Source organism: Frondihabitans peucedani (assembly GCF_039537585.1).
Taxonomy (GTDB): Bacteria; Actinomycetota; Actinomycetes; order Actinomycetales; family Microbacteriaceae; genus Frondihabitans; species Frondihabitans peucedani.
This window is the reverse complement of record NZ_BAABAU010000005.1, coordinates 57,672-150,928: the sequence shown is the minus strand read 5'-3', so window position 1 is coordinate 150,928 and position 93,257 is coordinate 57,672. Positions and strand designations below refer to the sequence as shown.

The 93,257-nt window shown below is 71.4% G+C and carries 85 protein-coding genes and 2 tRNA genes (1 of these 87 only partly in view); 32 read left to right on the top strand and 55 right to left on the bottom strand.

What is annotated here, in order from left to right:
* Positions 1-577, bottom strand: a 577-nt coding sequence (locus ABD733_RS16665) for a fructose-bisphosphatase class II (RefSeq protein ID WP_344798301.1), incomplete at its 3' end; no start/stop codon positions are given.
* Between the two features lie 148 nt (positions 578-725).
* Here ABD733_RS16665 and fbaA point away from each other — a divergent pair.
* Positions 726-1,754 (top strand): class II fructose-bisphosphate aldolase, encoded by a 1,029-nt coding sequence (gene fbaA / locus ABD733_RS16660; protein ID WP_344798299.1) that lies wholly within the window; start codon positions 726-728, stop codon positions 1,752-1,754.
* A 135-nt stretch (positions 1,755-1,889) separates the two neighbouring features.
* Here the strand turns inward: fbaA and ABD733_RS16655 are convergent, their stop codons facing one another.
* Positions 1,890-2,573, bottom strand: a complete 684-nt coding sequence (locus ABD733_RS16655; RefSeq protein ID WP_344798297.1) for a DUF6264 family protein — start codon at positions 2,571-2,573, stop codon at positions 1,890-1,892.
* The gene (locus tag ABD733_RS16650) at positions 2,570-3,583 is read right to left on the bottom strand and encodes a 4-hydroxy-3-methylbut-2-enyl diphosphate reductase (RefSeq protein ID WP_344798306.1); all 1,014 of its coding nucleotides are present in this window, start codon (positions 3,581-3,583) and stop codon (positions 2,570-2,572) included. Before ABD733_RS16650 ends, ABD733_RS16655 begins: the two co-directional genes overlap by 4 nt.
* 123 nt (positions 3,584-3,706) lie before the next feature.
* Between ABD733_RS16650 and xseA the strand changes: the two genes are divergently transcribed.
* The 5 genes from xseA to ABD733_RS16625 all read left to right on the top strand — a co-directional run bounded on the left by xseA (position 3,707) and on the right by ABD733_RS16625 (position 8,054).
* Positions 3,707-4,966 carry an exodeoxyribonuclease VII large subunit gene (gene xseA / locus ABD733_RS16645; RefSeq protein ID WP_425552943.1) on the top strand — a complete coding sequence of 420 codons (1,260 nt, stop codon included), beginning with the start codon at positions 3,707-3,709 and terminating at the stop codon, positions 4,964-4,966.
* Between the two features lie 9 nt (positions 4,967-4,975).
* Complete coding sequence (locus ABD733_RS16640) at positions 4,976-5,197, top strand: exodeoxyribonuclease VII small subunit (protein WP_344798295.1); 222 nt, start codon at positions 4,976-4,978, stop codon at positions 5,195-5,197.
* Positions 5,194-5,862 (top strand): DUF4245 domain-containing protein, encoded by a 669-nt coding sequence (locus tag ABD733_RS16635; protein WP_344798293.1) that lies wholly within the window; start codon positions 5,194-5,196, stop codon positions 5,860-5,862. The genes ABD733_RS16640 and ABD733_RS16635 overlap by 4 nt, the downstream gene beginning before the upstream one ends.
* A 49-nt stretch (positions 5,863-5,911) precedes the next feature.
* Positions 5,912-6,562: a carbonic anhydrase gene (locus ABD733_RS16630; protein ID WP_344798291.1), complete on the top strand. Its 651-nt coding sequence runs from the start codon at positions 5,912-5,914 to the stop codon at positions 6,560-6,562.
* Positions 6,563-6,641: 79 nt separating this feature from the next.
* On the top strand, positions 6,642-8,054 hold the full coding sequence (locus ABD733_RS16625) for a class II fumarate hydratase (RefSeq protein WP_344798289.1): 1,413 nt from the start codon (positions 6,642-6,644) through the stop codon (positions 8,052-8,054).
* Positions 8,055-8,068: 14 nt separating this feature from the next.
* Here ABD733_RS16625 and ABD733_RS16620 read toward each other — a convergent pair whose 3' ends face one another.
* From ABD733_RS16620 to ABD733_RS16605, 4 genes are all read right to left on the bottom strand, one after another.
* Positions 8,069-8,671, bottom strand: coding sequence for a prepilin peptidase (locus ABD733_RS16620; RefSeq protein ID WP_344798287.1), 603 nt, complete (start codon positions 8,669-8,671; stop codon positions 8,069-8,071).
* Positions 8,672-8,874: 203 nt separating this feature from the next.
* Positions 8,875-10,245 carry an RNA 5'-3' helicase PhoH2 gene (phoH2, locus tag ABD733_RS16615; RefSeq protein ID WP_344798285.1) on the bottom strand — a complete coding sequence of 457 codons (1,371 nt, stop codon included), beginning with the start codon at positions 10,243-10,245 and terminating at the stop codon, positions 8,875-8,877.
* Between the two features lie 263 nt (positions 10,246-10,508).
* Entirely contained in the window at positions 10,509-11,636 is a 1,128-nt protein-coding gene (locus ABD733_RS16610) for an aminotransferase class V-fold PLP-dependent enzyme (RefSeq protein ID WP_344798283.1), read from the bottom strand.
* A gap of 49 nt (positions 11,637-11,685) precedes the next feature.
* Positions 11,686-12,498: an isoprenyl transferase gene (locus tag ABD733_RS16605; protein WP_344798281.1), complete on the bottom strand. Its 813-nt coding sequence runs from the start codon at positions 12,496-12,498 to the stop codon at positions 11,686-11,688.
* Positions 12,499-12,676: 178 nt separating this feature from the next.
* Between ABD733_RS16605 and trhA the strand changes: the two genes are divergently transcribed.
* Positions 12,677-13,324: a PAQR family membrane homeostasis protein TrhA gene (trhA, locus tag ABD733_RS16600; protein ID WP_344798279.1), complete on the top strand. Its 648-nt coding sequence runs from the start codon at positions 12,677-12,679 to the stop codon at positions 13,322-13,324.
* 118 nt (positions 13,325-13,442) lie between these two features.
* Here the strand turns inward: trhA and ABD733_RS16595 are convergent, their stop codons facing one another.
* Positions 13,443-13,775: a hypothetical protein gene (locus ABD733_RS16595; protein WP_344798276.1), complete on the bottom strand. Its 333-nt coding sequence runs from the start codon at positions 13,773-13,775 to the stop codon at positions 13,443-13,445.
* Positions 13,772-14,656 carry a mycothiol conjugate amidase Mca gene (gene mca, locus ABD733_RS16590; protein WP_344798274.1) on the bottom strand — a complete coding sequence of 295 codons (885 nt, stop codon included), beginning with the start codon at positions 14,654-14,656 and terminating at the stop codon, positions 13,772-13,774. The genes ABD733_RS16595 and mca overlap by 4 nt, the downstream gene beginning before the upstream one ends.
* Positions 14,657-14,706: 50 nt before the next feature.
* On the opposite strand from mca, the gene ABD733_RS16585 reads away from it, so the two are divergent.
* On the top strand, positions 14,707-15,180 hold the full coding sequence (locus tag ABD733_RS16585) for a DUF4307 domain-containing protein (RefSeq protein ID WP_344798272.1): 474 nt from the start codon (positions 14,707-14,709) through the stop codon (positions 15,178-15,180).
* A 115-nt stretch (positions 15,181-15,295) separates the two neighbouring features.
* On the top strand, positions 15,296-15,787 hold the full coding sequence (gene greA, locus ABD733_RS16580) for a transcription elongation factor GreA (RefSeq protein WP_344798270.1): 492 nt from the start codon (positions 15,296-15,298) through the stop codon (positions 15,785-15,787).
* Between the two features lie 9 nt (positions 15,788-15,796).
* On the opposite strand, the gene ilvA is transcribed toward greA, so the two are convergent.
* Entirely contained in the window at positions 15,797-17,038 is a 1,242-nt protein-coding gene (gene ilvA, locus ABD733_RS16575) for a threonine ammonia-lyase (protein ID WP_344798269.1), read from the bottom strand.
* Positions 17,031-18,284: an AI-2E family transporter gene (locus tag ABD733_RS16570; RefSeq protein ID WP_344798267.1), complete on the bottom strand. Its 1,254-nt coding sequence runs from the start codon at positions 18,282-18,284 to the stop codon at positions 17,031-17,033. The genes ilvA and ABD733_RS16570 overlap by 8 nt, the downstream gene beginning before the upstream one ends.
* A 66-nt stretch (positions 18,285-18,350) precedes the next feature.
* Here ABD733_RS16570 and ABD733_RS16565 point away from each other — a divergent pair, with 66 nt between their 5' ends.
* Positions 18,351-19,571: a winged helix-turn-helix domain-containing protein gene (locus ABD733_RS16565; RefSeq protein ID WP_425552944.1), complete on the top strand. Its 1,221-nt coding sequence runs from the start codon at positions 18,351-18,353 to the stop codon at positions 19,569-19,571.
* A 10-nt stretch (positions 19,572-19,581) separates the two neighbouring features.
* Here ABD733_RS16565 and ABD733_RS16560 read toward each other — a convergent pair whose 3' ends face one another.
* Together ABD733_RS16560 and ABD733_RS16555 are read right to left on the bottom strand one after the other, a co-directional pair.
* Complete coding sequence (locus ABD733_RS16560) at positions 19,582-20,496, bottom strand: M48 family metallopeptidase (RefSeq protein ID WP_344798263.1); 915 nt, start codon at positions 20,494-20,496, stop codon at positions 19,582-19,584.
* 43 nt (positions 20,497-20,539) lie between these two features.
* Entirely contained in the window at positions 20,540-21,121 is a 582-nt protein-coding gene (locus ABD733_RS16555) for a LemA family protein (RefSeq protein WP_344798261.1), read from the bottom strand.
* Positions 21,122-21,325: 204 nt separating this feature from the next.
* On the opposite strand from ABD733_RS16555, the gene ABD733_RS16550 reads away from it, so the two are divergent.
* Complete coding sequence (locus ABD733_RS16550) at positions 21,326-23,677, top strand: hypothetical protein (RefSeq protein ID WP_344798259.1); 2,352 nt, start codon at positions 21,326-21,328, stop codon at positions 23,675-23,677.
* A gap of 43 nt (positions 23,678-23,720) precedes the next feature.
* Here the strand turns inward: ABD733_RS16550 and ABD733_RS16545 are convergent.
* The 9 genes from ABD733_RS16545 to ABD733_RS16505 all read right to left on the bottom strand — a co-directional run bounded on the left by ABD733_RS16545 (position 23,721) and on the right by ABD733_RS16505 (position 32,675).
* Positions 23,721-23,794 (bottom strand) — tRNA-Leu (locus ABD733_RS16545).
* A 112-nt stretch (positions 23,795-23,906) separates the two neighbouring features.
* The gene (locus ABD733_RS16540; protein ID WP_344798257.1) at positions 23,907-25,421 is read right to left on the bottom strand and encodes an NAD(P)/FAD-dependent oxidoreductase; all 1,515 of its coding nucleotides are present in this window, start codon (positions 25,419-25,421) and stop codon (positions 23,907-23,909) included.
* A 39-nt stretch (positions 25,422-25,460) separates the two neighbouring features.
* Complete coding sequence (locus tag ABD733_RS16535) at positions 25,461-26,729, bottom strand: S8 family peptidase (RefSeq protein WP_344798255.1); 1,269 nt, start codon at positions 26,727-26,729, stop codon at positions 25,461-25,463.
* A gap of 5 nt (positions 26,730-26,734) precedes the next feature.
* On the bottom strand, positions 26,735-27,271 hold the full coding sequence (locus tag ABD733_RS16530; protein WP_344798253.1) for a DUF501 domain-containing protein: 537 nt from the start codon (positions 27,269-27,271) through the stop codon (positions 26,735-26,737).
* Positions 27,272-27,314: 43 nt separating this feature from the next.
* Complete coding sequence (locus tag ABD733_RS16525; protein WP_344798251.1) at positions 27,315-27,851, bottom strand: FtsB family cell division protein; 537 nt, start codon at positions 27,849-27,851, stop codon at positions 27,315-27,317.
* 179 nt (positions 27,852-28,030) lie between these two features.
* Positions 28,031-29,311 (bottom strand): phosphopyruvate hydratase, encoded by a 1,281-nt coding sequence (gene eno, locus ABD733_RS16520; RefSeq protein WP_344798249.1) that lies wholly within the window; start codon positions 29,309-29,311, stop codon positions 28,031-28,033.
* A gap of 129 nt (positions 29,312-29,440) precedes the next feature.
* Positions 29,441-30,700 (bottom strand): histidine--tRNA ligase, encoded by a 1,260-nt coding sequence (hisS, locus tag ABD733_RS16515; RefSeq protein ID WP_344798247.1) that lies wholly within the window; start codon positions 30,698-30,700, stop codon positions 29,441-29,443.
* A gap of 439 nt (positions 30,701-31,139) precedes the next feature.
* A complete protein-coding gene (locus tag ABD733_RS16510; protein ID WP_344798245.1) occupies positions 31,140-31,739 on the bottom strand; it encodes a TetR/AcrR family transcriptional regulator in 600 nt (199 codons plus the stop codon).
* A gap of 243 nt (positions 31,740-31,982) precedes the next feature.
* The gene (locus tag ABD733_RS16505) at positions 31,983-32,675 is read right to left on the bottom strand and encodes a MazG nucleotide pyrophosphohydrolase domain-containing protein (protein ID WP_344798243.1); all 693 of its coding nucleotides are present in this window, start codon (positions 32,673-32,675) and stop codon (positions 31,983-31,985) included.
* A 102-nt stretch (positions 32,676-32,777) separates the two neighbouring features.
* Here ABD733_RS16505 and ABD733_RS16500 point away from each other — a divergent pair, with 102 nt between their 5' ends.
* A complete protein-coding gene (locus ABD733_RS16500; RefSeq protein WP_344798241.1) occupies positions 32,778-33,986 on the top strand; it encodes a Na+/H+ antiporter NhaA in 1,209 nt (402 codons plus the stop codon).
* Between the two features lie 74 nt (positions 33,987-34,060).
* Here the strand turns inward: ABD733_RS16500 and mfd are convergent, their stop codons facing one another.
* From mfd to ABD733_RS16480, 4 genes are all read right to left on the bottom strand, one after another.
* A complete protein-coding gene (gene mfd, locus ABD733_RS16495; protein WP_344798238.1) occupies positions 34,061-37,690 on the bottom strand; it encodes a transcription-repair coupling factor in 3,630 nt (1,209 codons plus the stop codon).
* Positions 37,691-37,809: 119 nt separating this feature from the next.
* On the bottom strand, positions 37,810-38,826 hold the full coding sequence (locus tag ABD733_RS16490) for a Brp/Blh family beta-carotene 15,15'-dioxygenase (protein WP_344798236.1): 1,017 nt from the start codon (positions 38,824-38,826) through the stop codon (positions 37,810-37,812).
* On the bottom strand, positions 38,810-40,141 hold the full coding sequence (locus ABD733_RS16485; RefSeq protein ID WP_344798234.1) for a lycopene cyclase family protein: 1,332 nt from the start codon (positions 40,139-40,141) through the stop codon (positions 38,810-38,812). The genes ABD733_RS16490 and ABD733_RS16485 overlap by 17 nt, the downstream gene beginning before the upstream one ends.
* Before the next feature lie 20 nt (positions 40,142-40,161).
* Positions 40,162-40,998, bottom strand: a complete 837-nt coding sequence (locus ABD733_RS16480; protein WP_344798232.1) for a bacteriorhodopsin — start codon at positions 40,996-40,998, stop codon at positions 40,162-40,164.
* A gap of 169 nt (positions 40,999-41,167) precedes the next feature.
* Here ABD733_RS16480 and ABD733_RS16475 point away from each other — a divergent pair, with 169 nt between their 5' ends.
* A complete protein-coding gene (locus ABD733_RS16475; RefSeq protein ID WP_344798230.1) occupies positions 41,168-41,653 on the top strand; it encodes a MarR family winged helix-turn-helix transcriptional regulator in 486 nt (161 codons plus the stop codon).
* Here the strand turns inward: ABD733_RS16475 and ABD733_RS16470 are convergent.
* The 6 genes from ABD733_RS16470 to ABD733_RS16445 all read right to left on the bottom strand — a co-directional run bounded on the left by ABD733_RS16470 (position 41,565) and on the right by ABD733_RS16445 (position 45,845).
* Positions 41,565-42,167: a signal peptidase I gene (locus tag ABD733_RS16470; protein WP_344798228.1), complete on the bottom strand. Its 603-nt coding sequence runs from the start codon at positions 42,165-42,167 to the stop codon at positions 41,565-41,567. The genes ABD733_RS16475 and ABD733_RS16470 overlap by 89 nt on opposite strands.
* Positions 42,168-42,171: 4 nt before the next feature.
* Positions 42,172-43,149, bottom strand: coding sequence for a hypothetical protein (locus ABD733_RS16465; RefSeq protein ID WP_344798226.1), 978 nt, complete (start codon positions 43,147-43,149; stop codon positions 42,172-42,174).
* Positions 43,146-43,745 carry a hypothetical protein gene (locus ABD733_RS16460; RefSeq protein ID WP_344798224.1) on the bottom strand — a complete coding sequence of 200 codons (600 nt, stop codon included), beginning with the start codon at positions 43,743-43,745 and terminating at the stop codon, positions 43,146-43,148. Before ABD733_RS16460 ends, ABD733_RS16465 begins: the two co-directional genes overlap by 4 nt.
* A gap of 25 nt (positions 43,746-43,770) precedes the next feature.
* Positions 43,771-44,325, bottom strand: coding sequence for an alternate-type signal peptide domain-containing protein (locus ABD733_RS16455; RefSeq protein WP_344798222.1), 555 nt, complete (start codon positions 44,323-44,325; stop codon positions 43,771-43,773).
* A gap of 266 nt (positions 44,326-44,591) precedes the next feature.
* Positions 44,592-45,179, bottom strand: a complete 588-nt coding sequence (pth, locus tag ABD733_RS16450; RefSeq protein WP_344798220.1) for an aminoacyl-tRNA hydrolase — start codon at positions 45,177-45,179, stop codon at positions 44,592-44,594.
* A gap of 45 nt (positions 45,180-45,224) precedes the next feature.
* Complete coding sequence (locus ABD733_RS16445) at positions 45,225-45,845, bottom strand: 50S ribosomal protein L25/general stress protein Ctc (RefSeq protein ID WP_344798218.1); 621 nt, start codon at positions 45,843-45,845, stop codon at positions 45,225-45,227.
* A 267-nt stretch (positions 45,846-46,112) separates the two neighbouring features.
* On the opposite strand from ABD733_RS16445, the gene gndA reads away from it, so the two are divergent.
* Complete coding sequence (gene gndA, locus ABD733_RS16440) at positions 46,113-47,585, top strand: NADP-dependent phosphogluconate dehydrogenase (RefSeq protein ID WP_344798216.1); 1,473 nt, start codon at positions 46,113-46,115, stop codon at positions 47,583-47,585.
* Between the two features lie 71 nt (positions 47,586-47,656).
* Here gndA and ABD733_RS16435 read toward each other — a convergent pair whose 3' ends face one another.
* The 4 genes from ABD733_RS16435 to ABD733_RS16420 all read right to left on the bottom strand — a co-directional run bounded on the left by ABD733_RS16435 (position 47,657) and on the right by ABD733_RS16420 (position 52,318).
* Positions 47,657-49,042 (bottom strand): 8-oxoguanine deaminase, encoded by a 1,386-nt coding sequence (locus tag ABD733_RS16435; protein ID WP_344798214.1) that lies wholly within the window; start codon positions 49,040-49,042, stop codon positions 47,657-47,659.
* A gap of 4 nt (positions 49,043-49,046) precedes the next feature.
* Entirely contained in the window at positions 49,047-50,024 is a 978-nt protein-coding gene (locus tag ABD733_RS16430) for a ribose-phosphate diphosphokinase (RefSeq protein ID WP_344798212.1), read from the bottom strand.
* Between the two features lie 54 nt (positions 50,025-50,078).
* Positions 50,079-51,527, bottom strand: a complete 1,449-nt coding sequence (glmU, locus tag ABD733_RS16425; protein WP_344798210.1) for a bifunctional UDP-N-acetylglucosamine diphosphorylase/glucosamine-1-phosphate N-acetyltransferase GlmU — start codon at positions 51,525-51,527, stop codon at positions 50,079-50,081.
* A gap of 167 nt (positions 51,528-51,694) precedes the next feature.
* On the bottom strand, positions 51,695-52,318 hold the full coding sequence (locus ABD733_RS16420) for a TetR/AcrR family transcriptional regulator (protein ID WP_344798208.1): 624 nt from the start codon (positions 52,316-52,318) through the stop codon (positions 51,695-51,697).
* A gap of 106 nt (positions 52,319-52,424) precedes the next feature.
* On the opposite strand from ABD733_RS16420, the gene ABD733_RS16415 reads away from it, so the two are divergent.
* The 3 genes from ABD733_RS16415 to ABD733_RS16405 all read left to right on the top strand — a co-directional run bounded on the left by ABD733_RS16415 (position 52,425) and on the right by ABD733_RS16405 (position 56,141).
* The gene (locus tag ABD733_RS16415) at positions 52,425-53,372 is read left to right on the top strand and encodes an alpha/beta hydrolase family protein (RefSeq protein WP_344798206.1); all 948 of its coding nucleotides are present in this window, start codon (positions 52,425-52,427) and stop codon (positions 53,370-53,372) included.
* Positions 53,373-53,559: 187 nt separating this feature from the next.
* Positions 53,560-54,636, top strand: coding sequence for an NAD(P)H-dependent glycerol-3-phosphate dehydrogenase (locus ABD733_RS16410; protein WP_344798204.1), 1,077 nt, complete (start codon positions 53,560-53,562; stop codon positions 54,634-54,636).
* Positions 54,633-56,141: a xylulokinase gene (locus tag ABD733_RS16405; RefSeq protein ID WP_344798202.1), complete on the top strand. Its 1,509-nt coding sequence runs from the start codon at positions 54,633-54,635 to the stop codon at positions 56,139-56,141. The genes ABD733_RS16410 and ABD733_RS16405 overlap by 4 nt, the downstream gene beginning before the upstream one ends.
* 73 nt (positions 56,142-56,214) lie before the next feature.
* Here ABD733_RS16405 and ABD733_RS16400 read toward each other — a convergent pair.
* Positions 56,215-56,286: transfer RNA gene (locus ABD733_RS16400), tRNA-Gln, on the bottom strand.
* A gap of 123 nt (positions 56,287-56,409) precedes the next feature.
* Here ABD733_RS16400 and ABD733_RS16395 point away from each other — a divergent pair.
* Positions 56,410-56,931: a MarR family winged helix-turn-helix transcriptional regulator gene (locus tag ABD733_RS16395; protein WP_344798200.1), complete on the top strand. Its 522-nt coding sequence runs from the start codon at positions 56,410-56,412 to the stop codon at positions 56,929-56,931.
* Between the two features lie 12 nt (positions 56,932-56,943).
* On the opposite strand, the gene ABD733_RS16390 is transcribed toward ABD733_RS16395, so the two are convergent.
* From ABD733_RS16390 to ABD733_RS16365, 6 genes are read right to left on the bottom strand one after another with little or no spacing between them, the layout of a single operon-like run.
* Positions 56,944-57,438: a hypothetical protein gene (locus tag ABD733_RS16390; RefSeq protein WP_344798198.1), complete on the bottom strand. Its 495-nt coding sequence runs from the start codon at positions 57,436-57,438 to the stop codon at positions 56,944-56,946.
* A gap of 5 nt (positions 57,439-57,443) precedes the next feature.
* Positions 57,444-59,261: an ABC-F family ATP-binding cassette domain-containing protein gene (locus tag ABD733_RS16385; RefSeq protein ID WP_344798196.1), complete on the bottom strand. Its 1,818-nt coding sequence runs from the start codon at positions 59,259-59,261 to the stop codon at positions 57,444-57,446.
* A 43-nt stretch (positions 59,262-59,304) separates the two neighbouring features.
* Positions 59,305-59,766: a molybdenum cofactor biosynthesis protein MoaE gene (locus ABD733_RS16380; RefSeq protein ID WP_344798194.1), complete on the bottom strand. Its 462-nt coding sequence runs from the start codon at positions 59,764-59,766 to the stop codon at positions 59,305-59,307.
* Positions 59,759-60,286 carry a MogA/MoaB family molybdenum cofactor biosynthesis protein gene (locus ABD733_RS16375; protein WP_344798192.1) on the bottom strand — a complete coding sequence of 176 codons (528 nt, stop codon included), beginning with the start codon at positions 60,284-60,286 and terminating at the stop codon, positions 59,759-59,761. The genes ABD733_RS16380 and ABD733_RS16375 overlap by 8 nt, the downstream gene beginning before the upstream one ends.
* Complete coding sequence (gene moaC, locus ABD733_RS16370; RefSeq protein ID WP_344798190.1) at positions 60,283-60,777, bottom strand: cyclic pyranopterin monophosphate synthase MoaC; 495 nt, start codon at positions 60,775-60,777, stop codon at positions 60,283-60,285. Before moaC ends, ABD733_RS16375 begins: the two co-directional genes overlap by 4 nt.
* Positions 60,770-61,999, bottom strand: a complete 1,230-nt coding sequence (locus tag ABD733_RS16365) for a molybdopterin molybdotransferase MoeA (protein ID WP_344798188.1) — start codon at positions 61,997-61,999, stop codon at positions 60,770-60,772. Before ABD733_RS16365 ends, moaC begins: the two co-directional genes overlap by 8 nt.
* Positions 62,000-62,050: 51 nt before the next feature.
* Here ABD733_RS16365 and ABD733_RS16360 point away from each other — a divergent pair, with 51 nt between their 5' ends.
* The 5 genes from ABD733_RS16360 to ABD733_RS16340 all read left to right on the top strand — a co-directional run bounded on the left by ABD733_RS16360 (position 62,051) and on the right by ABD733_RS16340 (position 66,379).
* Positions 62,051-62,941 carry an MTAP family purine nucleoside phosphorylase gene (locus tag ABD733_RS16360; protein ID WP_344798186.1) on the top strand — a complete coding sequence of 297 codons (891 nt, stop codon included), beginning with the start codon at positions 62,051-62,053 and terminating at the stop codon, positions 62,939-62,941.
* Positions 62,938-64,038, top strand: a complete 1,101-nt coding sequence (locus ABD733_RS16355) for an NAD-dependent epimerase/dehydratase family protein (RefSeq protein ID WP_344798184.1) — start codon at positions 62,938-62,940, stop codon at positions 64,036-64,038. Before ABD733_RS16360 ends, ABD733_RS16355 begins: the two co-directional genes overlap by 4 nt.
* An 85-nt stretch (positions 64,039-64,123) precedes the next feature.
* Complete coding sequence (locus ABD733_RS16350; protein ID WP_344798182.1) at positions 64,124-64,870, top strand: glycosyltransferase family 2 protein; 747 nt, start codon at positions 64,124-64,126, stop codon at positions 64,868-64,870.
* Positions 64,867-65,529, top strand: a complete 663-nt coding sequence (locus ABD733_RS16345; protein WP_344798180.1) for a TIGR04282 family arsenosugar biosynthesis glycosyltransferase — start codon at positions 64,867-64,869, stop codon at positions 65,527-65,529. Before ABD733_RS16350 ends, ABD733_RS16345 begins: the two co-directional genes overlap by 4 nt.
* Before the next feature lie 97 nt (positions 65,530-65,626).
* Complete coding sequence (locus ABD733_RS16340; RefSeq protein ID WP_344798178.1) at positions 65,627-66,379, top strand: methyltransferase domain-containing protein; 753 nt, start codon at positions 65,627-65,629, stop codon at positions 66,377-66,379.
* Between the two features lie 130 nt (positions 66,380-66,509).
* Here ABD733_RS16340 and ABD733_RS16335 read toward each other — a convergent pair whose 3' ends face one another.
* Positions 66,510-66,953 carry a hypothetical protein gene (locus ABD733_RS16335; RefSeq protein ID WP_344798176.1) on the bottom strand — a complete coding sequence of 148 codons (444 nt, stop codon included), beginning with the start codon at positions 66,951-66,953 and terminating at the stop codon, positions 66,510-66,512.
* On the bottom strand, positions 66,950-68,185 hold the full coding sequence (locus tag ABD733_RS16330) for a molybdopterin-dependent oxidoreductase (protein WP_344798174.1): 1,236 nt from the start codon (positions 68,183-68,185) through the stop codon (positions 66,950-66,952). Before ABD733_RS16330 ends, ABD733_RS16335 begins: the two co-directional genes overlap by 4 nt.
* A gap of 154 nt (positions 68,186-68,339) precedes the next feature.
* Here ABD733_RS16330 and ABD733_RS16325 point away from each other — a divergent pair, with 154 nt between their 5' ends.
* From ABD733_RS16325 to ABD733_RS16310, 4 genes are all read left to right on the top strand, one after another.
* Positions 68,340-69,767, top strand: coding sequence for a glycosyltransferase 87 family protein (locus ABD733_RS16325; protein WP_344798172.1), 1,428 nt, complete (start codon positions 68,340-68,342; stop codon positions 69,765-69,767).
* Positions 69,768-69,776: 9 nt separating this feature from the next.
* Entirely contained in the window at positions 69,777-70,178 is a 402-nt protein-coding gene (locus ABD733_RS16320; protein ID WP_344798170.1) for a TOBE domain-containing protein, read from the top strand.
* 217 nt (positions 70,179-70,395) lie between these two features.
* Entirely contained in the window at positions 70,396-71,481 is a 1,086-nt protein-coding gene (moaA, locus tag ABD733_RS16315; RefSeq protein WP_344798168.1) for a GTP 3',8-cyclase MoaA, read from the top strand.
* 1 nt (position 71,482) lies between these two features.
* Positions 71,483-71,752, top strand: coding sequence for a MoaD/ThiS family protein (locus ABD733_RS16310; protein WP_344798166.1), 270 nt, complete (start codon positions 71,483-71,485; stop codon positions 71,750-71,752).
* A 73-nt stretch (positions 71,753-71,825) separates the two neighbouring features.
* Here the strand turns inward: ABD733_RS16310 and ABD733_RS16305 are convergent, their stop codons facing one another.
* Complete coding sequence (locus ABD733_RS16305) at positions 71,826-73,196, bottom strand: ThiF family adenylyltransferase (protein ID WP_344798164.1); 1,371 nt, start codon at positions 73,194-73,196, stop codon at positions 71,826-71,828.
* Between ABD733_RS16305 and ABD733_RS16300 the strand changes: the two genes are divergently transcribed.
* Positions 73,195-74,850 carry a glycosyltransferase family 39 protein gene (locus ABD733_RS16300; RefSeq protein WP_344798162.1) on the top strand — a complete coding sequence of 552 codons (1,656 nt, stop codon included), beginning with the start codon at positions 73,195-73,197 and terminating at the stop codon, positions 74,848-74,850. The two genes, ABD733_RS16305 and ABD733_RS16300, sit on opposite strands and share 2 nt — an antisense overlap.
* 49 nt (positions 74,851-74,899) lie before the next feature.
* Here the strand turns inward: ABD733_RS16300 and ABD733_RS16295 are convergent, their stop codons facing one another.
* The 4 genes from ABD733_RS16295 to ABD733_RS16280 are packed head-to-tail and all read right to left on the bottom strand — an operon-like array spanning position 74,900 to position 79,745.
* Complete coding sequence (locus tag ABD733_RS16295) at positions 74,900-75,841, bottom strand: 4-(cytidine 5'-diphospho)-2-C-methyl-D-erythritol kinase (protein ID WP_344798160.1); 942 nt, start codon at positions 75,839-75,841, stop codon at positions 74,900-74,902.
* Positions 75,842-75,850: 9 nt separating this feature from the next.
* Positions 75,851-76,909 (bottom strand): LLM class flavin-dependent oxidoreductase, encoded by a 1,059-nt coding sequence (locus ABD733_RS16290; RefSeq protein ID WP_344798158.1) that lies wholly within the window; start codon positions 76,907-76,909, stop codon positions 75,851-75,853.
* Positions 76,906-77,868 carry an ATP-grasp domain-containing protein gene (locus ABD733_RS16285; RefSeq protein ID WP_344798156.1) on the bottom strand — a complete coding sequence of 321 codons (963 nt, stop codon included), beginning with the start codon at positions 77,866-77,868 and terminating at the stop codon, positions 76,906-76,908. Before ABD733_RS16285 ends, ABD733_RS16290 begins: the two co-directional genes overlap by 4 nt.
* A gap of 50 nt (positions 77,869-77,918) precedes the next feature.
* Positions 77,919-79,745, bottom strand: a complete 1,827-nt coding sequence (locus ABD733_RS16280; RefSeq protein ID WP_344798154.1) for a hypothetical protein — start codon at positions 79,743-79,745, stop codon at positions 77,919-77,921.
* Positions 79,746-79,962: 217 nt separating this feature from the next.
* On the opposite strand from ABD733_RS16280, the gene ABD733_RS16275 reads away from it, so the two are divergent.
* The 3 genes from ABD733_RS16275 (at position 79,963) to ABD733_RS16265 (ending at position 87,174) form a co-directional block, all read left to right on the top strand.
* Positions 79,963-81,282 carry an LLM class flavin-dependent oxidoreductase gene (locus ABD733_RS16275; protein ID WP_344798152.1) on the top strand — a complete coding sequence of 440 codons (1,320 nt, stop codon included), beginning with the start codon at positions 79,963-79,965 and terminating at the stop codon, positions 81,280-81,282.
* 228 nt (positions 81,283-81,510) lie between these two features.
* Positions 81,511-83,829 carry a LamG-like jellyroll fold domain-containing protein gene (locus ABD733_RS16270; RefSeq protein ID WP_344798150.1) on the top strand — a complete coding sequence of 773 codons (2,319 nt, stop codon included), beginning with the start codon at positions 81,511-81,513 and terminating at the stop codon, positions 83,827-83,829.
* A gap of 111 nt (positions 83,830-83,940) precedes the next feature.
* Positions 83,941-87,174 carry a LamG-like jellyroll fold domain-containing protein gene (locus ABD733_RS16265; protein WP_344798148.1) on the top strand — a complete coding sequence of 1,078 codons (3,234 nt, stop codon included), beginning with the start codon at positions 83,941-83,943 and terminating at the stop codon, positions 87,172-87,174.
* Between the two features lie 64 nt (positions 87,175-87,238).
* Here ABD733_RS16265 and ABD733_RS16260 read toward each other — a convergent pair whose 3' ends face one another.
* Genes ABD733_RS16260 through metG form a run of 4 tightly spaced genes read right to left on the bottom strand, consistent with a single transcriptional unit; the run spans position 87,239 to position 91,171 of the window.
* Positions 87,239-87,793, bottom strand: coding sequence for a hypothetical protein (locus ABD733_RS16260; RefSeq protein ID WP_344798146.1), 555 nt, complete (start codon positions 87,791-87,793; stop codon positions 87,239-87,241).
* A 2-nt stretch (positions 87,794-87,795) separates the two neighbouring features.
* Positions 87,796-88,653: a 16S rRNA (adenine(1518)-N(6)/adenine(1519)-N(6))-dimethyltransferase RsmA gene (rsmA, locus tag ABD733_RS16255; protein WP_344798144.1), complete on the bottom strand. Its 858-nt coding sequence runs from the start codon at positions 88,651-88,653 to the stop codon at positions 87,796-87,798.
* Positions 88,653-89,597, bottom strand: coding sequence for a TatD family hydrolase (locus ABD733_RS16250; protein ID WP_344798142.1), 945 nt, complete (start codon positions 89,595-89,597; stop codon positions 88,653-88,655). Before ABD733_RS16250 ends, rsmA begins: the two co-directional genes overlap by 1 nt.
* Entirely contained in the window at positions 89,594-91,171 is a 1,578-nt protein-coding gene (metG, locus tag ABD733_RS16245) for a methionine--tRNA ligase (RefSeq protein ID WP_344798140.1), read from the bottom strand. Before metG ends, ABD733_RS16250 begins: the two co-directional genes overlap by 4 nt.
* Before the next feature lie 248 nt (positions 91,172-91,419).
* Here metG and ABD733_RS16240 point away from each other — a divergent pair, with 248 nt between their 5' ends.
* On the top strand, positions 91,420-92,397 hold the full coding sequence (locus ABD733_RS16240) for a type IV toxin-antitoxin system AbiEi family antitoxin domain-containing protein (protein ID WP_344798138.1): 978 nt from the start codon (positions 91,420-91,422) through the stop codon (positions 92,395-92,397).
* A gap of 166 nt (positions 92,398-92,563) precedes the next feature.
* On the opposite strand, the gene rsmI is transcribed toward ABD733_RS16240, so the two are convergent.
* On the bottom strand, positions 92,564-93,257 hold the 3' portion of the coding sequence (gene rsmI / locus ABD733_RS16235; RefSeq protein ID WP_344798136.1) for a 16S rRNA (cytidine(1402)-2'-O)-methyltransferase. It continues 122 nt past the right edge of the window; 694 of the gene's 816 nt are visible here — the last part of the coding sequence; its start codon lies beyond the right edge, outside the window; its stop codon occupies positions 92,564-92,566.

The following is a 93,257-nucleotide window of genomic DNA, read 5'->3' as shown; positions in this document are numbered from 1 at the left end:
TGCCGGCACCCGCCGCGCGGATGTCGGCGATGAGCTGCTTGTGGCGGGGCCGGTCGAGCACGGCGATCTGCATCTCGGCCACCGGGATGCCCTTGGCCTCGGCCAGCGCGCGGATGTTGTCGCCGATCGGGCGGCTGAGGTCGATGACGCCCTTGCCCTCGGGGCCGGTGACGATCTTGTCCATGTAGAACACGGCGCTCGGGTCGTACATCGTGCCGCGGTCGGACACGGCGATGACCGACACGGCGTTCATGCGGCCGGTGGCGGTCAGCGAGGTGCCGTCGATCGGGTCGACGGCGATGTCGAACGAGGCGCCGTTGCCGGTCCCGACGTGCTCGCCGTTGTAGAGCATCGGGGCGGCGTCCTTCTCGCCCTCGCCGATCACGACCACGCCGTCGAAGTCGACGGTGCCGAGGAACTTGCGCATCGCGTCGACCGCGGCGCCGTCGGCGAGGTTCTTCTCGCCGCGCCCGATCCACGGTGCCGCGCGGATCGCGGCGGCCTCCGTGGCCCGCACCAGCTCCATCCCGAGGTTCCGGTCGGGGTGCGTGAACAGGGTTCCGGTCGTGTTGGTCATGGCTTGGACTTTACTCGCGGCGAGTTCCCAGAGACCCCGCGGACAGGCCTCCGGAGCTGCACACATGTGCACGGCGGCCGTCTCCAGTCGGTCGCTCGGCCGCGCGTCTAGAGTGAGTCCGAACGCGCCCGTCATCGAAGGAGAAGTCATGCCCGTCGCCACCCCAGAGCAGTACGCAGAGATGCTCGACCGAGCGAAGACGCAGGGATTCGCCTATCCGGCCATCAACGTGTCGTCGTCGCAGACGATCAACGCCGTGCTCCAGGGCCTCACCGAGGCCGGGTCCGACGGCATCATCCAGGTGACCACGGGCGGCGCCGACTACTTCGCCGGGCACACCGTCAAGAACCGCGCCGCCGGCGCCCTCGCCTTCGCCCACTTCGCGACCGAGGTGGCCAAGAACTACCCGATCACGGTGGCCCTCCACACCGACCACTGCCCGAAGGACGCCCTCGACGGCTTCGTCCTGCCGCTCATCGCCGCCTCCGAGGAGGAGGTGAAGGCGGGCCGCAACCCGATCTTCCAGTCGCACATGTGGGACGGCAGCGCCGTCCCGCTCGACGAGAACATCTCGATCGCCGAAGACATGCTGAAGCGCACCCGCGCCATCAACGCGATCCTCGAGGTCGAGATCGGCGTCGTCGGCGGCGAAGAGGACGGCGTCCAGCACGAGGGCACCAACGACGCCCTCTACACGACGGTCGGCGACGTGACCCGCGTCGTCGAGGCGCTCGGTCTCGGCGAGAAGGGCCGCTACATCGCAGCCCTCACCTTCGGCAACGTCCACGGCGTCTACAAGCCCGGCAACGTCAAGCTGCGCCCGGAGCTCCTCGGCGAGATCCAGCAGGGCATCCAGGAGAGGTTCGGAACGTCCGAGAAGCCGCTCGAGCTGGTCTTCCACGGCGGCTCCGGCTCGTCGGCAGCGGAGATATCCGAGGCCGTGTCCAACGGCGTGGTCAAGATGAACATCGACACCGACACGCAGTACGCGTTCTCGCGCTCGATCGCCGACACCGTGCTGAAGAACTACGACGGATTCCTCAAGGTCGACGGCGAGGTCGGCAACAAGAAGACCTACGACCCGCGCTCCTGGGGCAAGATCGCCGAGTCGGCCATGGCCGCGCGCGTCGTCGAGGCGACGCGCGAGCTCGGGTCCTTCGGTCACTCGCAGGGCTGAGCTCCCGGGCTGCTGCTCGCGCTTCGGCGGGTGCTGGTGGCAGTGGGCGCCTCTCCGGAGGCCGGCCCACTGCTGCGAGCACCCGCCCACGCGCGGCACCGCGGCACCGCAGCACCGCCGGGCGAAGAACCGGAGCTAGCCGGGGAGCCCGACGAACGACGGGTCGTTCATCAGGACCGACACGACGGCGATCCCGGTGATGAGGTTCGCCAGCAGGCCGGCGACCAGCAGCACGACCCACGAGCGCTTTCCCGCGCGCAGGCGCCGGATCGCGAAGATCGCCACGAGCAGGAACGCCGCCACCGAGCCCACGGCGCTGACGACGGCGACCGCGTGCAGCGTCGCCCCGCTCTGGAACGTGCCCTCGATGTAGCCGAACGTGCGGAACTCCTCCACGTACGACGTCACGAACTGCGAGGTCTCGAGGGCGCCGCGGATGACGAAGTAGAGGCCGTACGCCAGTAGGACGAACGTGGCGAAGCGGTTGAACGATCCCGCGCGGACGGCTCGGGGAGGCGGCCCGGGGACGGGGCGTCCGGTGGGCGGCGGGGCGTCGTAGGCACCCGCGTGACCGGGGCCGCGGGAGTCGGGGCCCGGCTGGCCGGGGCGGCGCGGATCGGTGCGGACGGCGCTGGTCGCCGCGGGATCCTGCGCGGTCTCGGAAGGCTCCGCCTGATCGATGGAGGCGACGGGGCTCACCCAGCCCGGAGGCGCGTACTCGCCGTACCCGGGAGCAGGACGACCCTCGACCCGGGGAACGCCGGCAGCGTCGGTGTCGACGCGCTCACCGTACCGGGGCGCAGGATCGGCGTCGCTCATCTCGTCCGGCCGCCGAGCGCGCGCGAGTCGCTGTTGCCCGAAGCGTCTTTGCGGAGCTCCTTGGGCAGCGAGAACATCAGGTCTTCTTCGGCCGTCTTGACCTCGGCGACGTCGAGGTAGCCGGCGTCGCTCAGCTCGGCGAGGACCTCGTCGACCAGGACCTCGGGCACGGAGGCTCCCGAGGTGACACCGATGGTCGTGGCGCCCTCGAGCCACTCCTGCTGGATCTCGGAGGAGTAGTCGACGCGGTAGGCGGCCTTCGCGCCGTACTCGAGAGCCACCTCGACGAGGCGGACGCTGTTCGAGCTGTTGGCGCTGCCGACGACGATCACCAGGTCGGCGTCTTGCGCGACCTTCTTGATGGCGACCTGGCGGTTCTGGGTGGCGTAGCAGATGTCGTCGGAGGGCGGGTTCTGGATGTTCGGGAACCGCTCGCGGAGACGGCGGACGGTCTCCATCGTCTCGTCGACGCTGAGGGTCGTCTGCGACAGCCAGACGAGGTTGTCGGGGTCGTCGACCTCGAGGAGGTCGACCTCCTCGGGGTTCTGCACGAGGGTGGTGCGATCGAGCGCGTGGCCCATCGTGCCCTCGACCTCCTCGTGGCCGGCGTGGCCGATGAGGATGATGTGCTGCTCCTGCTTGGCGAAGCGGACGGCCTCGCGGTGCACCTTCGTGACGAGGGGGCAGGTGGCGTCGATCGACTGGAGGCCGCGGTCGGCGGCGCCCTGGACGACGCTCGGAGCGACCCCGTGCGCGCTGAAGACGATGTGGGAGCCCTCGGGCACCTCGTCGACCTCGTCGACGAAGATGGCGCCCTGGCTCTCGAGGGTCGACACGACGTGCACGTTGTGCACGATCTGCTTGCGGACGTAGACGGGGGCGCCGTAGTGGTCGAGGGCCTTCTCGACGGCGATCACCGCCCGGTCGACGCCGGCGCAGTAGCCGCGAGGGGCCGCCAGGAGCACGCGTTTGCGCCCGATGACGGGGGTATCCTTTAGCCTGTTGCGCACCGCGGGTACACGCGGCGTCGGAAGGTCGATGGCGAGAGCGCCATTGGTAATTCGGCTCACAGACAGAGTGTAAACGAGCCGTCTGAATAGACCGGATGAGCGAGCGCTCGCTTGGAGGACAGTTTGACCATCGTCACGCCGCCTCCCACCGCGGAGGCCCCGTGGCCGGTGGGCCTGCTCGCGGGCAAGGTCCGCGACTGGATCGACCGCCTCGGCACCGCGTGGGTCGAGGGCGAGATCACGCAGTGGAACTCCTCCGGGGGCAATGTCTACGGCAAGCTCAAGGACCTCGAGATGGACGCCACGGTGTCGTTCTCGATCTGGTCGAGCGTCCGGTCGAAGATCCCGGCCGACCTGAAGCAGGGCGACCGCGTCATCGCGGCCATCAAGCCCAACTTCTGGGTCAAGGGCGGCACGCTCACGATGCAGGTCTTCGACATGCGCCACGTGGGCCTCGGCGATCTGCTCGAGCGGCTCGAGCGCCTGCGGCACCAACTCGCCTCCGAGGGGCTGTTCGCGCCCGAGCGAAAGCGCCGCCTGCCGTTCCTGCCGCAGTGCATCGGCCTCGTCACGGGCAGAGACAGCGACGCCGAGAAAGACGTCCTCCGGAACGCCCAGCTGCGCTGGCCGTCGGTCCGCTTCAAGACGATTCACGCCGCAGTCCAGGGCGAGCGCATGGTGGGCGAGGTCACCTCGGCGATCCAGCGGCTCGACGCCGATCCCGAGGTCGACGTCATCATCGTCGCCCGGGGCGGCGGCGACTTCCAGAACCTCCTCGGCTTCAGCGACGAGGGCCTGGTCCGCGCTGCGGCCGCGGCGACGACGCCGATCGTCAGCGCCATCGGGCACGAGGCCGACCGCCCGCTGCTCGACGAGGTGGCCGACCTCCGTGCCTCCACCCCGACCGACGCCGCGAAGCGCGTCGTCCCCGACGTCGGCGAAGAGCTGCAGCGGGTGCAGCAGGCCCGCTCCCGCCTCGGCACCCGGCTGACCTCGCTGATCAACCACGAGATCGACCGCCTCGGCCAGCTCCGCAGCCGCCCGGTGCTCGCGAACCCGCAGACGCTGATCGACGTCCGGGCCGACGAGCTCGTCCGCTACGTCGCACGCAGCGAGGAGCTCCTGCACCGCGTGCTCGAGCGGTCCTCGACGCGGGTCGCCGAGCTCACCGGCCACCTGCGGGCGCTGTCCCCCGAGTCGACCCTCCGCCGCGGGTACTCGATCGCCCAGCTGCCCTCGGGCGGGGTCCTGCGCGACGCCGCCGAGGCGCCCGTCGGCACGCCGCTGCTGCTGACGCTCGCCAGCGGCACCCTCGGCGCGACGAGCACCGGGGCACCCGCCGTCGCCGCTCCCGACAGCTCTCGTCCAACCCCCGCTCGATAGGATCAGACCGTGGCACAGACCTCCCTCCCCGACGTCGCCGACCTCAGCTACGAAGAGGCCCGCGACGAGCTCGTCACCGTCGTGAACGAGCTCGAGCAGGGCGCCTCCACGCTCGAGCGCTCGCTGGCCCTGTGGGAGCGCGGCGAGTCGCTCGCCGCGCGCTGCGAGGAGTGGCTGCTCGGCGCCAAGGAGCGCCTCGAGAAGGCGCGCCGCAGCGGGGGCGACGCGTGAGCGCCACCCCGCCGCCGCCTCCCCCGCCGCTCGGCAAGCAGAGGGCTCCGCGGGTCGTCGCCGAGCTGGGCCGCCCCGAGACCCCGTCCGAGACGGCCGCGCGGAAGGCCGCCAGCTCGAGGGCCCACCGCGAGAACCAGACCGCCTTCAATCTCGTCATCGCGATCGGCGTCAGCGTCGTCATCGTCGTCCTGCTCGTGCTGGTCGTGGTCCGTCCCGGCAGCTCGCAGCTGAAGAGCGTCGACTACCTGAAGGTCGCCTCGCAGGCGCAGCAGCAGGTCACGACGTCTCTCGTCGCTCCGGCCATGCCGTCGGGCTGGACCTCGAACCGGGCCGAGATCAAGCCGGCCGGATCCGACGGCGTGCAGTCGTGGTACGTGGGCTTCGTGACGCCCGACACGCAGTTCATCAGCCTGACGCAGGGCTTCAAGGCCAACCAGACGTGGGTGAGCAACCAGCTCGGCGAGCGCGACAAGACGTCGTCGACCTCGATCGGCGGCCTCTCCTGGACCATCTACGACCACCGGACCGACGACGGTGTCGGAAACTCCGCGTACGCGATGGTGACCACGAAGGGCGACTCGACGGTCGTGCTCGCGGGCACCGCCACCGACGCGGAGTTCAGGCTGCTCGCCAAGCGCTCGGCCGCCCAGCTCGAGCGCTAGTCTCCGCCCCTCGATCCTGCCCCCTCTCACGACCCCCGGAGGCCCTCCCATGACCACGACCACGAACGACCTCACTCCCGGCGCCGCCTGGACGGCCATGACCGACGGCAACGAGCGCTTCGTCTCCGGCCACCCCGACCACCCGCGCCAGGACGCCGACCGGCGCGCCCAGGTCGCCGAGGGGCAGACCCCGATCGCAGCCCTCTTCGGCTGCGCCGACTCTCGTCTCGGCGCCGAGATCATCTTCGACGTCGGGCTCGGCGACCTCTTCGTGGTCCGGAACGCCGGGCAGGTCGTCGGCGACACCGAGATCGGCTCGCTCGAGTTCGCCGTGACGGCCCTCCAGGTGCCGCTCATCGTCGTCCTGGGTCACGACCGCTGCGGTGCCGTCGCAGCCGCCATCGACTCGATCGACGCCGACAGCGAGCCTCAGACCTTCTACCTGCAGCGCCTCATCGACATGATCACGCCCACCGTGAAGCGCGCGCACCGGGCCCTCGAGGCGGCCCCCGACGGCTCGCGGACGCTCGACCCGCGAGAGGTCGGACGACTCCACATCGAGGCCTCCGTCGGAGCGCTCCTCGAGCGCTCTGTCGTGATCTCCGAGGCGGTGGCCAGCGGTAGATTGGCTGTGGTCGGCGCGAACTACGACCTCGCGAACGGCCGGGTCGACCCGCACACCGTGGTCGGTCGGCTCTGACCCCTCGCCTCCGGGCGAACCCGTGCAGAATCCCGCACACCCCGCCCGCACTGCGGGCCGACGGAAGGACCACAGCGACGTGACCACGACCGAGACCTCGGCAACACCCGACTACCGCATCGAGCACGACACGATGGGCGAGGTGCGGGTTCCCGCCACCGCCCTCTACAGCGCGCAGACGCAGCGGGCGGTCGAGAACTTCCCGATCTCGGGCGCCGGGCTCGAGCCGGCTCAGATCGTGGCCCTCGCGCGGATCAAGCGGGCCGCCGCCGTGGTCAACGGCGAGCTGGGCATCCTCGACGCGGCGATCTCGAGCGCGATCGCCGAGGCGGCCGACCTCCTGATCGAGGGTCAGCACCACGACCAGTTCCCGGTCGACGTCTACCAGACCGGCTCCGGCACGTCGTCGAACATGAACATGAACGAGGTGCTCGCCACCCTGGCCTCCGGAATCCTGGGCAGCCGCGTGCACCCGAACGACCACGTCAACGCGTCGCAGTCGTCGAACGACGTGTTCCCGACGTCGGTGCACGTCGCCGTCACCGGCGCCCTCCTGCACGACCTGATCCCCGCCCTCGACCACCTCGCCGTGGCCTTCGCGAAGAAGGCCGAGGAGTGGAAGACCGTCGTCAAGTCGGGCCGCACCCACCTCATGGACGCCACCCCGGTCACCCTCGGGCAGGAGTTCGGCGGCTACGCCCGCCAGATCCGCCTCGGGATCGAGCGCGTCTCGGCGACGCTCCCCCGCGTGGCCGAGGTCCCGCTCGGCGGCACCGCCACCGGCACCGGCATCAACACCCCCGCCGGCTTCCCGCAGCGCGTCATCGCCCTGCTCGCCGACGACTCGGGGCTGCCGATCACCGAGGCGCTCGACCACTTCGAGGCTCAGGGCGCCCGCGACGGCCTCGTGGAGGCCTCCGGCGCGCTCCGCGTGCTCGCTGTCAGCCTGACCAAGATCAACAACGACCTCCGCTGGATGGGCTCCGGCCCCAACACCGGTCTCGGAGAGCTGCACATCCCCGACCTGCAGCCCGGCTCCTCGATCATGCCCGGCAAGGTCAACCCCGTCATCCCCGAGGCCGTGCTGATGGTCGGCGCCCGGGTCATCGGCAACGACGCGACGATCGCCTGGGCCGGGGCGTCCGGCGCCTTCGAGCTCAACGTCGCGATCCCGGTCATGGGCACCGCTCTCCTCGAGTCGATCCGCCTGCTCTCGAACGCCACGCGCGCCCTCGCCGACAAGACCGTCGACGGCCTGATCGCCAACGTCGAGCACGCGCGCGCCCTGGCCGAGTCCTCGCCGTCCATCGTCACTCCGCTGAACCGCATCGTCGGCTACGAGGCCGCAGCGAAGATCGCCAAGCACGCGGTGGCCGCCAAGCTCACCGTGCGCGAGGCCGTGGTCGACCTCGGCTTCGTCGAGCGCGGCGAGGTCACGGAAGAGCAGCTCGACAAGGCCCTCGACGTCTTGAGCATGACCCACCCGGGCTGACCCGCTCACCCGCATCACGTGCCGCCGCCGGACGGCAGCCAGGAGGCGACTCCGGCGGCGGTGAGGGCGGCCCAGTAGCCCGACAGCAGGCACGGCCCGTACGCGATGGTCGTGCGAGTGCCCCGGGATCCTGCGCGCCTCAGGGCCACCACGGCCGCGGCGAGCCCGCACAGGCCGGTGCCGACGCTGAAGACCGCGAGCGCCTCAGGCCCGACCAGTGCCGCACTGCCGGCGAGCGCTGCCCCGAGCTTGACGTCGCCGAGGCCGACGCCTGCGCGCCGTGCTCCGAGCACCCCGACGAACAGGGTCACGGCGACCACTCCGGCAGCCAGCGCAGGATCGCGCCCTCCCCCTCCCGACACGGCCGCGCCCGCAGCCCCGGCCACCGCGAGCCCGACCGCGGGCAGTGTCAGCGCATTCGGCAGGCGGCGCCGCGCGAGGTCGCTCCGCACCAGGGCGGGGGTGACCACGGCGATCCAGCAGGCGGCCGGGACCACCGCCAGCGCGGCGCCCCCGACCGGCGGGCCCGTCCCGGGACAGGGCAGGCCGAGACCGGGCAGGCCGAGTGCCACCACGAGGAGGAGCAGGATCGCAGCGGCGTCGACGAAGGAGTTCATGCGGCGACCCTAGGGCGGTCGCGCGCGCTGTTTCAGGCAGGTGCGCCCGCCTGTGGACAACCCGACCATCCCCGCCCCTGGGGAGGACGCCCTTACCGCTCCGCTTGAGCCGAGCGGCCGAAATCCGCCCCTCCTCCGGAGAGGGAGGGGCGGATTTCGGCCTTTCGGGGAAGCAGGAGCTACGACGGCAGCAGCAGCAGGAGCTACGCCAGCTCGTTCGACTCCAGCAGCTCGGTCACGAGCGCCGCGATCGCCGACCGTTCGGAGCGCGTGAGCGTCACGTGCGCGAACAGCGGGTGCCCCTTCAGCGTCTCGATCACCGAGGCGACCCCGTCGTGGCGGCCGACGCGCAGGTTGTCGCGCTGGGCGACGTCGTGCGTCAGGACCACGCGCGAGTTCTGCCCGATTCGCGACAGGACCGTGAGGAGGACGTTCCGTTCGAGCGACTGCGCCTCGTCGACGATCACGAACGCGTCGTGGAGCGAGCGGCCGCGGATGTGCGTGAGCGGCAGCACCTCGAGGATGCCCCGCTCGACGACCTCGTCGAGGACGTTCTGCGAGACGATCGCGCCGAGCGTGTCGAAGACGGCCTGCGCCCACGGGTTCATCTTCTCGCCGGCGTCGCCCGGCAGGAAGCCGAGGTCTTGACCGCCGACCGCGTAGAGCGGACGGAACACCATGATCTTCTTGTGCTGCTGCTTCTCGAGCACGGCCTCGAGGCCCGCGCAGAGGGCGAGCGCCGACTTGCCGGTGCCGGCGGAGCCACCGAGCGACACGATGCCGACCTCCTGATCGAGCAGCAGGTCGATGGCGAGGCGCTGCTCGGCCGAGCGGCCGTGGAGGCCGAACACGTCGCGGTCGCCGCGGACGAGCCGCACGTGGCCCCTCGACACGACGCGCCCGAGGGCCGATCCGCGGTCGGAGTGCATGACGAGCCCGGTGTTGACGGGCTGCTCGGCGGCGCGGGTCGAGATGTGCTCGTCGTCGTAGAGCTTCGCCATCTGCTCGCTCGAGATGTCGACCTCGGCGATGCCGGTATAGCCGGAGTCGACGACCTGCTCGGCCCGGTACTCCTCGGCGGAGAGGCCGATCGAGGCCGCCTTGACGCGGAGCGGGAGGTCTTTCGACACGACGACCACGTCGAGGCCGTCGGCCGACAGGTTGGAGGCGACCGCCAGGATCCTGGAGTCGTTGTCATCGAGTCGGAGGCCCGAGGGCAGGACCGACATGTTCGAGTGGTTGAGCTCGACCCGGAGGGAGCCGCCCTGGCCGACCTCGACGGGGAAGTCGAGCCGCTCGTGCTTGACGCGCAGATCGTCGAGGAGACGGAGGGCCTGGCGGGCGAAGTAGCCGAGCTCTGGGTCGTGACGCTTCTTCTCGAGCTCGCTGACCACCACGACGGGGATCACGACCGACTGCTCGGCGAACCGGAACATGGCCTGCGGATCGCTCAGCAGGACCGACGTGTCGAGGACGTAGGTGCGCTGGCCTGTCGCGGTCGGCACCTCGGCCTTCGACCCGGTCGCGCTTGAAGAAGAGGAACTGATGTCGAAAGCGGTCACGACCGACTCCATCTCCGAGTGCGGGGCACTCGGTACCTTCCCGCGAGACGGCCGTGGAGCAAGAGCTGGACGAACTTACGTGGCCGTCCCGACCGGGTGCTCTACCCGATGGCTCGAAGCTACGTCGTGCCACCGGCAAAGGCCAAATCCGACACGCCCCGTTCGGTTACGCGCAGATTAACGCCCGTCACTCGCGCCCCGCACGAGCAACACTCGCGCTATGCACGCGCGGCGCTCGCGCCCCGCACGCGCAACGCCCGCGCCCCGCACGCGCCTCAGTACAGGACGCTCGACGAGAACGACGTGAGTGCTCCGCGGAGCGCCTCGAGGGTGTCGTCGCCCGTCGACACGTGGGCACTCAGCCGCACGCTGCCGTCGCGGACCGTGGCCGTGACGCCGTGGTTGATCAGCGACGCGGTGAGCGCCGTGACCTGCTCGGGCTCGGGCTCGAGGACGATGATCCCGGCGCGCTCCGACTCGTCGCGCGAGGACGCCACGGGCAGCGCGAACTCGTCGGCGATGTCGACGAGCCGCGAGACGGTCTGCGTGATGGCGCGCTGGATCTCGCCCACGCCGACCTCGGCGATGCCCTCGAGTGCAGTCGCGAAGCGCGCCTCGGCGATCGGGTCGGCCCTCGTGATCTGGAACGCGGCGGCGCCCTGGAGCGGCGGCGGGACCTCTTCGTAGGAGCCGCCGAGCGGCACGATCGTGCCGCTGACACCGCTGATGAGGGGGACGAGGTCGGTGGCGGCCCGCTCGGAGAGGCCGAGGAAGCCGGTGCCCCATCCTGCGCGGACCCATTTCTGGCCGCCCGCGACCACGACGTCGGCGACCTCGTACGGCGCCTCGACCACGCCGAAGCCCTGGATCGCGTCGACGATCAGGAGCCGGTCGCCGATGACGTCGCGGATGCCCTCGAGGTCGGCCCGGTACCCGGTCCGGTAGTCGACCAGGCTGACGGCGACGGCGGTGGTGGCGGGCGTGAGGTTGTCGCGGACGACCTCGGGCGTCACGACTCCCTGGGGCGGCTGCATGGTGATCGGGTCGAGGACGTGCAGGGCCTGGGCTGCGCGGCGGGCGGCGAGAGGGATGCTCGGGTACTCGCGGGCGGAGTAGAGCACCTGCCCGGAGAGGCCGAAGAAGGCGTGCATCAGGCCCATCGACGCGTTCGGCTGAAAGACGACGCGGTCGGTCGGGAAGCCGGCGACGCGGCGGACGGCCTCGCGCACGCGGATGCCCTGCTCGTCGAAGACGGCTGCGGCGCCGTAGCGGCCCCGGACGTGGATCTCCGACAGCGCCGCCTGCTCCGCGACGACGGCGCGCGACATCGGTCCGAATGAGGCGAAGTCGAGGTATCCGGGGTCTTCGGCGAAGGTGTCGCGGAATTCGTCGATGGTGGTCACGGCGGGCTCCCTGCTGTACGGCTAACCCACCTACCGTACCCGCGGGAGGCTAGCCGCCGTACCGCCGGTGCCGATTCGCGAAGTCGCGGACCGCGCGCAGGAAGTCGACCTCGCGCAGGTCGGGGTAGTAGGCCTCGACGAAGTAGAACTCGCTGTGGGCGCTCTGCCAGAGCATGAAGTCGCTGAGGCGCTGCTCGCCGGACGTGCGGATGACGAGGTCGGGGTCGGGCTGACCGCCGGTGTAGAGGTGGTCGGCGATCATCTCGGGGGTCAGGACCTCGGCGAGGTCGTCGATCGTGCCGCCGCCCTCGCCGTGCTTCCGCACGATGCTCCGGAGCGCGTCGACGATCTCGCGGCGCCCGCCGTAGCCGACGGCGAGGTTCACGTGGAGGCCCGTGTGAGTCGCGGTGCTCGACTCGGCCGCCTGCAGCGCGTCGACGAGCTGTGCGGGGAGACCCTCGACGGAGCCGACGTGCTGCACCCGCCAGTCGCGCGACCTCGAGAGGTCTTCGGCGAGGTCGGCGATGATCTCGACGAGGGAGTCGAGCTCGCCGCCCTCGCGGTTCGTCAGGTTGTCGGACGACAGGAGGTAGAGCGTGACGACCCGGATGCCGAGGTCGTCGCACCAGGTCAGGAACTCGCGGATCTTGGCGGCGCCGGCCCGGTGCCCGTGAGCGGCGGTCTCGAGCATCCGCTCTTTCGCCCAGCGGCGGTTGCCGTCGACGATCATGGCCACGTGGTGGGGCAGGTCGAGGCCCGCGAGACCACGCCGGATGCGGTTCTGGTAGAGCCCGTAGAGGAACCCGCGGCCGACGGGCGTGTCAGCGGAATCGTCGCTGGTCGTCCGTCGCCTGGTGGTCACGAGGCTACGGTAGTCCCTCGTTCCCGAGCGATTCGTCCGTCGAGCGGGCGACCGTGTGCGACCTGCGGGTGACCTGCCCGCGACCTGCCAGCGACTTGCCGCCCACCTGCCGCCGACCTGCCGCCGACAGTTCGATACGTTCACACCGTTGTGCAGGTTAGTCGGCTAGCATCGCCCCATGACGGCCACTCTCGAGATCAAGCCCACCTGGCGCGGCTGGATCCATACGGGCACGTTCCCACTCGCGATCGTGCTGGGCGTGATCCTGGTCTCGGTCGCTCACGGCCCCGCGGCGAAGGCGTCGACGGCCGTGTACTTCGGCACGTCGCTCCTGCTCTTCGGCATCTCGGCGACCTACCACCGGTTCGACTGGAAGCCGAAGGCGAAGCTGCTGCTGAAGCGCTTCGACCACTCGAACATCTTCCTGCTGATCGCCGGCACCTACACGCCGATCGCGGTGCTCGGCCTCTCGACCGAGAAGGCGACCACGCTGCTGATCCTGGTCTGGGGCGGTGCGGTCTTCGGCATTGCGTTCCGCGTCTTCTGGACCGGCGCCCCCCGCTGGCTCTACGTCCCGCTCTACGTGCTGCTCGGCGTCGGAGCCCTGATCTACATGGGCGACCTCTTCGCCTTCAACGCCGTCTCGATGACGCTCGTGCTGATCGGCGGCGCCCTCTACATCGCCGGCGCCGTGATCTACGGCATCAAGCGGCCGAACCCCGTGCCCGGCGTCTTCGGGTTCCACGAGATCTTCCACGCGCTGACCGTCCTGGCGTTCCTCTGCCACTGGACGGCCGTGCTGCTGGTCGCCCTGCCGCGCTCGTAGGCTCGCGCCGCGCGACGTCTCGCGGACTGCGCACCCGGCCGCGGCAGGGTGATTCGTCCGCGAGACGTTGGGCGGCAGCGGCGGCAGCCGCGACCCAGGCGATCGAGGGAGCGCAGGATCAGCGGGGCTCGCCCGGCGACCCGGGCCGCGGCGCCCGCTCCTGCGGCCCGACATGGCCCCCGTCGCGCAGCTCGTCGTCGAGCCCGGCGGCGGCCTTCGCAGCCTCCTGGCGCTCGAGCTCGATCTGCTCGCGGATCTCTCCGCGGTAGCGGGTGCGACGGACGCGCCTCGTCATGTCGACAATGAGCAGGACGGTCGCGAGCCCGACGAAGAAGATCGCGAGGAACCCGATCCAGCCCGGGGTCACCTGGCTGTCGGGCACGGCCTTGACCGGCGCCGACGGGTTGCCGGTCTCGGCCAGGACGACCGTCGCGAGCCCGAGCAGGGTCATTCGGTGATCCCCGCGAACAGGTCGGTCTCGGGCAGGGTCGTCTCGACCTTGGAGTCGATCAGCTGGAAGTCCTCCGTCGGCCAGACGCGGCGCTGGAGATCGAGCGGGTACAGGAAGAAGAAGCCCTCGGGGTCGACCTGGCTGGCGTGCGACTTGAGCGCCAGGTCGCGCTCCTCGAACGAGTCGGCGACGTCGATGTGGGTCGTCGAGAGGTCGGGCCGCTCGCCCCAGCGCTTGAACATCTCGTCCATCTGCGCGAGGACCGGGGAGTCGGGCGTCTCCTCCTTGATCGCGTCGTAGATCGCCCTCATGCGCGTCGCGTTCATGATGCGGTCGTAGTACAGCTTCGACACCTGCCAGGCAGGACCGGCAGCGGGGTACTTCGACGGGTCGGCGGCGGCCTCGTAGGCGGCGAGCGAGATCTCGTGCGTCCGGATGTGGTCGGGGTGCGGGTAGCCGCCGTTCTCGTCGTAGGTGATGAGCACCTGCGGCTTGAACCGGCGGATGATGCGCACGAGCGGCTCGGCCGAGATCTCGAGCGGGATCGTCGCGAACGAGTTCACCGCGACGCTCTCGCCCTCCTCGGGGAGCCCGGAGTCGTGGTAGCCGAGCCAGGCGTGGTCGACGCCCATGGCCTCCTGCGCGCGGGCCATCTCGAGCACCCGGAGCCCGGCCATGTCGCGCTCGGCGTGCGCGCGGGCCTCGAGCTTCTCGTTGAGGATCGAGCCCTGCTCGCCGCCGGTCGCGCTCACGATCAGCACCTCGGCGCCGCGCTTGACGTAGTGGGCGTAGGTGGCGGAGCCCTTGCTGGACTCGTCGTCGGGGTGGGCGTGCACCGCCAGGAGGCGCAGGGTCACGGGGAGTCCTCGGATTTCTGTCACGGTCAGCGTTGCTAACCTGTGCTCAAGGATAATCGGACGGAGAAACACCCGTGGCGCCCAGCCCGACCAAGAGCACCGGCCGCGACGACCGGACGCCGCGAGGCGACGGTGTCGGCCGTGCGGCGCGCGGCGAGACCGCTCTCGACGTCCGCTACGGGCGCACCCGGTCGTACCGCCTCCGACGTCGCTGGATCGCCGTCATCGTCGGCGGCGCCTTCGTCATCGTCTTCGGGGCCTGGGTGATCTTCGCGGCCTTCGACGGCACCAGCGCGACCGTCGAGACGAACGACGCCGGCTACGTGATCCACGACGACCACTCGGCGACCGTGCGCTCCGAGGTGAGCGTCGACCCCGGCACGCGGGTCGACTGCGCGGTCGAGGTCCTGAACTCCGGCTTCGACGTCGTCGGCTGGAAGATCGTGCACCTGCCGCCCTCCACAGCGCAGGCGAACACGTACACGACCGACATCACGACGATGAATCGCGGCGTCACGGGCTTGATCGACAAGTGCTGGCTGCCGTAAGCTCACCTGATTCACCATCGAGACCGGCCACACGGCCGGTCTCCTTTTTTCGGGGCGACATCCTGGGGACGAGGCGTTCACCGCGTCCGCACGCGCCGACGAGTAGGAGAAAGTCATGAGCAACACGGATTCCGCCACCTGGCTCTCGCAGGAGGCCTACGACCGCCTCGCGAGAGAGCTGGAGACCCTGAGCACCACCGGCCGCGACGAGATCGTCGGCCGCATCTCCGCCGCGCGCGAAGAGGGCGACCTCAAGGAGAACGGCGGCTACCACGCCGCGAAAGACGAGCAGGCGAAGATCGAGGCCAGGATCCGCACGCTCACCAACCTCCTGAAGACGGCCACCATCTCGGAGGGCGCGGCCGACACCGGCATCGTCGGCCCCGGCATGCTGATCACCGCGACGATCGCGGGCGACGAGTCGACGTTCGTCCTCGGCAGCCGCGAGATCATCGCCCCCGGCAGCGACCTCACCGTCTACAGCCCGACCAGCCCCCTCGGCGAGGCCATCTCGGGTCAGACCGCCGGCACCACCACGAGCTACACGGCACCGAACGGCAAGGAGATCACCGTCTCGATCACCTCGGTCGAGCCCTACCAGCCGTAGGCCCTCGGGCTACGACATCAGCGACTGCGGCGTGAAGCCGGCGTCGCGGAGGTGCTGCATGACCTGCTCGGCGTGGTCGGGGCCGCGCGTCTCGACGCTCAGCTCGAGCTCGACCTCGCTGATCTGGAGGCCCCGGCCGTGCCGGGTGTGCAGTACCTCGACCACGTTGGCGTTCGCCTCCGAGATGATCTCCGAGACGCGCGACAGCTGGCCGGGGCGGTCGGGCAGCATCACCCGGAAGTGCAGGTAGCGCTCCGAGGCGGCGAGGCCCCGGCTGATCACGCGCTCCATCATGAGCGGGTCGATGTTTCCGCCCGAGAGCACGACGACCGTCTTGCCGAGCGGCTGGATCTGATCGGTCAGGATCGCGGCCACCCCGACGGCTCCGGCCGGCTCGACGACCTGCTTGGCGCGCTCGAGGAGCACCAGGATCGCGCGGGCGGTGTCGTCGTCGCTGACCGTGACGACCTCGGAGACGGTCTCGCGCACGATCTCGAAGTTCAGCACGCCCGGCTTGGCGACGGCGATTCCGTCGGAGATGGTCGGGGTCGGGACGACGCCCGTGAGCGCGCCGAGCTTCATCGACAGGGCGTAGGGGGCCGAGTTCGCCGCCTGGACGCCGATGATCCTGATCGAGCCGCCGGTCTGGGCGCGCATCTGCGTGACGACGCTCGCGACACCCGAGATCAGGCCGCCGCCGCCGATCGCCATGACGATGGTGTCGACGTCGGGCACCTGCTCGAGGATCTCGAGGCCGAGGGTGCCCTGTCCGGCGATCACGTCGGGGTGGTCGTAGGGCGGGATGAAGACGGCGCCGCTCTGCTCCGAGTAGGCCTTGGCCGCGAGGAGCGCCTCCTCGACGGAGTGGCCGCTCAGCACGACCTCCGCGCCGTAGTCGCGCGTCGCCTGGAGCTTCGGCAGCGCCACTCCGAGCGGCATGTAGATGGTGGCGGGGATCCCGAGCTCGCGGGCTGCGAGAGCGACGCCCTGCGCGTGGTTGCCCGCCGACGCGGCGACGACGCCGCGGGAGCGCTCCGACTCGCCGAGCTGCGACAGCCGGTTGTAGGCGCCGCGGATCTTGTACGAGCCGGTGCGCTGCAGGTTCTCGCACTTCAGGAAGACGGGCGCGCCGAGCGCCTGGGAGAGGAACGACGAGCTCTCCATCGGGGTGACGTGGACGACGCGGGAGACCCGCTCGCGCGCCTGGTGGAACTCGGCCAGGGTGGGCCCCGCCAGGGTGAGGTCAGACATCGTCACTCGTACCTTTCTCGGCCGCACGCGTGTGCAGCACCATATCGTCTTCGGCCAGCCTGTGAGGTCGCCCGGGCGCGCGCGAGGCGATGCTCCGGGCCATGGCGTGCAGCGTGGCGATGACGGGCACCGCGAAGAGGGCGCCGGCCACCCCGGCGAGCAGCGTGCCGAGGGCGACTCCGAAGACCACGGCGAGCGGGTGCACCTTGACCGGGCCGTTCGTGACGAGCCTCTGTAGCACGTAGCCCTCGAGCGACTGCACCACGAGCACGCCCGCGAGCATGACGAGGGCCGCCACCGGGCCGTTGTAGACGAGCGCGACGAAGACGGCGACGATGCCCGTGACGACGGCGCCGACGATCGGCACGAACGAGCCGATGAAGACCGCGACGGCGATCGGGATGGCGAGAGGGATCCCCAGGATGCCGGCGACCAGCCCGATCCCGACGGCGTCGACGAGCGCCACGAACAGCTGCATCCGGACGAACCGCGTGAGGGTCGTCCAGCCGTCGCGCCCCGCCTCGTCGACCCGGAGGCGTGCCCGTCTCGGCACGAGCCCGACGAGGAACCGCCAGACGCCGGCGCCGTCGATGAGCAGGATCACGGTCGCGAACGCGGCGAGGAGGAGCCCGGTCACGAAGCGGCCGACCCACGAGCCCACGGAGGCCGCGCGCGCGACGAGGTCGTCGGTGTTGGCCTGCAGCCCCTTCAGCACGTCGCGGTAGAACGTGTGCAGCTGGTCGTGGGTGAAGTGGAACGGGCCGCCGGTCAGGAATCCGCGGGCGTCACGGTACGCCTCGAGGGTCTGCCGCACCAGCGAGGGGAGGCCGCTCGAGATCTCGGTCGCGACCAGCATGCCGAGGCCCACCAGGACCCCGAGCACGACGACGATCGCCGCGAGCACGGTCGTCCAGCGCGGCCAGCCGTGCCGCTGGAGGAGGGCCGCCCCCGGCAGGAGGAGCGCCGCGAGCAGGATCGCCACGACGAGCGGGATGACGATGACCGGGAACCGCGCCACGAGCAGCACGACGAGCGCGACGACGCCCGCCACGGCCAGCACCCGCCAGGCCCACGAGCCGGCGATCAGCATGCCGTCGGGCATCCCGCCGGGCACGACGTCGACCAGCGGCGAGTCCTCGAGCGGACGCGCGCCGCGCGGCGCACTCGTGTCGCTGAGCGGACGCGCGTCGCGCGGTGCGGGCGCGTCGTTCGCCGACGCCCCTCCGTCGGACGGCGAGGACTCCATCCGGTCATTCTAGGACCGCGCTGAGAGCACCCGATGAGCCCGCAGGGCGCAGGATCACGCGCCCCGATGTCGGCGGCAGCGCCTAGTCTCGTCGGCGTGCACCCGTCCGTCGTCTCCCCCGCGCTCGCCCGCCGGATCGCGCTGGCAGCGCAGGGCCTCGGGCGCCCGGGGAGCGCGGCCGTCGGCACCCGCCAGCTCAACCAGACCGTCGACCGCCTGGGGCTCCTGCAGATCGACTCGGTCAACGTCTTCGAGCGCAGCCACTACCTGCCGCTCTACGCGCGCCTCGGGCCCTACGACCGCGCCCTCGCCGACCGGCTGACGTTCGCGCGCTCCGGGCGCTACACCGAGTACTGGGCGCACGAGGCGGCCTTCCTCCCGGTCACGTCGTGGCCTCTGATGCGCTGGCGCATGGACGAGTACCGCGACTGGTACGCCGCCCACGACGACTCGTGGGCCGCGGCGAACCGTCCGATGCTCGACTGGCTCCTCGCCGAGCTCCGCGCGTCGGGTCCGCTCCGCGCCAGCGAGATCGAGCACGACGCCAACGTCCGGCAGGGGCCGTGGTGGGGCTGGAGCGACGTCAAGCGCGGCCTCGAGGCGCTGTTCCGCACGGGCGACGTCGTGAGTGCGGGGCGCACCCGCTTCGAGCGCACGTACGGGCTGCCCGAGCAGATCCTGCCGTCCGAGGTCCTCGACGCCGTCGTCCCGCGGCACGACGCCCACCGCGCCCTCGTCGCGCACGCGGCTCGCGCCCACGGCATCGGCACGGCGACCGACCTCGCCGACTACTTCCGACTCAAGAACGTCGACGTCGCGCCCGTCCTCCGCGAGCTCGAAGACGCCGGCGAGGTCGAGCGGGTCGAGGTGCCGGGCTGGTCGAAGGCGGCGTTCCTCCACCGCGACGCCCGACTCCCCCGCCGCATCGAAGCCGACGCGCTGCTGTCGCCGTTCGACCCCGTCGTCTGGGAGCGGGCGCGCACCGAGCGCCTCTTCGGCTTCCGCTACCGGATCGAGATCTACACGCCCCAGCCGAAGCGCGTCTACGGCTACTACGTGCTGCCGCTCCTGCAGGGCGACTCGCTCGTCGGCCGGATCGATCTGAAGAGCGATCGGCAGGCCGGGATCCTGCGCGTCCAGCACGCCTGGACCGAGCCCGGCCACACCGTCGACGTCGACCGACTCGTGGCTCTGCTGCACCGCACCGCCGCCTGGCAGGGGCTCGAGGGCGTCGAGGCGACGGGCCGGGGCGACCTCGGGCCGACCCTGGCTGCTGCGCTCGCGTAGCGCCCGGCGGCTAGAACGTGCCGGCGGTCTGACGCAGGCGCGCGATCCGGTCGGCGAGCGGCGGGTGCGTGCTGAAGAAGCGGGCCATCGCGCCGGGCCGCATGGGGTCGCTGATCCAGAGGTGCGACATCGACGAGTTCTGCTGGCGCATCGGCCGACCGTAGGCGCCGAGCTTCTCGAGCGCCCGGGCGAGACCCTCCGGGTAGCGCGTGGTGAGGGCTCCGGTGGCGTCGGCGAGGTACTCGCGCTGCCGCGACACGGCCGCCTGCACGCCGGCCGCAGCCAGCGGGGCGACGACCATGGCCGCGATGCCGACGACCAGCATCACCGGGTTCGCGCCCCCGCCGCCGCCGTTGTTGTCGTCGCGGCGGTCGTTGCCGCCGCCGAAGACGGCGCCGAAGAACGACATCCGCAGCAGGATGTCGGCCAGGAAGCCGATGGCCACGACGAGTCCGAACACGATCGTCGAGACGCGGATGTCGTAGTTCTTCACGTGTCCCATCTCGTGCGCCATCACGCCCTGGAGCTCGGTGTCGTCCATGATCGCCAGGAGGCCGGTGGTCGCGGCCACGACGGCGTGCTCCGGATCGCGACCCGTGGCGAAGGCGTTCGGCGCCGGGTCGTCGACGATGTACACCTCCGGCATCGGCATGCCCATCGTGATCGACAGGTTCTCGACGGTGCGCCAGAGCCGCGGCTCGGTCGAGGAGTCGATGCGGACGCCCCGGCTCATGGCGATCGCCTGGCGGGAGGCGAAGAAGTACTGGAGGAGCGCGTAGACGGCAGCCCCGACGAGGACGACGAAGCCGATCGAGGGGTTGTTCCAGAGGGCGCTGGCTCCGAAGCCGAGGGCTCCGATGATCACCAGGAAGATCAGGATGATGAAGACGGTGTTGCGCTTGTTCCGCGCGACGGCGCTGTACATGGGCTTCGGTTCTCGGTGGTCGGCCGGTGGGAGCGCCGGAGGATCAGAACTGGACGCGCGGGGGCTCGGCGATGGCCGACGGCTCGGAGACCTCGAAGAAGTCGCGCCCGGTGAAACCGAGGCGCTTGGCGAAGAGCGTGTTCGGGAAGACCGTGGTCTTCGTGTTGAACTCGCGGACGCCGCCGTTGTAGAAGCGCCTCGCGCCCTGGATCTTGTCTTCGGTGTCGACGAGCTCCGACTGCAGCTGCAGGAAGTTCTGGCTCGCCTGGAGCTGCGGGTACGCCTCGGCGACCGCGAAGATGCTCTTCAGCGACTGCTGCAGGTGCCCCTCGGCGGCGCTCGCCTCGGCCGGCGTCGACGCGCTGAGCGTCTCGGCCCTCGCCTTCGTCACGCTCTCGAACACGCCCGACTCGTGAGTGGCATAGCCCTTCACGCTGCTGATGATGTTCGGGATCAGGTCGCCGCGTCTCTTCAACTGGACGGTGATGTCGCTCCACGCCTCGTCGACCCGCACATTGAGCTTCACGAACGAGTTGTACGTCGCCCAGAGGTAGATGCCGATGATGACGAGCAGCAGGACGACGACGCCTACAGCGATGAGAATGCCTACGAGGGCGGAATCCATGGTCGATTACTCCTTGTTGATACCGCACTCACTATAAGCGGGCCGAGTGAGGGCTCCCTGACGCCTGGGCAATCTCGGAGGGAACTCACCCGTGCTCCCGTGCGGGAGTCGCCGGTCACCCTCCGTTCGCTAACGATTCACCTCCATCTCTCCACATCACTCGCGAGGTGGATTGACTTGTACCCCGAGAACCTGCGTAACTGGGTGACAGTGCTCACCGACACGACTCCCAGCCCTCGACACGCCGCGGCCTCCGGCGGCCCGCGGCGCTCTCGAGCGCCTCGGCGGAGGCTTCCCAGCCGGCGTCTCACGGGCGTCGCCGTGGTGCTGCTGCTCGCCGCCGGGCTCGTCGCCTCCGCGACCGCCCTCCCCCGCGACCCCGCCGACGCTGCTGCGTCGTCGGCCGGCGCAGCCTCTCCCCAGGCCGGCCAGGGCGCAGGATCGACGTCGGTCGCCACCCCCTCGAGCGCTCCCGCCCCTGCGCCCACCATCCAGGTCGGCGACTCCGCCACGGGTCGCACGACGGCGCGCGGCACGGGAGACCCCGGGGCGTCGCTCCGCGTGCTCGACCCCGCGCATCCTGCATCGTCGCTCTGCAGCACCGCAGTCGGCGCCGACGGCAGCTGGTCGTGCGTCGTCACGGTCTCGAGCGGCGCCGGGCTCCGGCTGACCGTCCGCGACCTCACCAACACCTCCCTCGCCGACGTCACGTCGCCCACCTTCTCGGTGCTCGCGCCGCCTGTCCTCGCGACGGCGTCGGGTATCTCGGTCGGCGCGAAGGTCAGCGGCACCGCCTACCCGAGGGCGACCGTCACGACCACGCTCACCTCCTCGACGGGCCGCACTTCCCGAGTAACCGCGACGGCGGACGCCTCCGGGGCCTGGCAGTCGATCCTGCCGGCGTCGTCCGTGCCCACGGGCCGCTACACGGCGAGCGCCACGCAGTCGTCCGGGAGCGTCCCCGACGTGCCGGTGTCCGCCGCGTCGTCCGCCATCTCGATCAGCGTCGACCGCGAGGCCCCCGCCGCGCCCCGTGTCGACCAGCCGGTCGCCGGATCGACCGTCACCGGCCAGCCGCTCGTCTTCTCCGGGCGCGGCGAGAACGGCGACACCGTCACCGCCTACGTCGACAGCAACCCCGTCTGCACGGCCGTCGTCTCCCGGGGCCGCTGGAGCTGCACGTCGACAGGGCTCCTCATCCCCTCCGGCACGCGCACGGTGCAGGCTGCCGCGCGCGACTCCGCCGGCAACTACGGGGCTCCGTCGGCCGGCGCGCTGGTCGTCTTCGCCCAGCAGGCCGCTCCGGGCACGTCGCCGGCGACCTCCTCGCCCGCCGCACCGGGCTCGTCGGCTGCGCCGGCGCCGTCGCCGTCGTCCAGTGCGGAGGCTTCCGCGCCCGGTGCCGGCTCGCCGGGCGGCCCAGGGTCGTCAGGCAGCAGCGGATCCGCCGGCGGATCCGGCTCGGCAGGCGGCGGCTCCTCATCGGGCGGCGGCCCGGCGAAGGCTCCGGGCGCAGGATCACCGGGCGGTCCGGCCGACGTCGGCGGTGGCTCCTCGTCGACCTCCGCGTCGTCGTGGACCGCGTCCACCGGCTTCGGCCGCAATCTGCCCACCCTCCGCGAGGGTCTCGGCGGCGGCACCTGGCTGTGGGCGCTTGCGCTCGGGCTCGTCTTCGTCCTGCTCGTCCTGGCCCCGCTCCGGCTCGCGGCGTCGGCGCTCGGCGGTCGCCTCGCGCTCCGCGCCCGGCGCCTGACCGGCCGCAATCGGGCGCGCACCGACACCTCCACCGACGTAGACGCGCTGTCTCCGATAGCGGCCACCGCCATCGCCCTCGGCTCCGGCGCCCTCCTCGTCGCCCTCGCCGCCGGTGTCGACGACCAGCTCCGCTACGTGCGGCTCGTCGTCGCGATCATCATCGGGCTGGGCCTCATCAACGGCCTGGGCGTCGTCCTGCCGACCTGGATCGCCGGGCGCCGGCTGGGGCTCGCCACGAGCCTCCGCGTCTCACCGCGCCTCCTCGCCGCCGCAGCGCTCGCCTGCCTCGCCACGCGGATCTTCGACATCGACCCGCCGATGGTGCTCGGCGTCCTCGTGGTCGCGGGGCTCGTCGACTCGGCCGGGCAGAGCCGCGACGAGGCGGGCGATGTCCGCCGCGGCGGGATCCTCGCCATCGCGCAGCTGTCGTCGCTCGCCCTGGTGTCGTTCGCGGCGTGGGTCGCGCACGGGCTGATCCCGCTGGGCGACACGGTCTTCGCCGTCGAGATCACCCGCGAGACGCTCGCGACGGTGTGTCTCGCGGGGCTCGGCTCTCTCATCGTCCTGCTCGTCCCGATCGGGACCCTGCCGGGCCGCGCGCTCTACTCGTGGTCGCGGCCCACCCTCGTCGGGCTCGGCGTCGTCGGCGTGGCCATGGCCGCGGTCGTCTACGCGGGCGACCCGGAGGAGGCGTTCCCGGTGCTGCCCCTCGTGGTGGCGGCCGTCGCCTTCGCCGTGCTCGCGCTCAGCACGTGGGTGTGGGTCCGGTACGTGGAGCCCGCGGGCGACGACGCCGTCTGAACAGCGGTTCTCGAGCCGATGCCCGGGGAGTCCGCTCGGGCGGTGCCCCCGCAGGGACTCGAACCCTGACTGAGGCGATTTTAAGTCGCCTGCCTCTGCCGATTGGGCTACGGGGGCGTGCTGTCTCACTGTACTGAGTGCGCCCCGACCACGAAGAACGCTCCCGACCACGGATGTTCGTGGTCGGGAGCGTCCAGGCAGGTCGAGACCCGCAGTCGAGAGGGGCGCCCTACTCGGCGGCGGGAGCCTCCGCGGCGGCAGGCGTCTTCTTCGCGGCGGCCTTGCGGGGCGCGCGCTTCGGCGCTGCGGCCGGCTCGGCGGCCTTCTCGCCGTCGGCGGGAGTGGCGTAGACCGGGCCGGGCTCGCCCGCCGGCTGGCCGATCTGCGGGGTCGCCGCGGACTCGGACTCGGCTGCGGGAGCGGCCGGCTTCGGACGCGAGGCGAACTCCTCGAATGCGGCGCGGGGCGTGGTCACGTTGTCGAGCGACGCGATGTCGCGGCCGAGGACCGCGTTGTTCGCCCAGCCGGTGACGACGCGGATCTTGCGCTCCCACGACGGCATCGCCAGACCGTGGTAGCCGCGGTGCGCGGCCCACGCCGGGAAGCCCTTCAGCGCGAACTTGCCGCTCTGGAAGACCCCGACGCCGATCCCGAGGCCGGCCACGGCGCCCAGGTTGTCGTGGCGGTAGTCGCGGGTGTTCTCGCCGCGCAGGCTGGCGGTGAGGTTCTTCGCAAGCTGCTTGCCCATGCGGACGGCGTGCTGCGCGTTCGGCACGCAGAAGCCGCCGACGCCGCCGCCGGTGAGGTCGGGGGTCGCCGCGACGTCGCCGCAGGCCCAGGCGTCGGGCACGACGGTGCCGTCTTCGGTGACGATGCGGAGGTCGGGCTGGACGCTGATGCGGCCACGGGCCTCGATCGGGAAGTCGGTGTTGCGGACCACGGGGTTCGCCATGACGCCAGCGGTCCAGACGATGAGGTCGGACTCGAACGACTCGCCGGTCGAGAGCTCGATCTTGCCGCCGACGGCCGACTGGAGCTGCGTGTCGAGGTGCACGATCGCCTGGCGCTCGGCGAGGTTCTTGAGCACCCAGTGGCTCGTCTCAAGCGAGACCTCGGGCATGATCCTGCCCATCGCCTCGACGAGGTGGAAGTGGGTGTCGTCGATGGTGAGGCCCGGGTAGTTCTTGAGGAGGTCGGTCGCGAAGCTGCGGAGCTCGGCGAAGATCTCGATGCCCGCGAAGCCGCCGCCGACGACGACGACGGTCAGGAGACGGTCGCGCAGCGGCCCGGCGGGCAGGTTGGCGGCCTTCTGGAAGTTGGTGAGGAGCTTGTCGCGGATCGCCTGCGCCTCTTCGATCGTCTTGAGGCCGATGGCCTCGTCGGCGACGCCCGGGATCGGGAACGTGCGCGAGACGGCACCGGCGGTCATGACGACCTGGTCGTACTCCATGGTCCACTCGTCGCCGACCTCGGGGGTGATGGTGGCGGTCTTCGTGGCGTGGTCGACCTTCGTCACCTTGGCGGTGATGACGTTCGTGCTCTTCAGGTGACGGCGGAGCGACACGATGGCGTGACGCGGCTCGATCGACCCGGCGGCGACCTCGGGGAGGAACGGCTGGTACGTCATGTAGGGCAGCGGGTCGACCACGGTGACCTCGGCCTCACCCTTGCGCAGCCACTTCTCGAGCTTCCAGGCGGTGTAGAACCCGGCGTATCCGCCGCCGACGATGAGGATCTTGGGCACGAGTGATGGACTCCTTGGTAGGTGGGGACGGAGACCAGGCTAGCGCCTGGCGCGGATCCGTCTGAGATGCCGTGCGGCCCCGATGACGACGGCGAGGAAGATGACTCCGAAAAGAGAATAGACCGTGACCGGGATCCCCACCGAGCGGATCCCCTCGGCGGAGGGCAGGATCCCGTCATCCGTCCCCGCGGCCGTCGCGGTCGTCGGCGTCGCCGTGACCGGGGTCGTCGGCACCGGCTTCGACGTCGCCTGCGGCGTGGCCTCGGCCCGCCGGTGCAGCCGGATCCAGCCGGACAGGTCGCCGAGGGGGTTGCTCGTGACGTGCGCGACGTCGGCCGTGACCGCCTTCTGCGCGTCGACCAGGCCGTGTCCGTAGATGGGCCCCGGCGACGGGGTGCCCTTCGGCGTAGCGGTGGAGACGATGCGCTGGATGACGTCGTCGGCCGAGATCCCCGGGTGGGCTGCGATCACGAGGGCGGCGATGCCGGCGACGATCGGGGTCGCGCCGCTGGTGCCCGACCAGAGGAGGTAGCCGCCACCGGGAGCGACGCCGACGAGGCCCTCGCTCGGAGCCGCGACGCCGATGGTGATGCCCTGACTGGACGCGTCGAAGCTGGCGTTCTTCGCCTGGTCGACGCCGGCGACGGTGAGGACGCCCGGCATCGTCGCGGGCGCTCCGACCTCGTCGGTCCCGCTCCCCCGGTTCCCCGCCGCGGCCACCACCACCACGCCGTGCTTCATTGCGTAGAGAAACGCCCTGTCCCAGCTCGTCGGCCAGTCGAGCGTGTTGCGCGTGAGCGACATGTTGATGACCTTCGCGCCGTGGTCGACGGCCCAGACGACGGCCTTCGCGATCTGCCCGTCGGGGTCGACGGCGCTCGATCCGAACCCGACCGAGATCGACAGCAGGTGCGCCTTCGGAGCCACGCCGATCATCCCGGACGTCGGCCCGGTGCCGCGGCCGGCGATGAGTGATCCGACGAGCGTGCCGTGCGACGAGTCGTCGTCGATCGGCGTCTGACCGTCGGCTCCTCCCTTGCCGGAGAAGTCGGTGCCGCCGGTGACGACCCCCCGGAGCTCGGGGACCGAGCCGTCGACACCCGTGTCGATGACGGCCACGGTCACGCCCTGCCCCTCGGTCGTCGACCAGGCGCTCCGGATGCCGTAGTCGTCGAGCCAGTACTCGCGGGCGCGGAGCGAGTCGGCGCGCGCGGGCTGGGCGGTGACCGTCAGGGCGACGGGGGCGAGCAGGATCGAGAGCGCCAGGGCGACCACCGCGAGGGCGGCGGGGCGGCTGATCCTGCGCATCGGCCCTACTCGCTCTCGGAGGCCGTCGAGACGCCCGAGTAGTCGGGGCAGGTGCAGACGTCGGGGCTCCACGAGGCGCGCTCGAGTGCCAGGTCGCCGAACGGGTTGACGCCCGGCCCGGCCGCGAGCGCGTGCCCTGCGAGCGCGTGCAGGCACTTGATCCGCTCGGGCATGCCGCCGGCCGTCACGTGGTCGATCTCGTCGACGTGCTCGATGCTCTCGCGGTCGGCGAGGTACGCCTCGTGAGCGCGGAGGTACTGCTGTTGCAGCTCGGGGCTGTCGGCCAGGAGAGCGGTAAACTCGGCCATGACGCCGTTGGCCTCGAGCGTCGAGATGGCGGCGGTGGCGCCCGGGTGGCACAGGTAGTACAGCGTCGGGAACGGCGTGCCGTCGCCGAGCCGCGGCTTCGTCGAGACGACCGTGGGGTTGCCGCAGACGCACCGCGCCGCGATGCCGATCACGTCGCGCGCGGGGCGCCCGAGCTGCTGGGTGACGACGAACACGTCGTGCTCGGTCACGGGGGCGAAGGGAGGCGTAGTCATCAGCACTCCAGAATACCGGGCGGGCGAGGGCCCTCCGGCCGGCCTACCTGCCGGTGGTGATGTCGGGCGAGACGAGCTTCTCGGCCGGCTTCGTCGTGAGCCCGGCGTCGAGGACCGACGACATCATGCCGCCGACCCAGTCGACCTTCGGATTCTGGATCTTGTTCGAGATGGTGTCGCCCGACTTCGTCGTCGTGGTCGACCCCGACGCGCGGTCGTCGTCCATCACGAGGTAGCTGTACTCCCCCGGGTACACGTAGAGCAGGCGGTCGCGGGCCTGGGCCTCGATGTAGGCAGGGTCGTTCCAGCGGGCCACGTCGTCTTTCAGGGCTCCGACGTCGGCCTTCTGCTTGTCGACCGACTTCTGGAGCGACGAGATCTGCTGCTGCTGCTGGATGAGCGTCCGGAGGCTCGGGGCCAGGATCACGACGAACAGCACGATGATCACGAGCATGATCAGGCTGAAGCCGGAGAAGCGCATGCCGCGCAGCCAGCCGCCGGCCGCGGTCTCCATGGCGGGCAGGCTCACGGGCACGCGGCGGGTGGAGCCGGTGTCGGTCTTCTGGTGGTCGCTGGCCATGCAGACGACCCTAGGCGACGATCGCGCAGGATCCCGGAGCGGCACGACGGCCAAGGCCATCTGCCGGGTCCGCGTCGTCCTGCCTCGCGCTCCGGCGCCCCCGCCCCGCGCGCGACGAAGGCCGCGCGCGACGAAGGCCCGCCTCGCGCGGACGCGGGACGGGCCTTCGGCGGAGCGGACTACGCGGTGAAGCGCGGGAAGGCGCTGCGGCCGGCGTAGACCGCGGCGTCGCCGAGCTCCTCCTCGATGCGGAGGAGCTGGTTGTACTTCGCGACGCGCTCGGAGCGGGCCGGAGCGCCGGTCTTGATCTGGCCGCCGTCGGTCGCGACCGCGAGGTCGGCGATCGTGGTGTCTTCGGTCTCGCCGGAGCGGTGCGACATCACGGTCTTGTAGCCGGAGCGCTGGGCGAGGGCGACCGCGTCGAGCGTCTCGGTCAGGGTGCCGATCTGGTTGACCTTGACCAGCAGGGCGTTCGCGGCGCCGGCCTCGATGCCGCGGGCGAGGCGGGTCGGGTTGGTGACGAACAGGTCGTCACCGACGATCTGCGTCTTGGTGCCGATGACGCTCGTCAGGTGGGCCCAGCCCTCCCAGTCGTCTTCGTCGAGCGGGTCTTCGATGGTGACCAGCGGGTACGAGGCGACGAGCTCCTCGTAGTAGGCCGACATCTCTTCGGCGCTCTTCGAGCCGCCCTCGAACGCGTACGAGCCGTTCGTGAAGAACTCGCTCGAGGCGACGTCGAGGCCGAGCGCGATGTCGGTGCCGGGCGTGAAGCCGGCCTTGGTGATGGCCTCGACCAGGAGGTCGAGCGCGGCACGGTTGCTGTCGAGGTTCGGCGCGAAGCCGCCCTCGTCGCCGAGACCGGTGGAGAGGCCCTTCGACTTCAGCTCGGCCTTCAGCACGTGGTAGGTCTCGGTGCCCCAGCGGAGGGCCTCGGAGAACGAGGAGGCACCGATCGGCAGGATCATGAACTCCTGGATGTCGACGTTGCTGTCGGCGTGCGAGCCGCCGTTGATGACGTTCATCATCGGGACGGGCAGCGTGTGCGCGTTCGGGCCGCCGACGTAGCGGAACAGCGGGAGGTCGGCCGAGTCGGCTGCGGCGCGGGCGACGGCGAGCGAGACGCCGAGGATCGCGTTGGCGCCGAGGCGCTTCTTGTTCTCGGTGCCGTCGAGCTCGATCATGGCGTGGTCGATGAGGCGCTGGTCGGTCGCGTCGAGGCCCTCGATGGCCGGCCCGATCTCGTCGATGACGGCGTCGACGGCCTTGAGCACGCCCTTGCCCTGGTAGCGCTCCTTGTCGCCGTCGCGCAGCTCGTAGGCCTCGAAGGCACCGGTCGACGCGCCCGAGGGCACGGCCGCCCTGGCGACGACGCCGTCGTCGAGCAGGACTTCGACCTCGACGGTGGGGTTGCCCCGCGAGTCGAGGATTTCGCGGGCGCCTACGGCGTCGATTGCTGCCACGGAGAACTCCTTAGATCGTGTTGTTCGTAGCGGGCTGAAGCCCGAGGCAATCCTAGCGACCGCGGCAAAACGGCCGCGCGCGCTCTCCACAGGCCCGGCGCCCCCTCGGGGCGGACGGCGCCGGCAGGATCACGCCAACCCGCGGAACTCCAGCGTCTCGGCGGTCTGGTCGGCGCTCTGCACGACGGCGAACCGGCCGTAGCCGAGGGCCGCGAGCCCGGAGAGCTGGTTCTTGAGGTTCCTGGCCTTCCGGTCGAGGCGGACCCGGGGTTCGACGCCCTCCGCCGCGTGGAGGGCCGCCACCTCGTGCTGCAGGCGGACCAGAGCGGCAGGATCGAGGGACGCGTCGTACAGCAGCACGACACCCTCCCCGCCCGTGTCGCCCGGCAGCTCCACCAGGTCGACGAGCCTCTCGAACCCCAGCGAGAAGCCGGCCGCCGGGACGTCGGCGCCGAGGAATCGCCCGATCATGCCGTCGTACCGGCCGCCGCCGCCGAGGGAGTAGCCGAAGTCGGGGTGAGCGACCTCGAAGATCGTGCCGGTGTAGTAGCCCATGCCGCGGACGAGGGTGGGGTCGAACTCGAGGGCCGCGTCGGGGAGCGCTGCGCGCAGGGCGAGCAGGTCGGCGAAAGCGGCCTCGTCGAGCCACTCGGCGCCGCCGGACAGCGACTCCCACGTCGAGGCGGCGAGCTCCTCGAGCTGCGCCTCGAGGCCCGCGGTGGGCACGTCGATTCCGGCGAGCTCCGTGACGACGCCGCCGACCCCGATCTTGTCGAGCTTGTCGATGATGACGAGCGCGGTGTCGAAGCGGTCGAGCGGCACGTTCCAGTGGGCGAGGAGGGCGAGCAGGATCCTGCGGTCGTTGATCCGGATCGTCGTGCCGATGAGACCGAGGCGCGCGAGCACGGCCGAGGTCGCCGAGAGGAGCTCGATCTCGGCCATCGCGGAGGGCTCGCCGATGATGTCGATGTCGCACTGCACGAACTGGCGGTAGCGCCCCTTCTGCGGCTTCTCGGCCCGCCAGACGGGTGCGATCTGGACGGCACGGAAGACCGGCGGCAGCTCGGCGCGGTGCGTGGCGTAGAACCGGGCCAGCGGCACGGTCAGGTCGAAGCGCAGGCCGAGGTCGGCGAGGTCGAGCGGGGTGGCCGCCGTGCGGAGGTCGTCGGTGCTGAGGGCCCGGCGCAGGACAGCGAACGCGAGCTTCTCGTTGTCTCCGCCGAGACCCGCGTGGAGCCGCTCGCTGTCTTCGACGACGGGCGTCTCGATCTCGTCGAAGCCGAAGGAGCGGTAGGTCGACCGGATCGTGTCGAGCACGAGGTCGCGCCGGCGCTTGTCGGAGGGCAGGAAGTCGCGCATGCCGCGGGGCGGGGTCACGGGAGAGGGCATGCGCCGATTCTTCCAGACGCGAGCGGCTCGGCGTTTGCGCTCATCTGAAATGTGAAGTACGCTGTTCATATCCGGTTCAGCCCAAGCAGTCTCCACCGGGTGTCAGACTCGGCCGAAGGGTGTCCTCTCCCCCTCCGGTCGACCGACGACAGGCGCGAATCGGGTTGCGCGCCTGTCAGCCAGAGGTTCGTCCCATCCCTGCGGAGACGAGCCCGACTGGTCGGCGGTGTCCGGAGCGATTGCCCGGGCACCGCCGCTTCTCGTTGCGGGGTGCTGCTGCGCTACGGGTGATGCTGCGTTGCGGGGTGCTGCTGCGTTGCGGGGTGCTGCTGCTCGCTCGGCCGTGGCTGCCAGCACGGCCGAAGGACGTTCTGACGTCGGAAGGACGATCGAGACCGTCCTCGCGACGTGAGAACGCACTCGGGCCGGGCGCGACGCCCTAGGCGGCAGCGATGCCGGCGAGATCGCGCACCCGCGCGGCGAACGCGTCGACGTGCAGCCGGTAGCCGGCCGTGACGCGCGCGAGGTCTCCGGTGGCGAGCGCGTCGTACAGGAGTCCGTAGATCGCGTCGGTGAAGAGGCGCGCCTCGACGTCGGCGCGCTCCGGCTGAGCGCCGCGGCCCACGCACCAGGCCGTGGTGAAGGCGTGCCAGCGGGCGACCGCCGCCCGGCCCACCCCGCTCGGCTGGCCCTGCGCCATCTCGAGCATCGCCGCCTCCAGCTCCAGGCGGTGCAGCTGCAGCTCCCGGGGCGAGGTGACGACGTCCCACGACGAGGCCATGAACTCCCGCCACGCCTCCTCGTCGAGCGAGCCCGCGTCGATGGCGAGCAGGCCGTCGTGCCGCGACACGATCGCCCGGACGATCTCCTCCACGAGCTGAGCGCGGTTGCCGAAGTGGTAGACGAAGACGTAGGTGCTGACACCCAGAGCCTCCGCGAGCGTGCGGAACGACACCGTCGCGAGAGTGCGTCCGGTCAGGTGGTCGAGGATCTGCCCCAGGAGCTCGGGCTTCCGGGTCGGGTCGGCGCGTCGGGGCATCGGGCTCGTCTCTCGTGTCGCTTCGGCGGCCGTGATCCGCGGCCGGGTGAGCGACGATCACGATAACAGAGGACGCTTCCTCGACGGGTCCTGTCCGACGACCGCCCCCCGTGAGCAGTTACAGATGATCCTTCTGAAATACTGAGAACGAGTTTGTGACATTTCAGTCGTGTGTAAGATGAGGTGTCGCGCTGAACAAGCGCGGCCGAGCATGGCTGATCACCTGCTCGGGCGGGGTCCCCTCTATTCGGGTTGTGGGGTGCCCCGCCGTCTCCTCTCCGCCTCGCGCAGGGCGCTCTCCCGCTCGCGCAGGGCCCCGCGGAGGGCCCGCTCCGCGTCCCAGCCACGGCTCGACGCCTCGTCGACCCGCTCGAGGAGCCAACGCCCCCAGGCCTCTTCGGAGTCGGGCTCCGGCGCCGTGACGGGGGCGCAGGATCCTGCGGGCTCCGACACCGCGCCCGTCGCCTCGGCCCTCGACCCGATCTTCTGCGCGCGTGCCAGCGCCGGCAGCCCGAGCGGCACCCCGTCGTACGCGCTCTCCCGGGAGGTCTTCTCGCGTGCCTTCGCCGCCGACCACAGCCGCACGATGTCGTCGACCCCGTTCGCGCTGTCGGCGCCGAAGACGTGCGGGTGGCGGCGGCGGATCTTCTCGTCCACCTCGGCCACGACGTCTCCGAGGTCGAAGCCCTCGCCCGAGCGGGAGGCGATGCCCGCGTGGAGGACCACCTGGTAGAGCACGTCGCCGAGCTCCTCGCGGAGGTCTGTCACGTCGCCGTCCTCGATCGCCTCGACGAGCTCGTAGGTCTCCTCGATCAGGTACGTGACGAGAGAGCGGTGCGTCTGGGCGCGGTTCCACTCGCAGCCGGGCGGGTCGAGGAGCGCGTCGACCGTGCTCACGAGGTCGCGGAGGGCCTGATCCTGCTCGGTCTCTGGCACTGGGCTCCCGTCGTCCGCCGTCACTCCCCTCACGATAGGATCGTTCTCGGTGAGTCGGGAAGTCTGGTCGACACTTTCTTTCTCGACCCTCGATTGGACTCCATGAGCCTCCTCCGATCCGAACGCGCCTCTGCCGGTCTCCTCCTCGGCGCCGCTGTCCTCGGCCTCGTCCTCGCCAACCTGCCCACCGGGCCCGGTCTCCTCCCGATCAAAGACCACCACCTCGACATCCCGGCGCTCGGCCTGAACCTCTCGGTCGGGCACTGGGTCAGCGACGGCCTCCTCGCGCTGTTCTTCTTCGTCGTCGCGGTCGACCTCAAGCACGAGCTGCTCCGCGGCGACCTCAACTCGGTCTCCAAGGCCGTCGTGCCGGCGATCGCGGCCGTCGGCGGGGTCCTCGCCCCGGCCGGGCTGTACGCGCTCGTCACGCTCGGCACCCGCTACGGTTCCGGCTGGCCGATCCCGACGGCGACCGACATCGCCTTCGCCCTCGGCGTCCTGGCCGTGTTCGGCTCGGCGCTCCCCGGCCGCATCCGGGTGTTCCTCCTGGCGCTGGCGGTGCTCGACGACCTGATCGCGATCCTGATCATCGCCATCTTCTTCACCCACGGCAGCGACCTGCTGTTCCTCGGGCTGGCGGTCGTGTCGGTCGTCGTGACGTTCGTCGCCGGGCGGTTCCTCGGCCGGTTCGAGGGAGCCCTGGCGGTGCTGGCCGTCGTGGTCGTCGTGCTCCTGGCCGTCGTGACCTGGTACCTGGTCTACCGGTCGGGCGTGCACGCGACGATCGCCGCCGTCGCCGTGGGCCTCGTGCTCCCGCTGAAGCCCGCGCGCAAGGCGGTCCACGCGCTCGAGCCCGTCACCAACGGCGTGGTCCTTCCGGTGTTCGCCTTCGCCGCCGCCGCTGTCGTCGTGCCGAGCGTCGGCCTCGGCGAGCTGAGCCCGGTGTTCTGGGCGATCGTCGTCGCGCTGCCCGTCGGCAAGCTCATCGGCATCACCGTCGCCGGCGGCATCGCGTCGCGCATCTTCCGCAACCCGGATCCTGCCCGGCGCAGCCAGACGCTCAGCATCCGCGAGCTCGTCGCCGTGGCGATGCTCGGCGGGATCGGGTTCACCGTGTCGCTGCTGATGAACGAGCTGGCCTTCGCACGGTCGCAGGAGATCGTCGACGAGGGGACCCTGGCCGTGCTCCTCGGATCGGCGGTGTCGATCGTGATCGCGGCCGTGCTGGTCCGCGGGCTGAAGCAGGCCGACTCCCGCCGTCGCCGCGCTGCCCACGAGGCCGCCGTCGCTGCGAAGGCCGCCCGCCCCTAGGTTCGCGCGAGGCAGGACGACGGCCGCGAGAACAGCGGCCGCCGCAGCCTGCGCTCAGCCCTGCGACGCAGCGCTCAGCCCTGCGACGCAGCGCTGTCGGCCGCCGAGCTCGGCGCCTCGGCCCCGTAAACGCTGGTGAGCAGCTGCTCCACCCACGTGATCAGCTCGGCGTCGGGCAGCGGCTCGCCGTGCTTGCGCGGCATCGGGACCGTGACCGACTTCGTCTGCGCGAAGTAGCGCGCGCCCGGGAACAGCCGCTGCAGCCGCAGCTGCACGCTGTCGGCCAGCTCGAACGACGCGACGCGGAGGTTCGACCCCATCGCGACGACCTCGCTGAGGCCGGTCTTCTGCGCCATCCTGCGGAGCCTCGACACCTCGATGAGCGCGAGCACCTGCGCCGGCGGCTCGCCGTAGCGGTCGGTGAGCTCTTCGAGCACCTGCGTGATCTGCTCGTCGCTCGACGTCGGCGACGACGCGGTCGACAGCTTCTGGTAGGCCTCGAGGCGGAGGCGCTCGCTCTCGACGTACTCGTCGGGGATGTGCGCGTCGACGGGCAGCTCGAGCCGGAGCTCGGTCTGCCCCTCGGCGACATCGCCGCGGAACGCGTTGACGGCCTCGCCGATCATCCGCAGGTAGAGATCGAACCCGACGCCCGCGATGTGGCCGGACTGCTCGCCGCCGAGCAGGTTGCCGGCGCCGCGGATCTCGAGGTCTTTCAGCGCGACCTGCATGCCCGCGCCGAGCTCGTTGTTCGCCGCGATCGTCTCGAGCCGGCCTTGAGCGGTCTCGGAGAGCGGCTTGTCGGCGTCGTAGAGGAAGTACGCGTACCCGCGCTCGCGACCTCGGCCCACGCGGCCGCGCAGCTGGTGCAGCTGCGACAGCCCGTAGCGGTCGGCGCGGTCGATGATCAGCGTGTTGGCGTTGGCGATGTCGAGACCCGTCTCGATGATGGTCGTCGAGACGAGCACGTCGAACTTGCGCTCCCAGAAGTCGACCATGACCTGTTCGAGCGCCGACTCCGGCATCTGACCGTGAGCGATCGCGATCCTGGCCTCGGGCACCAGCTCGGCGATCTGCGCCGCGGTGCGGTTGATCGACGAGACGCGGTTGTGCACGAAGAACACCTGGCCCTCGCGGAGGAGCTCGCGCCGGATGGCCGCCGCGATCTGGCGGTCGCTGTTGGGGCCGACGAACGTCAGGATCGGGTGGCGGTCTTCGGGCGGGGTCGCCAGCGTCGACATCTCGCGGATGCCGGTGACCGCCATCTCGAGGGTCCGCGGAATGGGGGTCGCGCTCATCGCGAGGATGTCGACGTTGGTCTTGAGCTTCTTGAGCTGGTCTTTGTGCTCGACGCCGAACCGCTGCTCCTCGTCGATGATGACGAGGCCGAGGTCTTTGAACGAGAGGCCGTCGGTCAGGATGCGGTGGGTGCCGATGACGATGTCGACCGTGCCGTCGGTGATGCCCGCGATCGTCTCTTTCGACTCCTTCGCTGTCTGGAACCGCGACAGGGCGCGCAGGTGCACCGGGAACCCGGCGAAGCGCTCGGCGAAGGTCTCCATGTGCTGCTTGACCAGCAGCGTGGTCGGCACGAGCATAGCGACCTGCTTGCCGTCTTGGACGGCCTTGAACGCGGCTCGGATCGCGACCTCGGTCTTGCCGTAGCCGACGTCGCCCGAGATGAGGCGGTCCATCGGGATCGGCCGCTCCATGTCGGCCTTGATCTCGTCGATGGTCGTCAGCTGGTCGGGCGTCTCGGCGAACGGGAACGCCTCTTCGAGCTCGCGCTGCCAGGGGGTGTCGGGACTGAAGGCGTAGCCCTTCGACGCCATGCGGGCCGAGTAGAGCTTGACGAGCTCGACGGCGATGTCGCGGACGGCCCGGCGCGCCTTGCCCTTGGCCTGCGACCAGTCGCTGCCGCCCATCTTCGACAGCTTGGGCGCCTCGCCGCCGACGTAGCGGCTGAGGAGGTCGAGCTGGTCGGTGGGCACGTAGAGGCGGTCGCCGGCCTGGCCGCGCTTCGAGGGCGCGTACTCGAGCACGAGGTACTCGCGGCTGTGCTTGACGGCGTTGCGGCCGCCGGTCGAGACCTCGCGGCTGGTCAGCTCGAGGAACCGGCCGATGCCGTGAGTCGAGTGCACGACGATGTCGCCCGCCTTGAGCTGCAGCGGGTCGACGACGTTCTTGCGGCGGGAGGCGAGCTTCTTGACCTGCCGCGACTCGTAGCCGGCGGCACGGCCGAAGAAGTCGGACTCGCCGAGCACGGCGATCCTCGCCTCGGCCAGCTCGAAGCCGGCCTCGATCCCGCCCGCCACGAGGTGGACGACACCCGGCTCGAGCGTGTCGGGGAGGGCGTCTTCGAGGCGTGCGGCGATGCCGCGGTCGGCCAGGACGTCGCGGGCGCGCTCGACGAGCCCTGCTCCCCTGGCGGTCACGACGACGCTCCAGCCGTCGGCCACTCGCGCGGCGACGTGGTCGAGGGCGCCCTCCGCGTTGCCCGAGAAGCTCGGCACGGTGTCGGCGTCGACGCGCACGTAGTCGCCCGCGGCCGCGATCTTCTCCTCGTCGGTCAGCACGATGCCGGAGTCGAACCCGGACAGCGACCACCAGGTGCGGTCGCCCGCCTGGTCGCGGAGGTCGCGCGGCGACAGGAAGTCGCCCGAGTCGAGGTCGATCGGGGCCTCGGCGCCGGCGGTCGCAGCACTCCAGGCCGCCTCGAGGAACTCGCGGTTCGTCTCGGCGAGGCTCTTGGCCCGCGAGACGACCCGCTCGGGCGACAGCACCGCGATGGCGCAGGATGCGGGCAGGTAGTGGGTCAGCGGCACCAGCCGGTGCACGAGGGCCGGCGCCAGCGACTCCATGCCCTCGACGGGGATGCCCTGGCCGAGCTTCTCGAGCATCTGCGCGAGGCTGGGGAACTCGTGCTGCATCTCGCGCGCCCGCTGCCGGACCGACTCGGTCAGCAGCATCTCGCGGCTCGGCGGCAGCTCGACGCCGTCGACGGTGGAGTCGAGGCTCCGCTGGTCGGCGACCGAGAAGAGCTTGATCTGGTCGACCTCGTCGCCGAAGAAGTCGACGCGCACCGGGTGCTCGGAGGTCGGCGGGAACACGTCGAGGATGCCGCCGCGCACGGCGAACTCGCCGCGGCGCGTGACCATGTCGACCCGCGCGTAGGCGAGGTCGACCAGCTGCGTCGAGATGAGCGCCAGGTCGTAGCCGCGACCGCCGGTGGTGAGGACGACCGGGTCGATGTCGGCGAGGTTGTCGGAGATGGGCTGGAGTGCCGCGCGCACGCCGGCGACCAGCACGAGGGGCTTCGCCTGCGCAGGATCGGCGGACACCTCGCTCTGCCACGCGCCGAGCCGCCGCAGGGCGTGGATCCGCTTGCCCACCGTCTCGGCGCTCGGGCTCAGACGCTCGTGCGGGAGGGTCTCCCACGCGGGGAACTCGATGACCTCGGCGTCGGGGAGGTAGCTGGCCATGGAGCCGCGGACCGCCTCGGACTCGCGGCCCGTGGCGGTGATGACGAGGAGGGCCTGCGGGGTGCCGCCGGCCTGCTCGGCGCGGCGCGCGAGGAGGCCCGCGAGGAGCGGGATCCGGAGGCCGTCGACGAGCGAGAAGTCGGTCGAGCCGCCGGACTTCTCGAGGGCGGCGTCGAACGTGGAGGCGCGCGAAAGCGCCGGAATCAAGCCCTGGAGGATCACTCGTACGAGTGTACGGGGAGCCTCCGACAAGCGGCTGGGGTGTTCGCGGGAGGCGATGCCCGAGCGCCGGGCTCCTGGTCGGGCTCCTGGCCGGGCTCCCGGTCGGGCTGCCGGCCGGGTCAGCGCCGGGCGCGGTCCATCGCTCCGACGACGACGGCGTGCGGCAGCGTGAGCGCGGAGATCAGGACGAGGTAGATGCCGAGGAGGGCGGAGGGCGAGCCACCGGCCCGCGGCGAGAGCGCGACGAACAGCCCGACGAGCAGCGCCAGCGCCGCCAGGGTGATCGGCGCGGCCTGGAGGGAGAAGCGCGCGAGCACGGCTCCCCAGCGGTTCTCGAGCGCGGGCCCCGCGAGCGCGGCATCGATCAGCGAGAGCCGCACGATGTGCCGCAGGGAGTGCCAGAGCGAGAAGTAGAGGCCGACGGCGAGGACGGGCGGCACCACCGAGAAAAAGGCGATGAGGAGCGTGACCTCGCCGAGGTCGCCGAGGAGGGAGCGGCGTCCGTCGGGCGTCTGGCCGTGAGCGCGGTACTCGGCCAGGACGACCGCCGCGACCAGGACGCCGAGTCCGGCCGCGAGGCCGATCCTGACCGGGCCGGACACGGCGCCCGGAGGAGCACCGACGCCGAAGGCGCGGGTCGTCGAGGCGAGGACGCCGCCGTAGGTCTCGGGGAAGGCGAGGAGAGGGACGATCATCGGCAGGGCTCCGCGGAGGAGCGGGACGGTGACGACGCGCGAGCCGGAGAGCCGGCGGCCGCGCGCCGAGACCGCGTGCGCGTCGCCGGTGCCCCAGTGGAACCAGGTCAGAGCGATGAAGAAGACCGAGGCCGCGACCGGGGCGACGGTCCACAGCCCGAGGACCAGGCCGCCGAGCACGAGATAGAGGTGCACCACGGGGCCGACCGTGCGCAGCGATGCCGGCCGACCCGCCAGCCGCGCCGGGACGAGGTGGTCGAGCGCTCCGTGCGGCAGCCCGAAGAGGACGAGCCCGAGCGCGAACGGGATGATCTGCACGGCAGCCGGGATGGGGACTCCCGCCGCGCACACGAGCGTGATCGCGACCAGGACGACGTCGACGGGGACGAAGAGCCTCCGCCTGGCGAGGACCCAGACCGCGCGGTCAGCGGGAGCCAGCACGAGAGCGGGAGCCGGCGCGGGAGAGGGCCCGGCGGACGAGGGAGATGCCGAGGCCGAGGCCGAGGACGGTCCGGCCGGCCTCGACGAGGAACACGCGCTTCGGCAGTGCCAGGATCAGGCGCGCGATGTCGGAGGGACGGCTCCGGTCGGACAGGAACCGCACCAGGGCGTCCGGCGGGAGACGGCCGAACATGAGCGCGAACACCTTCGGCGCCGCGTCCGGACGGTCCGCGAGGAAGCGCAGGAACACGCGGTCGAGGAGCGAGCAGCGCGGCTCCGGCAGCGCGTCTCTGCTCTGGCCGAGCAGCCACCTGGCCGTCGCGTCGCTCGCCCGCTGGATGCGCAGGAACGTGTAGCCCGTGCTCGGCCGGGTCGCGCCGCCCAGCGTCCCGACGACGGCGACTCCGGAGTCGGACCGCGCCCGGAACGCGTGGTCGGTCATCGGGATCACCCCGCGCTCCTCGGCGAGCACCTCGTAGTCGCCCTCGTCGAGGCCGTGCCGGTCTCGGAGGTACGCGCGGAGCTCCGAGCGGTGCTCCTCGAGGGTCACCGGCGCGTCGGACAGGTAGACGTTCTCGACGAGCGCCTCGCACGGCGACACGGGGAGCAGGTAGCCGAACCGGAGGCCCCGCGACTGGTCGACGTCGAAGTCCATCAGCACGGCCTCCCCCGGATCGAAGACCGGGTCGCGCGTGACGATGTGCTGCCCGACGAAGGCCTGCGGGATCCAGGTCGACCGCGAGCGGATCGCGGCGATCTCGGCCGGGGAGGGCCGCAGACCCCGGGCGTCGGCGACCCGGCTGGAGCGCACGGTGAAGCGGGCCGTCGTCGCCTCGTAGCCGGAGGGGATCGTGCGGTATCCGGCGACCGGCTCGCCGAGCAGGAGCTCGACGTTCGGGTGCTCTGCCAGCCTGCCGAGGGCGTAGCGGTAGAAGTCGTTGGCGGCGAGCGAGAGATAGGGGGTGTCGGGTGCCGACGAGTGCACGTCGTCGCTCGCGGTGCGGACGCGCCAGCTGCCCCAGGCAGCGCGGGCGAGGTGGCTGAACCGGGTGTCCTCGACGTCCCAGTAGCTCCAGGTGCGGTCGTCGGCGTACTCGGTCCGGGCGTCGATCAGCAGGATCGGGCCGGTCGCACCGTTCTCGACGAGCGCGAGGCAGAGCGACAGGGCGGAGCATCCTGCGCCCAGGATCACGACGTCGTACGCGTCTGCGGAGGGCTCGCGGACGAGAAGGGGGTCCGGCACCCGGACCACGGCGCCCCGAGGGAGCGGCGCCGTGGTCCGGAGGACCGGATCGAGAGGATCGGAGAGAAGCACGGACCTGCTCCGAGCCGATCTCAGGCTGCGGAGCGGGAGCGTTCCGCGGGGACTGCGACGTCGTCGTGCGACCCCTCGATCTCGCGGAACGTCGGATCGTCGTCGTACGACTTGATCTTCGCGACCGAGAAGATGATGAGGGCGTACACGGCCTTCGCGACGATGTCGGCGATCGAGTAGCCGACCTGCTTGCCGACCCAGGCGTCCGCACCCTCGATGTTCAGGAGCGGGAGCAGGTAGGCGACCGGGTAGACGCCCCAGCTCAGCAGCAGCAGGAAGCGGAGCCGGCCGAGCGTGCCCCGGACCCCCGCGGGCTGCGTCTTGAGCGACTTGCTGAGCTGCGTGAACAGGACGAACAGGATGTAGGCGAACGGGATGGTCGAGAGCAGCCCGAAGAGGCCGCGGAGGCCGTTGTCGCCACTGATCTCGCCGGGGTAGCCGAGAGCGATCATGAGGGCGGCCGCCGGGACGAGTCGCACCAGGAGGCGGCGCTGGATGCTCCGGGCGAGCGCGAGGACGGCGACGAGCTCCACCAGCAGCAGCGGCACCGTCAGGAGCCAGTCGACGTACCGGTAGCCCTCGTTGAACGCCTCGCCGGCGGCCTGGCTGTAGGTGCCGGTGCCGCCCACGGACTTCGTGACGAACGCTCCCTTGAAGGAGTCGAAGATGCGGAAGTAGTGGTACGCCGCGATGCCGCAGACGATGATCGCCACCGTGATGGCCTGCCGGTACCGGGGCAGGATCCTCGGGAGGGAGATCAGCAGGAAGATCGCCGTGAACAGCTGCGAGGCGATCACCAGCGACAGGAAGTTGTAGACGGTCTCATACTGCCCGTGCGTGAGCATTGTGGGAATCACGTTGTCCTCCAGTGGACGTCGATCAGTGTGCGGGCGTCGGGCTGACGCACCAAGTGATTCGGATGCTAAACCGTTAACGAGCTAAATGAAACGATGATCTCTCGGAATCGAGCGGGTATTCTGACGCTTCGGTCATGACAGCGCTCGGCGAGCGCCCGAACGGAGGCCTGTGGCGAGCGAAGACGTGGAGATCCACGAGCTGAGCGGGTTCGCGGATGCCGCGATCCGCCTCTTCCGGGCCCTCGAGGCGAACCGTCAGCGGCTCGCGACCAGCCACGGCCTGTCGAGCCTCGAGCTGCGGGCGCTCCTGCGGGTCGCCGCTCAGGGCAGGGTGACGCCGAAGATCCTCGCGACCGACCTGGCCGTGACCAAGGGGGCGGTGACCGGCCTCTCCGACCGGCTCATCTCGCTCGGCCACCTGCGGCGCGCGGAGCACCCGAGCGACCGCCGCAGCCTGTTCCTCGAGCTCACTCCCGAGGGCAACGCCGTCATGCGCGGCATCCACACGTCGTTCCGCGAGATGATCGAGGCGGCCACGGGCGTCGTCGACGACAGCGCCCTCGAGGTCACGACCAGGTCGATCGGTGCCGTCGCGGCCGAGATCGACCTGGCGCTGAAGCGCTCCGGCGACCCCGATCCCTCCGCCCGGGCCTGACGGCCTCCCGGACACCCAGCAGGATCATCACGGCCGCGTAGGCGAAGAGGGCTCCGGCCGCCGAGGGCACCACCCACGACCGCCCCGGGCCGTCGACCGCCTGGTTGACCCAGCCCAGGCCCGGCACCGAGTACCAGACGGTCCCCCGGAGCTGGACTGCGCGGACCGCTTCCTGGTCGGCACGGGCGTTCGCGTCGCCGCGGAAGGTGAACAGCCGGTCGCCGGCGGAGGTCGTCGTGATGGCCTTGACCCGGTGAGTGACGACCTCGGGGCGCCCCGACTGCAGCTGGTACGTGGCGATCTGCCCGACCCGGACGTCGGCGGGAGCCGTCGGGCGGACCACGACGAGGGTGCCGGGCGGGAGGGTCGGCGTCATCGACGAGGTCAGGACCGTCAGCGGGGTCGAGCCGGTCGCGCGCGGCACGACGACGAGGACCGCCGCGAGACCGGCGACGACCAGCAGGAGGCCGAGGCTGAGGCCGAGCACGAGGGCGCGCAGGATCGGGCGGGTCACGTCGTCACCCGCCGCAGACCACGGTCCGCGCCGCGTTCGACTCGGCGAACGTGACGGTGCCGGTCGCGACGGTCTCCCCCGTCGGCCTCCCGTCGGCGTCGAGCACGTCCACGTCGATCCGGGCCGGGCCGTCCGGCGCCACCTGGGGCGAGACGTCGGTGCCGGCGAGGTCGAACGACGGGTGATAGCCCTGCTCGGCGGCATTGATCCTGGTGCCCGCGACCACCAGCCCGTAGTAGGTGTCGGACGGTCTCGCGGACGGATCGAAGCCGATCGTCACGTGGAAGTCGCCGTCGTACGGCGTGCAGGTCGCCCGGGCCACGGCGGGCGACGCCGCAGGGGGCGCGGTCGCAGGGGGCGCGGCCGCCGAGGTGTTCAGGTAGAAGCCGCCCGTGACGGCGGCCGACGTCCACGATCCCGCGGAGATGACCAGCGAGACGACCGGGTTCGTCGTCGCCGACGCCGGTGCGTCCGCTGCGGGCGTGCTCCGCGTGCACCAGACCGCCGACGCCTTCGGGGCGAGACTGCCCGAGAGGGAGGGCAGCGAGGCCCAGGTCCCGCTGACGGACGGCGATCCGACCGGTGCGGACCCGGTGCAGTCGGCGGTCCCGGCGACCTGCCACGCGTCGACCCGGATGCTCGACGCCAGGGCCGACCCCTGAGTGGCGGCGACGCTCGTCGAGTAGGTTCCGGCGATGCTGCCGGCGTTGGTCAGAGTCAGGGGTGCGGTGAGGCTCGTGACCGACGAGGAGAACGTCGTGGTCATCGCGTCGGTCCCGCTGAGCGAGCCGGCGAGCTTGCCCAGGATCACGCTCGACCCGCCCGACGCCGACGCCGACCAGAGGGCGAAGGCCGCCGAGGCCGACCCCGTCACGAGCAGTGCCGCGAGGGCGGCCGCGATCCCGACGCGGAGGGCTCGGCCGGCGACCCGGTGCGGCCGCCTGGCGAATGGTCGCGACCGGTCCGCGATCCTGCGCCTCATCGCGGCACCTGCGTCCCGCTCACCGTGACCGTGAAGTCGACGACCGCGCCCGACACCGACTGCGGCGCGTCTGCGGCGAGCGTCACCTCGAGGCAGGCGTAGGCCTTCGCTCCTGCGGGGAGCGTGTAGTAGCCGCTGCCGGTGTCGAAGGTCGCGATCGGGCCGCTCGCGCCGCCGAGCCCGGGCGTGCAGGCGGCCGCCGACGTGACCGAAGCCAGGTGCAGCGTCGTCGCGCCGAGCACGGTCGCGTCGGGCGTCGGCGACACGTACGACACCTTCGTGGAGGTCGTCGCGACGCGGACGCTGAGCGGCACGGAGCCCTGGTTCGTCACGCTGAACGCGCCGACCGTCGAGGTGCCCGGCCCGAGCGGCGTCAGCCGCAGCGCGGGCATGACCCCGACGTAGAGCGACGCCGTCCCGCTCCGGACCGTCCCGCCGCCGATCGAGGCCGCGTCCGCATTCCAGAGGGCCAGGGTCCCGCGCGTCCCGAGAAGACCGGTGAGCAGCACCAGGGCCGCCACCGCCGCGACGGCGAGGGCGCGGCGGCGGAGGCCGGAGCGGAGCGGACGCGCGTGGCGTCCGCGGGCGAGACTCATCGTCGGATCCTGCGTCGGTCGCCGTCTACGACCCGATGGCCGTCTGGGTCAGCGTGAACGACAGGCGGGAGAGGTCGATCGAGCCGTTCTGGCCCGTCGTCGCCGACTGCGGGAGCGCGACCGTGAAGACGACCGACACGGTCGACGATGCCGCCGACGGCGAGACGACGAAGGTGTTCGCCTTCGAGTCCGAGGGCGTGATCGAGGCGCTCGACGACGAGACCGTCAGGGTCTTGGAGACCGCCGAGAGGAGGCCGGCGTCGCCCGTGATGGTCGCAGGATCGTAGGTCAGCTCGGCCTTCAGATCGGTGCCCGTCGCGGTCACCGTCAGAGGCTGCGTGAAGCGGTAGGTGTCGCCCGGGACCATCAGGATGGAGGCGGCCGACACGGTCTGGTCGCGGCCGTTCGTGACGTCGGTCCAGGTGCCGGCGCCCGCGCTGGTCAGCGAGAGCGTGCCGGAGCTGATCGTCGAGGCGTCGGCCTGGACGTTGCTGTTCCACAGGGCGAAGGTGCCCGCTCCACCGAGGAGCAGGGCGATGGCGGCGGCGCCTGCGATGGCGCCGGTGACGAGCTTGTTCATGGTGCCTGTCCGTTTCTGCGCATCCGTGCGCGAGCGCGACGAGTCGCGCCGTCGGGACGGCGCCGGGGCCACTCGTCGCGGAGTCCTGGGATCCCCCGCGATGCGCGAGGGCTCGGGACCCCCGCTCGACAGGCCGCCGGCGCGAGTGGTCTCGCGATGCAGGTCTGAGGATCCCTCCGCGGGGCCCGTCGTGGGTTCGACGATAGATCGTCCCCCAGAAGGCGGACACACCCAGTGCGGGGACACCCGGTGTCCCCCTCAGGGGATCAGTCGGCGGTGTGGAACTTCAGCTGGGCTGCGGTGATGCCGGAGGCGGCGATCAGCTCGACGGCGTCGGCAGCCTCGTCGAGGAGGTTGGGGAGCGTCTTGCGCTCCGTCGCCGAGAAATCTTGAAGGACGAAGTCGGCCGCCGAGAGGCGCCCGGGGGGACGGCCGATGCCGACCCGCACCCGGGTGAAGTCGTTCGAGCCGCAGGCCGCGATGATGTCGCGCAGGCCGTTGTGGCCGCCGTGGCCGCCGCCCTGCTTCAGCTTCAGGGTGTCGAACGGGATGTCGAGCTCGTCGTGCACGACGATGAGCCGCGACACGTCGAGGTCGTAGTAGCGCAGGAGGGCCGCGACCGGCGGGCCGCTGACGTTCATGAACGTCAGCGGCTTCGCCAGCACGAGGCGAGGACCGCCGGGGAAGCTCCGCCCCTCGGCGACCGTCGCCTGCGTCTTGTGGTTCTTGAAGCCCGACCGCATGCGGTCGCCGAGCAGGGCGAGGACCATCTGCCCGACGTTGTGCCGGGTGGACGCGTAGCCGGGCCCGGGATTCCCGAGCCCGACCACGAGCCATCTGTCGTCTTCAGCCATGCTCGGCGAACGTCAGCCTTCGTGTCGGGGGTGTGAGAGAAGCGACTATTCGCCCGAGCCGGAGTCGGCGTCGGCCGAGTCGTCGGACGACTCGCCCTCGGTGGCCTCGTCGCCCTCGGCGACCTCGGCACGGGGCAGGCTGACGTTGACCACGAGGATCTCGGGGTCGGTGATCAGCTTGGCGCCCTCGGGCAGCGTGATCTCCTGCGCCTGGATCTGCGCGCCGTCCTCGAGGCCCTCGATCGACACGACGACGTTCTGCGGGATGTTCGTCGCGAGCACCTCGAGCAGCAGCGTGTTGGTCTCGACGACGTGGATGGTGCCGGGGTAGGACTCGCCCTCGATGTGGACGGGGACCTCGACCTCGACGCGCTCGCCGGCGCGGACGATCACGAGGTCGATGTGCTCGATGATCTGACGCACCGGGTCGCGCTGGATGTCCTTGACCAGGGCGAGCTGGTGCGTGCCCTCGATGTCGAGCTCGAGGATCGAGTTCGACCGACGGGTGATGAGCATCGTCTCGTGGCCGGGCAGCGTGACGTGGACCGGGTCGGTGCCGTGACCGTAGAGGACGGCGGGGATCTTCGAGGCGGCGCGGATCTTGCGCGCGGCGCCCTTGCCGAACTTGGTGCGCAGCTCGACGGACAGCTTGTTGTCGTCAGACATGGTGTTCTCCTTGGGGACTGGGGTGTTCTGGGGTTCAACTCGAACGCATTGTCAGCGTGAGGAAAGACCGGGAAGCATCTCTCGAGGAGAGACGCGGAGCCCTGGAGTCCGCCCACCGCGTCGATAACGGATGCTGGTGCATCCCTCGCCGAAGTTCAGTCGCCGAGTCTACGGCACGAGGGTGCCCCCGTCGAACCCGGTCTCAGCAGTCCTGGCTGCGGCGAGGCAACCGTGGCTAGATTGGCGATACCGATCGAAGGAGGCAGCGTGGCCGATCACGCGGAATCAACCGAGACATCCGGCAAGGCGAACATCGGCGTGGTGGGGCTGGCCGTCATGGGCTCGAACCTCGCCCGCAACCTCGCCAGCCGCGAGGGCAACACCGTCGCCGTCTACAACCGCTCCCCCGAGCGCACCGACGTGCTGATGAAGGAGCACGGCGACGCCGGCTTCATCGCGTCGAAGTCGATCGAGGACTTCGTCGCGTCGCTGTCGAAGCCCCGCACCGCGATCATCATGGTGCAGGCCGGGAAGGGCACCGACGCGGTCATCGGACAGCTCGCCGACCTGTTCGAGGAGGGCGACATCATCGTCGACGGCGGCAACGCCAACTTCCACGACACGATCCGGCGCGAGCACGAGCTCCGCGAGCGGAACCTCAACTTCGTCGGCACCGGCATCTCCGGCGGCGAGGAGGGCGCGCTCAAGGGGCCGTCGATCATGCCGGGCGGGAGCGCGGAGGCCTGGGAGACGCTGGGCCCGATCCTGCGCTCGATCGCCGCCGTCGCGGAGGGCGAGCCGTGCGTGACCCACATCGGCACCGACGGCGCAGGTCACTTCGTCAAGATGATCCACAACGGCATCGAGTACGCCGACATGCAGCTCATCGCCGAGTCGTACGACCTGCTCCGCCACATCGGCGGCCACGACCCCGACGCCATCGCCGAGGTCTTCGGCGAGTGGAACAAGGGCGAGCTCGAGTCGTACCTGATCGAGATCACCGCCGAGGTGCTCAAGCAGAAAGACGCCAAGACCGGCAAGCCCCTGGTCGACGTCATCGTCGACGAGGCCGGCTCCAAGGGCACCGGCGTCTGGACCGTGCAGAACTCGGTCGGGCTCGGCGTCCCGGTCGGAGGCATCGCCGAGGCGGTGTTCGCGCGCGCCGTGTCGTCGAAGCCCGACCAGCGCGCCGCGGTCAAGAAGACGCTGAAGAACCGTCCCACCGTGCAGGAGGCGGGCGAGGGCTTCGAGGACGACGTGCAGAAGGCGCTCTACGCCTCGAAGATCATCGCCTACGCCCAGGGCTTCGACGCCATCATCGCCGGGGCGAAGGAGTACGACTGGTCGATCGACAAGGGCGCGGTCGCCAAGATCTGGCGGGGCGGCTGCATCATCCGGGCGCAGTTCCTGAACAGGATCGTCGACGCGTACGAGAACGACGCGTCGATCGCGACGCTGCTGGAGGACGAGTACTTCGCCAAGGCCATCGCCGACGGGGAGGACGCCTGGCGCCGCATCGTCGCGAAGGCCTCGCTCTCGGGCATCCCGGTGCCCGGATTCGCGTCGGCGCTGTCGTACTACGACAGCCTCGCCGCGGAGCGCCTGCCCGCGTCGCTGATCCAGGGCCAGCGCGACTTCTTCGGAGCGCACACCTACAAGAGGATCGACAGCGACAAGGTGTTCCACACCTTGTGGAGCGACGACCGCTCGGAGATCGAGACGGAGCCCTCGACGCACTGAGCGCCGCCGAAAGGCCGAAATCCGCCCCTCCCGCGTCGGAAGAGGGCGGATTTTGGCCTTTCGGCGACGAGTCAGAGGGAGCGCAGGAGTCGGGAGGCGCCGGCAGCAGCGTCGGCGAGGTGCTGCTCGTCGGTGCGGGTCAGGCGGCCGTCGTCGACCACGAGCTCGCCGCCGACGTAGAGCCGGGCGACCGGCGGCAGGGACGCGAGACCGAGGGTCGCGACAGGATCGGCGATCCCCGCGAACTCCACGCCGTCGATGCGCCAGAGGGCCAGGTCGGCCAGCTTCCCGACCTCGAGCGACCCGAGGTCGCGGTCGCGGCCGAGCACGCGCGCCCCGCCGAGCGTCGCGATCCTGAGCCCGTCTCGCACCGAGAAGCCGTCCGCTCCCGAGCGGAGCCGGTTCATCAGGACCGCCTGCCGGATCTCCGTGCCGAGCTGCCCGGACTCGTTGGAGGCCGCCCCGTCGACGCCGAGGCCCACCGGTGCCCCCGCCGCGAGGAGGGCAGCGATCGGCGCGATGCCCGCCGCGAGCCGCGCGTTCGACGACGGGCAGTGCGCCGTGCCCGTGCCGGTGGCGGCGAACCGCGCGATGGCGGGAGCGTCGAGGTGCACGCTGTGAGCCATCCAGACGTCATCGCCCAGCCAACCGAGGTCGTCGAGGTAGTCCGTCGGCGTCCGGCCGAAGCGCTCGCGGCAGAAGGCGTCCTCTTCGACGGTCTCGGAGCCGTGCGTGTGCAGGCGGACGCCCAGCTGGCGGCCGAGCACCGCCGACTCGCGGAGCAGGTCGGACGTCACCGAGAACGGCGAGCACGGGGCCAGCGCGATCTGCACGCGGGCATCGCGCGCAGGATCGTGGAACCTCGCCACGGCCTCCCCCGACGCCTCGAGCGCCGCTGCCGTCGTCTCGACCGCGAAGTCGGGCGGGAGGCCGCCCTGCGAGGCGCCGAGGTCCATCGATCCGCGCGTGGCGTGGAGCCGGACGCCGACCGTGTCGGCCGCGCGGACGATCCCGCCGAGGAGGTCGCCCGAACCCTCGGGGAACACGTAGTGGTGGTCGGCGACCAGGCTGCAGCCGGAGCGGGCGAGCACGGCGAGGGCCGCCGCGGCGCCGGCCTCGACGAGCGGCTCGGTGATCCTCGACCAGGTCGGGTACAGGGCGGTGAGCCAGTCGAACAGGATCGCGTCCTGGGCGATCCCGCGCGTCAGCCACTGGTAGAGGTGGTGGTGCGTGTTGACGAGCCCCGGGGTGAGCAGGTGGCCGCGGGCGTCGATCAACTCGACGGAGTCGGGGCGGGATCCTGCGGCCTCGGCCCCGCCTGTCAGCCGGTCGGGCGCCGGACCCGCGCCGACCGCGACGATGCGCGACCCGTCGACGACGAGGTGACCGGAGTCGTGCTCGGTGCCTGCTTCGTCTACGGTCGCGATGAAGGCGTTCTCGAAGACGAGACGCTTCACGGGGTCAGGCGGCGCCGTCGAACATGCTCGTGACCGACCCGTTGTCGAACACCTCGTGGATCGCGCGCGCGATCAGCGGAGCGATCGGCAGCACGGTCAGGCTCTCGAAGCGCTGGTGGTCGGTGAGCGGGAGCGTGTCGGTGACGACCACCGAGTCGATGAACTCGTTCGACAGGATCTCGGGCGCAGGATCGGAGAACACCGCGTGCGTCGCCGCGACGACGACTCCGAGAGCGCCCGCCTTCTTGAGCGCCTCGGCGGCCTTGACGATGGTGCGGCCCGTGTCGATCAGGTCGTCGACCAGCAGGCAGACGCGACCCTCGACCTGGCCGACGATCTCGTGCACGGAGACCTCGTTCATGACGCGCGGGTCGCGGCGCTTGTGGATGATCGCGAGCGGTGCGCCGAGCTTCTCGCTCCAGATGTCGGCGACCTTCACGCGGCCCATGTCGGGCGACACGACGGTGAGCGTCTTCGGGTCGAGCTTCTCCTGGAAGTGCTTGAGCAGCACCGGCATCGCGAACAGGTGGTCGACGGGGCCGTCGAAGAAGCCCTGGATCTGCGGGGCGTGCAGGTCGACGCTCATGATGCGGTGGGCGCCCGCGGCCTTGAACAGGTCGGCGACGAGGCGGGCGGAGATCGGCTCGCGGCCGCGGCCCTTCTTGTCTTGGCGGGCGTACGGGAAGTAGGGGGCGACGACGGTGATGCGCTTGGCCGAGGCGCGCTTGAGGGCGTCGACCATGATGAGCTGCTCCATGAGCCACTCGTTGATCGGCCGCGTGTGCGACTGGATGACGAAGGCGTCGGAGCCGCGCACGCTGTCGTCGTAGCGCGCGTAGATCTCGCTGGACGCGAAGGTGCGGGCGTCGGTGTGGGTGAGCTCGGTGCCCAGCTCTCGCGCGATCTCGTTCGCGAGGGCGGGATGGGCCCGGCCTGTCACCAGCACGAGTCGGTTCTCGCCGGTGATCTTGATTCCCGACACGTCACTCGCTCTCTGGCCCGGAGGCCTGGCCCCGCGTCTCGAGAGACGTGCGGCCTAGTCGTCGTTGCTGGTGCTCTGCGCTTCAGACGCCTGGGCGGCTGCCGCAGCCCGCGCTGCCTCGGTGCCCGGACGCTTGGCCTCGACCCATCCGGTCATCGTGCGCTGCGGAGCGACGTTGATGGCGAGGGATCCGGCCGGCACGTCTTTGCGGACGACTGTTCCTGCACCTGTGTACGCTCCGTCACCAATCCTAACGGGCGCGACGAACACGTTGTGCGACCCGGTGCGGACGTGGGAGCCGACGACGGTGCGGTGCTTGTTCACGCCGTCGTAGTTCGCCGTGATGGTGCCCGCTCCGACGTTCGAGCCGACGCCGACCTCGGTGTCGCCGACGTAGCTGAGGTGCGGCACCTTGCTGCCCTCGCCGATGACCGCGTTCTTCGTCTCGACGTAGGTGCCGATCTTGCCGTCCTTGCCGAGATCCGTGCCGGGGCGGAGGTAGGCGAACGGCCCGACGCTCGCGCCCTCCCCGATCACGGCGAGCGTCGCGTCGGTGCGCTTGACGACGGCGTTCCGGCCGACCTCGGTGTCGACGAGGGTGGTGTCGGGCCCCACGACGGCGCCCTCCTCGATGACGGTCGCGCCCTTGAGCTGCGTGCCGGGCAGGATCTCGACGTCGCGCGCCAGGCTCACGTCGCGGTCGATCCAGGTGGTCTGGGGATCGACGACGGTGACGCCCTCGAGCTGCCAGTGCTGCACGATCCTGTCGTTCATGCGGCGGGCGGCCGCGGCGAGCTGGACCCGGTCGTTGATGCCCTCGACCCGCCAGGCCTCGTCGATCGGCAGGGCGGCGACGCGGCCGCCGTTGATCGTGGCGAGGCCGACCACGTCGGTGAGGTACTTCTCGTTCTGCGCGTTGGCCGGGGTGACGAACGGGAGGTGCTTGCGGAGCGAGGCCACGGTGAAGACGTAGGTGCCCGAGTTGATCTCGGCTACGAGGAGCTCGTCGGGGGTGGCGTCCTTCTGCTCGACGATGCGGTCGACGGAGTCGTCGGCGCGGCGGATGATCCGGCCGTAGCCCTTCGGCTCGGGGACCACGGCGCTCAGCAGGGTCGCCTCGGCGCCAGCCGACCGGTGCTCCTCCAGGAGCCTCAGGAGCGTGTTGTGATCGACGAACGGCACGTCGGCGCTGACGACGACCACGTCACCGTCGAAGTCGCCGGGCAGCGCGTCCACCGCCTGCTCGACGGCACGGCCGGTGCCGGGCAGGTCGTCCTGGTCGACGATGACCGCCTGCGGTGCGACCTCGAGGACGCTCGCGGTCACGGTGTCGCGCTCGTGCCGCACGACGACCTGCAGGTGGGCAGGATCGAGGGCCCGCGCCGACTCGAGGACGTGGTGGATCAGCGGGAGGCCCGCCAGCCGGTGCAGGACCTTCGGGGTGGACGACTTCATCCTGGTGCCCTGGCCCGCTGCGAGGACGATGACGGCAAGTTCGGGCACGGTGGTTCTCCTCGCGGTGGTCTGACTGCGGCACGTCGGGCATGTCGCCGGGCCGGCCGCCCTTCCGGCGGCGCTCCGTCGGGACGGTCGCCGCAGTCATCGAGCGTAGCGCCAGGTCGGCGGCGATCGCGGGAGGTCGGGGCGGCGGCGGGAGACGGGCCGCCGGCCTACCGGCTCGACGGTGCCGGCGGGGTCGCGAGCGCACCCGACACGAGCGCCTGCACGAGCCGGTCGCCGTCGTAGCGGGGGTCGGCGGCTGCGCCGATGCAGAGGTTGCCGACGCCCTTGAGGAGGCTGTAGCCGTCGAGGACCGTGCCGGCCGGGACGGCGCCGCCCGACCGAGGTGCCTGCTCGGCGAGCGCGGCGTCGAGGAGCGTCTGGCAGACGGGCACCAGGCGGTCGACGAAGAAGGTGTGGAGGGAGTCGGATCCTGCATCGTCGCCGTTGAGCGCGTCGGCGAGACCGTGCTTCGTGACCAGGAAGTCGACGAAGACCGCGATCCAGGATCGGAGAGCCGACTCGGCGGTGCCGCTGTCGACGAGGAGCCGCGGGCCCGCCTCGGCGAGCGCCTCGACCTGGTGCCGGTAGACCGCGACGACGAGCGCCGACCGCGTCGGGAAGTGGCGGTAGACCGTGCCGACGCCGACACCCGCGCGGCTCGCGATGTCTCGGACGGGCGCGTCGACCCCCGACTCGACGAAGACGGCTGCCGCCGCGTCGAGCAGCTCCTGCGGGCTGCGGCGCGGTCGGCCGACGGGCCTCGCCGTTGAGTCGGGGCGCTCTTCAGACACCGACTCCTCCGTTCTCTTGCTTAACGGAACACTGTTCCGTAACGTTGCGGAGCGACGCTCCGATATCTCATCATCGCAGAGCGCGCGTCGTTCTGAAAGGACCAGCATGCCCTCCTCCCTCATCTCCCGACTCGACGACATCGTCGGCCCCGGCAGCCCGGTCGTCTCGGTCGCCCCGATCGTCCTCCAGGCGCAGGATCGGCCCGTCCCGCTCGAGGTGCGCATCTCCGCGCCGTCCGTCGGGGTCGACCTTCCCGTGATCCTGTTCTCCCACGGCAACGGGTGGAACCTCGACGGCTACGCACCGCTGGCCGCCTTCTGGGCCTCGCGGGGCTTCGTCGTGGTGCAGCCGACCCATCTCGACTCCCGTCGGAACGGGTTCGGGTTCGATCACCCCGTGTTCCCGACGATCTGGACGGAGCGGATCACCGACCTGCGTCGCATCCTGGACCAGCTCGACACGGTCGAGGAGTCGGTGCCCGGCCTCGCCGGCCGGATCGACCGGAGCCGCGTCGCCGCGGCCGGCCACTCCTGGGGTGGCCAGACCGCGCAGGCTCTGCTCGGTGCCCGCATCGTCGACGACGAGGGCCGCCTCGTCGGCGACGACCTGTCGGACGACCGCGTCGGCGCGGGTCTCCTCTTCGCCGCGACCGGCCTCGCCGGGGACGATCTGGCCCCGTTCGCCCGCGAGAACTTCCCGTTCATGCGGCCCTCGTTCCAGGAGCTCACGACGCCGACCCTGGTCGTCGCCGGGGACCACGACCAGTCCAGGATGTCGAGCCGCGGGCCGGACTGGTTCACCGATGCGTACAGGCAGAGCCCCGGCGCCACCGACCTCGTCACCCTCGCCGGAGCCGAGCTCTCCCTCGGCGGCATCGTCGGCTACGAGGTCTCGGAGACGACCGACGAGGACCCCGAGCGCGTCGCCGTCCTGCAGCGGCTGAGCACCGCGTACCTGCGGACGGCGCTGCGCGTCGACGAGGGGAGCTGGGCCGCGGCTCGGGAGGCGTTCCGCGAGGGCGGGGCGGGTGTGGGGCGGGTGGAGAGCAGGTAGGGGCGCGGCGGGGCGGGGCGGGCGTGTCCGAGGCAGGATCACGACGCGGCGCCGAAACCGCAGGCTTCACGGGCAGAATTTCGAGGCATCCGGGGACCCCGCCGTGCTACTTTCATATTTGTTGTCCGGCCGAACTAATTGGTCTCAAGACCTCTTCGCGGCCCGAACCGAGTGAGTAGGTGAAGCGATGACGCTTCCGAATCCGATGACCGTGACCGTGCTGGGCGCAGGTGCGATGGGCTCGGCCCTCTGCACGCCCCTCCGCGCCCGCGGGCACACCGTGAGGCTCTGGGGCACTCCCCTGGACGAGGACATCCTGACCGCCCTGGAGGGCGGCCTGCCGCACCCGCGGACGGGCGAGCATCTCGCCGACGGAACCGAGCTGGTTCACGATCCCGACTTGGAGTCCGCCCTCGCGGACGCCGACGTCGTGGTCGTGGCGGTGTCTTCGGACGGGGTGAGGAGCATCGTCGAGCGCGCCGCGCCGTTGATGGGCCGGGCGCAGGCCCTGGCCCTGACGACGAAGGGCTTCCTCCGCGACGCCGAGGGAACGGTGAGGCTCCTGCCCGAGTCGATCGAGAGGATCTTCTCGGACAGTGCTGCCGTGCCGCCTCCCATCGTCGCTATCGGCGGTCCGTGCAAAGCGAACGAGGTCGCGGCCTCTCGACCCACCGCTGCGGTGTTCGGCTGCTCCGACATCGACGTCGCGCGGAGCATCGCCGGGGCCGTGGAGACCGACGGCTACCGGATCCACGTGACCGACGACGACCGGGGAGTGGAGGTCGCGGCACCCCTGAAGAACGTGTACGCCATCGCTCTGGGCTTCGCCGACGGTCTCACCACCCGGACCGGTCAGCCCTGGCACGACCTCCGATCGGCCGTCTTCTCGAAGGCCGTCGACGAGATCGCCGACATGACCGAAGCCCTCGGCGGCTCGGCCCGAACCGCGTGGGGTCTCTCGGGGGTCGGCGATCTCGAGGTGACCGGCCTCTCGGGCAGGAACAAGGTCTTCGGGGAGCGGCTCGGATCGGGCGAGGCTCCGGCCGAGGCCCTCCAGAAGATGATCGACGCGCACCAGACCGTCGAGGGTGTCCCCGCATCCGGCCTCGCCGTCGCGCTGGCCTCGCAGCTGTTCGACGACGCTGCATCCCGTCTTCCGCTCCTTCACGCCATCCGGCGGATCGTCGAGGGCTGCGACGATCCGCTCCTCGTCCTGACGACGGCTGCGCTCCCGCCCCTTCAGGCGTCGGGATCGTCGCGATGACGAGGACCGTCCTGGGCATCGACGCCTCCACGACCGCGATCAAGGCGATCGCCTTCGACGCCGACGGAGTCCCCGTCGCGACCGGTCGGAGCTCCCTGCAGCGGCAGTCGCCTCACCCCGGCTGGGCGGAACAGTCGGCTGAGGACTGGTGGCAGGGTCTCGTGGCCGCGATCCGCGACGTCATCGGGCAGCTGGAGTCGGCCGGCGCCGGGATGCCGGAAGCCGTCTGCATCACGCATCAACGCGAGACGTTCGTGTGCCTCGACGAGGACGGCCAGCAGGTCCGTCCCGCGATCCTGTGGCTCGACACCCGGGCGGGAACCCAGATCGAGAGATTCGGCGACGCCGCGGTCCACGCCACCTCCGGAAAGCCCCCGAGCACCACCCCGAGCCTGTACAAGCTCATCTGGTTGCGCGAGAACGAGCCGCTCACGCTGGAGAGGACCGCCATGGTCCTCGACGTCGGAGGGTATCTGGCCTACCGGCTCACCGGCGAGCACGTCACCTCGACCGCGAGCGCCGACCCGCTGTCGATCCTCGACATGGCGGCTTTCGACTGGTCTCCGGAGCTCCTCGGCCTCATCGGCCTGCCCGCGGAGTCCTATCCCCGCCTGGTGCCGCCCGGGCAGGTCATGGCGACTGTGGATGCCGGCGCCTCGGCGTCGACGGGTCTTCCGGAGGGAACCCCTGTCGTGGCGGGAGCCGGCGACGGGCAGGCCGCCGGACTCGGTGCAGCCGTCCTCGACGACGACCGCGCCTATCTCAGCCTGGGCACGTCCATCACGCTGGGCCTCCACAGCACGGAGTTCCGCACCTCCATGAGCTACCGGACTCTGGCCTCGCCTCTCGCGGGGAGCTACACACTGGAGGGTCTCCTGGCCTCCGGAGCCCTGTCGCTCGAATGGGTCCGGGGCGCGATCGCCAAGCTCGCCGACACTCCCGACGGGAATGCAGCGCTCTCCGCTCTGGCCGGATCGTCGACGCCAGGATCCAGGGGCCTCCTCTTCCTGCCGTACCTGACGAGCGCCGAGACCCCCTACTGGGACGCCGATGCCCGAGGCGCCTTCGTCGGTCTAGGCGAGTACCACACGACTGCTGATCTGGTGCGCGCGACGTTCGAGGGGCTCGCCCTGGAGGTCCGGCTCCTCCTCGAGTTGATCCTCGCGGACACCGGCACGGACCCTGGAAGGCTCATCGTGATGGGCGGCGCGGCGCGGTCGGCCGTCTTCCTCCAGATCCTGGCCGACGTGCTCGAGCGCGACATCGAGGTGTCGTCCGAAGACGAGACGGCGGCCCTCGGCGCCGCAGTGCTGGCGGCCTTCGCCGTCGGACTCCACGGCCGGGCGGATCTCGCAGCGACTGCTGCGCGGATGACCCGGACCACCGCCACGTTCCGCCCCCAGGCCGACAGCTCGGCGACGTACTCCCGACTCTTCGCCGTCTACCGCTTGCTCTACCCGCAGCTGAAGGGCGTCTTCGCCTCCCTGGGCGAGTTCCGGAGGTAGTCCGGTCGTCGTGTTGGCCTCTGGTGGCGTGGCCGTGGTGTTTCGGTTCTGCGGCGAGGCCCGCACATCGTAGCTCCGCCTCCAGGATTCGAACCTAGACCTAACAGCTCCAAAGGCTGTCGTGCTGCCATTACACCAAGGCGGACCGCGCTTTCACGCCCGACCAGTCTGCCAGATGGCGCAGGAGCGGCCGTTCCCGGGCGGGCTGCGCGGGGTCCCCGAGCGACCCGTCCGACAGGACCGGGAGGCACGCCGACATAATGGACGGATGCCGGAGCAGGATGCGCAGGGCACGCCCGTCGCGCAGGACGAAGTCGACCGCATCGTCGACGCCTGGAACCGCGAGCGCCCCGACCTCGACTTCACGCCGCTCCACGTCCTGTCGCGCGTCGGCCGGCTCTCGAAGCACCTCGACCGGGCCCGGAAGGCCGCGTTCACCGCGAGCGACCTGGAGTCGTGGGAGTTCGACGTCCTGTCGGCGCTGCGCCGCGCAGGATCGCCGTACCAGCTGTCCCCGAAGGCCCTCCTGACGCAGACGCTCGTCTCGAGCGGGACCATGACCAACCGCATCGACCGCCTGGTGACCCGGGGCCTCGTCGAGCGGCGGACCGATCCGAGCGACGGCCGGGGCATCCTGGTCACCATGACGGCGAGAGGTGTCAGCGCGGTGGACATCGCGATCGCGAACCTCGTCGGCGCCGAGGCGACCCTGCTGGGCGACCTGTCCGGCCCCGACCGCGAGCATCTCACCGCGCTGCTGCGCTCGCTGTCGCTCACGCTCGGCGACTAGGGCCCGGCGGACCTACGGGCGAGCCGCGTCAGCAGCATCCTCGAGCGCGGTGAGCGCAGCCTCGGCGTCCGCGCCGGGCAGCGTCACCGTGAACGTCTTGCCCGAGATCAGCTCGAGCACCAGCGCCGGGCCGCCGCGCAGGATCACGCCGCTCCCGCCCGCCGTGAAGCGAAAGCCCCAGCCGACCCAGCTCCGAAGCGACACCGGCTCGACCCGCGCGTCGGCGATCTCGTCGAGGCCGTACTGCGCCAGCGCGAAGCCGAGGGGCACCGACTCGACGACCAGCCCGGCCGGTCCGGCCGTGACTCGGACCCGGGCGGGCGCCAGGCAGGACAGGAGCGCGAACACCAGGCCGAGCAGGAGGACGAGGAAGTCGACTCCGGGGCGCGCCACCAGCCAGAAGACGAGCACCGCCGCAGAGGCTGCGCCGAGGACCACGGCGGAGACGAGCAGGACGCGCGAGCTCGCCTCGGTCGTGAAGACCGGGGCGGGATCCTGCGCGGTCACGCCCGTCAGCCCTCGAGCTTCTCGCTGACGACGAGCCAGGCCGCCTCGAGCTCCTCGCTCTTCTTCTCGACCGCGGCGACCTTCTTCTGGAGCTCGCCGAGGCCGGCGTAGTCGTCTTGGTCGTGCGCCGCGAACGTCGCGAGCAGGGCGGCGCGCTCGGCGGCGGCCTTCTGCATGCGGCGGTCGAGGGAGGCGAGCTCCTTCTCGGCGTTGCGCTTCTCGGCGCCCGAGAGTCCCGACGCCTTGGCCGCCGCGACGACCGTGGCCGAGGCGCCCTGGGTCGCGGTCGGACGGTCGGTGGCCTCGCCGGCGCCGTCGGTCGCCTCGCGGCGGAGGGCGAGGTACTGGTCGACGCCGCCGGGCAGGTGCCGCATATGCCCGTCGAGGACGGCGTACTGCATGTCGGTCACGCGCTCGAGGAGGTACCGGTCGTGCGAGACGACGAGCAGGGTGCCGGGCCAGGTGTCGAGGAGGTCTTCCATCGCCGCGAGCATGTCGGTGTCGAGGTCGTTGGTGGGCTCGTCGAGGATCAGCACGTTCGGCTCGTCGAGCAGGATCAGCAGCAGCTGCAGGCGGCGCTTCTGACCGCCGCTCAGGTCTTTGACGGCCGTCTGGAGCTGCGGCGTCGTGAATCCGAGGCGCTCGAGGAGCTGGCCGGGCGTGAGCTCCTTGCCGCCGGAGACGTAAGACGACCGGTAGCGCGAGACGACGGTGTTGACGCGCTCGTTCGCGAACTCGTGCAGGTCGGCGAGCTGCTGGTCGAGCACCGCGAACTTGACGGTCTTGCCGCGGGTGACCCTGCCGGTGGTCGGCTGCACTGCGCCCGTCACGAGCTTCAGCAGGGTCGACTTGCCGGCGCCGTTGACGCCCAGGACGCCGGTGCGCTCGCCCGGCGCGATCCGCCACTCGATGTCTTTCAGCACCCTGCGCTCGCCGTAGTCGACCGAGACGTCGATGATGTCGACGACCTGCTTGCCGAGGCGCGACGTGGCCATCTGCGACAGCGACACCTTGTCGCGCACCGGCGGCTCGTCGGCGATGAGGGTCTCGGCCGCCTCGATGCGGAACTTCGGCTTCGCGGTGCGGGCCGGGGCGCCGCGGCGGAGCCAGGCGAGCTCCTTCTTCATGAGGTTCTGCCGCTTGGCCTCGGAGACGCTGGCCGAGCGGTCGCGCTCGACACGCTGCAGGACGTACGCGGCGTAGCCGCCCTCGAAGGGCTCGACGATGCCGTCGTGGACCTCCCAGGTGTCGGTCGAGACCTCGTCGAGGAACCACCGGTCGTGTGTCACGACCACGAGGGCCCCCTGGTTCGGCGACCAGCGGCGCTTGAGGTGCTGCGCGAGCCAGGCGACGCCCTCGACGTCGAGGTGGTTGGTGGGCTCGTCGAGGAACAGGACGTCCCACTCCCCCACGAGCAGTGCGGCGAGCGCGACGCGGCGGCGCTGACCGCCGGAGAGGTCGCCGATCGTGGAGTCCCAGGGGATGTCGGTGGCGAGGCCCGAGATGACGTCGCGGATGCGCGCGTCGCCGGCCCACTCGTGCTCGTCGCGCCCGCCGACGATGACGTCGCTGACGATGGCGTCGAGGGGCAGGATGTCGCGCTGGTCGAGGACGCCCATGGTGATGCCGCGCCGTCTCGTCACCCGGCCGGAGTCGGGCTCGATCCTGCCCGCGAGGAGCGACATCAGGGTCGACTTGCCGTCGCCGTTCCGACCGACCACGCCGATGCGCGAGCCCTCGTCGATGCCGAGGGTCACGCCCTCGAAGATGACTCGGGTCGGGAATTCGAGGTGAAGCGCTTCTGCGCCGAGGAGATGTGCCACGCGTCAAGGCTACGGGGCTGCGGCTGTGCTCGCCGCCCGGGCGTCAGCCGAGCGACGCCACCCACTCGCTCGAGCCGTCGGTGAAGTCCTGCTTCTTCCAGATGGGCACGCGCGCCTTGATCTCGTCGATGAGCTCGGCGCAGGCGGCGAACGCGGCGGCCCGGTGGGCGCTCGAGACGGCGGCGGCGAGCGCGACGTCGCCGATGGTGAGCGGGCCCGTCCGGTGCTCGACGGCGATCGCGACCTCGGGGTGCCGCGACGCCACGTCGACGGCGACGGCGCGGATGACCTCGGTCGCCGACGGGTGCGCCTCGTACTCGAGGGCGCTGACACCGCGGCCGTCGTCGTGGTCGCGGACGACGCCCTCGAAGGTGACGACGGCTCCGGCCGTGGCGCGGTGGACGAGGGTCGAGCAGGCCGAGACCGACAGCTCGTCGAGGGTCACTCGGGCGAGCAGCACGCGGTCGTCGGCCGACGAGGCGGTGAGGGGCGCAGGATCACGCATGCCCGCCCCCGCGCAGCTGGTCGAGCAGGTGGTCGAGCAGCTCGTCGAGCAGCTCGAGGCCGTCTCGGACTCCGCCGGGGGAACCGGGGAGGTTCACCACGAGGGTGCGGCGGGCCACGCCGACGACGCCGCGCGAGAGCAGGGCGGTCGGCGTGTGGAGGGAGCCGCGGCGGCGGAGCTCCTCCTCGATGCCGAGGAGCCGCCGGTCGATGAGCGGCAGGGTCATCTCGGGGGTCGCGTCGGTCGGGGTCACCCCGGTGCCGCCGGTGGTCACGACGATGTCGACGGGCTGGGTGATCCCGGCGATGAGCGCCTGGCCGACCGGTTCGCCGTCGGCGACGACGACGGGCTCGTCGACCGTGAAGCCGCGCTCGGCCAGCCACGCCGTGATGACGGGGCCGGTGGTGTCGACGGCGTCGCCTCGCGAGGCCCTGGTCGAGGCCACGACGACGAGGGCCGTGCGTCCCGGGGCAGGAGGCCGGGCGCCTGACGGGTCGCCGACCGAGTCGAGATCGCTCATCGCGACCAGTCTCCGGACTTGCCGCCGGACTTCTCGAGCACCTTGATGTCGTCGATGACGGCCAGCTTGTCGACGGCCTTGATCATGTCGAAGAGCGTGAGCGCGGCCACGGACGCCGCCGTCAGCGCCTCCATCTCGACGCCGGTCACCCCGCGCGTCGACACGGACGCCAGCACCCGCACCGCATCGTGCCCGACCTCGAAGTCGACCGTGACCGAGCCGATCGGCAGCGGATGGCAGAGCGGGATGAGCGTCGAGGTCTGCTTGGCGGCCATGATCCCGGCGATCCTGGCCGTGCCGAGGGCCTCGCCCTTCGGCAGAGACCCGTCGGAGACCTGCAGGATCACGTCGGCCCGCGTGCGCACGACGGCCTGCGCGAGCGCCACCCGCTTCGTCTCGGCCTTCGAGGTCACGTCGACCATGTGCGCGCTGCCGTCGTCGCGGACGTGCGACAGGACGCCCGGGGCCTCGGCGGAGTCTGAATCAGTCATCGAGGGGCCACACTACGACCTCGTCGCCCGCCTCGACCCGCGAGATGCCGACCGGCAGGTGCACGAGGTGGGTCGCCAGGGCGTAGGAGTGCAGCAGGTGCGAGCCGGGGCCTCCGACGAACACGACCCGGCCTGCCGGATCGAGGCGCCCGCGCCGGATCTGGTGCTTGCCGGGCGGCGAGTCGGCGCCCTCGCTCAGGATCGCGACCCGGTCGCGATCCTGCACCGGTCGCCCCGCCGCCCGCTGCAGAGGCTCCCGGAGGAACATCTCGAACGAGATGAGCGCGCTCACCGGGTTGCCCGGGAAGGCGACCACGGGCACGCTGCGGCCGCCGAGATCGAGCACGCCCCAGCCCTGCGGGCCGCCGGGCTGCATCGCGACGGAGCCGAACTCGACGCCCCGCGGCGCGAACGTCTCGCGCACCACCTCGTAGGCGCCCTCGCTGACGCCGCCGGTGGTGACGACGAGGTCGGCGGAGTCGGCCTCGACGCCGAGCCTCGCCAGGCGCAGGAGGGCGTCGCCGTCGTCGGCCACCCGCCGGACGATCACGCGGGCGTCGGCCTCCTCGAGGGCGACCCGGAGCGAGGCCCCGTTGGCGTCGTGGATCGCGGCGCCGCCGAGCGGGCCGGGCTCTGCCGCGAGCTCGGAGCCGGTCGACACGAGCAGCACCACGGGGGCGTCGAGCACCCGCACGCTCTCGACGCCGGAGGACGCCAGGATGCCGTAGTGCGGCCCGCGGAGGACCGTGCCGGCCCGGAGCAGGGTGTCGCCCCGCCGGACGTCGCTGCCGACCGCCCGCACGAACTGCCCGACGGGGACCGGCCCCGGCAGCGAGACCGTGGAGGCCCCGCCCTCGTCCTGGAAGCGGGGCGGGTCGGCCCGCTCGATCTGGACGACCGCGTCGGCGCCGTCGGGCAGGGCCGCGCCGGTCATGATGGGGGCCGCTGTGCCGGGGGTCAGAGGGGCCGGGACGTGGCCGGCCGGGATCCTGCGCCCCACCGCCAGGCGTGCTGCCCCGCCCTCGAGATCGGACGCGACCACCGCGTACCCGTCCATCTGGGAGTTGGCGAACGGGGGCAGGTCGAGGGGTGCGACGACATCGTCGGCGAGGACCTCGCCCGACACTCCCTCGGACACGCGGCGGACGACGACCCGTCGCGTCGCGAGGGCGCCCGCGACCAGCTCGGCGATCGTCTTGCGGTGTTCTTCGATGGTGCGCACTCGCGCCTGCCTCTCACCCTGAGCGGGACGTCTCCCAGTAGTGTCGCACCCATGACAACGGACCCTCGGGACTCCTCCACAGGCCCGCTCCCCACCGTCGACGTGGCGGTCATCGGCGGCTCCGGCCTCTACTCCCTCTTCGCCGAGGGCACGGCCGACTCGTTCGAGGTCGACACCCCCTACGGCCCGACCTCGAGCCCGGTCACGGTCGGCGAGCTCGGCGGCAAGCGCGTCGCCTTCCTGACCCGGCACGGCAAGGGGCACTCGGTGCCGCCGCACCAGATCGGGTTCCGCGCGAACATCTGGGCACTCGCCTCGCTGGGGGCCAAGGCCATCGTGTCGTCGTCCGCCGTCGGCGGGGTCCACCCCGACTACCCGCCGGGGACCCTCGTCGTCACCGACCAGTTCATCGACCGCACCTGGGGCCGCCCCGACACGTTCTTCGACCAGGGCTCGGTGCAGCACCTGGCCGCGGCCGACCCGTTCGATCCTGCTCTCCGCGGCCTCGCGATCGACGCGCTGGCGTCCGAGCTCGGCTCGTTCGCGCCGTCCGGCACCTGCGTCGTGATCCAGGGCCCGCGCTTCTCGACCCGCGCCGAGTCGCTCTGGTGGCAGCAGGCCGGCGCCCACACGGTCAACATGACGATGGTGCCCGAGGTGCCGCTCGCCGCCGAGCTCAACATCGGCACCGTCAACCTGTCGTTCGTCACCGACAGCGACGCCGGGCTCTCGCCCGCGGAGGACGACGACGACAGCGAGATCGTCAGCCACGAGCTCGTGATGCGGCGGCTCGCCGAGGCGCAGCCGGTCATCGTCCGGGCCATCGAGCGGATCGTCCAGGCGATCCCCCGCGACTTCGCGCCGCGCGAGCTGATCCCCGCGGCGGCTGTCGCGGAGGTGCTCGCCCGCCCGGTCAGCTCGGCACCGAGGCCGCCGGCGTGAGCGAGCGCACTGCGAGCGGCGACCCCGTCAGCGACGAGGCGCCGCTCGGCACCCTCCTCGTGACGGGCGGCGCCGGATTCATCGGCGGGGCAGTCGTCACCGCGGCTCTCGAGCGCGGCTGGACGGTGAGGGTCCTCGACGACCTGCGGCCAGACGTGCACGGCGGTCCGCCGACCCTCGATCCGCGGGTCGACCTGCGGGTGGGCGACGTGCGCGATCCTGCGACGGTCGACCGCGCCCTCGAGGGCGTCACCGCGGTCTGCCACCAGGCGGCGAAGGTGGGGCTCGGCGTCGACTTCCAGGACGCCCCCGACTACGTCTCGACGAACGAGTACGGCACGGCCGTGCTGCTGGCCGCACTCGATCGGAGAGGCATCGACCGGCTGGTCGTGGCCTCGTCGATGGTGGTCTACGGCGAGGGCGCCTACCGGGGCAGCGCGGGAGTCGTCCGGCCCGCCCCGCGCCGCATCGCCGACCTCGACGCCGGCGTCTTCGACCCCCGCGACGACTCCGGAGAGCTGCTCGAGCCCGGGCTGATCTCCGAGGACGCGCCGCTCGACCCCCGCAACGTCTACGCGATCACGAAGCTCACGCAGGAGCACCTGGCCACCAGCTGGGCGAGGAGCACCGGCGGCCGGGCTGCGGCTCTCCGCTACCACAACGTCTACGGCCCCGGCATGCCGCAGAACACGCCCTACGCCGGCGTCGCGTCGCTCTTCCGCTCGGCGATCGAGCGCGGCGAGGCCCCCCGCGTCTTCGAGGACGGCGCCCAGCGGCGCGACTTCGTGCACGTCCGCGACGTCGCCTCGGCGAACATCGCGGCCCTCGACTGGACGGCCGGGCAGCCCGCCGACAGCTTCCGCGCGTTCAACGTCGGCTCCGGCCACGTCCACACGATCGGCGAGATGGCATCGGCTCTCAGCCGTCACGCCGGGGGCCTCGAGCCGGTCGTCACCGGCGAATACCGGGCGGGCGACGTCCGGCACATCACGGCCTCCTCGGAGCGCCTCCAGCGCGAGCTCGGCTGGAGCCCCTCGGTGTCGTTCGACGAGGGCATGCTGGAGTTCGCATCGGCGCCGCTGCGAGCGAGCGTGTGACGACCGTCCTAAACTCACCCCCGGCGCCTCGGCTCCGAACACCTGGCAGGGCACCGTCTGGGGTCGCCCGAGAACCGGAGTCACCATGAGCACCACCGTCGTCGACGTGATCCTGCCCTGCCTCGATGAAGAGCAGGCGCTCCCCTGGATCCTCGGCCGCCTGCCCGAGGGCTACCGCGCCATCGTCGTCGACAACGGCTCGACCGACCGGTCGGCGGAGGTCGCCCGCGGTCTCGGCGCGACCGTCGTCAGCGAGTCGCGCCGCGGGTTCGGTGCCGCGGCCCACGCCGGCCTCCTGGCGGCCACCGCCGACATCGTCGCGTTCTGCGACGCCGACGCCTCGATGGACCCGCAGGATCTGCCCCTCCTCGTCGCACCCGTCGCCGCCGGCGAGGTCGAGCTCACCCTCGGCCGACGCCGCCCCACGGTCCGCGGCGCCTGGCCGATCCACGCGCGCATCGCCAACCTCGTCCTCGCCCGGCTCATGCGCCGCGCCTCCGGAGTCCGCCTCCACGACCTCGGCCCGATGCGCGCAGCCCGCCGCGCCGACCTCCTCGCGCTCGACCTGCAGGATCGGCGGAGCGGCTACCCCCTCGAGATGGTCCTCCGCGGGTCGGAGAGCGGCTTCCGCATCCGCGAGCTCGACACCCCGTACACGCCGCGGATCGGCAAGAGCAAGGTGACCGGGACGCTGCGAGGGACGATCCGCGCGATCCAGGACATGTCGGCGCTCCTCCGTGCGGCGTCGCCGACCGGCAGAGACACGTCCACCGTGCCCACCGTGCCAGGCTCGCCCGACTCCTCCGCGAGCGACGAGGCGGTGACCCGATGACGACGCTCGTGGTGATCGCCAAGGAGTGCCTGCCCGGGAAGGTCAAGACGAGGCTGCACCCGCCCCTGACCCTGGAGCAGGCGGCACTCGTCGCCTCCGCCAGCCTCTCCGACACTCTCGAGGCCGTGCGTCCGCTGCCGGCGAGCCGGAGGATCCTGCTCTTCGACGGAACCACCCCGCCCGCCGACGCCGAGGGCTTCGAGGTCGTGCACCAGGTCGAGGGAGGTCTCGACGAGCGTCTCGGCGCCGTCTTCGACCTCGTCGACGAGCCGCTCGTGCTCGTCGGGATGGACACGCCGCAGCTGACCGCCGACATCCTGGCGCCCGTGTTCGACGAGTGGCCCTCGGGCGTCGACGCGTGGTTCGGGCCGGCCGACGACGGCGGCTACTGGGCGCTCGCGCTCCGGAACCCGAGCGGCGACCTCGTCCGCGGAGTCCCGATGTCGCAGGCCGACACCGGCAACCACCAGCTCAACCGGCTGGCGAGAGCAGGCATCGAGGTCGACTTCCTGCCCGAGCTGACCGACGTCGACACGATCGAGGACGCCCGGACCGTGGCCAGGATCGCGCCCGACTCCCGCTTCGCCCGGACGCTGGCCGACTTCGAGGTGCTGCGGCCGCCCGCGTCGGCGCCCGCGCCCGCGCCTGCCTCGGCGTGAGCCGGCAGACCCGCGAAAAGGCCGGAATGCGCGAGATGTGCCGGATGAGCACTGTGTCAGCCGACCACGCGGGGCGAATCGTTCGTACCCTCGGGTGGTGCCCCCTTCGTCGCCCGTCTTCCTGCCGCTCGAGGGCAACCGCGACCCCCTCGGCTCCGAACCATCACACGTGACCGATCTCGCCTCCCGCCCCCAGACCGCGACCTTCGGGTCGGGCGGTTCCGAGCCCTACGCGCACGCTCTCCGTCGCGAGGGTCGCCTGACGCTCGTCCGCGACCAGGGACGCCCCCGGAGCGGGTACGACCTCGGCCGCTGGATGGCCGAGGCGGACGACGTCGATCGCGCGATCCTGGCCGGCGAATCGGGGCCGGTGCTCGACATCGGCTGCGGCCCCGGACGCATGGTCGCCGCCTCGATCGACCTCGGCTTCGTGAGCCTCGGCGTCGACGTCTCCCGTGCGGCGGTCAACGTCGCCCGTCGTGCGGGGCTCCCCGTCCTGGCCCGGAGCGTCTTCGAGCGCCTCCCCCGCGAGGGCCACTGGAAGACCGCGCTCCTGATCGACGGCAACATCGGGATCGGCGGCGACCCCCGTGCCCTCCTCGAGCGCTGCGCCGAGCTCCTGTCGCCGCGCGGCGCCGTGCTCGTCGAGACCCGGCCCGACGACGAGGCCGACGAGGCGTTCACCGCGCGCATCGTCGACGAGGACGGCCGGACGTCGTCGACGTTCCCCTGGGCCGAGGTCGGCGCGACCGCCCTCGAGCGTCACGCCGAGGCCGCGGGGCTCCGGCTCGACCAGGTCTGGCGTGTCGACGGCCGCGTGTTCTGCCGTCTCGTCGCCGCTCACCGCTAGCCGCAGCCCGCTCCTGCCGCGCAACGTCTCACGGACGATCCACCCTGCCGCGGCAGGGCGCCCAGTCCGCCAGACGTTGCGCGGCAGCCCGCACTCCCGCGGAGGAGCGTCAGGCGGCGGGCATCACGCCTCAGGCAGCAGCGGCGACGGCAGCGCGCCGCGCCCGCACCCGGAGGTACACCACCACGACCAGCGCGGTGACCACGGCGACGGCCAGCCAGAGCAGCCCGAGCCTCGCCGCGTAGTCGAACGGCAGCACGGTGTCGTTCTTCGGCACCTTCGCCTTGCGGATGATCTCGGGCACGACGATCAGGGTGAAGACGACGCCGACCAGCACGCCGGCCTGGACGATGGCGAGGACGGCCGCCGGGATCCTGCGCCCCGCCCGCCTCATCGCGACGCTGATCGCCACGACGACCGGCGAGATGATCCCGTCGTGCAGGATCACGGCCGCGATCAGCCAGGTGACCAGCCCCCAGATGCTCTTGGGGCGCACCGTGTCGACCATCACCCAGGCGCCGAGCAGGATCGCGAGGGCTCCCACCGCCACCAGGGTGATGCGCGCGGCCCTCACGAGAGCACCTCGAGCGAGCTCAGCCATTTCGTCTGGAGGACTCCGGGGCGCCCGGGCGCGATCATCCGCGCGGGGAAGCCGTGCTCGATGTCGAGCCGCGAGCCGTTCAGGTGCAGCGCGATCAGCGTGTTCTCGTCGCGCACGTACTCGGCGCCCATCAGAGTCACCCGGTAGCCGCCCTTCTTCTCGAGGCTGGTGATCCGGAGCGACTCGCTGCTCGTGCCGCCGACCGCCTCGACGACGTCGCGGAGCCTCGGGCCCTTCCAGTGCGCGAGCTGGCTCCAGCCCTCGACGCAGGCGATCGGCAGCTCGGCCTCGTGCTGCGGCAGGGCCATCAGCTCCGAGACGGAGAACGTGCGGCTCGAGGACCCGCGCGAGACCGTGAGCGCCCAGCCGGGGTCGGTGGCGGTCTCGAGCACCTGCGCCGCGGCGGCCGTGCGGTTGACCGGGAGGTCGTTCGCGCCGAGGCCCATCTTGCGCGGCGCGAAGACGTTGAGGGCGTCGAGCGGGCGGAACGACTGGCCGGCGGTCACGGCGACGACGGCTCCGGCCGTGACGGCGACACCGGCGAAGAAGCCGCGGCGCGACGAGACCGGCTCGACGTCGGGGGTGCGGTCGATCCAGTCGAAGATCCGCCCGACGAACCCCTTCGGCACGGGCCGCGCCGAGCCTGCCGCGGGGACCTCGTTGGGCAGCTCGTCGGGGACGAGGTCCGCGTCGGCGACGAACCGCCCCTCGGCGTCGTAGCTGTCGCGGGCCCGCCAGTAGCGGGCGATGATCGGCAGCTTGACGCCGATGTGCACGGCGAGCGAGCCGATGATCACGTACGACAGCGCGTAGTGCACCTGCTTGAACGGGAACGGCCACGGGTAGTACTGGAAGGTGTTGAGGAGACCGGTGAAGATCTGCACCAGCGAGGCCGCGACGAACAGGGCGATCGACGCCCGCTCCAGGATCTGCACGGGCCGCTCGATCGGCGGCCACTTGAACAGCTGCGGGAACACTGCGTAGAGCTTGCCGAACAGCAGCGGGAAGCAGGCGATCCCCGCGGTGATGTGGAGGCCCTGGGTCCACTTGTAGAGCGAGACCGGGCGCGTCGGGAAGCTCATCCAGGAGGCGGGCTCCTGCAGGAAGTGGCTGTAGAGCCCCGTGCCGAGGCAGACCACGAAGGCGAGACCGAGCAGCCGGCCGAGGACGACCGCGCTCCGGGCGTTGCGATTCGGAGACGTCACGGAGCGTCTGAGTCCGTACATCACTTCGCGCATGCTGTATCTCACCATCGATCGGGCGCCGAGTGGGCCGAAACGCCCTTTCGGGGGGCCCGGATGTCACGGTCGCGGAAGGAGTTCGGACCGGAACCGCTCCCGGTTCGGGCAGAGTGGGCGGGTGCGCACCTTCCTCGGCCTCCTCGGCGCGACCGTCCTCGCCCTGACCATCGGCTGGGGCGTCAGCGCGCTCGGGTTCTCGCTCCCGGGTGTCGGGCACAGCTTCCAGGCGTGGACGGTGGTCTGCTGGCTGCTGTTCATCGGCGCGTTCCTGCTGCTCCGCCGCGTCCCGGCCGAGAAGGCGACCGTCGTCGTCCTGATCGGGGCCGCCCTGATCGGCGGCGCGGCCATCGTCGGCCCCCCGAACACGAGCACCGACTCGGCTCGCTACGCCTGGGACGGCATCGTCCAGAACGCCGGCGTCTCGCCCTACGTGCACACCCCGAACTCCCGCGCGACCGAGTCGCTGCGGCCGGAGTGGCTGTTCCCCGACGCGGTCGAGACCGCGAAGGGCACGAAGACCTGCGAGGGCACCCGCGTCATGAGGACGCACGACTACGGCACCCACCGGGTGCTCTGCACGACCATCAACCGGCCGAGCGTCAACACCATCTACCCGGCTGCGGCGGAGCTCTACTTCGCAGCCGTCCGCGCCGTCGTCCCGGTCGACGCGACGTACTGGCCGCTCCAGGCCGCCGGGCTCGTCCTCAGCCTCGGCGTGACGGTCCTGCTCGTGATCCTGCTCCGCAGACGGCGCCTCGACGTGCGGTGGGCGGCGCTCTGGGCCTGGTGTCCGCTCGTCGCGTCCGAGGGCGTCACGAACTCGCACGTCGACCTCCTGGGGGCCGCCCTGGCACTCGGTGCGACGGCCCTCGTGGCGAGCGAGCGGCGGTGGCTCGGCGGGGTGGCGCTCGGAGCCGCGATCGCCGTCAAGCTGCTGCCTGTCGTCACGGCCCCCGCGCTCCTCCGGAAGCGCCCGCTTCCCGTCGTCGCCGCCTCGATCGGGGCGTTCGTGCTGCTCTATGTGCCCTACCTCCTCACGACGGGACCGAAGGTCCTCGGCTACCTGCCCGGCTACCTCCAGGAGGAGGGCGTCGACGACGGTTCGCGGTTCGCCCTGGTATTCCTCTTCGTGCACGGAAAAGCGACGACCGTGGTGGCGGTGCTGATCCTGCTGGCCGTCGCCGTCGTCGTCTGGCGGACCACCGATCCGCGATCCCCCTGGCTCGGCCAGCTCGTGATGATCGGCGCGTTCCTGTTCGTCCTGAGTCCGCGGTACCCCTGGTACGCGCTGCTGCTGATCCCGTTCGTGGCGATGACCGGCCGATGGGAGTGGCTCGGCCTCGCCCTGGCGATCTCGATCCGGCAGTTCTGGCCGTACGCCTACGTGCGGGCCTCGACGCTCGGCGTCGCGCTGGCGATCATCGTGATCGTGAGCATCCACCGCTCCGGTCCGGGCTGGTGGGGCAGGATGCGGGTGCGCGCCAGAGACGAGTGGCTCCTGCTCTCGGGGCGGCCGGCCCGCATCGCGCCTCCCGCGTCGCAGTAGGGTTCAGCCATGCCGCAGATCAGGGTCCCGGAAGCCGCCCGCTACCTCGGGGTCAGCGACGACACCGTGCGGCGCTGGATCGACAACGGCGTCCTCGAGAGCTCCAAGAACGCCTCCGGCCGCACCGTCGTCGACGGGCTCGCTCTCGCCCGACTGGCGCGGAGGAACGCCGTCCTGCCCGGCGACCCCGACGGCAAGGCCAGCTCGGCGCGCAACCGCTTCACGGGCCTCGTGACCGGCATCACGAGCGACACCGTGATGTCGCAGGTCGAGCTGCAGTGCGGACCGTTCCGGGTGGTCTCGCTGATGAGCACCGAGGCGGTCCGAGAGCTCGGCATCGAGCTCGGCTCGGAGGCCGTGGCCGTCGTCAAGGCGACGATGGTCGTCATCGAGACGCCTCCGGCGTCGTAGAGCGCCAGGAGGAATTCTCACCTCGGGCCAATCCGATCCGCCGAGGGCTTCGAACTCATATCCGGTGCCTCCCGAAGGGCGCCGCCCCTCTCCGTCCGGCGAGAGACCCGAAGCCGGAACGCACCACCGGATCAGCGCGGCCTCGGAGGCCCGCAGCAGACAACCCGTGCTGCGGTCCCCGGGTGCTGTCGCAGACAGCTGCGATTACTCTCGAGACATGACGGTCTCGCTGGGCATCCCCACCCTTCCAGGACGAGCGGATCCCGCGCTCCCTCCTCGGCCCTCGGCAGCGGCCGGCCTGATCGACCCGCTGGGCCGCGAGGCGACCGACCTCCGCGTCTCGCTCACCGACGTCTGCAACCTCCGCTGCACGTACTGCATGCCGGCCGAGGGCCTGCCCTCGCTCCCCCGAGACCAGGCGCTGACGGCCGACGAGATCGTGCGGCTGGTCACCATCGGAGTGCGCGACCTCGGCATCCGGCAGGTGCGCTTCACCGGCGGCGAGCCGCTCCTCCGGCGCGACCTCGTCGAGATCATCGAGCGCTGCGCGGCACTCGAGCCGCGCCCGGAGATCTCCCTGACCACCAACGCCATCGGCCTCGCCGAGCGCGCCGAGCGGCTCGCCGCTGCCGGCCTCGACCGGGTCAACGTCTCGCTCGACTCGCTCCACGCCGAGACCTTCATGAAGGTGACCCGGCGCCCGTTCCTCAACCGCGTCATCGCCGGCGTCGACGCCGCTGCGGCGCACGGCCTCGGGCCGGTCAAGATCAACGCGGTCCTCCTGCCGGGCGTCAACGACCACGAGGCGCCCGACCTCCTCGCCTGGGCGCTCGAGCGCGGGCACGAGCTCCGCTTCATCGAGCAGATGGCCCTCGACGCCGACCACACCTGGAGCCGCGACTCGATGGTGACGGCCGCCCGCGTCCGCGAGCTGCTGTCCGACCGCTTCGACCTCGCGCTCGCGGTCGAGCCCCGCGACGGCGCGCCGGCCGAGCGCTTCGTCGCGACCGGGCGCACCGGCGACGACGCCCGGCTCCACGGGACGGTCGGCATCATCGCCTCCGTCACCGAGCCGTTCTGCGCCGACTGCCGCCGCACGCGCCTCACGGCCGAGGGCAGCGTCCGCAGCTGCCTCTTCTCGCACACCGAGTTCGACCTCCGCGGGCTCCTCCGCGGCGGCGCGACCGACCTCGACGTGGCCGACCGCTGGCGCGAGGCCATGTGGGCGAAGCCGAAGGGCCACAGCATGAACGACGCCGGCTTCGTCCAGCCGGACCGCTCCATGAGCGCGATCGGCGGATGACATGAGCGTCGTCACCGTCACCCTGCGCTTCTTCGCCGCGTCGCGGGCCGCGACCGGGCTCGATCAGCTCGAGTGCGTCTCCGACGACGAGCCGACGCTCGGCGAGCTGCTCGCCGGTCTGGCGCCCGCGAACGGCACCGACCCCGACGAGTTCGAGCGGATGCTCCAGCGCTGCTCGTTCCTGGTCGACGGGGTCACCACCCGCGACCGCTCGACCCCCGTGCCGGCGGGCGCCGTCGTCGACGTGATGCCGCCCTTCGCCGGCGGCTGAGCCCGCTGCGCGTCCCGCTGCTCGCCGCTCGCGTCTCGCGGCTCCCGCCCCGCTTGCGGCTCCCGCCCCGCGGTCAGGAGTGAAGGTTGGGGTGGAACCCGCCCGGGTCGATGTCGCAGAGCGGCAGCGGCACGCGCCCCGGGGAGCCCGCCGGGACCGCGTCGCCTCCGGTCAGTGCGCCGGGGCGGAGAGTCCAGCCGAGCATCCCGCGCGTCAGCACCGACACGTCGTAGCCCTCCGAGCGGAGCATCCGGGCGGCCGCCTCCGAGCGCGGACCCCTGGCGCAGTACACGACCACCGGCAACTCGGGATCGAGCGCAGGATGCTCGCGGCTCGTCGACCCGAACCCCGCGGCCAGGAGATCGCCCGGGATGGCGCCTGAGGCGTGCTCCGCGGCCTCTCGCACGTCGACGAGCGTGAAGGCGTCGACACCGCGCGAGCGGTCGCGGAGGCGGGCCTCGAGGGCGTCGGCCGTGATCGCGGCGACGGGGGCCGGCGCAGGATCGGGGGCGGTGCGGCCGGTCTCTCGATCCTGCGCCCTCTCCGCCTTTCGAGCCGCCGAGCGGACGAGCCGGCTCTCCCGCCAGCTGCCGAACCCGGCGTCGATCGTGACGACGCGGCCGAGGAGAGGCTCGCCGACCCCGGTGATGAGCTTGATCGCCTCGGACGCCATGACCGAGCCGACCGTGCCGCAGAGCGGGCCGAGGACCCCGACGTCGGCGCAGGACTCGTCCCAGCCGCCCTCCGGCGGCTCCGGGTGGAGGTCGCGGTAGTCGACCGCGCGGTCGTCGGGGGCGGCGTCCCAGAAGACGCTCACCTGGCCGTCGAAGCGCGAGACGCTGCCCCAGACGACGGGGAGGCCCCGGCGCGCGGCCTCGTCGGCGACGACGTAGCAGGTGTCGAAGGAGTCGCTGCCGTCGACGACGAGGTCGTAGTCGTCGAGGATCGAGGCGGTGGAGGCGTCGAGACGGAACGGGTGCACCCGGACGGTCACGTCGGAGTTGACGGCGCGGACCCAGTCGGCAGCGGCCCGGGCCTTCGGGAGGCCGACCTGGTCGGGCCGGTAGAGGACCTGGCGCTGGAGGTTCGAGAGGTCCACAGCATCGTCATCGACGATTCCCAGCGTTCCGACACCACTCTGCGCGAGATACTGGATACCGGGGCAGCCGAGGCCGCCGGCCCCGACGACGAGCACTCTGGCGTTCGCGATGCGATCCTGCCCGTCGAGACCGATCTCAGCCAATCGTGACGTGCGCGCATACCGTGCGACGTCCGGGCGCGGGGCACTGGTCGCAGCCGCAGCAGCGGTGCCAGACGAGAGAACCGCACCACCCGCACCACCAGAGCGCTCCGAACCATCAGAGGCGTTCCGGCCAGACAGACCTACGACATCAGACACACCGACGAGACCAGACAGACCGACGAGAGGAGGGAGCGACGACATGACCGACCTCCTCGAATCGCCGACAGCAGCGATCCCCACTGTACGACGCTCCACGCGCCTCTCGCGCTCGCGAGAGCAGCTGCAGGCGATCCGGGCCACCCGGTTCGGCGACGCCGCGCTGGTGGGAGTCGTCGGCCTCCTCGTCTCGGTGGCCTTCTCGTGGGTGCCGTCGGTCTGGTACGACGAGTCGGCCACGATCGTCTCGGCGCAGCGCACCTGGGCCGAGCTGTGGTCCGAGATCCACACGGTCGACGCCGTCCACGCCACCTACTACGCCCTCATGCACGCGTGGTTCGCCGTCGTCGGCTACACCCCGTTCAGCCTGCGCTTCCCCAGCGCCGTCGCGATCGGGCTGGCCGCCGCCCTCCTCACGACGCTGGCGCGCGAGCTGACCTCGAAGCGCACGGCGATCGTCGCCGGTCTCCTCTTCGTCCTGCTGCCCCGCGTCACCTGGGCCGGGAGCGAGGGCCGCTCCTACGCCCTGTCGACCGCTCTCGCGACCGCGGCGACGCTCGTCTTCGTCCTGGCCGCCAAGAAGACGCGCGACGACCGGCGCGTCCACGTCCTCTGGTGGGTGCTCTACGGCGTCCTCGCCTTCGCCTCCACTGCGGTGTTCCTCTACTCGGCGCTCCTGATCGTGGGGCACGGCGTGACGCTGGGGCTGTGGCTCCTGCGCGAGCGCCGCTCGTCGCGCGACACCCCCTGGCGCCCCGTCGTCGGGGGCTGGTTCGTCTCGGCGGGTGTGGCCGGCGGGCTGCTCGTCCCGCTGGCCCGACTCGCGAGCAGCGAGTCGAAGCAGATCAGCTGGATCTCGAAGCCCGACGCGGGCACGATCATCGACTTCGGCGTCTGGCAGTGGTTCATGACCAGCTGGTGGTTCGCGGGGCTCGGGTGGATCCTGGCGATCGCGGGCGTCGTCGCCGTCCTCCGGGGGCGCGCTGCGCTGCGGTCAGAGGGTGCGGCTGCGGACGGTGCGGCTGCGGGACGCCCGTCCGGCGTGCTGCAGCTCGTCCTGCCCTGGATGCTCGTGCCTTCGATCGGCCTGATCGCGGTCTCGCTGGTCGGGAGCCCCCTGTACTCGCCGCGGTACGTGACCTTCGCAGCCCCCGCCATGGCCCTCCTGATGGCGGTGGGGTTGACGTCTCTCCGGGCGCCACGCCTCACCTCCGCCTCGTCGCGCCGCCTGGTCGCGTCCGGGCTCGTCCTCGCGGTCGCGATGAGCCTTCCGACCTACATCTCGCAGCGGCTGGTCGAGGCCAAGGACTCCTCGTCGTGGTCGGAGGTCGCCGCCCTCGTCGCCAAGGAGCGAAAGCTCGAGGGCGTCAACGCCACCGATGCCATCATCTACGGGCACATCCGGCGTCACCCGACCGGCTCCGCCCGCAACATCGCCTACGCCTATCCGCACGCGTTCACGGGCATGACCGATGTCACCCTCAAGACCCCCGCAGCCGAGACCGGAGCCCTCTGGGAGACCCGCTACCCGCTCTCGTCGACCATCGAGCGCGTCGACGGCCACACCTACGTCTGGCTCGTCACGAGCATCAAGCAGGATCTCCGCCCCAGCGTCACCAAGGCGCTGGCCGGCGAGGGCTACCACCTGCAGGACGAGTGGCACCTCACCTGGGTGAACGTGCTGCGCTACCGGCTCTAGCCGGGCTGCGGCCGGGAACAGGCTCGTGTCGCGCAGCCCTGCGCTGCGGTCAGTCGGCGAGGAGCCGCGCGCCGTGCACGGGCCCGGTGGCCCGCACGACGGCCAGCTTCGCCGCGCTCAGCGCGATCTGCAGCTCGAGCGCCCCGTCGAGGTCCGGCGCCAGGAACGCGACCGTCGGCCCCGATCCTGAGACGACGCCCGCGAGGGCCCCGTTCTGCTCGCCGAGCTCGAGCACGGCGCCGAGCCCCGGCTCGAGGTGGAGCGCCGGCGCCTGGAGGTCGTTGTGCATGACGTCGGCGAGCCGCGCAGGATCCCCCGCCCGCAGCGCCTGCAGGACCCCCGAGTCGACCCGGGGCTGCCGGACCGGATTGATGTCGGCGAGGTGGCGGATCCTGTGCTCGTCGAGTTCGCGGTAGACGGCGGGCGTCGATAGCCCGAAGTCGGCGAGGGCGAGGACCCATTGGAACTGGCCCTGCGCGAGCGCGGGGCTGAGCTCGTCGCCGCGGCCGGTGCCGACGGCGGTGCCGCCCATCAGCGCGAAGGGCACGTCGGCTCCGAGCTGGGCGCCGAGGCGGAGGAGCTCGTCGCGGCTCTGGCCGGTGTTCCAGAGCGTGTCGCAGGCGAGCAGGGTCGCCGCGGCATCGGCCGAGCCGCCGCCCATGCCTCCGGCGACCGGGACGTTCTTGTCGATCGTCAGGGCCACCCCGCCCGCGTAGCCGGTGGCCGCGGCGAGGAGCCTGGCGGCTTTGATGGCGAGGTTGGAGTCGTCGACCGGCACGCCCGACAGGTCGATGCCCGCCGTCGTCGAAGTGAACCGGACGCTGAACCCGTCTGCGTGGCGCGCTCGGACATCCTCGTACAGCGACACGGCCTGGTACGCCGTCGCGAGCTCGTGGTACCCGTCGTCCTGGAGATCGCCCACGGCGAGGAAGACGTTGATCTTGCCGGGGGCGCGGGTGTGGACCACGGTCGAGGAGGCCACGGAGGTCATGGTTCCAACTTATACGGCTGGGAGCGCCTCTCGAGCCGCACCCGACTCGGCCCTGACGAGCGGGATGACGTCGCGGGCGAAGCGCTCCATCTCCTCGACCTGCGGCGAGAACTGCAGAAGGAGCGTGTCGACGCCGGCCCGTTCGAACTCCAGGATGCGGTCGGCGACCTGGCGGGGCGTCCCGATGAACCTGGGGCGGAGACCGCGGTTCGACACCGAGTAGTCGCGGAGATCGGGCTGGTGCTCGAGGTGCGACTGCCGGATGAAGTCCTGGTACGACTCGTAGGCGGCGCCGTGGCTGACGTCGGTGATCCGGGCCAGCTCGGCCTCGGCCTCCTCCTCGGTGTCGCGGACGATCGCGTACGCGGCCATCCCGAACGCCTCGAACGGAGTCGATCCTGCGGCCTCGCGGCGAGCGCGCATGTCGTCGACCTTCGTGCGGAGCTCGTCGACGGTGCCGCCGTGCGTGAGGTACGCGTCGGCGAAACCGACGATCGCGGCCTTGCCCGCGGGGCTCTCGCCGCCGGCGTAGATGCGCGGCTGCACGTGCGGCTTCGGCTCGAGGTGGCTGTTCGTCAGGTCGTAGTAGTCGCCGTGGAAGTCGAACGGCGTCTCGTTCCAGAGGCCCTTCAGGATGTTCACGAACTCCGTGGAGCGCGCGTAGCGGTCGTCGTGCTCCGAGAAGAGGCCGCCGTACTGGCGCGACTCCTCCTCCCACCAGGCCGAGACGACGTTGAGCGTGAAGCGCCCGCCGGAGACCTCGTCGATCGTCGCGGCCTGCTTCGCGGCGACGGCCGGCAGGTGGTAGCCGGGCCGGATCGCGGCCATGAGCTCGAGCTTCTCGGTGACGGCGGCGATCGCGGCCGTCAGCGACCAGGCCTCGAGCGACGGCGCGGCCGTGCCCTTGATGTCGTTCAGGTTGAGCTCGGGGATCAGCGTGAGGTCGAAGCCGACCCGCTCGGCGGTCTGCACGACGCGCTTGATGTAGTCGAAGGTGACGGGCATCTTCTCGTCGTCGACGTTGCGGAGCCAGCCGCCGAAGATGGGGGTCCAGAAGCCGAACCTCATGCGAGCACCCCCGCCGTCTCGGGGTAGTGCGCAGCGAGCCGGGCGCCGAGGAACCTCGCGATCTCTTGAGGCCCCGACTTCTCGGAGGCCGCCTCCACTTCGGGGTTGTAGTTCGTGTTCGTGTTGACGTCGTAGACCACCTGGCGTCCGTCGACGGTCTCGATGAACTCCACTCCGGCGATCTCGATGCCGTTCGCCGACAGGAACTCGGGGAGGCGCAGGATCACGGGGTGCTCGGCGATCGGAGCGCCGTCGGCGGTCTTCTCCCGCAGCTGGAAGAGCGGCGCGGCGCCGGGCAGGGCGCAGGCGTCGGCCGGGCAGAACTCGAAGGTGTCGCCGGAGGTGTCGACCTGCACGGCGTAGACGAACTCGCCCCCGACGAACTCGGCGCGCGTGTTGAACGGCTGCGCGGCCTGGAGCAGCTCCTGGATGAGCGTGATGCCGTCGGGCGACGACTCGAACTCGGCGGAGTCGACCCAGGCGGCGAACTCCTCCTGGGAGTCCCAGCGGCGGACGCCGAGACCCTTGCCGCCCTGGTTGTGCTTCGAGATGAACGGCACGGGGAAGGTCGCGGCGACCGCTGCGAGGTCGCGGGTGCCGAAGACGGCGGAGGTGCGCGGCACGTCGAAGCCGAGCGACTGGAGGCCCAGGTGCTGCTGCACCTTGCTCACCTCGAGGTCGATCACGCCGCGGCCGTTCACGACGGGGCGGCCGGCCGCCTCGAGCCAGGACAGCGCGGCGCGGGTGTACTCCTTCGAGAACTCGTTGCCGCGGGTGTGCGCGCTGGCCGACATGCGCGACCAGTAGACGCCGGGGGCCGGCTCCGAGGTCAGGTCGATCGAGCCGTCGGTCAGCAGGAGCTCCTCGACCGGCACCCCCTCGGCCTCGAAGGCTGCTCGGAGGGGCGGGAACCACTCGGGGTTCTCGTGGATCACGTAGACGCGGGGGTGCTCAGTCACTCTGCAAGCCTAGGCACGCGCGCTGCATCCTGCGTCTGTGTTGCGTCCGGCTACGTCGCGTCGGTGGCAGGACGCGGGCGTCGACGACGCGCGACGACCAGCAGGACGCCGCCTGCCGCCAGCCCGCCGAGGCCGACCGCCAGCGTCGGCCAGGTGGTCGACCCGGTGAAGGCGAGTTCGGCGACGCCCGAGGTCGGCGTCACGCCTGCCGCCGCTCGGGGCGTTCCGGTGAGGTGGATGAGGCTCACATCGGTCGCGACCGAGAAGTCGGCCGTTTGCGTGCCGCCGCTCCGAGCTGCGAAGGCGGTCAGCAGGTAGTCGCCGGGCTCGCGGGTGAGCGTCGCCGACCACTGGCCGTCTGATCCGACCCGGACCGTTCCGTCGTCGACGGGCAGCGACGAGGTCGCGGCAGGATCACCGGTGCTCACCGCGGCAGGAACCACGCGGCGCGCGGACTCGGGCTGGAGCGGCGCCGGGTCGCCGGAGGATGCGAATAGAGCCGGGTAGAGGCCGCTGAGGTAGGTGAGCGCGTCGTCGCCCTTCTCCTCGTAGAGCACGATGTCGTCGCCGGGGGTTCCCGTGCCGGAGACCGTCATGTCGACGGCTCCGGTCGTCGTCGCGCTCGTTCTGCCGGTGACGGGGATGCCGTACTCGTCGATCACGCCGTCGAGCGTCTCGGGGAAGTCGTCGGCCGCGCGCGCCCTGCCCTCGGAGAGCTTCGCCAGGGCGACGACGCTGGATAGCTTCCGCTGGACGACGCCGACTGCGGGTCGGGCGGCCCAGTCGGTCGTCGCGATCGATCGCGCCGCGATCTTCGCGGACTGCGTCCGCGGCCGGTCGGCGCCGCGCGGAGCGACGCGTGAGGCGGAGGCGGACTGGGACTGGGACTGGGACTCGGACTCGGACTCGGACTCGGACGAGTACGTGTTCACGTACACCGTGTCGGTGCCGGGGTCGATCGAGGCGCTGAAGTCGAGACCGTCGTAGTTCGGGCTCGTGATGCGCGGCGGCAGAATCGCGCCGACCGGCGGCGACACCGTGAGGTCGACGGGCGAGGACTCGGCCGATTCGATCGTCGTCTGGTCGCCGTCGTCCGTGTACCGCGCAGCGGCTGCCGTGACGCTCACCGACCCGAACACCACGGAGTAGTCACCTGTCCACGTGCCGTCGGCCCCGACCACGATGGCGTCCGTGGGGCCGCCGTCGAAGTCCTCGTCGTCCCGGGACGAGTACAGGTCGATCGTGTCGCCCGGCGTGCCGGTTCCCGAGAACTCGATGATCGCGTTCGGTTGTCCGCCCGCGAACGGCGCTGGCGCGACGCGGTAGGTGCTGCCCGTCGAGGGGGCCAGGATCGTCGGCGTCTCGCTGGTCTCCGCATCGAAGGTCACGTCGAGATCGACCTCGGTGAGGGCGCGGCCGGCGCTCGTGCCGAAGAGGCTGAGGAACTGCTCGTAGCCCGCGTCGGCGGCGAAGGTCAACGGGATCGAGAATGACGAGGTCGTCGTGGTCGTCCGCGCGATCACGGCACCATCACTGTCCGTGACGGAGAGCCGCGACCCGACGGGAGCCGTGCCCTCGAGGGTGAGCGTGCGCGGCCCCTGGACCCGGACGGAGCCGTCTTGGTCCGGTCGGGGCGAGGTGAGGACGAGGTCGGAGGAGGTCGCGCGCTTGGGGCTGGGCGGACGCGTCGGGGTCGGCGACTGCGTCGGGGTCGGCGACTGCGTCGGGGTGGGGGACTGCGTCGGAGTCGGCGACTGCGTCGGGGTGGGGGTCGCCGCCGGCGCGGCGCTGGCGGGCACCGACACGAGGGCCGTGCCGCCGAGGCCGAGGAGGAGGGCTGCGGGAACGACGAGGAGGTGGCGCAGGGATGCTTTCATCACGGGAGACCGGGTGCTTTCGGCGTGAGTCGACGTGCGTTCCAGCGCTCCGACCCACCCCGAGCGAGGAGTCCCCCCGGTGATCGCGCGGGTGAGAAGAAGGTAGCACCGCCGGGCCGCGCCTCGGCACGCCCGCTTCCGGGGCCGAGTCGGGTCAGCGAGTCGTCGCGTTACGCGGTCCTGTCTGGCGCACGGACCGACACGGCATGCTGGGCTCATGGCACGGATGCAGCACTTCGGATGGTTCTTCGGGCGCGGGTTCGGCCCGCAGGGCTGGCTGCGCCCCGACTGGCACTGGAACCTCCCCTGGGACCGCCCGGGCCTCTACCAGTCGTCGGCCGCCGAGCTGGAGCGCGCCGGTCTCGACCTCCTGATCATCGAGGACAGCCTGTCGCCCGGGCCCGCGGAGCAGCTCGACCTCCGCGTCCGCGGAGCGCTGGGGGCCCCGAAGCTCGACCCGCTCCTCCTGACCCCCTACCTGTTCGCGGCGACGAGCCGCCTGGGAATCGCGCCGACGATCAACGCCGGCGTCTTCCCGCCCTACCTGGCCGCCCGGCAGTTCGCGACCCTCCAGCACCTGAGCGACTACCGGGTGGGCCTCAACGTCGTCACCGACGTCAAGGGGAGCCGGCACTTCGGCATCCCGGAGCTCGACCACGACGCCGCCTACGACCGGGCCGAGGAGTGGATGCACGTCGTCCGGCAGCTCTGGCACAGCTGGGCGGACGGCGCGGTCGTCGAGGACACCGACACCTGGCGCTACGCCGACGGCTCGAAGCTCGACGCCTTCCAGCACCGCGGCGACTACTTCTCGCTCGACGGCCCCCTCAACGCGCTGCCGTTCGACGACGAGGGCGGCGACCCCGTCATCGTCTCGCCCGGCGGCTCCGGCCGGGGGCTCGCGTTCGCGGGCCGCAACTCCGACGTGCAGCTCGCGCTCGCGAAACTCGACGTCGAGACCGTGAGGGCGTACCGCGCGAAGATCCACGCGGCAGCGGTGGCGGAGGGGCGGGATCCTGCGTCGCTCAGGATCCTCTTCGTCCTGACGCCGGAGATCGTCGCCAGCCAGGACGAGGTCGACCGCATCGTGGCGGCCTCGGCTCACCCGAGCGACGCCGACCTGCACGAGGTGATCGAGCGGCAGTCGATCATCACCGAGACCGACCTCACCGGCCTCGACCTCGACGCGCCCCTCGACCCGGGCGTCTTCGGGCAGCACGTCTCGAAGGGCAGCATCGGCGGCCTCGTCGGCAGCGCTCCCCCGGACACGCCGCTCCGCGAGCTGTTCGTCGCGAAGTACCGCAAGGGCAGGATCGCGGACGGCACCGGCTTCGTCGGAACGGTCGGCCAGGTCGCCGACTTCATCGAGCGGCTCGGCGACGACGCCGACAACGACGGCTTCATCTTCAACGGCGACCTGCATCCGGCGACCGTGCACCGCACTCTCGACGCGCTCGTCCCCGAGCTCCGGAGCCGCGGCATCCTGCGCCCCGAAGCCGGTTCCGGGGGCCTGCGGGCGAATCTGCTCGACTTCTGACCGGCTGCCGGCTGCGGAGTCGCGGTTCTACCACCGTTCGAGGGTCGCTTCTCCGGGCGAATCGAAGTAACCTCAGGATCACGCGACGCGCTTACCCGAGAGCGAAGCCCCTGCTTACCCGAGCACCTGCACCGTCTCACCGAGCGGTGCTGTCCGCAGCACGCTGATCCGTCAGCGCAGCCCTACCCGAGGCACCCCTTGGCTTCCTTCCTGTCCCGAAACAGGAGAATGCCCGCAGTTCTGATCACCCTGGCTCTCGTCGCCGGCACTGTCGCCGTCGCCGACTCGGCCAGGGCGGACTCGGCACCCGCCGATCCGAAGAACGCGGCCACTCCCACCACCGTCACAGCCGACCCGCTGCCGACCCCCCAGATCGACGGCGTCGTCTGGACCGAGCTCGTCGTCGGGAACACCGTCTACGTCGGCGGGAAGTTCGCGAACGCACGCCCGGCGGGAGCCGCCGCAGGAACACACACCGTCAAGCGGACCTCGATGCTGGCGTTCGACATCCGCACGGGCGCGCTCAACACCCGGTTCGCGCCGGTGCTCAACGGCGACGTCCAGGCGATCAGCACGGCGGCCGACGGGAAGCACCTCTACATCGGCGGCTCCTTCACCAAGGTGGGCAGTGCCGCCAAGAGCAGGATCGCGGAGATCGACGCCACGACAGGCGCCCTCACCCCCGCTTTCAAGGCCTCCGCCAACGGCACGGTGAAGAGCATCGTCCGCCGAGGCTCGACGGTCTACTTCGGCGGATCGTTCACCTGGTCGACCGGCAAGACCCGTCAGCAGCTCGCCGCCGTGAACGGGACCACCGGCGGGCTCTCGACCTGGACGCCGTCTGCGACCGGGGGCGTCGTCAACGCGCTGGCCCTCTCGCCCGACGGCAAGAAGGTCGTCGTCGGCGGGGCGTTCACGACGCTCGACAAGTCGGCGAACCCCGGGTACGGACTGGGAGCCGTCGACTCCGCGTCCGGCAAGAACCTCCCCTGGCATGTGAACTCGGTCGTCCGCAACGGTGGCAAGAACTCGGCGATCACCAGCTTGACCTCGACGAGCACCGGTCTCTACGGCACCGGGTACACGTTCGGCGACGGCGGCAACCTGGAGGGCGCGTTCCGCGCCGACTGGACGGCGGGCGACCTCACCTGGGTGGAGGACTGCCACGGCGACACCTACGGCAGCGCGGTCGTGGGCGGCGTCGTCTACATCGCCGGCCACGCGCACTACTGCGGCAACGTCGGCGGCTTCCGCGAGACATCGCCGGAGAGCCACCACCGGGCGATCGCCTTCTCGGCCACGGCGACCCAGAAGGTGGCGACGAACACCGCCTCCGGCCACGCCTACGCGAACTTCGGCGGGCGGCCGGCACCGTCGCTCCTCGACTGGTATCCCGACCTCACTCCGGGCACCTTCACCGGGAAGGGCCAGGCCGCCTGGACCGTGGCCGGCACCTCCCAGTACGTCGTCTACGGCGGAGAGTTCACAGCCGTGAACGGGAAGGCGCAGCAGGGGCTCGTGCGGTTCGCGACCCCCTCCCTCGCGCCGAACCGCGTCGGTCCGGTGTCGAGCGGGGCCGCCTTCGTCCCGCAGCTGACGTCTCCCGCGAGCGGCGTCGTGCGGGTGGGCTGGACCTCGAACGCCGATCCCGACAACAAGGCGCTCCGCTACGACGTCTACCGCGACGGCGACCCGACGCCCGTCTACACGACGACGAGGAACTCGTCGGTCTGGTTCCGGCCGCAGATCGGGTTCACCGACGCAGGGCTCGTGCCGGGGCACTCCTACGCCTACCGCGTGCGCGCGACCGACCCCTTCGGCAACACCGTGCTGGGCGACAACGTCTCGATCACGGTTGCCTCCGCCGGCCCCACCGGCTACGCGGCGGTCGTCACAGGGCAGGGGGCGTCGAACTTCTGGCGCTTCGGCCAGTCGAAGGGGAGCGCGGTGCAGGATCTCGCCGGCTACACGCCCCAGATCCTGACCGGCTACCCGACTGCGGGCGCCGCAGGGTCGAGCGTCGACGGCAGCACCGCGACGCAGTTCTCCGCATCCGCCACGACCACCGCCGCGACCGCGACGCCCTCCTGGCCCTCGGTGTCGACGATGTCGGTCGGCGCCTGGTTCCGGGCCGCTCCCGGTCACGGCGGCACCGTGGTCGACTTCGGCAGCAACAGCCCGCTCCTCTCCGACACCGTCGACCGGTCGCTCGCGGTGACCGCGAACGGCCTCCTCGCGTTCGGGATCCGGTCCGCAGGATCGCCCGTGCTCTCCTCCCCGAGGTCGGTCGCCGACAGCAGGTGGCACTTCGCGACCGCCACGGTCACCCCGACGACCATGACGCTCTACCTCGACGGCCGCGCCGTCGCCCGCAGGTCGGGCTCGTTCGCGCTCTCGCGGACCTGGGGCTACTGGCGCGTCGGCGGCGACACCCCCTGGCTCGGGGCCCACTACTTCACCGGAACCATCGACGATGTCTCGGTCTACCCGGCAGCGCTCACCGACGCACAGGTCGCCGCGCAGTACCGGGCCGCCACCGGCACCTAGGGCGCGCTGATCCTGCATCAGCCCACGCTCCACCCCCTGCACCACCGGACGAACGACCGAACAGACAGAGGCCACCTCATGGGGCGAGGCACCAGCACGACGATCCGGCGCGTGACGACAGCGCTCACCACGACGGCGGTCCTCGCCGCGGGGCTCGTGGCGATCGGAGGCCCGGCACACGCCGACTCCGCCCCCGCCGATCCGACCGACCCGAAGACGCCGGTCACCGTGACCACCGACGTCCTGCCCACACCGCAGATCGACGGGGTCGTCTGGACCCAGGCCATCTCGAAGGGCCACGTCTTCGCGGGCGGCGAGTTCACGACGGCGCGGCCGTTCGGAGCGGCGGCCGGCGTCAACACGGTCTCTCGCGCGAATCTCCTCTCGTACGACATCACCACCGGAATCCTCGATTCGGCCTTCACCGCGTCGACGAACGCGCAGGTGAAAGCGGTCGCCGCCTCCTCCGACGGATCGTCGCTCTTCGTGGCCGGCTCCTTCACCCAGGTCGACGGTGCGACCAGGACCCGGATCGCGAAGGTCGACGCGAAGACCGGGGCTCTCGTCTCGGCCTTCACCGCCACCGCGAACTCGACGGTCAACGCGCTCGCCGTCCGCGGCAACACCCTCTACCTCGGCGGCGCCTTCACCTCGGTGACCGCGACGGTCGGCGGAGCGGGTGTGTCGCGGGGCCAGCTGGCTGCGGTCGACGCGACGACGGGCGCGATCCTGCCCTGGAACCCGTCCGCGGTCGGCGGCAACGTGTCGTCGCTGGCGGTCTCCCCCGACGGCGGGAAGGTCGTCGTCGGAGGCGCCTTCACCACTCTGAACGGGTCGGGGAACCCGGGCTACGGGCTCGGCGCCGTCGACTCGACCTCGGGCGCGCTCCTGCCCTGGGCCGCCAACACGACGAAGGTCCGAGACGGCGGCTCGATGGCCGGGATCACGAGTCTCACCGGCGACTCCACCGGGGTCTATGGATCCGGCTACGTCTTCGGCACCGGAGGGACTCTCGAGGGGACCTTCCGAGCCGACTGGAACGGCGACCTGGTGTGGATCGCGGACTGCCACGGCGACACGTACTCGACCGCGGTCTCGTCGACCGCCCTGTACGCGACGAGCCACGCCCACTTCTGCGGCGACCTCCAGGGCTTCCAGCAGACGAACCCGAACTTCACGTTCCACCGAGCGACGGCCTTCAGCAAGGCGGCGACACTCACCCTGACGGCGAACCCCTGGGGCTCCACCTACACGGACTTCGCGGGCACGCCCGGTCCGTCGCTCCTGAACTGGAACCCGACGCTGACACCGGGGACCTACACCGGCAAGACGCAGGCGGCCTGGAGCGTCGCCGCGAACGACGACTACGTCGTGTACGGAGGCGAGTTCCCCACGGTCGACGGCATCGCGCAGCAGGGCCTCGTGCGCTTCGCCGTCCCGTCGATCGCGCCGAACAAGGACGGCCCCGTCGTCACCGGAGGCCAGTTCGTCCCGAATCTGACCTCGGTCCGGTCGGGCTCGGTCAAGGCGAGCTGGCTCGCCAACGCCGACCGCGACAACGGCACCCTCTCGTACGCCCTCTACCGCGACGGCTCGTCGACCCCGGTCTACACGACGACCGCCTACTCGACCACCTGGCTGCGACCCGAGCTCGCCTTCACCGACACCGGGCTGGTGCCCGGATCGACCCACAGCTATCGCCTCCGCGCGACCGATCCGTTCGGGAACACCGTCCTCGGCAACAGCGTCTCGATCACCGCCGCCTCGTCGCAGCCGAGCGGCTACCCGGGGCGCGTGCTCGCCGACGCTCCGTCCGACTTCTGGCGTCTGGACGAGACCAGCGGCTCGGCTGTCCGCGACTTCGCCGGGAACAACGACCTCGTCGCCGGCGCCGGCGTGACCCGCGGAGCGGCCGGAGCCGTCTCGGACGGCGACCGGGCCTCGACCTTCAACGGGACGACGACCGGCTTCGCCGCAACCCAGTCGCCGGTGGCCGCACCGCAGACCTTCACCGAGGAGGCCTGGTTCTCGACGACCACGACGGCCGGCGGCAAGATCCTGGGCTTCGGGGAGCAGTCGACGGGCGTCTCGACGCAGTACGACCGCCACCTGTACCTGTCGACGGACGGGCGACTCAACTTCGGCGTCTACAACGGCTCGCTCGTGACGCTGACGAGCCCGGCCGCTCTCAACGACGGGCACTGGCACCAGGCAGTCGCGACGCTCGGCTCGTCCGGGATGAACCTCTACGTCGACGGCCGGCTCATCGCCAGCCGGTCGTCGGTGAGCGCCCAGAGCATCCCCGTCGGCTACTGGAGGATCGGCGGCGACAGCACCTGGAACGGCTCGCCCTGGTTCGCCGGCTCCATCGACGACGTGTCGATCTACCCGGCCGCGTTGACGGCGGCTCAGGTCCAGGCGCACTACGCCAGCGCGACCGGTGCCTCGACGCCCCCGACGAACACCGCCCCGACCGCCTCGTTCACCCAGAGCGCCTCCGGCCTCCAGGCGACGTTCGACGGCTCCTCGTCGTCCGACCCGGACGGCTCCATCGCCTCGTACAGCTGGAGCTTCGGAGACGGAGCCACGGCGACCGGTGCGACTCCGACGCACGCCTATGCCGCTGCGGGCTCCTACTCGGCCTCGCTCACCGTGACCGACAACGGAGGCGCGACAGCGTCCACGAGCCGCCAGGTGACAGTCACGGTTCCCGCAACGTCCGGCACCGTCGCCTCCGACGCCTTCGGGCGCACCCTCTCGAGCGGCTGGGGCACTGCTGATGTCGGCGGCGCCTGGACGAGCGTGGGCAGCGCCTCCAACCTCTCCATGCAGACGGGGACAGGCAGGATCACGCTCAGCGGGCCGAGCGCGCAGGCCGGAGCGACGCTCGCCTCGGTCTCCCAGACCGGCGTCGACCTCTCCGTGACTTTCGCGCTCGCGCAGGCGGCGTCCGGCGGAGGCACCCAGGTGTCGCTGCAGGGACGGAAGATCGGGTCGAGCGACTATCGGGCGACCGTCCAGCTGACCGGCAGCGGGACGGCCACGGTCTCCCTGGTGGGCGCGGGCACGACCATCGCGAACCCGGTCCGCGTCGCAGGATCGATCGGCGCCGGGACCCGGATCAGCACCCGTCTCCAGGTCGTCGGCACCAGCCCCACGACGCTCCGGGCGAAAGCCTGGATCGCGGGCACGACGGAGCCGTCGGCCTGGATGGTGACGGCGACGAGCTCCGCTGCGGCGCTGCAGGCTCCCGGGTCGCTCGGGCTGCTCAGCTACGTGTCGGGGTCGTCGGCTGCCGGGGCGCAGAGCCTCTCAGTCGACGACCTGGTCGCGACGACGCCCTGAGGTCGGCGGTCGTCGGGGTTGCTCGCCTGGGATCCTCGCCTCGGGCCCTCGTCTCGGCCCGTCGTCAGGCCTGAGCGATGTCGCCGGCGACTCTGACGACCGTCTTCTCGAGGGTCTGGCGGAGCCCGGCGACGAGTTCGGGCAGCCGGATGCCCGACTGCACCAGCGAGATCGAGCAGCGGTCGCCGTCTGACGAGACGACTCGCGCGACGAGCAGGTCGCCGGAGCCGAGCGTCCACGAGGCGGTGGTGCGCTCGGGAAGGCGGTGGACCTCGTCGGGCTCGCTCTTCGCCAGGGCGGACAGGCGCAGGATCGCGGCATCCAGCACGGCCTGCTGCGCGCCGCGGATGCTCCTGCTCGCCGACACGGTGAAGGTGCCGTCGTCCTGCTCGCCCGGCAGCCGGATGCCGTGATCGTGCTGGTAGCGCACGGCCACCGCCTGCGCTCCCCACTCGGGCGCCTCGTAGACGTCGACGAGGAGCGACACGATCTGATCGTGCGAGAGCCGGGTCGCCGCTTCGGCGTCGAGGATCTCGAACCAGTCGCGGGCGCTCCGGCCGGTGCGCGCGGCCAGCTTGGCGTCGCTGAGGCCGCCTGCGGCGCTCGGGCTCCGGGGCACGGCTACTCCCCCGCTGCGGCCCGCAGTCGGACGCGCGCGATCGCGAGGAAGTCGTCGACCGTCAGCTCCTCGCCTCGCGAGGTCGGCGCGAGGCCGGCCTGCTCGATGGCGTCGGATGCCTCGGAGGAGGTGCCGAAGACGACCGACAGCGACTGCCGGAGCATCTTGCGGCGCTGCTGGAACGCGGCGTCGACGAGTTCGAAGGTCGCCGCGCGCTCGGCCTCGGTGCCTTTGGGATCGCGGCGGTCGTAGGCGACGAGGATGCTGTCGACGTTCGGCACCGGCCAGAACACCTGCCGCGAGACCTGCCCGGCGGTCGACCAGATGCCGTACCAGGCCGCCTTGATGCTCGGTGAGCCGTAGACCTTCGATCCTGGAGCTGCGGCGAGGCGGAGGCCGACCTCGGCCTGCACCATCACCAGGCCCCGCGTCAGGGAGGGGAAGTGCTCGAGGAAGTGGAGCAGGACCGGCACCGAGATGTTGTAGGGCAGGTTGGCGACGAGGTGCGTCGGCTCGGCGGGGAGCGCCGTCACCCGCATGGCGTCGTCGACGACGACGGTGAGGTCGGCGTCCGGCTGCAGGAGACGCACCGTCTCGGGGAGCTGCTCGGCGAGACGCTTGTCGATCTCGACGGCGACGACCCGGGCTCCCGCTTCGAGCAGGCCGAGGGTGAGGGAGCCGAGGCCGGGACCGATCTCGACCACGGAGGTGCCCGGGGCGACCTTGGCGGTGGCGACGATCCTGCGCACCGTGTTGCCGTCGTGGACGAAGTTCTGGCCCAGCTTCTTGGTGGGCTGGATGCCGAGGAGGTCGGCCAGGTCGCGGATCTCCGCGGGACCGAGCAGGGCGGAGGACGCCATCAGGCGTCGACCGTGATGGGCTCGGACTCCCAGGTGCCGTAGACGAGCTCGGTGTTGGAGGTGATCTGCGCCGCGAGCATCGACGCGTCGGTGCCCATGGTCTCGGCCATCGACCGGAGGGTGAGCGGGATCAGGTAGGGCGAGTTGGGGCGGCCTCGGAACGGTGTCGGGGTGAGGTAGGGGGCATCGGTCTCGACGAGGACGAGGTGCCGCGGGGCAGCGACGAGCGCCTCTCGCAGCGGTGCGGCGTTCTTGAACGTGACAGTGCCGGCGAAGGACATGTACCAGCCGTTGTCGGCGCAGATCGCTCCGAGCTCGGGTCCGCCCGAGAAGCAGTGGAAGACAGTGCGGGCCGGTGCTCCGACGCGCTTGAGGGTCGCGACGACGTCGTCGTGCGCGTCGCGGTCGTGGATCTGCAGCGCGAGATCGTGCTTCTTGGCGATCTCGATGTGCGCCTCGAAGGACTCGATCTGGGCGGCGCGGATGCGGTCGGCGTCGTCGCCCGCGGTGTCGAGCCGGCTCCAGTCGAGGCCGGTCTCGCCGACGGCCCGGACTCGCGTCCGTCCTGCCAGCTCGTCGATCTCTGCCAGAGCGTCGGCCAGCCGGCCCTCCGCTGCGTACCGGGGCGCCTCGTTCGGGTGGATCGCCACCGCTGCCAGCACCCGGGGCTCACGGGCCGCAATCTCGGCCGACCAGCGCGAGGTCTCGAGGTCGTTGCCGACCTGCACGACGCCGCGGATGCCGACGCTCGACGCTCGGTCGAGGTGCTCCCGGTAGTCGAGTCCCTCGCCGTCCTCGATCTCGAGGTGCGTGTGGTTGTCGTAGACGGGGACCGTCAGGGCCGGCGGCAGGGGCGGATAGCTGAGGTCGCGCTTCTGCCCGCCGGACTCGTCGCTGCGTCGGCGGAGGTGGGCCGCGTCGCCCGCACCGTTGCTGTCACTCACGCTGTCGCCGGCTCCGGCTGCTCGATGCGCGGGAACAGCGTCGACGGCAGAGGCTCGACCGACGGGGCCGACGACCACTCCGGGGCCCGGTCGATGTTCTGGCTCGTGAGCTCGCCCTGTCCGATGGAGGCCCAGAGCTTGTGAGCGGCCTCGGGGACGAACGGGCTGAGGAGGACGGTCAGTGTACCGAGCCCGCGGAGCGCGGTGTTCAGCACCGTCGCGAGCCGATTGCGCTGCGCCTCGTCTTTGGCGAGGGCCCAGGGCTCCTGCTCGGTGATGTAGCCGTTCAGCGCGTCGACGAGCTCCCAGATGCTCGAGACGGCCTCGTTGATCGCGAAGCGCTCGATGGCCTCGTCGGCCGCGGCGGTGACTCGCACCTCGGTCTCTCGGATGGCCAGGTCGACCGCCTGGAGCTCGGCCGCCACCGGCACGGTTCCGTCGAAGTAGCGCGTGATCATCGCGATGATGCGCGACGCCAGGTTGCCGAAGCCGTTGGCAAGCTCGGCCTGGTAGCGCGCCGAGATGTCCTCCCACGAGAAGTTGCCGTCTTGACCGAACGTGATGGCCCGCATGAAGTAGTACCGGAAGGCGTCGACACCGAACGTCTCGGTGATCTGCTGCGGAGCGATGCCCGTCAGCTTCGACTTCGACATCTTCTCGCCCCCCACCAGCAGCCAGCCGTGGCCAAAGACGTGCTTCGGCACGGGGAGGCCCGCGGCCATGAGCATGGCGGGCCAGATAACCGCGTGGAACCGCGCGATGTCTTTTCCGACGATGTGGACGGCGGGCCAGCGCCGCTCGAAGTCGGCACGCTCGGAGGGCTCGCCGTACCCGACCGCGGTCGCGTAGTTGAGCAGCGCGTCGAACCAGACGTAGACGACGTGCGCGTCGTCCCACGGCACCTTGATGCCCCAGTCGAACGAGGCCCGCGAGATCGACAGGTCACGGAGTCCCTGCTTCACGAACGACACGATCTCGTTCCGGACGCTCTCGGGCTGGATGAAGTCGGCCTGCTGCTCGTACAGGTCGAGCAGCGGCTTCTCGAAGTCGCTCATCCGGAAGAAGTAGTTGCTCTCCTTGAGCAGCTCGACCGGTTTGGAGTGGATCGCGCAGACCTGCTGCCCTTCGAACGGCCCGGTGCCGTCGACCAGGTCGGACGGCTGCTTGTACTCCTCGCAGCCCACGCAGTAGAAGCCCTCGAACTCGCCCTGGTAGATGAACCCGTCGTCGTAGAGCTTCTGCAGGAACCGCTGCACGCCCGTCTCATGCCGAGTGTCGGTGGTGCGGATGAAGTCGTCGTTCGAGATGTTGACCGTCTGCAGCAGCGGCTTCCACGACTCCTCGACGAGCTTGTCGGCCCACTCCTTCGGCGTGACGTCATGGCTCGTGGCCGTCCGGAGGATCTTCTGGCCGTGCTCGTCGGTGCCGGTCAGCAGCCAGGTGTCGTCGCCCCGCTGGCGGTGCCAGCGCGCGAGCACGTCGGCTGCGACCTCGGTGTAGGCGTGGCCGATGTGAGGGACATCGTTGACGTAGAAGATGGGCGTGGTGATGTAAAAGGAGTCGCCGGCGGGCATGTCGTCAATACTAAAGCGCCGGGTAGCGCTGTGACGCCGGTTCGGGGCGTGGGCGGGCGGCGGCAGGAGTCGGCGGGTCGGCGGAGCGCCGCCCACTCCTGCGGGCACCCGCCGACCCTGCCCCGGCTTCGTCGGCTCGCTCCCGATGAGCTGCCACGACTCCTCCACAGCGCCGCCTCCACGACCCGGTCTCCCCAGATCGGGTCGGGCGGCCGCGCAGGATCACGCCGCTCGGGCATCGTCTCGGCATGACCTCACACGCCGCCTCCTCCCTGTCCCTCCGAACGAGCGCCGACCTCGCCGAAGCGGGTGTCGCCCGGTGGCAGCAGACCCTCGCTGTCCGGCGCGGCGAGCTCGAGCGCGTCCGGCGCGGCGTCTACGTCGACGCCGAGGAGTGGCTCGCGACCTCGCCAAGGCAGCGCGTCGTCCTGCAGGCCCGGGCCGCGGCGACGAGTCGCCGGGCGACGCCCCTCTTCAGTCATGCGACGGCCGCGATCCTGCACGGCCTGCCTCTTGTGGGGCCGCCTTCCACCGACCTCGACGTCCTGCTGATCGGCGCCACGGGAGGGCGCTCCGAGAGCGGGATCAGGGCCCACCGCTCTCGCAACGCGGCCGAGGCGGTCGCGCCCGCGGGCCTCGACGACATCAGGGTGACGACTCTGGAGCGGACCCTGATCGACGTCGCGGCGACCGTCGCTCTCCCCCTCAGCCTGCCGATGCTCGATCACGCCCTGCGGCTCGGCTCGACGACGATCCCCGACCTGCGCGCCGAACTGCGGCGGCGGACGTCCCTTCGAGCGCGGACCCGGGTGACCCGGGCGGTCTCTCTCGCCGATGGGCGGGCAGCGAACCCCGGCGAGTCGTTCAGCCGTGCGCGGATCCTCGACGCGGGGTTCGCAGCGCCGGACCTCCAGCGACCGTTCGTCTCGGGCGACGGCTCGCGGGCCGTCGTCGACTTCTACTGGGATGCGGTCGACCTCGTCGGCGAGTTCGACGGACGCCTCGAGCACTCCCGGGCAGACGGATCGGGCGACCCCGACGCCCTCTGGGAGGAGAAGCGCCGAGAGGATGCCCTGCGCGCGGACGGGCACGGCATCGTGCGCTGGGGCTGGGACGACGCCTGGCGCGGGGAGCCCCTGCGACGGCTGCTCGAGCGGGCCGGTGTGCCGCGTGCCACTTCCGCCGCCCCGCGTGGGCGGTCGCGACGCAGTGCTGGTGCGGCGTGAGGGCCTGGCGCGGGCGGCGCGCCTGGCGCCTCCGCTGTCTGGCCCGCAGCTGTCGGCGGGTGCTCGCCGCAGTGGGCCGCTCCCCGGAGACCCGCCCACACCTGCGAGCACCCGCCCACCCGCGCCGACCGGCGCCAGAAGCAGCCCACCACCCGCAGCACCACCCTCAGCGCGCGGCGAGCGCCCCCTGGTACAGGTCGCGCTTCGACAGTCCCGTCGACGACGAGACCTCGGCGGCGGCGTCCTTCAGGCGGTCCCCGGCGGCGACGGCCGCGAGCACGAGCTCGACCCCCTGCGCGAGGTCGACCTCGCGCTCCTCGGCGCCCTCGACGACGATGCAGATCTCGCCCCGCACGCCGTCCGCGGCCCAGGCCGCCAGCTCGGAGGCGGTGCCCCGGCGGACCTCCTCGTGCAGCTTCGTCAGCTCGCGGCAGACGACCACGCGCCGGTCGGCGCCCAGCACCTCGGCCACGTCGCCGAGCGACTCCGCGAGGCGGTGCGGCGACTCGAAGAACACCATCGTGCGCCGCTCGGCGTCGAGGGCCCGCAGGATCCTCTGCCGGTCGCCCTGTTTCCGCGGAAGGAAGCCCTCGAAAGTGAATCGGTCGGTCGGCAGCCCGGAGACGGCGAGCGCGGTCAGCACGGCCGAGGGGCCGGGCAGCGCGGTCACGGTCACCCCGGCTGCCGCTGCGGCCTCGACGAGCGGGAAGCCGGGATCGCTGATCGCGGGCATGCCCGCGTCGGTGAGGACGAGCACGTCGGCGTCGCGGGCGAGCTCGACGACCTCGGCGGCGCGCTCGCGCTCGTTGTGCTCGTGCAGGGCGATGAGTCGGGGACGATTCTCGATGCCGAGAGCGCGC

Bases quoted from the DNA above. Each gene is read 5' to 3' on its own strand.
- ABD733_RS16415 (WP_344798206.1), top strand. From the start codon at position 52,425: ATGCCCTCCTCCCTCATCTCCCGACTCGACGACATCGTCGGCCCCGGC.
- ABD733_RS16300 (WP_344798162.1), top strand. From the start codon at position 73,195: ATGACCGACCTCCTCGAATCGCCGACAGCAGCGATCCCCACTGTACGA.
- metG (WP_344798140.1), bottom strand. From the start codon at position 91,171: ATGCCCGCCGGCGACTCCTTTTACATCACCACGCCCATCTTCTACGTC.
- ABD733_RS16395 (WP_344798200.1), top strand. From the start codon at position 56,410: ATGCCGGAGCAGGATGCGCAGGGCACGCCCGTCGCGCAGGACGAAGTC.
- ABD733_RS16620 (WP_344798287.1), bottom strand. From the start codon at position 8,671: ATGAACTCCTTCGTCGACGCCGCTGCGATCCTGCTCCTCCTCGTGGTG.
- ABD733_RS16345 (WP_344798180.1), top strand. From the start codon at position 64,867: ATGACGACGCTCGTGGTGATCGCCAAGGAGTGCCTGCCCGGGAAGGTC.
- ABD733_RS16500 (WP_344798241.1), top strand. From the start codon at position 32,778: ATGAGCCTCCTCCGATCCGAACGCGCCTCTGCCGGTCTCCTCCTCGGC.
- ABD733_RS16445 (WP_344798218.1), bottom strand. From the start codon at position 45,845: ATGTCTGACGACAACAAGCTGTCCGTCGAGCTGCGCACCAAGTTCGGC.
- ABD733_RS16570 (WP_344798267.1), bottom strand. From the start codon at position 18,284: ATGGAGTCCTCGCCGTCCGACGGAGGGGCGTCGGCGAACGACGCGCCC.
- pth (WP_344798220.1), bottom strand. From the start codon at position 45,179: ATGGCTGAAGACGACAGATGGCTCGTGGTCGGGCTCGGGAATCCCGGG.
- moaA (WP_344798168.1), top strand. From the start codon at position 70,396: ATGACGGTCTCGCTGGGCATCCCCACCCTTCCAGGACGAGCGGATCCC.
- greA (WP_344798270.1), top strand. From the start codon at position 15,296: ATGAGCAACACGGATTCCGCCACCTGGCTCTCGCAGGAGGCCTACGAC.
- ABD733_RS16240 (WP_344798138.1), top strand. From the start codon at position 91,420: ATGACCTCACACGCCGCCTCCTCCCTGTCCCTCCGAACGAGCGCCGAC.
- phoH2 (WP_344798285.1), bottom strand. From the start codon at position 10,245: ATGGAGTCGGTCGTGACCGCTTTCGACATCAGTTCCTCTTCTTCAAGC.
- ABD733_RS16295 (WP_344798160.1), bottom strand. From the start codon at position 75,841: ATGACCTCCGTGGCCTCCTCGACCGTGGTCCACACCCGCGCCCCCGGC.
- ABD733_RS16290 (WP_344798158.1), bottom strand. From the start codon at position 76,909: ATGAGGTTCGGCTTCTGGACCCCCATCTTCGGCGGCTGGCTCCGCAAC.
- ABD733_RS16465 (WP_344798226.1), bottom strand. From the start codon at position 43,149: ATGAGGCGCAGGATCGCGGACCGGTCGCGACCATTCGCCAGGCGGCCG.
- ABD733_RS16630 (WP_344798291.1), top strand. From the start codon at position 5,912: ATGACCACGACCACGAACGACCTCACTCCCGGCGCCGCCTGGACGGCC.
- ABD733_RS16555 (WP_344798261.1), bottom strand. From the start codon at position 21,121: ATGGATTCCGCCCTCGTAGGCATTCTCATCGCTGTAGGCGTCGTCGTC.
- ABD733_RS16460 (WP_344798224.1), bottom strand. From the start codon at position 43,745: ATGAGTCTCGCCCGCGGACGCCACGCGCGTCCGCTCCGCTCCGGCCTC.
- ABD733_RS16530 (WP_344798253.1), bottom strand. From the start codon at position 27,271: ATGACTACGCCTCCCTTCGCCCCCGTGACCGAGCACGACGTGTTCGTC.
- moaC (WP_344798190.1), bottom strand. From the start codon at position 60,777: ATGACTGATTCAGACTCCGCCGAGGCCCCGGGCGTCCTGTCGCACGTC.
- ABD733_RS16595 (WP_344798276.1), bottom strand. From the start codon at position 13,775: ATGACCCTGCTCGGGCTCGCGACGGTCGTCCTGGCCGAGACCGGCAAC.
- ABD733_RS16560 (WP_344798263.1), bottom strand. From the start codon at position 20,496: ATGTACAGCGCCGTCGCGCGGAACAAGCGCAACACCGTCTTCATCATC.
- ilvA (WP_344798269.1), bottom strand. From the start codon at position 17,038: ATGTCTGACCTCACCCTGGCGGGGCCCACCCTGGCCGAGTTCCACCAG.
- ABD733_RS16380 (WP_344798194.1), bottom strand. From the start codon at position 59,766: ATGCGTGATCCTGCGCCCCTCACCGCCTCGTCGGCCGACGACCGCGTG.
- ABD733_RS16280 (WP_344798154.1), bottom strand. From the start codon at position 79,745: ATGAAAGCATCCCTGCGCCACCTCCTCGTCGTTCCCGCAGCCCTCCTC.
- rsmA (WP_344798144.1), bottom strand. From the start codon at position 88,653: ATGGCGTCCTCCGCCCTGCTCGGTCCCGCGGAGATCCGCGACCTGGCC.
- ABD733_RS16360 (WP_344798186.1), top strand. From the start codon at position 62,051: ATGACAACGGACCCTCGGGACTCCTCCACAGGCCCGCTCCCCACCGTC.
- ABD733_RS16375 (WP_344798192.1), bottom strand. From the start codon at position 60,286: ATGAGCGATCTCGACTCGGTCGGCGACCCGTCAGGCGCCCGGCCTCCT.
- ABD733_RS16565 (WP_425552944.1), top strand. From the start codon at position 18,351: ATGTCGGCGGCAGCGCCTAGTCTCGTCGGCGTGCACCCGTCCGTCGTC.
- ABD733_RS16655 (WP_344798297.1), bottom strand. From the start codon at position 2,573: ATGAGCGACGCCGATCCTGCGCCCCGGTACGGTGAGCGCGTCGACACC.
- fbaA (WP_344798299.1), top strand. From the start codon at position 726: ATGCCCGTCGCCACCCCAGAGCAGTACGCAGAGATGCTCGACCGAGCG.
- ABD733_RS16405 (WP_344798202.1), top strand. From the start codon at position 54,633: ATGACGAGGACCGTCCTGGGCATCGACGCCTCCACGACCGCGATCAAG.
- hisS (WP_344798247.1), bottom strand. From the start codon at position 30,700: ATGCCCTCTCCCGTGACCCCGCCCCGCGGCATGCGCGACTTCCTGCCC.
- ABD733_RS16455 (WP_344798222.1), bottom strand. From the start codon at position 44,325: ATGAACAAGCTCGTCACCGGCGCCATCGCAGGCGCCGCCGCCATCGCC.
- ABD733_RS16535 (WP_344798255.1), bottom strand. From the start codon at position 26,729: ATGCGCAGGATCAGCCGCCCCGCCGCCCTCGCGGTGGTCGCCCTGGCG.
- ABD733_RS16510 (WP_344798245.1), bottom strand. From the start codon at position 31,739: ATGCCCCGACGCGCCGACCCGACCCGGAAGCCCGAGCTCCTGGGGCAG.
- ABD733_RS16410 (WP_344798204.1), top strand. From the start codon at position 53,560: ATGACGCTTCCGAATCCGATGACCGTGACCGTGCTGGGCGCAGGTGCG.
- ABD733_RS16305 (WP_344798164.1), bottom strand. From the start codon at position 73,196: ATGTCGTCGCTCCCTCCTCTCGTCGGTCTGTCTGGTCTCGTCGGTGTG.
- trhA (WP_344798279.1), top strand. From the start codon at position 12,677: ATGACGGCCACTCTCGAGATCAAGCCCACCTGGCGCGGCTGGATCCAT.
- ABD733_RS16275 (WP_344798152.1), top strand. From the start codon at position 79,963: ATGGCACGGATGCAGCACTTCGGATGGTTCTTCGGGCGCGGGTTCGGC.
- ABD733_RS16310 (WP_344798166.1), top strand. From the start codon at position 71,483: ATGAGCGTCGTCACCGTCACCCTGCGCTTCTTCGCCGCGTCGCGGGCC.
- ABD733_RS16320 (WP_344798170.1), top strand. From the start codon at position 69,777: ATGCCGCAGATCAGGGTCCCGGAAGCCGCCCGCTACCTCGGGGTCAGC.
- ABD733_RS16525 (WP_344798251.1), bottom strand. From the start codon at position 27,851: ATGGCCAGCGACCACCAGAAGACCGACACCGGCTCCACCCGCCGCGTG.
- ABD733_RS16350 (WP_344798182.1), top strand. From the start codon at position 64,124: ATGAGCACCACCGTCGTCGACGTGATCCTGCCCTGCCTCGATGAAGAG.
- ABD733_RS16270 (WP_344798150.1), top strand. From the start codon at position 81,511: ATGCCCGCAGTTCTGATCACCCTGGCTCTCGTCGCCGGCACTGTCGCC.